The organism is Streptomyces sp. NPDC042201 (genome assembly GCF_055582185.1).
The window spans coordinates 21122-134020 of record NZ_JBVJDS010000014.1; the positions used below are offsets into that span (position 1 = coordinate 21122).

Consider the following 112899-nt stretch of genomic DNA (forward strand, 5'->3'; position numbering starts at 1 on the left):
CGGAGGTGAACCGAGCCCTAAAAAAGCGGTGCGTGAGCCGAAGGGGCGCGCCGCTGTCGAAAGGGAGAGCGCGCACAGGCCCCGAGGTACGAGGGGTCGAGCACGGTCGACCGTCGACAGTGGCTTAAAGCGCCCCGGAGGTGAACCGAGCCCTAAAAAAGCGGTGCGTGAGCCGAAGGGGCGCGCCGCTGTCGAAAGGGAGAGCGCGCACAGGCCCCGAGGTACGAGGGACCGAGCACGGTCGACCGTCGACAGGGGCTTAAAGCGCCCCGGAGGCGAACCGAGCCCCAAAAAAGCTCAGCTGCGGCGCAGGAGGCGGGTGGCGCCGGCGGCTACCGTCGTGGCGAGGATCCAGCCGAGCAGGATCAGCGCGGCCGCCGCCCACTGCCAGCCGCCCTCCAGCAGCCAGTAGCCGTCCTGGCCGAGATCGATCACCGGCACCAGCAGATCCAGCGCGTAGAGCGACGCGTTCCACGGTGGATGCTGTTCGGCGTGGAGCGCCTGTGGGGGGTGGCGGGTGAAGGCGATCGTGCCGGCGCCCCACAGCACGGCCATCCACAGCGCCGCCCGCCCCGGCCGGTAGCCGTACGCCACCGTCCAGTCCTGCAGATAGCCCCAGAGCTTCGCGGCAAGCGGCAGCGTCTCGCGGCGCCGCCGCTGCTTGGCGAGCAGCACCTCACGGGCGTCCGCGTCCTCGCCGCTGTTGCGCAGCACGTGTGCCAGCCGCTCGTACGGCTCAGGGGCGTACTCCGGGGTCGCCGCGGCCACCCACTCCAGCCGCCGGGCGAGCGGGAAATGGCCGAACGGGACGAGGTTCTCGTAGACCAGACCGCCCATGGCCAGCCCGCCGGGCCCCGGCCAGCTGGTCGACATGTCGACCAGCGTGACGATCCTCGCGCCGCTCAGCACGACCCGGCCCTCCTCCGCGCGCTCGCACTTGAACCGCAGCTCCGGTGTGACGATCCGGCGCAGCGACAGCTCCTCCGTGGCCGTCAGGAAGAAACGTGCCTGCTCCAGATCGACGGCGTCCCCGAACCGGCCGTCGTCCAGCCGCACCCCGCCGTGGCACTCGAAGCGCCGCAGCCGGGCGCCGCGGGCCGGCGCGACGGCGTACCCGGTGCCGTGCGGGGGAGTGGCGCCGAAGGGGCCGCTCTCGCCGCTCCGCTCCGGCCCCACCCACGCGCCCGTCATATGGAGGGTCCGCTCGACCGTCAGCCGCGGCGCGTTCAGCGCCATCAGCTCCCGCGCCGCGCGCAGCCGGCTGCCGCGCAGGCTCAGCGACACCCCGACCTGCGCGCCGCGCAGGCTGACCTCGCCGTAGGTCTCGATCTCGTCGGCCTGGAGATCCTGGCCGACGCATAATCCGTCGGCGGTGATCGCCCGGCCCAGCCGGTCGGGACGGACCTCGATCTGGCTGATCAGCAGGTCGGTGCCGATATGCGCGTCGGTCAGCCGGATACCGCCCTCGACCCGGCAGCGCGGCAGATGGAGATCGCCCTCGGTACGCAGCCGGGCGGCCTCCAGCCGGGGTATCGCGCAGCCCACCATGCGCAGCGTGGTGAAGTGCGACTCCGGCAGCACCACCTCGTTCTCGAAGCGGCAGTGCTTCAGCTCGACATACGGCGCGATCGTGCCGCCCGCGAGGTTGAGCGTCCCGGTGATCTGGACCCCGCGGAGCTTCAGCGCCGCGACCCGGCCCGCCAGCGCGGCCGGCCCGCTGAGCAGCAGCAGGGCGATGACCCGGGCGCGCACGCTGCGCTCCGTGCCCCAGGACCGCCCGGAGAAGGGATTGTCCAGCAGTGGATCCGACGTGCTCAGATCGTAGGTACCGCCGTTGCGGAACGCCTGCCACATGCCGAGTTCCGCGGCGCTGAGCCAGTCGGGAGATTCGTCGTGCTGCGGCTCGGTCACGGCCGCCTCCGCTTCCCGTTTACGCACAGATGGTTACAGATGGTCCGTAAAGCTGTTGTTCCCTCTGAGTGACGACCTGAAAGCTGGGGGTGAGGAGTGACCTCCGGGACGTGTATCAGCCAGTGATACGTGCGTCCGGGGGCCTGATCCGGTCTGCGAGAATTAACCCCGTGATCTCACGAATCGACCTGCGCGGCGACACCCTCCCCGAGGGTGGAGCCCTGCGTGACCTGCTGCCCCGAGCCGAGTTTGATGTGGCGGCCGCCCTGGAGAAGGTGCGGCCCATCTGCGAGGACGTGCGTCATCGGGGCACGGCGGCGCTGATCGAGTACGCGGAGCGGTTCGACGGCGTGAAGCTGGAGCGGGTACGGGTGCCCGCGGCCGCTCTCGCCGACGCCCTGGAGGGGCTCGATCCGGCCGTACGGGCCGCCCTGGAGGAGTCGATCCGGCGGGCCAGGCTGGTCCACCGCGCGCAGCGCCGCACCCCGCACACCACCCAGGTCGTGCCCGGCGGCACCGTCACCGAGAAGTGGGTGCCGGTCGAGCGCGTCGGTCTCTACGCGCCGGGCGGCCGGTCCGTCTACCCGTCGTCCGTGATCATGAATGTGGTGCCCGCGCAGGAGGCGGGCGTCGAGTCCCTCGCGCTGGCCTCCCCGCCGCAGGCGGAGTTCGGCGGACTGCCCCACCCCACGATCCTCGCCGCGTGCGCGCTGCTGGGGATCGACGAGGTGTACGCGGTGGGCGGCGCCCAGGCCGTCGCGATGTTCGCGTACGGCACCTCGGGGCCCGACGGCTGCGCCCCCGCCAATATGGTCACAGGACCCGGCAATATCTGGGTCGCCGCCGCCAAGCGCTACTTCACCGGCCGGATCGGCATCGACACCGAGGCGGGCCCCACCGAGATCGCGGTCCTCGCGGACTCGACCGCCGACCCGGTGCATGTCGCTGCCGACCTGATCAGCCAGGCCGAGCACGACCCGCTCGCCGCGGCCGTCCTCGTGACCGACTCGGTGGAGCTGGCCGACGCGGTCGAGAAGGAGCTGGAGCCGCAGGTCGCCGCGACCAAGCACATCGCGGACCGGGTCGTCCCCGCCCTGTCGGGCAAGCAGTCCGCGATCGTGCTGGTCGACTCCGTCGAGGACGGCCTGCGAGTGGTCGACGCGTACGGCGCCGAGCACCTGGAGATCCAGACCGCCGACGCCGCCGCGGTGGCCGGGCGGGTCCGTAACGCGGGCGCCGTCTTCGTCGGCCCGTACGCGCCCGTCTCCCTCGGCGACTACTGCGCGGGCTCCAACCACGTGCTGCCGACCGGTGGTTGCGCCTGCCACTCCTCCGGCCTCTCCGTCCAGTCCTTCCTGCGTGGCATCCACATCGTGGACTACAGCAGGGACGCCCTCGCCGAGGTCGCCCACCATGTGGTGACGCTGGCGGAGGCGGAGGACCTGCCCGCGCACGGCGCGGCGCTCAAGGCGCGGTTCGGATGGCAGGTGCCGGGCGCATGAGCTCCCCCGACCCCTTCACCCTCGACGACCTGCCCGTACGGGACGAGCTGCGCGGCAAGTCCCCGTACGGCGCCCCGCAGCTGGACGTCCCCGTACAGCTGAACACCAACGAGAACCCCTACCCGCTGCCCGAGCCGCTCGTCGAGCGGATCACCGAGCGGGTCCGGGCGGCCGCCCGCGGGCTCAACCGCTACCCCGACCGGGACGCGGTCGAGCTCCGTACCGAGCTGGCCGCGTACCTCACCCGTACCGGAAAGCACCCGCTGACCGCGGCGAACGTCTGGGCCGCCAACGGCTCCAACGAGGTCATCCAGCAGCTGCTGCAGACCTTCGGCGGCCCCGGCCGTACCGCGATCGGCTTCGAGCCCTCGTACTCGATGCACGGCCTCATCGCGCGCGGCACCGGCACCGGCTGGCTCTCGGGCCCGCGCAATGAGGACTTCACCATCGATGTCGGGGCCGCCGTGGCCGTGATCGCTGAGCACCGGCCGGACGTCGTCTTCATCACCTCGCCCAACAATCCGACGGGCACGGCGGTCGACGCGGACACCGTCCTCGCGCTGTACGAAGCCGCCCAGGCCGCCAAGCCGTCCCTGGTCGTGGTGGACGAGGCGTATGTCGAATTCAGCCACCGGGCCTCCCTGCTGCCGCTCATCGGCGGCCGGCCGCACCTGGTCGTCTCCCGCACGATGTCCAAGGCCTTCGGCGCCGCCGGACTGCGCCTGGGCTATCTCGCCGCGCACCCGGCCGTGGTCGACGCCGTCCAGCTGGTGCGCCTGCCGTACCACCTCTCCGCCGTCACCCAGGCCACCGCGCTCGCGGCACTGGAACACACCGATACGCTGCTGGGGTACGTCGAACAGCTCAAGGCCGAGCGGGACCGCCTGGTCGGCGAGTTGCGGACGATCGGTTACGAGGTCACCGACTCGGACGCGAACTTCGTGCAGTTCGGCCGCTTCGAGGACTCGCACGCCGTCTGGCAGCGGATCCTCGACCGGGGTGTCCTCGTCCGTGACAACGGCGTACCGGGCTGGCTGCGGGTCACCGCGGGCACCCCGTCCGAGAATGACGCGTTCCTCGACGCGGTACGTGACTTGAAGAAGGAGCAGAGCGCATGAGCCGCATCGGCCGCGTGGAGCGCAGTACCAAGGAGACCTCCGTCGTCGTCGAGATCGATCTCGACGGCAGCGGCACGGTGGATGTGTCGACCGGGGTCGGCTTCTTCGACCACATGCTCGACCAGCTCGGCCGGCACGGCCTGTTCGACCTCACGGTGAAGACCGAGGGCGATCTGCACATCGACACCCACCACACCATCGAGGACACCGCCCTCGCGCTCGGCGCCGCCTTCAAGCAGGCCCTCGGCGACAAGGTCGGCGTCTACCGCTTCGGCAACTGCACGGTCCCGCTGGACGAGTCGCTCGCCCAGGTCACCGTCGATCTCTCCGGCCGCCCGTACCTGGTGCACAGCGAGCCCGAGAACATGGCGCCGATGATCGGCGACTACGACACGACCATGACCCGGCACATCCTGGAGTCCTTCGTGGCCCAGGCCCGGATCGCGCTGCATGTCCACGTCCCGTACGGACGCAACGCCCACCACATCGTGGAGTGCCAGTTCAAGGCGCTGGCCCGCGCGCTGCGCTACGCCTCCGAGCGCGACCCGCGCGCTGTGGGAATTCTTCCGTCGACCAAGGGTGCCCTGTGACCGGTCTGTCCACCGTTCTGATCGTCGTGGGGCTCTTCCTGGCGGGCGGTGTCTACTCCTTCTCCAAGCAGAAGCTGCCCAAGGGCGTGATCGTGCTGCTGGCCCTCTGCAGCGTGCTGTGCCTCGTCGCCGGTGTCCTGCGTATCCAAGGGATCTGGGAATGAGCAAGAGCGTCGTCGTCTTCGACTACGGATTCGGCAATGTCCGCTCCGCGGAACGCGCCCTCGCCCGGGCCGGCGCCGAGGTCGAGATCACCCGCGACTTCGACCGGGCCATGAACGCCGACGGGCTGCTCGTCCCCGGCGTCGGAGCCTTCTCCGCCTGCATGAAGGGGCTCACCGCCGCCCGCGGCGAGTGGATCGTCGGCCGCAGGCTCGCCGGCGGCCGCCCGGTCATGGGGATCTGCGTCGGCATGCAGATCCTCTTCGAGCGTGGCATCGAGCACGGCGTGGAGACCGAGGGCCTCGACGAGTGGCCGGGCACGGTCGCGCCGCTCAACGCCCCGATCGTCCCGCACATGGGGTGGAACACGGTCGAGGCGCCGCAGGACAGCGAGCTGTTCGCCGGACTCGACTCCGATGCCCGGTTCTACTTCGTGCACTCGTACGCCGTGCACCAGTGGACTCTGGAAGTCACCAACCCCAAGATCCGTGCCCCCAGGGTCGCGTGGTCCACCCACGGCGAGCCGTTCGTCGCGGCCGTGGAGAACGGGGCACTGTGGGCCACCCAGTTCCACCCCGAGAAGTCCGGCGACGCCGGCGCCCAGCTGCTGACCAACTGGATCGGAACCCTGTGATGTCCTCTGTGCCGAAGTCTCCCGCGCCGAAGCTCGAACTCCTTCCCGCCGTCGATGTCCGCGACGGCCAGGCCGTCCGGCTCGTCCACGGCGAGTCCGGTACGGAGACGTCGTACGGCTCCCCGCTGGAGGCCGCTCTCGCCTGGCAGCGCTCGGGCGCCGAGTGGCTGCATCTGGTCGACCTCGACGCGGCCTTCGGCACCGGTGACAACCGCAAGCTGATCGCCGAGGTCGCCGAGGCCATGGACATCAAGGTCGAACTGTCCGGCGGTATCCGCGACGACGTCTCGCTCGCCGCCGCCCTCGCCACCGGCTGCACCCGGGTCAACCTCGGTACGGCCGCGCTGGAGACCCCGGAATGGGTCGCCAAGGTCATCGCCGAGCACGGCGACAAGATCGCGGTCGGCCTCGACGTACGGGGCACGACCCTGCGCGGCCGTGGCTGGACCCGCGACGGCGGCGACCTCTACGAGACCCTGGCCCGGCTGGACTCCGAGGGCTGCGCCCGCTACGTCGTCACCGACATCGCCAAGGACGGCACCCTCCAGGGCCCCAACCTGGAGCTGCTCAAGAACGTCTGCGCCGTGACCGACAGGCCGGTCGTCGCCTCCGGCGGTGTCTCCTCGCTGGACGATCTGCGCGTGCTCGCCACGCTGGTGCCCGTGGGAGTCGAGGGCGCCATCGTCGGCAAGGCGCTGTACGCGAAGGCGTTCACCCTGGAAGAGGCGCTGGCGGCGGTGGACCGGTGAGCGACGTACGGAAACTCGCGTCCGGCGGCCCGTGGGAGGAGTCCTTCGGCTACTCCCGCGCGGTGGAACTCCCCAACGGCCTCGTCCTGGTGTCCGGCTGCACCTCGGTGGTCGACGGGAGGATCGCGGAGGGCGGCCCGTACGAGCAGACGAGGACCGCCTTCGCCGTCGCCCTCAAGGCGCTGGCCGAACTGGGCCTCGGCGCCGAACATGTGGTCCGCACCCGTATGTACATCACCCATGTCCGGGACTCCGACGACGTTGGACGCGCCCACAAGGAGCTGTTCGACGCCGTACGCCCGGCCGCGTCGATGATCGTCGTCGCCGGCCTCATCGACCCGAGCCTGGTCGTCGAGGTCGAGGTCGAAGCCTTCCGAGGAGCCTCCGCATGACCTTGGCGGTCCGAGTCATCCCCTGCCTGGACGTGGACAACGGCCGGGTCGTCAAGGGCGTGAACTTCCAGAATCTGCGGGACGCGGGCGACCCGGTCGAGATGGCCAAGCTGTACGACGCGGAGGGCGCCGACGAGCTGACGTTCCTCGACATCACCGCGTCGTCCGGCGACCGCGAGACGACGTACGACGTGGTGCGCCGCACCGCCGAGCAGGTGTTCATCCCGCTCACGGTCGGCGGGGGCGTCCGTACGCCCGAGGACGTGGACAAGCTGCTGCGGGCCGGCGCGGACAAGGTCGGCGTCAACACCGCGGCCATCGCCCGGCCCGATCTGATCCGGGAGATCGCCGAGCGCTTCGGGCGTCAGGTGCTGGTGCTGTCCGTGGACGCCCGGCGGACGGCGACCGGGTCCTTCGAGGTCACGACGCACGGTGGCCGCAAGGGCACGGGCATCGACGCCGTCGAGTGGGCCCAGCGGGCGGCGGAGCTGGGCGCGGGGGAGATCCTGCTCAACTCGATGGACGCGGACGGCACGAAGGACGGCTACGACACGGAGCTGATCGCGGCGGTGCGCAAGCACGTCAGCGTGCCCGTCATCGCGTCCGGCGGCGCGGGCCGGCTCGCGCACTTCCCGCCGGCCATCGCGGCCGGCGCCGACGCCGTACTGGCCGCGTCCGTGTTCCACTTCGGTGAGCTGCGGATCTCGCAGGTCAAGGGCGCTCTGCGGGAGGCGGGCCACCCGGTGCGCTGACGCCGCGGGGGCCGACGGCCGTGCGTGCAGAGCGCGGGGAAGACCCGTGAAGACCGGCGACGTCCGGTGAAGACCGGTGAACTTACCGATGCTTGCCGGCCGGGTGCACCGGGACAGTGGCGACCGCCAGTGAAAACGGCGGTTCCGCTCCGGTGCACCCGATGGCCTCCGGCGTGGCCCCGCCACGACCGAGAGGACCCCCCTCGTGCAGCAGCACTCTCAGCCGCGAGCCCACCCCCGTACCCCCGCCACCCCCGGCCGTCCCCCCACCCGCCGGAGCTTATGGGCCGGAGCGGTCGCGGCCGCGGCACTGGTCGCCGCGCTGATCCCCGGCGCGTCCGGTGCGGCCGGAGCGTACGGCGCGCAGGCCGCGGCCAATCCGTACGAGCGCGGCCCGGCGCCCACCGTGTCGAGCATCGAGGCGTCACGCGGCTCGTACGCCGTCTCCCAGACCTCGGTCTCCGGGCTGGGCGTCACGGGCTTCGGCGGCGGCACGGTCTACTACCCGACGTCCACCGCGGACGGCACCTTCGGGGCCGTGGCCATCTCGCCCGGTTTCACCGCCACCCAGTCCTCCATCGCCTGGCTCGGACCGCGGCTGGCCTCCCAGGGCTTCGTCGTCTTCACCATCGACACCCTCACCACCCTCGACCAGCCCGACAGCCGGGGCCGGCAACTCCTCGCGGCGCTCGACTATCTGACGCAGCGTTCGACGGTCAGCAGCCGGATCGACAGCGCGCGGCTCGGGGTCATGGGCCACTCGATGGGCGGCGGCGGCACCCTGGAGGCCGCCAAGAGCCGTACGTCTCTGAAGGCGGCCATCCCGCTGACCGGCTGGAACCTGGACACCAGCTGGCCCGAGGTGCGTACCCCCACGCTGGTGGTCGGGGCCGACGGCGATACGGTCGCGCCCGTCTCCTCGCACTCCGAGCCGTTCTACGAGTCGCTGCCCGGCTCGCTCGACAAGGCGTATCTGGAGCTGAACGGCGCCACCCACTTCACCCCGAACAGCTCGAACACCACCATCGCCAAGTACAGCCTGTCCTGGCTGAAGCGGTTCATCGACAGTGACACCCGCTACGAGCAGTTCCTCTGCCCGCTGCCCAGGCCGAGCCTGACCATCGAGGAGTACCGCGGGAACTGCCCGCACCCCTCCTGATCCGGCTCACCGGCCGGGCAACCGGGGTGCCGGTGGCGGTCCTTCCGCCCCCGGCACCCCGGCTGTGCCGGGGCACAGTACGGAACCGGCCCGGATGGGGAGGCGCCCAACACCGGCCACCCCACGCGCCGTCGGCGGGCGCAAGCCTTCCGAGGTTGTTTACGCAGAAGTAACGTGACGGTCGTGACCCCAACGACGACCGTGCGCAGTCCCCTCCGGCTGTACGGCCGCAGCGGTGAACTCGCCATCCTGGAAACCCTGTTGACCCGGCTGAGCGGCGGGCGCGGCAGCACGCTCGTGCTGACGGCGCCGCCCGGCCTCGGCCGCAGCGCCCTCGCGCTGCACACCGCCGACGGCCACCGAGGACCGGTCCTTCGCGCGGCGGCGGCCCCCGCGGAACGGCTGCTGCCGTACAGCGGACTGCACGCGCTGCTCTGTTCCGCGCAGGTCCCGTTGCCGGTGCCACCCGCCGACGTGCTGCGCTCGGGCCTCGCGCCCATCGCCCTGCTCGACCTGCTGACCGCCCTCGGCGCCCGCCGCCCGCTGCTGGTCTGTGTCGACGACGCCCACGCCTGGGATCCCGACTCGCGCGCCGCGCTGGCCTTCGCGGTCCGCAGGCTCGCGCCCGGCTCCCGGGTCGCCGTCCTGCTCACCGCCGCCGACCGCCAGGACGGCGCGGAGGCCTTCACCGGACTGCCCGCGCTCCGGCTGGGCCCCCTCGACGACGCCGCGGCGGCGGAGCTCCTCGACCGGGTGACGGAAGGGCGGATCGATCCCGCCGTACGGGAGGAGCTGCGGCGCGAGGGCGCGGGCAACCCCCGGCTGCTCACGGCGCTCGCCGGCCACCTCGGCCGGGACCAGGTGACCGGACGTCACCCGCTGCCCCGGCCGCTGCCCGGCGCAGAGGGCGTACTCGCCGCCTACGCAGCCCACTTGGACGCGCTGCCCGACGACACCCGCACACTGCTTCTCTTCGCCGCCGCCGCCGAGGAACACGAGCCCGAGGGGGCGGGCGCGGACACGGTCCTGCTGCTGCGCGCCGGGCAGTTGGCCGGGATCGACGCCGGCCGGCTCGCCCCCGCCGAGCTGGCGGGAGCGGTCCACAGCGGCGGCGGCCGGGTCCGCTTCACGCATCCGCTGCTGCGCAGGGCGGTGCTGCGCCGGGCCCCGCTCGCCCGCCGCCGCGCCGTGCACCACCTGCTGGCCACCGCGCTCGACGGACCGCACAGGACCCTGCCCCGGCTGGTCCAACGGGCCTGCGCGGCGGGCGGATACGACCCCGCGCTTGCCGATGCCCTGGCACGGGCCGCCGTCCCGCCACGCCCGCACGCCGACCGGGCGGCGGCCCTCGCGCGGGCCGCCGCGCTCTCCACGGACGAGGCCCTGCGCGGCGCCCGGTTCGCCGCGGCGGCGGAGCACGCCTGGCTCGCCGGGGAGCCGGGGCGGGCGCGGATCCTGCTGGCCCGGGTACGCGCCGTGCCGGCGCCCGGCCGCGCGCACTACGTACGGGGACTGCTCGCCCTGCGCGACGGACCGGCGGCCGACGCCCGGGAGGCCCTGCTGACGGCGGCCGCGCTGCTCGCTCCGCGTGACGTGGGACGTACGGTGAGCGCGCTGCTCGGCGCGGCCGAGGCGGCCTGGGCCATGGGCGACGCGGCGGCCTATCTCGACGCGATGAGCCGGCTGCCGGTGCGCGGGAGCGATCCGTCGCTGGAGCGGTACCGCGCGGGGATGTGCGCCGTCTTCGGCGGCAGGACGGCGGAGGGGCACGCGCTGCTGCGCGGCTGCCTCGACGCGGTGGCGCAGGACCGTCCCGGCTCCACCGAGGGCTCCGGCGATCCGGCCCGGGGGCTGCGGGCCGGGGTCGCCGCGCTGGTGCTCGGCGAGGTGGACGACGCCTGCCGGGCGGGGGCCAGGGCGCTGGCCGCCGTACGCGCCCATGGCCCGGACCCGCTGCTGCCGCAGGCGCTGGAGCATCTCGCGTACGGCGAACTGCGCGCCGGCCGCTACGCGCTGGCCCGCGCCCATGCCCGCGAAGGGCTGTGCGCCGCCGGCCGGCTGGGCCAGCGCAACGTGGCCGCCCATCTGCACGCCGTGCTCGCTCTCGCCGCGTCCGTCGAGGGCGACGCGCGGACCTGCGGGGAACACGCCGACGCGGCCATGGCCGGCGCGGGGCCGCACGGGCTCGCCCAGGCGGCCACGCTCGCCCGCTGGGCGGTGGCGCGCGCTGCACTGGCCGACGGCAGATCCGCCGAGGCGGCCGCGCGGCTCTCCCCGCTGGTCCAGCCCGGACCGCGGCGCGGCCACTTCGCCGCCCGGATGCCGGCCGTCCCGTGCTTCGTGGAGGCGGCCGTGCTGGCGGGCCGGGGAGCCGAGGCGTACGCACTGGTCGAGGAGTTCGCGGGGTGGACCGCACAGACCGCCGACCCCCAGGCACCGGCCCAACTGGCCCGCTGCCGGGCGCTGCTGGCCCCGCCCGCCGAGGCCGCCGCACGCTACGAGGAGGCGCTCGCCCATCACGACCGCGCCGACGGCGACTTCGAACGGGCCCGTACGCAACTGCTGTACGGCCACTGGCTGCGGCGCCGGCGCAGGACCCGGGAGGCGCGCGGCCCGCTGCGGGACGCCCTGGTGGCCTTCGAGCGGTGCGGCGCCCGGCTCTGGTCGGGACGGGTACGGGGTGAACTGCGCGCCGCGGGCGAGGCGGTGGCGGAGGAGAGCGGGGCCGCCCCGCCGGGACCGCTGGTCCTGCTCACCCCCCAGCAGCAGCGGATCGCCCGGTGCGTGGCGGAGGGCGCGACCAACCGGGAGGTGGCCGTACGGCTCTCTGTGAGCACCCGGACCGTTGACCATCATCTGCGGAATGTCTTCGCGACGCTGGGCGTCCGGTCCCGCACCGAACTCGCGCGGCTGCTGGACCGTGGGGGCATAGGGCGGGACGAGAAGAATGCGGCAGACCTCTAGTGCCCCTCCCGGAAATGTTTGCCCCGTCGCGACGCCCAGCACGCACGCTCGCCGCGTTGGCCGAAGACCCGAGTAGCTCCGCTACAAGGGTCTCCGGCCGCCTTGCGATCGCACGCACCGGCCGCCGCTCCTTGACGGGCAAAAATTCCCGGTCACGGCACTAGGTACCGACCGGGCGGTATGTCATTCTGCGGGCGTCAGGAAGATCCGTCGCGGGCCGGCCCGCCCCGTCCCCACGTGTGCCGCGCCGTGCCGCGCCGGAGTGAGCCGACTCCCGGTGGAGGCCGCTATGCCGCACGTCATACGCACGCGGGTCAGAGCACCGCACGCGCCGTCGACCGCCCTGCCGGCCGCGTGGGCCACCCCTTCGCCGCGCGGCCGCCCCCGCTCCCCGGTCGACGCGGAGGCCGTCGCCGTACTGCACCGCGCCGCCCGGGCGCTGCTCGATGACCTGGCCGGGCTGACCGACCGGCTGGTCGCGGCGCTGCGCGAGCAGGAACCGGCCTACCGCGCGGCGATCGAGACCGACGCGGCCGAGGTGTGGCAGGAGGTGCACCGCTCCCTGCGGCACAACATCGGTTCCCTGATCCAGCCCAGGGAGTCCCGGGACGCCGCCTGCCGCACCTCCTGGCGCATCGGCGCCTCCCGGGCCGAACAGGGCCTGCCGCTCGACGCGTTGCTGCACGCGTTCCGGCTGGGCGGCGCCATGGTGTGGCAGGGGCTCGTCGACGAGACGGCCCGCAGCCATCCCGACGAGATCCGGCTGCTCATCCATGTCGCGGCGCAGGTCTGGAACTTCGTGGACGAACACTGCGGCCTGGTCGCCGACGCCTACCGGCAGACGGAGCGGCGGCTCGCCTGGCGCCGCGAGAACCGGCTGCGGCTGATGACCGCGGCGCTCCTCGACGGCACGGCGCGCATCGCCGACCTCCCGGACGCCGCGGCGATGCTCGATCTCCCCGAACACGGGCGGTACGTGGTGCTGGCGGTGACGGGCTCCCGCACCGGCCCGCCCGTCACGCTGCCGCCCGGCACCCGGGCGCTCTGGCACACCTCGCCCGAAGCGGAACACGCGATCGTGCTGCTGGGGCCGCAGGCGCCGGTCGAGGAGGCGGCCGCCCCGGAGGTGCCGCCGGGCGTCCGCGTGGGGGTCAGTTCCGCCGTCCAGGGGCTCGCCGCCCTCGGTGACGCGCGCCGGCTCGCCGGGACCGCGCTCGGGACCTGTCCGCGCGGGGGCGGGGTCGTACGGCTGGAGGACCATCTCCCGGCCGCGCTCGTCGTCTCCTCACCGGGGCTGGGCGCCGCCCTGGCCGAGCGGGTGCTCGGACCGCTGGACCGGCTGGACCCCGGCGACCGCGACGTACTGCTGGCGACGCTGACGGCCTGGTTCGATTCCGACGGTTCCGCGCGGCGCGCGGGGGCCCGGCTCTACTGCCACCGCAACACGGTCCTCAACCGGCTGCGCCGCTTCGAACAGCTCACCGGCCGCTGTCTGTCCCGGCCGTCCGACGCCGTGGAGATCTCCCTCGCCCTCGCCGCGCGGCGGCTGCTCGCCACCTGACCCCGCGCGGCCCGCCGGTCCGTCCCGAGATCCCGCAAGTTTTATTGCGCAATTTATATTGCGCAACTTTCCTTTCCTGTTTACGGTCGGAACCATGGCAGACACGGACCCCCGCAGGATCACGGATCTCGACACCCTCAAGGCGTTCGGTCATCCGCTGCGCATGAAGCTCTACCGGGCGCTCTACATCGCGCGTTCGGCCACCGCCTCGCAACTCGCCGACCAGGTGGACGAGGCGGTGTCGCTGGTCAGCTACCACCTGCGCAAGCTCGCCGATCACGGGCTGATCGAGGAGGCCGAGCAACAGGGCACGGACGGCAGGGAGCGATGGTGGAGGACCGCCTCGCAGGGGCTGAGCTTCCATGACGAGGACTTCACCGACGCCCCGGAGAAGGCCGCCACCCACGCCGCCGTCGGCCGCATGTCCTTCGAGCAGCGCTCCGATCTCTACCGCGGCTATCTCGACACGCAGGGCGCCTGGGACGCGGACTGGCGCCGCGCCGCCTTCAGCAGCGAATACCTGGCCCCGCTCACCGCTGGGGAACTCGCCGCGCTCAGCCACGAGATGCACGAGCTGGTCAAGAAGTACGAGGCGGCGGGCCGGGCCGCCGAGGACGCGGGCGACACGGCGGGACGCGAGAACGTCGCGCTGCACCTGTACGCGTTCCCGTTCCGCACCTGAGCCCCGATCCCCGAGCCCAAAGACCTCCGCGTCCCGAGCCCCGAGAGGATCACACCGTCGTGAGCGCGACCGTCATACCCACGCCCGCCGCACCGGTTTCTCCGCGCCCCGCCCACCGTGACGGCAACGTCCTGCGCTGGCTCGGCGCCTACACCGCCTCCATGGTCGGCGACAGCGTCTACTACATGGCGTTGTCCTGGGCCGCGACCCGTACCGGCAGCCCCGCACAGGCCGGACTGGTGCTCGCCGTCGGTTCCGTACCGCGCGCCGTGCTGATGCTCGGCGGGGGAGTGCTCGCCGACCGGTTCGGCCCGCGCCGGGTTGTCATCGGCAGCGACACCGCGCGCTGCGTCTTCATCCTGGGGATGGCGGCCGCGCTGCTGTTCACCACCCCCACCCTCTGGCTGCTGGTCACGGTCGCGCTGGTCTTCGGCGCCGTGGACGCGCTCTTCCTGCCCGCCGTCGGCGCCCTGCCGCCCCGGATCACCGCACCCGGCCAGCTGGCGCGCGTCCAGGGGATGCGCGGACTCGCGGCGCGCGTCGCCGGCGTCACCGGGGCGCCGCTCGGCGGACTCGCGGTGGCGCTCGGCGGCTCGGTGACCGCCTTCGCCGTGGCCGGGGCGCTGTTCGCGGTGTCGATCCCCCTGCTTCTCTCGGTACGGATCGCCCCACAGCCCGCCAAAGCCTCGGGTGATGGCGCGCCGGACACCGCCTGGAGCGAACTGGTCGACGGGCTGCGCTACATCCGCCGCCATCGCGTGCTCGGCCCGCTCGTGCTGGTCGTCGCCGTCGGCGAACTGGGCTTCGTCGGCCCGCTCAACATCGGGCTGACCCTGCTCGTCCAGGAGCGCGGCTGGGGCGCCGACGGCATGGGCTGGATCGTTGCGGCGTTCGGGGTCGGCGCGGGCGTCAGCGCACTGGCGCTGACGGTACGGGGACGGGTGCCGCGCGCCGGACTCGTCCAGACCGCCGGGCTGGCCGCCGGATCCGTCGCGGTCGCCTGCCTCGGGTTCGCGCCCTCGATCGCCCTGGCCGTCGTCGCGGGCGTCTTCATCGGGCTGCTGGCAGGGCTGAGCGGCGCGCTGACCGGAGCCCTCCTCCAGACGGCGGCCGACCCGGAGTACCTGGGCCGGGTCACCTCCGTCGCCACCCTCTTCTCGCTGGGCATCGCGCCGCTCAGCTACCCGCTCACCGGCGCGGCGGTCGGGCTGTGGGGAACCGGTCCCGTCTTTGCCGTCAGCGCGGCGGTGTGCGTCACGGGCGGCCTGCTCGGCTTCGCCTCCAAGGCCCTCCGCCGCGCCGAACTACCGGGCTGACGCTCGGAGCCGTACCGCCGTACCACTCCCTAGATGCCGAGCTTGGCCTCCTGCAGCCGCTCGATCGCGTCCTTGTCGCCCTCCAGCTGCACATCCGCCGCGCCCTGCCGTCCGAACGCGAAGAGCACCAGCTCGCCCGGCTCACCGGTGACCGTCACCACCGGCGTGCCGCGGTGGGCCACGCTCGTCTGGCCGTTCGGGCGGCGCAGCACCAGACCCACCGGGGACTTCCGGCCCAGCAGCCGGCCGCCCTTCTCCAGCCGCGACCACAGTGTGTTCGCGAAGACGCCGTCCAGCTCCCGCGGCGTCCAGTCGGGCTGCGCCCGCCGGACATCCTCGGCGTGGACATAGAACTCGACGCTGTTCGCCGCCTCGTCGATCTGCTTGATGCCGTACGGGGACAGCCGCGGCGGTCCCGTACGGATCAGCTGGACCAGCTCCTCGTACGGCTTCGTGAGATATTCGCGCTGGACCCGCTCCAGACGGTTCCTGAGCGCGGCGAGCACCGTCCCGCCCGCCGCGTCGGGGCGGCGCTCGCGCACCACCACATGGGCCGCGAGGTCCCGGGTCAGCCAGCCGTCGCACAGCGTCGGTGCGTCGGGGCCCGTCGCCTCCAACAGGTCGGCGAGCAGAAGTCGTTCACGCTTTGCATGGGTCGACATGTCCGCAAGCCTACGGTGGCCCCGCCCCGTCCGCCCAGTGGACGTCCGTCCCACCCCGCCGTCCGGGCGCGGCACAATGGGCCGTATGACAGGCACGACCCCGGCCCCGGGCCCGACCGGCGGACTCGACCCCGCCCTCGCCGGCCGCCTCAAGCGCAGCGCGGACGGACTCCTCCCCGCCATCGCCCAGCAGTACGACACCGGTGAGGTGCTCATGCTCGGCTGGATGGATGACGAGGCCCTGCACCGCACCCTGACCACCGGCCGCTGCACCTACTGGTCCCGCAGCAGGCAGGAGTACTGGGTCAAGGGCGACACCTCGGGCCATGTCCAGCACGTCAAGTCCGTCGCGCTGGACTGTGACGCCGACACCGTTCTGGTCCAGGTCGACCAGGTGGGCGCCGCCTGTCACACCGGCGCGCGCACCTGCTTCGACGCCGACGTCCTGCCGCTCGGGCAGTGAACCGGACAGTAGGGTCAGCGGCCATGGATCTCGACACCTTCCGCAAGCTGGCGGTGGACCGCCGCGTCATCCCCGTCAGCCGACGGCTCCTCGCGGACGGCGACACCCCGGTCGGCCTGTACCGCAAGCTCGCCGCCGAGCGCCCCGGCACCTTCCTGCTGGAGTCCGCGGAGAACGGCCGCTCCTGGTCCCGTTACTCCTTCATCGGCGTACGGTCCGCCGCCACGCTCACCGAGCGCGACGGCAGCACCCACTGGCTCGGCACCCCGCCCGTCGGCGTCCCCGTCGACGGCGACCCGCTGGCCGCGCTGCGCGCCACCGTGGAGACCCTGCACACCCCCCGCGACCTCGCCTCCGGCATGCCGCCCTTCACCGGCGGCATGGTCGGCTATCTCGGGTACGACATCGTCCGCCGCCTGGAGAAGATCGGCGAGCACGCCCGCGACGATCTGCGCATCCCCGAGCTGACCATGCTGCTCACCTCGGACCTCGCCGTGCTCGACCACTGGGACGGCACGGTCCTGCTGATCGCCAACGCGATCAACCACAACGACCTCGACACCGGCGTGGACGAGGCGTACGCGGACGCGGTCGCCCGCCTCGACGCCATGGCCGCCGACCTCGCCGAGCCGGTGCGCTCGGCGCCCACCGCGCTGCCCGCCTCCGAACTGCCCGAGTACACCGCGCTCTGGGGCGGCGCCGACTACCAGGCCGCCGTCGACGACATCAAGGAGCGGATCAGGGCCGGCGAGGCCTTCCAGGTCGTCCCCTCCCAGCGCTTCGAGACGCCGTGCACCGCGAGCGCGCTCGATGTCTACCGGGTGCTCCGGGCCACCAACCCGAGCCCGTACATGTATCTCTTCCGCTTCCCCTGCGAGGACGGCGGCGCCTTCGACGTCGTCGGCTCCAGCCCCGAGGCACTGGTGAAGGTCGAGGACGGCCACGCGATGGTCCACCCCATCGCCGGCACCCGGCCGCGCGGCGCGACCCCGCAGGAGGACCAGGCCCTCGCGGACGAACTGCTCGCCGACCCCAAGGAGCGCGCCGAGCATCTGATGCTCGTCGATCTCGGCCGCAACGACCTGGGCCGGGTCTGCCGGCCCGGCAGCGTCGAGGTCGTCGACTTCATGTCGGTCGAGCGGTACTCCCACGTCATGCACATCGTCTCGACCGTCACCGGACGGGTCGCGGACGGCCGCAGCGCCTTCGACGTCCTGACCGCCTGCTTCCCCGCGGGCACCCTCTCCGGGGCGCCCAAGCCGCGCGCCATGCAGATCATCGACGAGCTGGAGCCCACGCGGCGCGGACTGTACGGCGGCTGTGTCGGCTATCTCGACTTCGCCGGGGACTCCGACACCGCCATCGCCATCCGCACCGCCCTGCTCCGGAACGGCACGGCGTACGTCCAGGCGGGAGCGGGCGTCGTCGCCGACTCCGACCCGGTCTCCGAGGACACCGAGTGCCGCAACAAGGCGGCCGCGGTGCTCCGTGCCGTACACACGGCGAACCGGCTGAACGGGGCGTAGAGCGGTAACGACCTGGTGCGCGATAGGCGTCGGGGGCCCACCGCCTATCGCGCACCAGGTCGTAAGGGATAGTGGGGTGCGTGAGTGCCGTACCCGTACCCCAGCCCCGTACCGCCGCCCCGTCGGACACCGCCCCCTCGGCCGCCACGCCGTCGGACGCCACCCCGGCCGCCGCCGCGAGCGGCCGCCGCGCTCTCGCCGCGGCTCTGTTCCTCGGCGCCGTCGGCGCCGCCGTGGTGCTGATCGCCTCGGGCCAGATCTGGGCCGAGGGCACCGCTGCCGTCGGCGGCGGCTCCGTACCCCTCGACGCCGACGGCCGTGATGTCACCGGCGTTCCCGCCGCCCTCGCCGTCGTCGGCCTCGCGGCGCTCGTCGCCGTCTTCGCCGTCCGCGGCGCCGGCCGGCTGCTGGTCTCCGCGCTGCTCGCGCTGAGCGGCGCGGGCGCGGCCGCCGCCGCGTTCCTCGGCGCCTCGGACCGCTCGGCCCTGGACGAGCTGGCCGCGCGGACGACCGGCGACACCGCCGCCACCGTCGACGCGCTGTCGCACACCGCGTGGCCGTATCTGACCGGCGCGGGCGGTGTACTGATCCTGCTCGCGGGGCTGCTGGCCCTGGGATACGGCAGGCGCTGGCCCGCCATGTCCGGCCGTTACGACCGTCCCGGCGGCGCCGTGGCGGGCGGTTCCGCCGCCCCCGACGGGAGCGGCGCGGGCGCCCGTGCCGCCCGCCGGACGCCGGTCGTGGACCCCGACCGTCCCGAGGACCTGTGGAAGGCCCTGGACCGTGGCGAGGACCCGACACGCGAGAGCTGACAGCCGGCCGGGCCGTATGGGGTGGGTCACATGTGGCGGACCCGACCAGCCCCCCGGCGCTGTTCGGGCAGGGCATGCGGGACAATGTTCGGTGAGCGTCCGACTCACACAGCGCATCAGCAACGAGGAGCAACTCATGGCGGGCAGCAGCCACGGACACACCCCGGCGGCCTGGACCGGTGTCACCATCTCCTTCATCGGCTTCTGCATCTCGGGAGTCTTCATGGTGGCCGCGAACCAGCTCGGCTTCTGGGCCGGCCTCGTGGTCGTTCTGCTCGGTGGTGTCGTCGGTCTGGGGATGAAGGCCGCCGGCCTCGGCATGCCCAAGGAGTCCACGGAGCTGGCGCAGGCCAGGGCCCAGGTAGGACAGTCGCAGTCCGCCGAGGCGCAGGCTCCGGCCGAGACCCAGACCCAGGAGAAGGCTCCGGCAGCGCAGACTGTCTGACCGGCCGGGCTCCGCCCCAGACGCAGTCCGGCGAGACCGGGCTGCGTCTTTCTGGCTGCGTCTTTCCGTATGGGCAGCGACAATCACCGGGTGGATGCCATGCCGAGGCCCTCCGGGCCAGTCCCCGCCGGCCCCGCGCGGCCGGCGGCTTCGTTCGTGCGCCGGCTTCTTCCGCCGCTCGCCACCCTCGCCGGGGTCGCCGCCGCCTTCACCTACGTGGGCCTCGTCGACCCGAATGAAACCGGCCACTATCCGGTCTGTCCGCTCTACGCCATCACCGGTGTCTACTGCCCGGGCTGCGGCGGTCTGCGCAGCGCGCACGCCGTCGCGCACGGCGATCTGGCCGCCGCCCTCGGCGACAACGCGCTGGCCGTCGCCGGCTACGCGCTCTTCGCCGTCGTCTGGGTGGTCTGGGTGGCACGGGCCAGGAAAGGGCTCCCCCTGCGGATCACCCTCCCGCCCGTCGCGTGGTGGGCGCTCGGCGGGGTGGCCCTGATCTTCAGCGTGGTCAGAAACCTGCCCTTCGGCTCGTCGCTTGCCCCGTGAAGGACCAGGGAGTGGGATGCTCGGCCCACCGGATGCGGGTCCTTCGGCCACTTCCGGCTAGCATCAATATGGCTGATCCTGCACCAACGGCTGACTTGATCATCACCCGTACCTGATTCGCATGCGTGTCCGCACCGGACGCGGCCGCGCATCGACATCACCGTCCCGGAAGGGGGCCGCTCGCGTGAGTGTGCTCGACGAGATCATCGAAGGCGTCCGCGCCGACCTCGCAGAGCGGCAGGCGCGCGTCGGCCTTGACGAGCTCAAGGAGCGCGCGGCCAGGGCGCCCCAGGCCAAGGACGCCCTCGCCGCGCTGCGCGGCGAAGGCGTGCAGGTGATCTGCGAGGTCAAGCGCTCCAGCCCGTCGAAGGGCGCGCTCGCCGCCATCGCCGACCCGGCGGGACTCGCCGCGGACTACGAGGCGGGCGGCGCCGCCGTCATCTCCGTGCTGACCGAGCAGCGCCGCTTCGGCGGTTCGCTCGCCGATCTGGAGGCCGTACGGGCCAAGGTCGACATCCCGGTCCTGCGCAAGGACTTCATCGTCACCTCGTACCAGCTGTGGGAGGCGCGGGCCTACGGCGCCGACCTCGTGCTGCTGATCGTCTCCGCGCTGGAGCAGGCGGCGCTGGTCTCGCTCATCGAGCGGGCCGAGTCGATCGGGCTCACCCCGCTCGTCGAGGTGCACGACGAGGACGAGGTCGAGCGGGCCGTGGCGGCGGGCGCGAAGATCATCGGTGTCAACGCGCGAGACCTGAAGACCCTGAAGGTCGACCGCGGCACGTTCGAGCGGGTCGCACCCGAGATTCCGGCCGGCATCGTGAAGATCGCCGAGTCGGGGGTGCGGGGTCCGCACGACCTGATCGCGTACGCCAACGCCGGGGCCGACGCCGTGCTCGTCGGCGAGTCGCTGGTCACCGGACGCGACCCGAAGGGCGCCGTGGCCGATCTCGTCGCCGCGGGAGCCCACCCGGCGCTGCGGCACGGGAGGGACTGACCTCACCGTGGCCCCTGTCGCCGAAGTCCGTACGCCGGGTATCCGGCCGAGCCTGCGCTCGGCCGGTGCGTCGGCGTGCGTGCCGCACGCGCCGCTGGCGCGCGGGTGCCGCCCGCGCGGCTGCCGGGCGCCGGCGCGACGGGTGCACGGACGGCGGGTCCGGTATGTGATCGGGGACGAACCCGGTCAGGTCAACGGGATGCGATGGCGCGGGCGGCCGCGCTGTGAAATGAGCTGAGCCGATCCCGCGTGGGGTGCCGGTGCCGTGCGTTCGACGTGCGGTGCCACGCCTCCGTGGTCGCGTGCGCGGCTGACTCGCTCATGGCGCATACGGTGATCCAACCCGTTGCTTCTGAGGAGTTCTGGCATGTCCAGCGAGTTTTTCATTCCCGATCCCGAGGGTCGTGTTCCCAACGCTGAGGGGTACTTCGGCGCCTTCGGCGGCACCTTCATTCCCGAGGCGCTCGTCGCCGCCGTCGACGAGGTCGCCGTCGAGTACGAGAAGGCGAAGGGCGATCCCGCGTTCGCCGCCGAGCTGAACGACCTCATGGTCAACTACACCGGCCGGCCCAGCGCGCTGACCGATGTCCCGCGCTTCGCCGAGCACGCCGGGGGCGCCCGGGTGTTCCTCAAGCGGGAAGACCTGAACCACACCGGGTCGCACAAGATTAACAATGTGCTGGGCCAGGCATTGCTGACGAAGCGGATGAGCAAGACCCGGGTCATCGCGGAGACCGGCGCCGGTCAGCACGGCGTCGCCACCGCGACCGCCTGCGCGCTGTTCGGGCTCGAATGCACCATCTACATGGGCGAGATCGACACCGAGCGCCAGGCCCTGAACGTGGCCCGGATGCGGATGCTCGGCGCCCAGGTCGTCCCCGTCACCTCCGGCAGCCGGACGCTGAAGGACGCGATCAACGAGGCGTTCCGTGACTGGGTCGCCAATGTGGACCGTACGCACTATCTGTTCGGCACCGTCGCGGGGCCGCACCCCTTCCCCGCGATGGTGCGGGACTTCCACCGGGTCATCGGCGTCGAGGCCAGGCGGCAGATCCTGGAGCGGGCCGGGCGGCTGCCCGACGCCGCCGTGGCGTGTGTGGGGGGCGGGTCCAACGCGATCGGGCTCTTCCACGCGTTCATCCCCGACGCGGGCGTACGGCTGGTGGGCTGCGAGCCCGCCGGGCACGGCATCGAGAGCGGTGAGCACGCCGCCACGCTGACCGCGGGCGAGCCCGGGATCCTGCACGGCTCCCGTTCGTACGTGCTACAGGACGAGGAGGGCCAGATCACCGAGCCGTACTCGATCTCGGCCGGGCTCGACTACCCCGGCATCGGCCCCGAGCACGCGTATCTCAAGGACAGCGGGCGGGGTGAGTACCGGGCGGTCACCGACGACGACGCGATGCGGGCGCTGCTGCTGCTGTCGCGTACGGAGGGCATCATCCCGGCGATCGAGAGCGCGCACGCGCTGGCCGGTGCGCTGGAGCTGGGGCGGGAGCTCGGGAAGGACGGGCTGATCGTCATCAATCTCTCCGGGCGCGGCGACAAGGACATGGACACGGCCGCCCGCTACTTCGGGCTGTACGACGGCGAGGGCACGAAGTGAGCGGGAACATCCAGCTGCTGAGCGACACGCTCGCGGCCGCGAAGTCCGAGAACCGGGCCGCGCTGATCGCCTATCTGCCGGCCGGTTTCCCGACCGTGGACGGGGGGATCGAGGCGGTGAAGGCCGCCTTCGACGGCGGCGCCGATGTGGTCGAGGTCGGGCTGCCGCACAGCGACCCGGTGCTCGACGGGCCGGTCATCCAGACCGCCGACGACATCGCGCTGCGGGGCGGTGTGAAGATCGCCGATGTGATGCGTACGGTCCGTGAGGCGTACGAGGCGACCGGCAAGCCGGTGCTGGTGATGACGTACTGGAACCCGATCGACCGGTACGGCATCGAGCGGTTCACCACCGAGCTGGCCGAGGCGGGCGGCGCCGGGTGCATCCTGCCCGACCTGCCCGTGCAGGAGTCCGCGGTGTGGCGCGAGCACGCCGAGAAGCACGGCCTCGCGACGGTCTTCGTGGTCGCGCCGAGCAGCAAGGACGAGCGGCTGGCGAAGATCACGGCGGTGGGCAGCGGCTTTGTGTACGCCGCCTCGCTGATGGGCGTCACGGGCACGCGCGTGTCGGTCGGCGCGCAGGCTCAGGACCTGGTGCGCCGTACCCGTGCGACCACCGCGATGCCGGTCTGTGTCGGGCTCGGCGTCTCCAACGCCGAGCAGGCGGCGGAGGTCGCGGGCTTCGCGGACGGGGTGATCGTCGGCTCGGCCTTCGTGAAGCGGATGCTGGACGCGCCCGACGAGGCCGCCGGGCTGGTGGCCGTGCGTGAGCTGGCGGGCGAGCTGGCGGAGGGCGTTCGCAAGCGCTGACGTTCGCAAGCGCTGACGGGTGATCTCACCCGTACGGGTGGAACTGGGACCGGGGAGGTGCGTACGTGCCTCCCCGGTTCGTTGCTGAGGGCGTGAGCGAGAAGAACCGTGAGGCAAAGCGGAGCGCGAGAGAGCGGCTCCAGCAGGAACGTGAAACGCACAGGACACGGGAGAAGCGCAGGCGCGCGCTGATCGTGTCCGCGGCGGTGGTCGGAGTGCTCGGCCTCGCCGCGGTGATCGGACTGATCGCCGCGAACACCGGCAAGGACAAGACCAGCGTCGCGGCAGGACCGGTGGCCGCGCCCTCGGGTGCGAACGGCAAGGACGAGCTGGCGATCCCGGTGGGGGCGACGGACGCGCCGTCGACGCTCACGGTGTGGGAGGACTTCCGCTGCCCGGCCTGTGCCCAGTTCGAGAACGGCTTCCGTGACACGATCCACCGGCTGGAGAAGGCGGGACAGCTCAAGGTCGAGTACCACCTCGCCACGATCATCGACGGCAACATGGGCGGCAGCGGCTCGCTGCGCGCCGCCAATGCCGCGGCCTGCGCCCAGGATGCCGGCCACTTCTCCGCGTACCACGACGTGCTGTACCAGAACCAGCCGCCGGAGGCGGACGACGCCTTCGCCAAGGAGAGCCATCTGCTGGAGCTGGCGGGCAAGGTCGACGGACTGGAGTCGGCGCCCGGTTTCCGCGAGTGCGTGGACGGCGGGCACCACGACGAGTGGGTGAAGAAGTCCGCCGAGGCCTTCCAGAAGGGCTCCTTCAGCGGGACGCCGACCATCCTGCTCAACGGCGAGTCGGTCTTCCCGAAGAAGGGCACCGAGAACATCACTCCCGACAATCTGAAGAAGTGGGTCACGGAGGCCAATAAGGGCAAGAAGCCGGGCACCGCCACGCCCTCGGTCCCGCCCGGGGCGACGCCTCAGGCCTGAGCTCGTTATCCAGAAGTTGCCGGGCGGGACGCCGTACGTCCCGCCCGGCCATGTAGCGTCGGTGCTGCCATGGAACTTGCCTACATTCCCAGCCCGTCGACCGGAGTGCTCCATCTCGGACCACTTCCGCTGCGCGGCTACGCGTTCTGCATCATCATCGGTGTCTTCGTCGGCGTCTGGTACGGCGGCAAGCGCTGGGTCGCCCGGGGCGGCAAAGCCGGCACCGTGGCCGACGTCGCCGTCTGGGCGGTGCCCTTCGGCCTGGTCGGCGGGCGGCTCTACCATGTGATCACCGACTACCAGCTGTACTTCAGCGACGGTGAGGACTGGGTCGACGCCTTCAAGATCTGGGAGGGCGGCCTCGGTATCTGGGGCGCCATCGCGTTCGGCGCGGTCGGTGCCTGGATCGGCTGCCGGCGCCGCGGCATCCCGCTCCCGGCGTACGCCGACGCCATCGCGCCCGGCATCGTCATCGCCCAGGCCATTGGCCGCTGGGGCAACTGGTTCAACCAGGAGCTGTACGGCAAGCCGACCGATCTTCCCTGGGCGCTGAAGATCACCTCGGGTACGAACCGGGATCCGGGCCTCTACCACCCGACGTTCCTGTACGAGTCCCTGTGGTGCCTGGGAGTCGCCCTGCTGGTCGTCTGGGCCGACCGCCGCTTCAAGCTCGGACACGGGCGGGTCTTCGCCCTCTATGTCGCGGCGTACTGCGTGGGCCGCGCCTGGATCGAGTACATGCGGGTCGACGAGGCGCACCACATCCTGGGCGTCCGGCTGAATGTCTGGACGTCGGCGGTCGTCTTCCTGCTGGCCGTCGTCTACATGATCGTCTCGTCGCGGGTACGGCCCGGGCGCGAGGAGATCGTGGAGCCGGAGGCGGTGGAGACGCCGAAGGACGCGAAGACCGAGAAGGACGCGAAGAGCGAGCAGGACACGAAGGACGCGCCCGACGAGGCGGACGGCTCCGTGGAGAAGCCGGAGAAGACCGACGACGTCGCCGAGGCGGCCGAGAAGAGCTGACGGGCGCCGAGGTGCCCCCAGGGCCGCCGGACCTTCTGGGTCCGGCGGCCCTGGTGCGTCTCCAGGCATCCGCGCTCTCTTGCCGGGACGCCCCTAGCGATCCGCCAGGGACAAAGTGCGGCGGGCGGCCGCCACGATCGCCGCGTCCACGAAGCGGCCGTCCGACAGCGCGTGCGCGCCGGCGTCCCGCGCCGCCGCCTCAAGGATCTCCTCGGCCTCTCCGATCTCCCGGGGCGTGGGCAGAAAGGCCCGCTCGATGACCGGCAGCTGACGCGGGTGGATCGCCGCCCGCCCCAGCAGGCCCAGCGCGCGGCCCCTGACGCAGGACGCCGCGAGCCCGTCCAGGTCCCGGACGTCGGGAAACACCGACTGGGCCGGGGGCGCCAGGCCCGCCGCGCGGGCCGCGACCACGACCCGGCCGCGCGACCAGTCCAGGCCGGTGTCATGCCGTACCCCCAGATCGGCGCGGAGGTCCGCCTCACCCAGCGCGATGCCCCGGACCGACGGGTGCGCCGACGCGATGACATGCGCGTGTTCCACGGCGAGGGCCGATTCGAGCAGCGCGTACAGCGCGAGGTCCGGGGCGCGCGACGCGACGCGGTGGATGTCGGACGCGTGGGTGACTTTCGGCAGGCGCAGTCCCGACAGCCCCGGGAGGCCGACCAGTGAGGGGAGGTCCTGCGAGTCGGCGATCCTGACATGGACCGGGACCGGGTGGGCCGCGGCCAGGAACTCGGCGGTGGCGGCACGCGCGTACTCCTTGCGCTCGGGAGCCACCGCGTCCTCCAGATCCACGATCACCACATCCGCGCCGTAGGAGAGCGCCTTCGTCATTACCTCCGGACGGTCCCCGGGGACGTACAGCCAGGTGAGAGGGATGGTCACAGGGCGCCCTCCGAGCGGAGCGCGGCGATCTCGGGCGCGGACAGACCCAGCTCCTCCAGGATCGCGTCGGTGTCCGCGCCGTGCGGGCGTCCCGCCCAACGGATGGCGCCCGGGGTCTCGGAGAGCCGGAAGAGGACGTTCTGCATCCTGAGGGGGCCGAGCTCGGGGTCGGGGACCTCCGTGATGGTGTCCAGCGCCCGGTACTGGGGATCGTCCATGACATCGCGGATGTCGTAGACGGGCGCGATGGCCGCCTCGGCCTTCTCGAACAACGCCATGGCCTCCTCGCGGGAGTGCCGGGCGAGCCAGCCGCCGACCGCTCCGTCCAGTACGTCGGCGTGCTCGGCGCGGCCGCTGCCGGTGGTGAACCAGGGCTCCTCGATCAGCTCGGGGCGGCCGACCAGGCGCATGACGCGCTCGGCGACCGACTGGGCGGAGGTGGAGACCGCCACCCAGGAGCCGTCGGCGGTGCGGTAGGTGTTGCGCGGGGCGTTGTTGCGGGAGCGGTTGCCGGTGCGGGGCTGCACATAGCCCAGCTGGTCGTACCAGAGCGGCTGCGGGCCCAGCACGGTGAGGATCGGCTCGATGATCGCCAGGTCCACGACCTGGCCACGGCCCGTCGCGGCCCGGCCGTTGAGCGCGGTCATCACCGCGTACGCCGTGGCCAGCGCCGCGATCGAGTCGGCGAGGCCGAAGGGCGGCAGCGTCGGCGGCCCGTCCGGCTCCCCCGTGACGGCGGCGAACCCGCTCATCGCCTCCGCGAGGGTGCCGAAACCGGGGCGATGGGAGTACGGGCCGAACTGGCCGAACCCCGTCACGCGCGCGAGGACCAGCCGGGGGTTGACCGAGGAGAGTTCGTCCCAGCCCAGGCCCCATCTCTCCAGGGTGCCGGGGCGGAAGTTCTCGATGATCACATCGGCTTCGGTGGCGAGCCGCAGGAGAAGGCGGCGGCCGCCGGGGGTGGAGAGATCGAGGGTGAGGGTGCGTTTGTTGCGGCCCAGCAGCTTCCACCACAGCCCCACGCCGTCCTTGGCGGGGCCGTGTCCGCGCGACGGGTCGGGGCGGGTGGGGTGCTCGACCTTGATCACCTCGGCGCCGAAGTCGCCGAGCATCGTGGCGGCCAGCGGCCCCGCGAAGAGGGTTGCGAGATCGAGGACGCGCAGACCGGAGAGGGGCGGATCCCCCGGGGCGAGAACAGGGGCGAGAACGGGGTCGGGGTCGGAAGCAGGGTCGGAGACGGGGGCGTGGACGGGCGCGGTCATCGGGCCTCGATCTCGGTGCGGTACGGCATGGAGGTGGACGCCCCGTGGCGCTGGACGCAGAGCGCGGCGGCCGCCGAGGCCCAGGCCATCGCCCGGGGCATCGGGCGGCCCTCGCAGAGCGCGACGACGAGGGCGCCCACGTACGTGTCACCGGCGCCGGTGGTGTCCACCGCGTCGACCCGGGGCGCGGGCACGGCCACCGGCCGCGCGCCCCGGGCCGCGTACAGACTGCCCGCCGCCCCGAGCGTGATCACGACCTCCGGGACCTGCCGGAGCAGCGCCTCGGCCGCCGCGTGCGGGTCGGCGATCCCGGTGAGGGTGGCGGCCTCGTGTTCGTTGGGGACCAGGAGATCGATGACGCCGAGCAGTTCGGGCGGCAGCGGCTGGGCGGGGGACGGTGTGAGCACGGTCCGCACGGAGTGGCGGCGGGCCGCCTCCGCACCGGACAGCACGGCGCTCAGGGGCAGTTCCAGCTGAAGGAGCAGGGCCTCGGCGGTCTCGATGAGCGTCTCGTCACCGAGGCCGAGGCAGGTGACGGTGCCGTTCGCGCCGGGGACGACGACGATCGCGTTGTGGCCTTCGTCGTCGACGACGATATGGGCGGTGCCCGAGGGGCCTTCCGCCGTGCGCAGGAGATCGATGTCGACGCCGGAGGCGGTGAGCGTGTGCCGGAGCTCCTCCCCGAACCCGTCCGCGCCGACCGCGCCGATCATCGCCACGTCGCCGCCCGCGCGCGCGGCGGCGACGGCCTGGTTGGCGCCCTTGCCGCCGGGGATCGTACGGAACTCACGGCCCGTGACGGTCTCCCCGAGTTTCGGGGCGCGCGCGGTGTACGCGACAAGATCCATATTGGTGCTGCCGAGCACCACGATGGCGGTCATGGGCGGAGTGCCTCCCTGTGGGTCGTGCGGGTCGCGTGGCCGCTGGGGATGGTCGCTGTCCTGGTCAGTTCCGCGAGGGTGTCGAAGCCGATGTCGTCGAAACCGCCGACGGAGCTGGCGAGCCGGTTCTTGAGCGGGGCGGTCCACCGCTCGGGCAGCCTGGCCGGGTGGCCGGCCAGCAGCCCGGTGATGGAACCGGCCGTCGCGCCGTTCGAGTCGGTGTCCCAGCCGCCCGACACGGCGCGGCAGATGGAGTCGCCGAAGTCGCCGTCGGCATGGGTCAGGGCGGCGGCGAGCAGGGCGGCGTTCGGGATGGCATGGACCCAGTGGTAGTGGCCGAAGGTGGAGTGGAGCAGATCGGCGACGGTATCGAAGCCGGCGTGGGCGCGGGCGGATTCGATACCGAAGCGGACGGCTTCGGCGAGCCGGGAATGCGGCGGTACGACGGACAGCCCGGCCCGCAGGCAGGCGTGCACGTCCGCGCTGTCGGCCGCGGCGGCGATGGTGGCCGCGATGAACATCGCGCCGTACACCCCGTTGGCCGTATGGGTGAGGGTCGCGTCCCGGTGCGCCTGCGCCGCGGCCGCCGCGGGGTCGCCGGGATGTGTCCAGCCGTGCACATCGGCGCGGATGGCCGCCCCGATCCACTCCCGGAACGGATTGTGGTGCCGGGCGGTGTACGGCGGCTCGATCCCGGCGAGCAGATTGCGGTACGCGACGCGCTCGGCCGTGAACGTACGGCCCGCGGGCAGTTCGTCCAGCCAGACGCGCGCCACCTGCGCGGTGGTGAAGTCCCTGCCGTGGCGCTGGAGGAGGAGCAGATTGAGCAGGGGGTAGTTGAGGTCGTCGTCCTCCGGCATCCCGTCGATGTTCTCGGCGAGCGAGGTCGGCGCGGACCGCCGGTTCCAGGGGTACGCGGCGGCGAGGTCCGCCGACAGCCCCTCGGCGGTGAACCAGGTGTGCAGCGGCCAGTTGCCGGTGGCGCGGGCGAGGGCCCGGATGCCGTGCAGGGGCAGCTTCTCGACGGGCTTGCCCAGCAGACAGCCGACGGCCCGGCCCAGCCACGCCGCGTGCAGCTGGAGGACGGTGAGGGCGGGGCGTACGTCTCTCGGTCCGGCGGCGGGGGTGCTTGCGGCAGCGGGGTCGTTGCCGGTGCCGTCCGGGTGCGGTTCGTGCCCGCCCCGGCCGTCCGGCCACGACGGGCACGCCGCCCTGATCGCGGGCAGATCCGTCGGCTCCGCCTCCGCCGACGGCGCCGGCTGCTGCTGCAGTTCGTCGAGCAGCTGCCGGGCCAGCGCGCGCAGCCGTGCGGACGCCCGGTCCGGCGTCACGCCCGCGCGGTCCGGCGCGGGGTGGCCGCCCGCCGCGTGCCAGCGGCGGGCGATCCGTGTCGTGTCGCGGCCGTCCTCCGACGCCTGGCGCAGTTCATGGCCGATCAGGTCCTCGGGCTGGACCCAGGTGAGCCGCAGGTCGGTCATCGTGCCTCCGTCAGCCGGGCGAACGCGCCCTCGTGTGCGCGGCGCCGTTCCGTGTCGCGGCGGAAGATCTCGTACGCCACCTCTGTCAGCGCCCGCGCGGGGGCGTGCAGATCGAGCCGGCTCGCCTCGGCCACGCGCTTGGCCCAGTCGTCGGGGACCGCCCGCTCGCCGCCCAGGGCCCCCGCGAGCGCGCCGCTCATGGTGGCGATCGAGTCGCAGTCCCGGCCGTAGTTGACCGAGCCGAGCACCGTACGGCGGTAGTCGCCGGCGCCGATCAGCATCATGCCGAGCGCGATGGGGAGCTCCTCGATGGAGTGCAGCCGTGAGGGGCGGCGGGCGCCCAGGGACGGGGAGCGGTAGGCGGGGCCGACCGTGTCGAAGGGGGCGACCGCGTCGCGCAGCCCGCGCAGCGCGGACTCGGTGTCGCGGTGCCGGGCGGCGACCTCGCACACCGCCTCGATCGCCGCGCGCGTGCCGTCCTTGGCGAGGGCGAGACAGGTCTCGACGACCGTCGCGGGCGTGGCGCCCGGGAGGCAGGCCGCCGCGACCGCGGCGGCGAAGACCCCGGCCGCCTCCCTTCCGTACGAGGACTGGTGCGCGCCCGCGAGGTCGATCGCCTCGGCGTACGCGGCCGCCGGATGGGCCGCGTTGACCAGCCCCACCGGTGCCATGTACATCGCCGCACCGCAGTTGACGATGTTCCCGGTGCCCGCCTCGCGCGGGTCGACATGGCCGTAGTGAAGGCGGGTGACGATCCACTTCTCGGCCAGGAAGATCCGCTGGAGGGGCAGGGCCTCGGCCTCCAGCTCCGGGATCCAGCGGGGGGTGGAGATCAGGTCGGGTACGAGATGGTCGGCGACCGCGTACGCGTCGAGGTGGTCGCGGACGCGCTCGTACACCCGGATCAGCGCCTGCGTCATCAGGGTGTCGTCGGTGACGTGGCCGTCGCCCTTGTGGTACGGGGCGAGGGGGCGGGCCGTACGCCAGTCCTCGTGCCACGGCCCGACGATGCCGGTCACGCGGCCGCCGTGGCGTTCCACGATCTGGGCGGGGGAGTACCCCTCGACCGGGCCGCCGAGCGCGTCACCGACGGCCGCGCCGATCAGGCAGCCGGTGATCCGGTCATCGAGTGGGAGCGCTGTCGTGGGCGGGGCGGCGGCCTGAGCCGTGGGGGGAGTGCTGAGCGTCGTCATGTCGGAATTGTCCACCCGAGGCGGTCAGTTCCGTGGCTGTCAGCAGCCCGGCGAGTTCGACCAGATCGGTGCCGGCGAGCCGGGGGAGCGCACACCCCGCCAGCACGCGGCAGGCGTCCCGCCAGGCGACCGGTACGGCGTCGCCGCCGCCGAGCGCGCCGGTCAGCGCGCCGGCCAGGGCGGGCGCGGAGTCGGCGACCCTGGAGAGACAGGCGGCGGCGGGTACCGCCGCGGTGACATCGCCGCCGGCCGCGAGGGTCAGGGCGAGGGCGACCGGGACGGTCTCCGCCGCGGCGATGCCGTAGCTGTAGACATGGTCGACGATCTGATGCTCCAGCAGCGGCACGAGAGCGAAGGCACCGGCCGGTTCCCCGGCGAAGTCGCGGGCCAGTTTGAGGGCGTGGCGGGCGTTGCGGCCGATCTCCGTCGTCTCGGGGAGCTGGGCGAGGGCGGCGTCCACGGCGGCCTCGGGGTCCGCGCCGCCGAGCGCGGTGGCGACGGCCGCGGCCATGGCGCGGGCGCCGTGGACGCCGTCGCCGTCCTGGGTGTAGCGCGCGTCGAACTCGGCGAGTTCGGCCGCGGCCCACGGGTCGCCGGGGTGGACGACGGCGAGGACGACGGCCCGTACGCAGGCGGCGTCGTCGAAGTAATGGGGGTTGTCGTGGCCGGTGGCGGGCGGGCGCAGGCCGGTGGCGAGGTTGCCGAGGCCCGCGCGTACGGAGATCCGGGCCCGCAGGGGCAGCACGGCGGACTCGACCTCGGGTGCCCGCTCGGCGGCCGCGGCGATCTCGGCGGCGAGGGAGTTCCAGGCGAGATCGACGGCGGCCCGCATCCGGCGGTCGGCGCCGAGACCGTGGAAGAGATCACCGGCGGCGGTGAGCACGGACTCGGCGGTGAAGGCGGCCCATTCGGCGTCGTCGGAGGGGCCGAGCCTGAGCGGCTCGGGGGGCTGGTTGAGCGCGATGGGCACGGGGAGCGTGGTGGTCGCGTTCTGCTCGGCGAAGGTGTCCAGCTCCCGGGTGAGCCGCCGGGTCCACTCGGGCATCCGCGCGGCCCGGTGCCGGGCGGCCGGCCATCCGGCGGCGTCCCCGGAGGCCAGCCCGAGGAGGAGCCCCTCGATCCGGCGGACGGGGCCGCCACCGCCGCCGAGCAGCGGGCCGGCCGCCCCGCTCCCGGCCGGCGCGTACGCCGCCCGCCTGGTCTCGTCTTCCTGGTACGTCGTCATGACTCCGCCTGTTCGTCGTCCGGGGTGAGCAGGTCCGCGATGTCCAGGACGTGGTAGCCGCGCATCGACGGCAGACAGCTGCCCCGCACCGGGCCGATGACCGAGGCCCATTCGGGCGGGATCGCGTCCGCCCCGGACATGGCTCCGGCCAGGGCGCCCGCGACCGCCGCCGTGGTGTCCGCGTCGCGGCCCATGTTGACGGCGGTGAGCACCGACCTACGGAAGTCCCCGCGGGCCGCCGCGAAGGCTCCGAAAGCCAGTCCCACCGCCTCGGGGGCCAGATCGGTCCAGGGATAGCCGCCGATGACCACCGAGGAGCGGACCGCGCGCTCCATCGTGAGGGTGTCGGGGTACTCCCGGTGCGCGGCGACGACACCGCGGCGCAGGGTACGGGCCGTCCAGGAGTCCATCGGGACGACGGAGAGCGCGGCGGCGATCACCGAGGACGGGCCGGCGCCGGTCATCGCGGCCGCGACCCCGGCGGCCACCGCCCGGCCGCCGTAGATGCCCTCGCCCTCATGGCTGACGCGGCCGTCGACGGCGACCAGCCGGGCGGCCTCCCGGGGGCGGCCCGCCGCGAAGACGCCGAAGGGGGCCGCGCGCATCGCGAGCCCGTCGCTCCAGGCGTGCCGGTGCTGGGCCGTGATGGGCGCGGCGAGTCCGCGTCTGAGGTTCTCCAGCGTGCCGCGTTCGCTGAAGCCCGCGCCGCGGAACGGGCCCTCGTCGAGGTCCGCGATCCAGTGGTGCCAGGCCGCCTCGACATGGGCGACGGTCAGAGCCGAGCCGTGCCGGGCGAGCAGCAGTCCGGAGAAGATGGCGTACTCCGTGTCGTCCGTACCCGCCGGACTGTCGGACACGAAGCCCTCGATGCGTCCCCAGCGGCGCCGGATCTCCGAGGGCCGCATGTTCTCCGCGGGGGCGCCGAGCGCGTCGCCCACGGCCAGACCGAGCAGTGCGCCGCGCGCCCGGTCGCGGAGTACCGCGCCCGCGGCGGAGGCGGGGTCGCGTGCCGTCAACTCCATCGTGTGGCCCTTTCGCGCGAGCCGGTGGTCCCTGCATCTGTGCCACGCGGAACGCCCAGGGAGTCCGAGAAACGCCGCAGTCACCCGGGTGACCGCTCCGCCGGCCCCGGATCAGACCAGGTAAGTACGGCCTTCCTTGCTGGCGGGAGCGATTTTTCGTGCGTATTTTCGAGGAGTTGGGAGGGGCGGGGACCGGTCCGCGGACGGAGCCGGAACCACCTTCTCGGAAGGGGAGAACCATGGCCATCATCGAGACCGAGGCAACGCTCCACGAGGCGCACCGCGACAATCACACGCACCGCGATGTGAACGGCGGCTGGCTGCGTCCCGCGGTGTTCGGCGCGATGGACGGACTGGTCTCCAATCTGGCGCTGATGACTGGTGTCGCGGGTGGCGCGGTCTCCCAGCACACGATCGTGATCACCGGGCTCGCGGGCCTCGCGGCCGGTGCCTTCTCGATGGCCGCGGGCGAGTACACCTCGGTGGCCTCCCAGCGTGAGCTGGTCCAGGCGGAGCTGGACGTGGAGCGCCGGGAGCTGCGCAAGTACCCCGCGGACGAGATGGAAGAGCTGGCCGCGCTCTACGTGTCGCGGGGAGTGGAGCCCGAGCTGGCCCGTGAGGTCGCGGAACAGCTCTCGAAGGACCCCGAGCAGGCGCTGGAGATCCACGCGCGCGAAGAGCTGGGGATCGACCCGGACGACCTGCCGTCCCCCACGGTCGCCGCGGTGTCGTCCTTCGGCTCCTTCGCCCTGGGCGCGCTGCTGCCCGTACTGCCGTATCTGCTGGGCGCCACCGCGCTGTGGCCGGCTCTGCTGCTCGCGCTGACCGGGCTCTTCGCCTGTGGCGCGCTGGTGGCGCGGGTGACCGCGCGCAGCTGGTGGTACAGCGGGCTGCGTCAGCTGGTCCTCGGCGGGACGGCCGCAGCGCTGACCTACGGTCTCGGAGCCCTGTTCGGCGCGGCGCTCTGACCTCGGCGCTCTGACGCTTCGGGCGGTCGTCGGGCGGGCCTCCCGCCGGGTCGTCCAGCCCGCGGGAGGAAACGCCTGCTCCGGGACGTATCATCCCGGGCATCCGGGGCGCCGGGATGCGACACTGGGCGCAGGCGCCACCCATACGGCCGTTACCGCGCGGTTTCGAGTCGGTAATCACCGGGCATGACCCGTAGGCGCCGCGGGCAATGAAGCCTGCTCCGCCCCTGCCGATCGGACGACGATCTGTCCGTCTGCGCCCCCCATTACCGCTACGAGCGGTGTCCACATGCTGGAATGAGCTATCCGCTTCCTGAGAAGCCGCCCATCATGTAACCTGCACGAAATTTCTGGAGGGCCAACGTCGTCCCTCGGTACTTGCATATGCCACGACGACGACGGGAGAGCCGATGCGTTCCGACGCCTGGTCGCCCATGGACGGTCGCCCCGCCCCTCAGGGGATGTACGACCCCCGTAACGAGCACGACGCCTGTGGCGTCGGGTTCGTGGCCACCCTCACCGGTGTAGCCAGCCACGCACTGGTGGAGCAGGCGCTGACCGTACTGCGCAATCTCGAACACCGTGGCGCCACCGGCTCCGAGCCGGACTCCGGCGACGGCGCCGGAATCCTCCTTCAGGTGCCAGACACCTTCCTCCGCGAGACCGTCGATTTCGAGCTGCCCGAGGCCGGCTCGTACGCCGTCGGTATCGGCTTCCTCCCCGCGGACGACGCCACGGACGCCGTCTCACGGATCGAGACGATCGCCGCCGAGGAGGAGCTCACGGTCCTCGGCTGGCGCGAGGTGCCCGTCGCCCCCGAGCTGCTCGGTGCCACCGCCCGCTCGACGATGCCGGCCTTCCGCCAGCTGTTCGTCGCGGACGGCACGAGCACCGGCATCGCGCTGGACCGCAAGGCCTTCCTGCTGCGCAAGCGCGCCGAGCGCGAGGCCGGGGTCTACTTCCCCTCGCTCTCCGCGCGGACGATCGTATACAAGGGGATGCTCACCACCGGCCAGCTGGAGCCGTTCTTCCCCGACCTCTCCGACCGCCGCTTCGCGACCGCCATCTCGCTGGTCCACTCGCGGTTCTCCACCAACACCTTCCCGAGCTGGCCGCTCGCCCACCCGTATCGCTTCGTCGCCCACAACGGCGAGATCAACACGGTCAAGGGCAACCGCAACTGGATGCGCGCCCGCGAGTCCCAGCTCGGCTCGGACCTCTTCGGGGCCGAGAAGCTGGAGCGGATCTTCCCGCTCATCACCCCCGACGCCTCCGACTCCGCCAGCTTCGACGAGGTCCTGGAGCTGCTCCACCTCGGCGGCCGGTCGCTGCCGCACTCCGTGCTGATGATGGTCCCCGAGGCGTGGGAGAACCATGACTCCATGGACCCGGCCCGGCGTGCCTTCTACCAGTTCCACGCCACGATGATGGAGCCCTGGGACGGCCCCGCCTGTGTCACCTTCACCGACGGCACCCAGGTCGGCGCGGTCCTCGACCGCAACGGTCTGCGCCCCGGCCGCTACTGGGTGACCGACGAAGGGCTGGTCGTCCTCTCCTCCGAGGTCGGCGTCCTCGACATCGACCCGGCCAAGGTCGTCCGCAAGGGCCGCCTCCAGCCCGGCCGGATGTTCCTCGTCGACACCGCGGAGCACCGCATCATCGAGGACGACGAGATCAAGGCGTCCCTCGCCGTCGAGAAGCCGTACCAGGACTGGCTGGAAGCCGGCGAGATCGAGCTGGAGGACCTCCCCGAGCGCGAGCACATCGTGCACACCCACGCCTCGGTCACCCGCCGCCAGCAGACCTTCGGCTACACCGAGGAGGAACTGCGCGTCCTGCTCGCGCCGATGGCCCGGGCCGGCGCCGAGCCGATCGGCTCCATGGGCACGGACTCCCCGATCGCCGCGCTCTCCGCGCGGCCCCGGCTGCTCTTCGACTACTTCACCCAGCTCTTCGCGCAGGTCACCAACCCGCCGCTGGACGCCATCCGCGAGGAACTGGTCACCTCGCTGCGCTCCTCGCTCGGCCCCCAGGGCAATCTGCTGGAGCCGACCGCCGCGTCCTGCCGCAGCGTCACGCTGCCCTTCCCGGTGATCGACAACGACGAGCTGGCCAAGCTCGTCCACATAAACGCCGACGGCGACATGCCGGGCATGAAGGCCGCCACGCTCTCCGGTCTCTACCGGGTCGGCGGCGGTGGCGACGCCCTCGCCGCCCGGATCGAGGAGATCTGCGCCGAGACCGACGCCGCGATCGACAGCGGCGCCCGGATCATCGTGCTCTCCGACCGGCACTCGGACGCCGAGCACGCCCCGATCCCGTCGCTGCTGCTCACCGCGGCCGTGCACCACCACCTCATCCGCACCAAGCAGCGCACCCAGGTGGGCCTGCTGGTCGAGGCCGGCGATGTCCGCGAGGTGCACCATGTCGCGCTGCTCATCGGCTATGGCGCCGCCGCGGTCAACCCGTACCTCGCGATGGAATCCGTCGAGGACCTGGTCCGCGCCGGGACGTTCATCGAGGGCCTGGAGCCCGAGCAGGCCATCCGCAACCTGATCTACGCCCTCGGCAAGGGCGTCCTCAAGGTGATGTCCAAGATGGGCATCTCCACCGTCGCCTCCTACCGAGGCGCGCAGGTCTTCGAGGCCGTCGGCCTGGACCAGGCCTTCGTCGACAAGTACTTCAACGGCACCGCCACCAAGATCGGCGGCGCCGGTCTCGAGGTCGTCGCCACCGAGGTCGCCGCCCGGCACGCCAAGGGCTACCCCGCCTCCGGCATCTCCGCGAGCCACCGCAAGCTGGAGATCGGCGGCGAGTACCAGTGGCGCCGCGAGGGTGAGCCGCACCTCTTCGACCCGGAGACGGTCTTCCGGCTCCAGCACGCCACGCGCTCACGCCGCTACGACATCTTCAAGCAGTACACGGGCCGGGTGAACGAGCAGTCCGAGCGACTCATGACGCTGCGCGGCCTGTTCAACTTCGCCTCGGGCCGTCAGCCGGTCCCGGTGGACGAGGTCGAGCCGGTCTCCGAGATCGTCAAGCGCTTCTCCACCGGCGCCATGTCGTACGGCTCGATCTCCCGCGAGGCGCACGAAACCCTCGCCATCGCCATGAACCAGCTGGGCGGCAAGTCCAACACCGGCGAGGGCGGCGAGGACGCGGACCGGCTGTACGACCCGGCCCGCCGCTCCGCCATCAAGCAGGTCGCCTCCGGCCGCTTCGGCGTCACCAGCGAGTACCTGGTCAACGCGGACGACATCCAGATCAAGATGGCGCAGGGCGCCAAGCCCGGCGAGGGCGGCCAGCTGCCGGGGCACAAGGTCTACCCGTGGGTCGCCAAGACCCGGCACTCCACCCCCGGAGTCGGTCTGATCTCCCCGCCGCCGCACCACGACATCTACTCCATCGAGGATCTCGCCCAGCTGATCCACGACCTCAAGAACGCGAACCCGCAGGCGCGGATCCACGTGAAGCTGGTCTCCGAGGTCGGGGTCGGCACCGTCGCCGCGGGTGTCTCCAAGGCGCACGCCGATGTGGTGCTGATCTCCGGGCACGACGGCGGTACGGGCGCCTCGCCGCTCACCTCGCTCAAGCACGCGGGCGGCCCCTGGGAGCTGGGCCTCGCCGAGACCCAGCAGACCCTGCTGCTCAACGGCCTGCGCGACCGGATCGTCGTCCAGACCGACGGTCAGCTGAAGACCGGCCGTGACGTGATCATCGCCGCGCTGCTGGGCGCCGAGGAGTTCGGTTTCGCGACCGCCCCGCTCGTCGTCTCCGGCTGCGTCATGATGCGCGTCTGCCACCTGGACACCTGCCCGGTCGGCATCGCCACCCAGAACCCGGTGCTGCGCGAGCGCTTCTCCGGCAAGGCCGAATACATCGTCAACTTCTTCGAGTTCATCGCCGAGGAGGTCCGTGAGCTGCTCGCCGAGCTGGGCTTCCGTACCCTCGAAGAGGCCGTCGGCCACGCCGAACTGCTGGACACCGAGCGGGCGGTGAACCACTGGAAGGCCCAGGGCCTCGACCTCAAGCCGCTCTTCCACGTGCCCGCGCTGCCCGAGAACGCCGTACGCCACCGCGTCATCAGCCAGGACCACGGTCTGGCGAAGGCCCTCGACAACCAGCTGATCAAGCTCGCCGCCGACGCCCTGGGCGCCGACAGCGCCGAGGCCGCCCAGCCGGTGCGCGCCCAGATCGGCATCCGCAACATCAACAGGACCGTTGGCACCATGCTCGGCCACGAGGTGACCAAGAAGTTCGGTGGCGCGGGCCTGCCCGACGACACCATCGACATCACCTTCACCGGCTCGGCCGGCCAGTCCTTCGGCGCCTTCCTGCCGCGCGGTGTGACGCTGCGCCTGGAGGGCGACGCCAACGACTACGTCGGCAAGGGCCTCTCCGGCGGCCGGGTCGTCGTCCGCCCGGACCGCGGCGCCGAGCATCTCGCCGAGTTCTCCACCATCGCGGGCAACACCATCGCCTACGGCGCGACCGGCGGCGAGCTCTTCCTGCGCGGCCGCTCCGGCGAGCGCTTCTGTGTCCGCAACTCCGGGGCCACGGTCGTCTCCGAGGGTGTCGGCGACCACGGCTGCGAGTACATGACCGGTGGCTACGCCGTCGTCATCGGCGAGACGGGACGTAACTTCGCGGCCGGCATGTCCGGCGGCACGGCGTACGTCATCGACCTCGACCCGGACAACGTCAACGCCGGGAACCTGGCGGCCGTCGAGCCCCTCGGCGACGCCGACAAGCAGTGGCTGCACGATGTGGTGCTCCGTCATCAGGAGGAGACGGGCTCCACCGTCGCGGAGAAGCTGCTCGCCGAGTGGAACACCGCGGCGGACCGTTTCAGCAAGATCATCCCGACTACGTACAAGGCAGTGCTCGCCGCCAAGGACGCCGCCGAGCTGGCCGGTCTCTCGGAGACCGAGACCACCGAGAAGATGATGGAGGCGGCGACCCATGGCTGACCCGAAGGGCTTTCTCACCACCGGGCGCGAGGTCGCCAGGACCCGCCCCGTCGAGGAGCGTGTCAAGGACTGGAACGAGGTCTACGTTCCGGGCTCGCTGCTCCCGATCATCAGCAAGCAGGCCGGCCGCTGCATGGACTGCGGCATCCCGTTCTGCCACAACGGCTGTCCGCTGGGGAATCTGATCCCCGAGTGGAACGACTACGCGTACCGCGAGGACTGGACGGCGGCGAGCGAGCGCCTGCACGCCACCAACAACTTCCCGGAGTTCACCGGGCGGCTCTGCCCCGCCCCCTGTGAGTCCGCGTGCGTGCTGGCCATCAACCAGCCGGCCGTCACCATCAAGAACGTCGAAGTCTCGATCATCGACAAGGCGTGGGACAGCGGCGATGTCACCCCGCAGCCGCCGGAGCGGCTCTCCGGCAAGACCGTCGCCGTCATCGGCTCGGGCCCGGCCGGACTGGCCGCCGCCCAGCAGCTGACCCGGGCGGGCCACACCGTCGCGGTGTACGAGCGGGCCGACCGCATCGGCGGACTGCTGCGGTACGGCATCCCCGAGTTCAAGATGGAGAAGGTGCACATCAACCGCCGTATCGAGCAGATGCGCGCGGAGGGCACCAAGTTCCGTACCGAGGTCGAGATCGGCCGGGACATCGACGCGGCGAAGCTGCGCAAGCGGTACGACGCCGTGGTCATCGCCGCCGGTGCCACCATCTCGCGCGACCTGCCCGTGCCCGGCCGTGAGCTGAACGGCATCCACTTCGCGATGGAGTACCTGCCGCTCTCCAACAAGGTGCAGGAGGGCGACCTGACGGTCTCCCCGATCACCGCCGAGGGCAAGCACGTCGTGGTCATCGGCGGCGGCGACACCGGCGCGGACTGCGTCGGCACGGCCCACCGCCAGGGCGCCGCGTCCGTCACCCAGCTGGAGATCATGCCGAAGCCCGGCGAGGAGCGCGCCGCGCACCAGCCGTGGCCGACCTTCCCGATGCTCTACAAGGTCACCTCCGCGCACGAGGAGGGCGGCGAGCGGGTGTACGCCGTCTCCACCACCCACTTCGAGGGCGACGAGGACGGCAACGTCCAGAGCCTGCACCTGATCGAGGTGGAGTTCACCGGCGGCAAGCTGGAGCAGAAGCCCGGCACCGAGCGGACGATCCCGGCCCAGCTGGTCACGCTCGCCATGGGCTTCACCGGCACGGACCAGGAGAACGGTCTGGTCGAGCAGTTCGGCCTGGAGCTGGACGAGCGCGGCAACATCGCCCGTGACGCGGACTTCGCGACCAACGTCCCCGGGGTGTACGTCGCCGGTGACGCCGGCCGCGGCCAGTCGCTGATCGTGTGGGCCATCGCCGAGGGCCGCTCGGCGGCGCGCGGGGTGGACCGCCATCTGACGGGGGTCAGCGATCTGCCGGCCCCGATCCGTCCGACGGACCGCGCGCTGACGGCCTGAGCGACCGCCCCCCAAGTCCCCCTCAGCACAACAAAGACTCCCGTACAACGGCGTACGGGCGGTGTCGGCCCGGGGAGCGTCTCCCGGGCCCTCCGCAAGACACGGCGCCTGCCCCAGTCCCCGACCGGACCGATGGCAGGCGCCGTGCATGCGACCGGGGGCTTGCACCGTGGCGTGCGATCCGCGCCGTGCCGTGGCATGCGACCGGGGTGCCGTGGTGTGCGAATGGGGCGTGCGACCGGGGCGGCGGGCACCGGCCCCGGTGGCATAATCGCGGGACTTCCGTCCCCGTCGACCGAAGGAGACCACGCATGGTCACCGCAGCCGCCCCCACCGGGCCGGCCATCAGCCTTCGTAAGATCGAGGAGACCGCGCCCGCGCTCGTCAGTCTCTACAAGCACGCGGCGCTCTCGCTGGAGAAGAACGGGCTGCGCGGGCAGCGGGCCGCCGTCTATCTGGTCCTCGACCACTCCGGCTCCATGCGGGACTACTACAAGGACGGCAGCGTCCAGGCGCTCGCCGACCGGGTCCTCGGTCTCTCCGCGAACCTCGACGACGACGGCATCGTCCCGGTCGTCGTCTTCTCCACGGACATCGACGCGGAGACGGACATCTCGCTGGCCAACCACCACGGACGCGTCGAGGAGATCGTCGCCGGGCTCGGCCACATGGGCAGGACCAGCTATCACCTGGCCATGGACGCGGTGGTCGACCACTACCTGGACAGCGGCGCGACCGCGCCCGCGCTGGTGGTCTTCCAGACGGACGGCGGCCCGGTCAGCAGGCCCGCCGCCGAGCGGTATCTGTGCAAGGCGGCCGCGCTGCCGCTGTTCTGGCAGTTCATCGGTTTCGGCGACCCGGACAGCCGGCAGTTCGACTTCCTGCGCACGCTGGACGAACTCGCCGTCCCGGCCAAACGCCCCGTCGACAACGCCGGCTTCTTCCACGCCGGCAAGGACCCCCGGCGGGTCGGCGACGCCGAGCTGTACGACCGGTTGCTCGGCGAATTCCCCCAGTGGCTGCGCCAGGCGCGGGCGTTGGGCATCGTACGGTGACGCCGCGCATCCTGCGGGCCGCCGGCCGGACGGCGGTGCCATGGAAGAACGGCGGTGGAATCACCCGCGAGTTGGCGTCCTGGCCCGAGGGCGCGGGGACGGACGGCTTCGACTGGCGGATCAGCCTCGCGGAGGTCGCGGCGGACGGCCCGTTCTCCACCTTCCCCGGCGTCGACCGGACGCTGACCGTGGTCGAGGGCGCGGGCATGGACCTCACGGTCGGCGGCCGGCGCCGCCTGGTGGACGAGCGCTACGTCCCGCAGCACTTCCCGGGCGACCTGCCGACCCACTGCCTGCTGCTGGCGGGCCCGGTGGTCAACTTCAACGTCATGTCCCGCAGGGACAGGGTCGCCGCGTCGGTCGCCGTCGTACGGGGCTGCCTCCCGGTCCCCGTTCCGCCAGGGGCGACCGTCCTGGCCGTCGCCCTGGAGACCACGCTGACGCTCGGGGACACAAGGCTCGCCCGCTACGACGCGGCGATCGTGGCGCCCCCGGAACCGGGAAGCGCGCCGCTGACCCTCCTGAGCGAGGGCCAAGCGGCGCTCGTCACGCTCCGCCCGGTCTGAGCTCTCCGCACGGCGCCGCGACCGGACAGGTCCTAGGACCGCCCGGTCCTGCGACGCGAGGTGAGGGCGAATCCGCCGGCCACCAGGAGGGCCGCGGCGACCGCTCCTCCGACGAGCACGGTGCCGGCGGTCCCGGTGTCGGCCAGCTCGTCGTCCTGAGCGCCGCCGCCCGGGGTGCCACTGCCTGGCGTGGCGCCGCCGGAGCTGCCGCCGGCCGACTGCGCCTCCTCACCCGTGCCGGTGGACGCGTTGACGACGAGAGAAGCCGCGTTGTTCTTCGGGTTCGTGTCGAACGGCAGCGTTCCCCAGCGGTGATCGCCCTTGACGAACGCCACCTTGCCGGTGGCGTTCGCGACGACCTTGTCGATCCGCAGCCCGAAGATGTACGCACGCTCGCTGTTCTCGTCGACGTAGTTGTACGGCGTCGTGCAGCGGTAGGCCGAGGCGCCCGACGGAAGACAGAACTCCGGGGCCTTGGTGACCTTGGTGCCCTGCGGGATACCGACGTCGAAGACACCGATGGGGGAGCCGACATCGTTCTTCACCCAGGCCGGTCCCTTGTTGGCGAACGTCACCTCCGCGTTGACGGTGTCGCCCGCCTTGCCCGTGACCTTCGCTCCGGTGAGCGCGAAGTCCGCGGTGTTCTCCGCGGTGATGAAGACGTACTGCTGCTGCTGACCGTAGACGGCGCCGGGATCGGCCGGCGGCTCCTGCGCGACGAGCCGCAGCACCGGATCCGCCCCGCCACCGTGCTGGGTTCCGCCGGGGAAGGTGAGCGAGTCCTCCTGGATGGTCAGGCTCAGATGCTCGTACAGCGCGCGGTCCAGGAGTGTGACGCCCACGGGCTCCTCAGGCACGTAGACGACACCGGGCTCCAAGGTCTGCTCGATGTCGCAGACCGCGTTCACCTGCGCCGGGCCCTCGTCCTGCGCCGGGGTCTTGTCGTAAATGCAGTTCGAGTACTCCTTGGCGAAGGACAGCCCCTGCGACCCGTCGATGAACAGCGACAGACCGGAGGCGGGCGCGTCGCCCTTGTTCTTCACCGTGAACGCGACACCGGTCGTGCTTCCCGGCTCCACTCCGTCGATCGGAGCGGTCTGTCCGAACGCCAGGTCAGGACCCGGCTCCGCCCGGTCGGCGGCGGCGACGGGAGCCGCCGCCAGCGCCCAGGCCAGCCCCGCGACGGTGACCGCCCCGGCCGCGCGCCGCAGCGCGCGGGCTGTGGAAGCAGATCTCATGGTGCCCCTTTGAGGAGTGCGCATACGGATCACTCGCCCGCACAGTCGAGCAGGTGTGTGAAGAGAAGACACGCACAGGGGCCGGACGGTTGTACGAGAACCCGCCCCGGTCTCGGCGAGGCACGGAACCGCTCCGGTGCGGTCAGCTGGGCTGGCCGGTCGGCATGATGGTGACCTGCTGGAGGTTGACGCGCGGCGGCAGGGTGGCGATGAAGCCGATCGTCTCCGCGATGTCCTGCGGGGTCAGCCACTCCATCGTGTCCTTGGAGCCGTCCAGCCACTCCCGCGCTCCCGGGTCCGTGACGTGGTTCTGCAGCTCCGTGCCCACGATGCCCGGCTCGATCGCCGCCACCCGTACGTTCTTCGGGCCCAGCTCCGTCCGCAGCGTGCGGGAGAAGTGTGTGACGTACGCCTTGGTGCCGGAGTAGACGGCGAAGTTCGGGAAGATGTTCTGCGCCGCGATCGACGCGGTGTTGATCAGGTCGGCGACCCCGCGCTTCCCGGCCGACTCGACCAGCTGCGGGGTGAACGCCCCGACGACGTTCATCAGGCCGGTGATGTTGAGGTCGATCTGGTGCTGCCACTGGTCGGTGCGCAGCTCCTCTATGGGGGCCGGGAGCATCACGCCCGCGTTGTTGAACAGCAGATCGGCCCCGCCCAGCTCGGACCGTACCCGGTCGGCCGCGGCGTGCACCGCGGCGGTGTCGGTGACATCGGCGGTCAGCGCCAGCGCGGTGCCACCGTCCTTCTCGATCCGGGCGACGAGGTCATCCAGCTTCTCCGCGCGGCGCGCGAGGACGGCGACCTTGGCGCCCAGCGCGGCCAGATGCTCGGCGGAGGCCTCTCCGATGCCACTGGAGGCGCCGGTGACGACCGCCACGCGGCCGGCGAGAGGCTGGGAGTGAGTATGTGTCGACATGAGGTGGTCACACCTTCCGAAACGGCGAATGAACAGGAGCCGGGACCGACGGCCGGTGACCGCCGGGCCCCTATCCAGCACACCACTCCCCACCGTCCTCCGCACCCGGTCGAGAGGGCTCTGACCAGGCAGGTACCAGGAAAACAGGTACCGGCAGGACCACCCGGCGCGCAGGTCGACGCCCCGCGGGGCGACCACACTGGTGCTATGGACCGCAGCTCCGAGACCGCCGACTTCCTGCGCTCACGCCGTGCCCGGATCACCCCGGGCCTGGCCGGGCTGCCCGCGGACGGACGGGCCCGACGCGTGCCCGGGCTCCGCAGGGACGAGGTGGCCCGTCTCGCCGGTGTCAGCACCGAGTACTACACGCGCCTGGAGCAGGGCAGGGCCGGCAACCCTTCGCCCGAGGTCATCGAGGCCCTCGCCCGCGCTCTCCAGCTCGATCCGGCCGAACGCGAACACCTCACCGATCTGCTCGCCCGCCCCACCGCCGCCCGACGGACCCCCACCGGCCCGCAGCGCGTGCGGCCCGGTCTGCATCTGATGCTCCAGACCCTCGACCACGTACCGGCCTTCGTCCTGGGGCGGCGCACCGATGTGCTGGCCTCCAACCGCCTGGCCCGCGCCGTCCTCACCGACTTCGACGCGCTGCCCGCGCCCCGCCGCAATCTCGCCCGCTTCTACCTCCTGGACCCGGAGGCCCGCGAGCGGGTCACCGACTGGGCCCAGCTCTCGGCCGAGACGGTCGCCATGCTGCGCCTGGAAGCCGGCCGCTACCCGCACGACCGGCGGCTCGCCGACCTGGTGGGTGAGCTCACCCTGAAGTCACCGGAGTTCACCACCTGGTGGAACGACCACCGCGTGCTGCGCCGCACTTACGGCACCAAGCGCTACCGCCATCCCGTCGCCGGTGACCTCGTCTTCTCGTACGAGTCCTTCCAGCCCCCGGGCGACCCCGACCAGACCCTGTGCGTGTACAACGTCGAGCCCGGATCCGACAGCGCCCAGGCGATGCGGCTCCTCGACAGCTGGACCGCCCCTGAGCACGACGAGCGGACCCCGCCGCGCGCGCGGTGACCCCGCGGCGGGCTGCCGGGCGCCGGACCGGATCTCGCTGCCGGCGGCCGTGGCGCGTCACACGATCCGGATGATGTGCTTTCCCCGTACGCCGCCGGCCTCCAGGGCGCGGTGGGCGGCGGCGATGTCGGCCAGCGGGTGGACGGTGTCCACGACGGGGCGGATCGCGCCGCTCTCCACGTACCGGGTCAGTTCGGCGAACAGCTCATGCCGGGGGTTGCCGCTGAAGAAGCGCACCCTGCGGGTGCCGTGGACGGCGGAGGCGAGCATGTAGCCGAGGCCGGCAGGGATGTGGTCGACGTCGAAGGTGATGGACACCATGCGTCCGCCCGGGGCCAGGAGTCGCCGGAAGGCGCGGTGCTGGGTGCCGACGGTGTCCAGGACGACGTCGAAGGTGCCCAGTTCGGACGGGTGGGCCGTGGTGTAACTGATGGCCTCGTCCGCTCCCAGGTCCTGGACGAAGCCGAGGTTCTTCGGGCCTGCCAGCGCGGTGACATGGGCGCCGAGTGCCTTGCCGAGCTGGACGGCGACGCTGCCGACGCCGCCGCTGGCACCCCGTACGAGAAGCCGTTCGCCCGGCTCGAGCCGCGCCTTGGTGCCCAGGGCGGTCATCGCGGTCGTACCGACGGGAAGAGAGGCCGCCTCGACAAGGGTCAGGTTCTTGGGGGCGAGGGACAGCTGCCGGGGGCGGACGGCCACGTACTCGGCCGCACTGCCGAATCGGCGGCGGGGCAGGACCCCCCAGACCCGGTCGCCCTCCCGCAGTCCGGTCACCGCGGCATCCACCTCCGCGATCTCGCCGGCGAAGTCGAGCCCCGTCCGTTGGGGAAAGCGCCGGCCGGTCACCAGACGCACGCGCCCGGCCCGTCCGTACAGCTCGCCCCCGTTGACGCCGGCCGCGTGAACCCGGACCAGTACCTCGCCCTGCTTGAGGGAGGGCACGGGGACCGTGCCCTCGTAGAGCACCTCGGGAGGGCCGTACCTGTCATAGAGCGCCGCGCGCATTTCCTTCACCTGCTGGTCCTGTCTCTTCTGTGCTCGGCGCCGGGTGCCGGCGCCGTAAGCGGTAGGGGGATTCCACTTGCGTTCCCACGCTAACGCCGTAAACGGACGGACCCTTCCACTTGGGCTAAAGTGAGAGACATGCCTGCTCAGCCCTCTCAAAAGGATGCGGTCGATGCCGCTCGTACCGGCGCGGCCTTTGATACGAAGGAACTGCGCGCCGATGCCCGGCACAACCGCGACCGCATCCTCAGGGCCGCTCGCGAGGCGTATGCCGTCCACGGGATCGATGTGCCCGTCACCGCCATCGCCCGGCGGGCCGGTGTCGGGGTCGCCACTCTCTACCGGCGCTTCCCCACCCGTGCCTCGCTCGTGACCGAGGCCTTCGCCGAGCAGCTCGCCCTCTGTGTGGCCGTGCTCGACGAGGCGCTGGAGGACCCGGATCCCTGGCACGGATTCTGCTCCGTCATCGAAAAGGTGTGCACGATGCAGGCCGCCGACCGCGGGTTCACCCGCGCGTTTCTCTCCCAGTTCCCCGACAGCGTCGACTACGACCGTGAACGCGCCCGCGCCGAGAAGGGCCTCGACGAGCTGGTGCGGCGGGCCAAGGACGCCGGGCAGCTGCGCCAGGACTTCGACCGCAGCGACATCACGCTGGTGCTGCTGGCCAACAGCGGCGTCGGGGGCGAGTCCCCGGAGACCTCGCCGGCCGCCTCCCGACGCCTGGTCGCCTACCTCCTCCAGTCTTTTCGGGCCGACCGCACCGAGCCCCTGCCCGCGCCCGCACCGCTGGGACTGCACCAGATCCACGAGCCCCCGCGACAACGTCCGTAGGGCCTGCTTCAACCGCTGAACCGCTGAACCGCTCAGCGAGGAGAGGCGGCGACTCGTACGCGGTGGCTTTCGTTGTCGGAGAGGAACGAGGCCAGTTCCCTCCCCTGCTCGGCGACGCTGGCGCGGTCGGCTCCGGAGAAGCCGCGCAGCGGGGTGACGACCACGGTGCCGGCGTCGACGGTCCAGGTCGCGGCGACCCGGCCGTCGACCAGCACCACGCGCTCACCGGCGACCGAGAGACCGCGATGGGCGTCGTCGATGATCCGGCCACGGTCGTGGTAGCCGAGGATCGCGTTGTCGAACGCCGGCAGGAACCGCACGGGGGCGGGTGTGCCGGGGTCGGGGCGTGGCGCGTCGGGGAGATCGAACAGCTCGCGGCCGCGTTCGTCGCGGAAGGTGACCAGTTCCTCGCGTATCGCGGCCACCGCGGCCGGGAGTCCGGCGAGGCCGCACCAGGCGCGCAGGTCGGCCGAGGCCGCGGGGCCGAAGGCGGCCAGGTAGCGCCGTACCAGCGCCTGGCCGACCGGGTCGGAGCCATCCAGCGTGGGCGGGTCGATCTCTCGGCCCAGCCAGGAGGAGAGCAGGACGTTGCGCACTCCGGCCTTGGTGCGCCACAGCCCGCGCGGCGGCAGCTGCGCCACCGGGACGAGGGCGGCGACCAGCATCTCGCCCAGGGCCCGCGGTCCCGGCGTCGGCCGGCGCTCGGCCAGGTCCTGTCCCGCGAAGACCCGCCGGACGGGGCCTAGAGCCCGCACGAGCTCGGTCATCGAGCGGGGCTCGCCGTCGGCCATCACCGCCCGGCCCGCCGCGGCGAGCTCGTCGAGATCTGTCCCGTCGAGCTCGCGGCGGTAGGTCCCCAGCACCCGTTGGCGCAGCATGCCGTCGTGGCGGGCTCGCCAGGCGAGGGCGTCGTCGGCGGTGACGAGGTGGACGGTGCGGCGCATGAGGTGGGTCCGCACCAGGCTTCGCCGGGTCAGCAGGTCCGAGAGGACCGCCGGGTCGAACGCACGTACCCGCGACCAGAGCCCGACGAACGGTTCCTGCGGTTCCTGCGCCTGCATACCGCCGAGGTGCGCGACGGCGTCGAGGACCGGTAGATCGGCGCGATCGAGCAGCAACTGCCGGGCGAGCGTCGCGCGGTTGAGCGCCCGGCTGTCGAGAACGGTCATCGGTCGGTCGACTTCTGCCCGTCGAGGGTCTCGCGCAGGATGTCCGCGTGCCCGGCGTGCTGGGCGGTCTCGGCGATGACGTGCGTCAGCACCCGGCGTACGCTCCACACCGCTCCCGGCTCGTTCCAGGGCGCCTCCGGCAGCGGGTGCGTCGCCGACAGGTCGGGGACGGCGGTGATGATCTCCTCGCTCCGGGCGGCGACCTGCTCGTACTGCTGGAGGATCCCGGCCAGCGTCTCGCCGGGCAGCATCCGGAAGTTGTTCTGGTGGTCGATCGCCCACTGCGGGAACTCGCGCGCGGTACCGGCCGCGAAGTCGGCCCAGGTGACACCGTCGGGCAGGTCGTAACGCATCGCCGAAGGGCCCTCGACCGCGAAGCGCAGCCATCCGTCCTCGATGGACGCGACGTGCTTGATCAGGCCGCCCAGGCACAGCGCGCTGACCGTCGGGCACTCGCCGGCCTGCTCGTCGCTCAGCCCGCGCGTCGTGTCCGTCAAGGCGGATCGCGCGGTCGCGAGTCCGGCGAGCAGGTCGGCCCGCTCGCCGTCGAGAGCTGCGGCCTGCTCGCCGTCGAGAGCGGAGGGGGACGTGGTCGTGGCGGTCACAGTGATCGGGTCCTTCTGGTTGTTCTCGTTGTTCGGCACGGGACCACCGTCTCAGGGGAAGAGGACAGGATGTGTCCGCTTCTCGGGGCAATACTGGCGTCATGCCGAAGACCTCAGCGCGACTGCTGTCCCTGCTCTCCCTGCTCCAGGCGCGCCGGGACTGGCCGGGGCAGCTGCTGGCCGAGCGGCTGGAGGTCAGCCCGCGCACCGTGCGCCGCGATGTCGACCGTTTGCGCGAGCTCGGCTATCCCATTGTGGCCAGCAAGGGCCCCGACGGGGGGTACCGGCTCGACGCCGGGGCGGAACTGCCGCCGCTGCTGTTCGACGACGAGCAGGCCGTCGCCCTCGCCGTCGCACTCCAGACCGCCACCACCACCGGCGCCGGCATCGGGGAAGCCGCGGCGCGCGCCCTGAACACCGTCCGGCAGGTCATGCCCGCCCGGCTGCGTCATCGCGTCGACGCCCGCCAGGTCACCGCCGTCGAACGCGCGGGAACCCAGCCGAATCCGCAGGCCGACCCGCACGTTCTCGTGACGCTCAGCGCGGCCGTCCACGCCCGCGAGGTGCTGCGCTTCGACTACACCCCCGCGTCCCCACCGGGAGCCGCCGCCGACCCCGCCGCGACCGCGCCGCGCCGGGCGCAGCCACACCACCTCGTCACCTGGGGCGGGCGCTGGTACCTCGTCGCCTGGGACCTCGACCGCGACGACTGGCGCACCTTCCGCGTCGACCGGATCACCCCACGCACCCCCACAGGGCCCCGCTTCACCCCGCGCGAACTGCCCGGAGGGGAGGTGGCCGCCTTCATCGCCGGCAGGTTCCAGGGCTCCGACGGCTCCGGCGACTGGCCCTGCCGCGGTGAGGTGATCCTCGACCTGCCCGCCCCCGTCGTGTCCAGCTACACCCGCGACGGCATCGTCGAAGAACTCGGCCCGGACCGCTGCCGGCTCGTCCTGGGCGCGTGGTCATGGCCAGGACTGGCCGCCACCATCGGCAGATTCGACGCCGACATCCAGGTCATCGGGCCGCCCGAGCTCAAAGACGCCTTCGCGCACCTGGCCCGCCGCTACGCCAACGCCGCGACCAACGGCCCCACCAAGCTTTCCGAAAGGCTACTACTTGAAAATTAGGAAAGTACATTCCATCATGGCAACCATGGACGCCGAAGAAGCCCGACGCAACCTCGAACAGGCCCGCCAGTCCTACGACGCCTCCGTGCAGCCCGCGCTGCCGCGCTGGGCCCCGCCCACCTGCGCCGTCCTGGTGGCCGCCGCGCTGGCCCTGGCCGGCGCCGGCTCCTCCAACGGCTTGCTGAAGGCGCTGACCGTAGCCGCGGGCCTGCTGTGCGCACTCGCCGCCGCCCAGCTCGTGCTGCGAATCCGCGCCCGCCAGGGAGTCACCGGCCTGCGCGGCCCGGCCCGGCAGAAATGGCGGTCCGTGGCCGCCAGCTGCGTGGCCATCCTGATCTGCGCACTGACCGCCACCCCGGACACCCGCTGGATCTGGGCCGGCCTGGGGATCGTGGCGGGCACCTACACCTGGGTGTCGCTGCGCAAGCAGGTGCGTGCATGACGGACGAACTGAACGACGCCTTCCGGACCGCCAACCGCCTCCGGATCGCGGCGTTTCTGTCGGGCTGTGACGAAGCGGAGTTCCGGGCGGTTCAGGAGTACTGCGATCTGTCGCCCTCGAACCTGTCGAAGAACATCACCGCGCTGGAGCAGCTCGGCTACGTCGCGGTCCGCAAGGGGCACGTCGGAAAGACTCCACGGACCTGGCTGGCACTCACCGAGGACGGACGCGACGCGCTGGCCGGCCACCTGGCCACCCTGCAACGCATCGCCGACACCGCAGCCCGCCACGCCTGAACGGGCCACGGCGGCCTGACCCCGGCGGACGCGAAGAGGAGCCGGGCTGCGGCACACTGACGCCGTGACCGACGCCGCCTTCGTGATCGTCTCCGGTCTCCCGGCCAGCGGAAAGACCACCCTCGCCCGCCGACGACATCCTGTTCGCCCTCGCTGCCCAGGTGGCGCGGGCGGCGCTCCCCCGACCGCGCCCCGCGAACACTCCCGGGCACAGGGGTCACAGGACTAGGGCCTGTCCGGCGGGTCTTGGTCCTGGCCGCTATGCCCATGACGGTGTCCAGGTTTCGGCGGCCGGGGGTTCGCGGCGCCCGGGGGAGAGGTGGTCGCGGAGCGTGGCGAGTGCCGGGTGCGGGTTGTCGCGGTGCCATAGCAGTGAGTGCGGGTAGACCGGGGTCGGAGCGCGTACGGCGATGCGCCGCAAGTCGTGGTCGGTGGGCCAGAGGAGCTGTGTCCGCTCGCCGACGAAGGTCGCCAGTGACCGGGAGTCGGCGAGGGTGTCCAGCAGGGGCTCGGTGCCGAAGTCGGGGCCGGTGGTCTCGATGGTGAGAGCGAACGCGGTCGCGAGGGCGTCGTAGTAGGCGGCCCACTCGGTTCCGGGCACGATGCCGGGCACCCAGATCCGGTGCCCGGCGAGCTCGGCGGGGGTGACCGCGCGGGCGGCGGCGAGCTCATGGGCCGGCCCGGTCAGAAGCTGGATCGGCTCGTCGAAGGCCCGGGCGACCCCGATGTCGTCGGGGAGCTGCCGGCCGGGCATGGTGACGGCCCGGAAGGACGCGTCGATCGTGCCGGCCCGGATCGCGTTGATGGCCGCGTCGACGTCGAAGAGGGTCACGACATCGAGCTCGATCTCGGGACGCTCGCGATGGAAGTCGTGCAGCAGGGCGGCCGGGGCGAGTCGCCGGCCGATCACGTCGACGCGCAGCGCACGGCGGCCGGGACGTAGGGAGGCGACCGCCCGCTCTTCGGCCCGTAGGAGGTCGCGGGCGTGGGGCAGGAACGCCTGTCCGTCGATGGTGAGCTTCACTCCGCGCGCGGTACGGGTGAACAGCCGCACGCCGAGGGTCTTCTCCAGTGTGGCGATGCGCTTGGAGACGGCCTGCTGGGTGATCGACAACTCGGCGGCGGCGTCCTGGAACCTCCCCGCGTCCGCGGCGGTCACGACGGTGCGCACAGCATCGAGATCCATGCCGGTCAAGGTATCTGCACAACGAATGGTTGTGTCTTCCGCGCGGATCGGTTGTTTGATCCGGACCTCCCTCTTCGCTTGGATGCCGGTGGTCAGCGCGTGGTTGTTCGGGTCGGCGAGAGGCGCATCGGGTATGGCGGGCAGGCGGGCGTTAGGGAGGCGGTTCGGGTGGTTGTGGGCGGCGTTCGCGGTCAGCTCGTACGGCACAGGGCTCGGGTTCGGCGCGTTTCCCCTGATCGCGGTCCTCGTGCTGCACAGCGGTCCGGCCCAGGTGGCGGCGCTGGCTGCCGTGGGACGGGCAGTGGGGGCCGTGGTGGCGGTGCCGCTCGGCCCATGGGTGGAGTTCCGCCGTAAACGGCCCGTCATGATGGCGATGGACCTGACGCGGTTCGCGGCGTTGATGAGCATCCCCGCCGCGTACGCGCTCGGCCGGCTCAGCTTCACCCAGCTCCTTGCCGTCTCCGTCGTCGTCGCCACGGCCGACATCGCCTTCAGGGCGGCAAGCGGCGCGTATCTGAAGGCGCTCGTTCCGCGAGAGGACCTGCTCGTCGCGAACAGCCGGTTCGAGTCCACGACATGGACCGCGACCATGGTCGGACCGCCGCTCGGCGGGGTCGCGATCGGGCTGTTCGGCCCGGTGACGACCTTGGCCGCCAATGCGGTCAGCTATCTGCTCTCGGCGCTGGGCATCCGCGCCATCGGCGGGACGGAACCGCGCCCCGCGCGGGCCGGCGCACCGCGGCTGCGAGCACGCGATCTGCTCGAAGGATGGCGCCACATCCTCACCCACCCCACGCTGCGCCCGCTGTTCCTCAACACCATCGCGGTCAACGGCCTGATCATGGCGTCCGAGCCGCTGCTCGCCGTACTCCTGCTGGACCACTTCGGGTTCGCACCCTGGCAGTACGGTCTCGTGTTCGCGGTCCCGTGCGTCGGTGGTCTCATCGGCTCACGCCTCGCGCACCGGCTCGTGGCGCGGTTCGGCCAGCACAAGGTGATGCTCACCGCGGGGACGCTGCGTGCGTGCTGGCCGCTCGGGTTGGCGTTCGTCCAGCCCGGCGTCCCCGGGATCGTCCTCGTCATCGCCGTCCAATTCGGTCTGGTGACCTGCTGCGGCCTGTTCAACCCAGTGCTGGCCACCTACCGGCTCGACCACATTGACCCCAACCGGCTCGCCCGCACCCTGGCCGCCTGGTCGATCAGCGGCAACGCCGCCATCGCGGCGCTGACCGCCCTGTGGGGGCTACTCGCCGCCGTCACCGGCCCCCGCACCGCGATCGCAGTCGCCGGAGTCCTCCTCCTGGCAACTCCGCCGCTGCTTCCGCGCCACGAGAACGCGCCTCAGAACAAGCTCCGTGCCGGAGCCCAAGAAGCCATCGACCGCGTCTGAGGCCGCAGCCTCAGACGCCCTGCACCCGGCAGATGCGGATCGAGGCCGTCCGCCGCAGTCGCGGTTGTTGCACGGTTGTTGCCCCTCGGCGGCGAGGACGCGTACGGAAAGTCGATACGCTCCCCCTCGACTTCGGGGCATCGGCAGGGGCTGAACTGCCGTAAACAGGGGATGATTTGTCATGAGCAACACACCACCCGCCAACCTTTTCAAGCCGCTCCAGGAGGGCGACCCGGCCGTTGTCGGCGGTTATCGCCTGGCGGCCGTTCTGGGCACGGGTGGCATGGGCAAGGTGTACCTCTCCTACACGCCGGGCGGCCGGCCCATCGCGCTGAAGGTGATCCGGGCAGAGTTCAGCGAGGACCCCGAGTTCCGGCGGCGATTCAAGCAGGAGGTCCACGCCGCGCAGCGGGTGCAGGGCTTGTACACCGCGCCCGTCATCGACTCCGACACCGACGGCTCGCAGCCCTGGCTCGCCACCGCCTACGTGCCTGGCCCCTCTCTCGCGCACGCCGTGGCCCAGCACGGTGGACTGCCGCTGCGCAGTGTGCTGTTGCTGACCGTCGGGGTCGCCGAGGCCCTTCATGTCATCCACGGCGCGGGCATCGTCCACCGCGACCTGAAGCCCGCCAACGTACTCCTCGCCTCCGACGGCCCTCGCGTGATCGACTTCGGCATCGCCCGCGCGGCCGACACCACCGCGCTGACCGGCACCGGTGTCAGCGTGGGCACCCCGGCCTTCATGGCGCCCGAGCAGGCGTCGGCCGGTACGGTCTCCCCCGCCACCGACATCTTCGCCCTCGGCCAGATCGCGGCGTTCGCGGCGATCGGTTCACCCGCGTACGGCGAGGGGTCCTCGCACGCGGTGCTCTACCGGATCGTGCACGAGGATCCCGACCTCAGCCGGCTGCCCGCGGAACTGCTGCCTCTGGTGACTCGTTGCCTCAGCCGCGATCCGGCCGGCCGGCCGAGCCTGACCGAGATCATCGAGCTGTGTCACGAACTGTCGCCCGATGCGCTGCGCCAGGGCGAGGACTGGCTGCCGCAGGCGGTCGCCGGATCGATCACCGAGCGGCTGCGACTGCCCGAACCGGCGAAGACCCCGCCGCCGCGGCCCGCCGTCGCGCCGACGCCAACCCAGTTCTCCCCGCAGCATCCGGTGCCCGGGCAGCCGGCACCGGGCGCGGTGAACCCGTACGCGCCGACCGGGTTCGCCACGGCCGCCGCGCCGACCCAGAGCGCGCCGGGAGTTCGCGGCCCGGTGCCGCCGCCCGGCTACCCCATGCACCCCATGCCCGCGCCGGGCTACCACACGCCGCCGCCCGTCATGCACGCTCCCTACATGCCGCCCGCGCCGCCCAAGCCGAAGCGGACCGGGTTGATCGTCACCGGGGCGATCGTGGGCGCCCTCGTCGTCCTGTGGGTCATCGGCTCGATGCTGCCGGACGGGTCCGACGAAGACAGCGGGGCCAAGTCCCCGGGCAGTAACAGCAGTAGCGGGTCCAGCGGCGGCGAGACGTCGGGTGGGAGCCAGAAGCGGACCGATCCGAAGCCGGTCTCGTACAAAGGCATCGACCTGACGGACCGCTACGACCTCATGCTCGCCGACAGCCCGCCGCGCCCGGCCGAGAGCGACGACGTGCTCTACGGCAACGGAGATTTCTACTACTACATCGACAACATGTTCGGGAAGGACACCAAGGTCGGCACCAACAACGGGAAGTTCGTCCTGCTGAACAACTCCCAGAAGGGCTCCCTGGAGACCTGCCGCACGGAGACCCGCTACACCGAATCGATCGGCATCGACCAACTCACCAACGGGTCGCAGATCTGCGTGCTCAGCGACGCGGGCCATATCGCGGTGGCGACCTTCCGTGGCAAGTCGGACGCGAACGATGCGAGCAATTACGTCACCATCGACCTCACGATCTGGCGCAACGCCGAGGAGCCCAAGGACGATTAGTGCCCCTCCCGGCAATGTTTGCCCCGTCGCGTCGCCCAGCACGCACGCTCGCCGCGTTGGCCAAAGACCCGAGTAGCTCCGAAGGTTGAGCGGCCTCCGAGGCGCAACTTGTCAGGCCATGGATCTCAGACGCGGACCATGGTCATGCCACGGTTCGCGCCGCCCAGGACACCCACGAGGGCACTCGGCGCCTGCTCCAGCCCCTCGATGACGTGGTAGAAGGGCTTGATCCGCCCGTCTTCAAGCCAGGACGAGTAGTTGCGGTCGGCTTCGCCGAACTGGTCCCGGTAGGTGAGGTAGGCAAACCCCTTCATGGTGAGGTCCTTCAAGATCAGGGTGAGAGGCACGCCCTTGGGTCCGCTCATCGGCTTGTCGCTGTCGTACTGCGCCGTGTTGCCGCAGAGCACAATGCGGCCCCCGCGCTTCATGGCGTCCAGTGCGGCTTCGAGCACCGGTCCGCCCGTGTTGTCGAAGAACAGGTCGACGCCCTCAGGGCAGGTCCGCTTCAGCTGCTCGGCCAGGTCGCCGGCCTTGTAGTCGATGGTCGCGTCCGCCCCGACTTCCTGTTCCAGCCACGCGCACTTCTCCGGCCCCCCGGCGACGCCGACCACGCGGCAGCCCGCGATCTTACCGAGCTGGACGACTGCGGATCCGACGCCGCCCGCTGCCGCGGAGACCAGCAGCGTCTCACCGGCGCGCGGCCGGCCGACGTGGAGGAGTCCGAAGTAAGCCGTGTAGCCCGTCTGGCCCAGCAGGCCGATGTAATGCTCCACGGAATGCACGCCGTCACGTTTGACGAGGTTCTGGGCAGGCATGGCGGCGTAGTCCTGCCACGCCGACCCGGCCTGCACCACATCTCCGGGCGCGAATCCCGGATCACTGGAACTGACGACCTCGCCCACCGCCATGCCCACCATCGGCTGGCCCGCGTGGAGGCCGACTGACCCGTACGTGGGGTTGGCGTGCATGTAGGCCCGGTTGCCCGGCATCACGTTGAAGTACCGGTTGTGAACCAGGACCTCACCGGGACCGGGCTCGGGGATGTCGAGTTTCCGCAATTCGAAGATGTCCGTCGTCAGCTTGCCTTCCGGCGCCGCTGTATAGATCCACTGCCTGTTCGTCACTGTTCCTCCTGGTGGCCTGATGCGTGTGGCGCCACTGTGGCGCGGTCTCCGTCGACGGAAGCCGGGAGGGGCCGGCCGCCGGGGCGTGGCCCTGGCTGGCCTCTAAGGGCGGACGTTGCCACCCCGAGACAAACGGAGACTCTCTCCGGGTAACAGTCACCCTAACACCTACCTGGAGACACTCTCCGGATAGCCTCCGATCGCCCCATTCCCCCCTTGCCTGCCGGGGGTCCGCCGGTATCCCGCACGCCGGAAGCGGACGCGTGACGGCCGCTGGTCGCCTCGGGCGAGCCGACCGAGGGCCTCGTCGCCGCATCACGTACGCCGTCACCGACTGACCCTCGGCGGCGCATCGCGACAGAGGCGCCGATCCCCACGGCGGCACCCTTCAGGTAGTATTCGGAGACAGGCTCCACTTCTCATGTGGGGACAGTCTTCGCTCGTCGAACGGGCGCCGAGGAGGGTGCTGTGACCACCGGAACGGGCGCCCGCCCACTGCGCGCCGACGCGGCGCGCAACCGCCGCGCGGTGATCGACGCCGCCCGCGACGCGTTCGACCGCGACGGCGTCAACACGTCGCTGGACGACATAGCCCGCGCCGCCGGCGTCGGCCCCGGCACCTTGTACCGTCATTTTCCGAGCAGGGACGAGCTGGTCCTGGCGGTGATCGACGACCGGCTGACCGAGCTGCACCGGCTCGGCGTCGAGCTGCTCGATGAGCCGGATCCGCTGCGGGCGGTCCATCGTTGGCTGGATGCCTATATCGAGCAGAGCGGCATGTACGAGGGTTTGGCTCGGAGTTTGGTCACCCCTCCGCCGGCCGCTGACGAGCACAGCAGCTGCTGGCTGGCCATCAAGGCAGGCATGGCACTGGTCCGCCGCGCGGCCGAGGCCGGTGTGCTGCGCGCTGATACGGACGCGGCTGACGTGCAGGCCCTGGCCGCGGCCATCGCCTGGGTGGATGGGCAGTCGCCGCCCGACCCGGATCGACGTACCCGGCTGTTGCGCATGATGCTCGACGGAATCCGTCCCCGCTGACGTCGACAGCACGCGGCATCCGACTGGTTTGCCGACGTGCTTCCCAGCAAGCCGGTGATGCTCTGCACCCAGACCGCCAACGACCGCGCGATACGCCTCGCGGCGAAGTTGGGGTTCACCGAGGTGGAGCAGTTCGAGAAGTACTGCGCCGAGCAGTGGTTCGGTGTGTGGGTCCTCGGTCACGCCGTCCGGTTGAACTCGTGCTCGACAGCACGGATCCACGAGGCCACCGATCGGTCGTCGGCCTCGGCGCGCCGTTTGACCTCGTAGGGTGCCAGTCCGCCTCGGATTTCCAGGGAAGGGGTGATGTGCCGGCCGTCAGTCCTCGTCGTCCTCGACGGCGTCCAGGTAGCGGGTGTTCCACAGGACCACGGCGTTGAGGACCGGGCCGAGGGCGGCGAGCTGGTCCTCCTGTCCTTCGCGCGCGCATGACGCCCGGCTCGGCGCTTGGACCGAACTGACCGAGATACACCCGCCGGCCCGCCCGCTCGCCGACTTCCTTGCTCGCCACGAGGCCGATCCTGAAAGGTACTCCCTGGCAGACGCCAGGAAGGAGCATCTGGTCCAGCCGCTGGTGCAGGACGTGGCGCAGCGGGCCGTCGGGGGAGACTCGCACTTCGGCACGTCGTTCCTGCTCAACGACCCGGTCGCATACTTCGCGCAGGAACACGGGGAAGCCCGGCTGTGGGCGGTCCGGTGCGCCGTGCCCGGCTTCGCCCTGGTCACCCTTGACGGCTCGTGGATGGACGCGGACACAGACGGCCACTGGGAACAAGCCAACCGCTATCTCGACGGCCTCGACGCCGAGGCCGTCGTCCTCGACCTACTCTGTCACTCCTGAGTCGTCAGACCAGGCCGCCCCGGCCTGGGCCGTCAGCGCGGTGAACACCCGCTGCCAGGTGCCGTCGACGGCCCACATCCGCAGCCGGTTAACGAAACGTCCTAGGCGGGAAGTTCTCCGTGCTTGACGGCGGTGATGAAGGTGGACCAGTGGTGGGTGGGGAAGAGGATGGCGGGGCCGTGCGGGTTCTTGCTGTCACGGACAGGGACGGCGGCGGGGTAGCCGTCGGAGACCTCGACGCACGCGCCGTCTCCGTTGTTGCTGTAGCTGGACTTGCGCCAAGCGGCCAGAACGGATGCGTCAGGAATCGTCTTCATCTTCGTACTCTCCCAGGTATCTACGGATCAGGTCGAGGGATTTGTCCTCGGGTAGAGCCAGGGACCGGGCGACATCGAATCCCTGCGTCAGCTCGATTACCCTCTTCGGCAACTCTACTGTTTCACCGGTCTTGAAGCTCTCGACGAAGGCCATCATTCCGCCATCGCGCAGCGTGAGCAAGCTCAGGCACCCACCTAGCATGGGGTGTCCTCCCTCGTTGAACGGCAGTACTTGAACCGTGGAGTGGGACCGCTCGGCTGCGACCAGCAGATGGTGAAGTTGCCTCACCATGAGCTTCGCACTCCTCATGGGGCGCCTGAGGGCCGCTTCATCCATGATTGCCCAGTAGAACAGCGGCTCCTTGCGCTCGAAGATCACCTTCCGGTGCATGCGAATCGCTACGAGATCGTTCAACTTGTCTTCGGATGCGCCTGGTAGCGACACGCGGAATAGTTCCCGCGCGTAATCCTCGGTCTGGAGCAGCCCCGGAATGAGGCTGCTCGTGAACACCTGAATCCGTTCGGCCTCCGCCTCCTTGCTCACAACTACCCGCCCGTAGTCGGGAATCGAGCTGTCGTGCGCCAGCTCCAGGAGCTCGTTCAGAATCCCGTCGGCGTCGAAGAACGCGTCCAGCGAGTTCACCAGAGCTTCGGACGGTAGCTGGTCTCCCAACTCCACCCGACCGAGATAGCTGTGCGAGTAGCCGCCCACGTGTTCGGAGAGTTGACGGAGTGACAGTCCCTTCCGTTCTCGCAGGCGACGTACCCGCCTGCCCAGCCTCAACCGTGGTGTGAGCTTGCCTGATTCGTTGTTCAGCTCCACTTCGATCGAACCTTCCTTCGCCTAAGTCGCCGTCTACGGACGGCCTTTGGTGACAGCTCGGATATGTACTCAGTGTGCCCGATGGGAGAGGGTGTTACTACCCCTTCCCTTATCGGAACAGAGCCGAAGTGAGGCTTCTCCGAAGGGAATTCAATAAATGCCGTGGGGGCGGTTCCGCATGGCCATATCGCCACATGGAAAGACCCCCGCGACGTTGCTGGACGTCCGGGGGCGTGGCCGACGCTTAGTGAAGGAGCGCCAACAATGGTGGAGTTTATCGTCCGCCTCTTCGATTCGCTGCCGCGAGTCTTGTTTTCGCCAGTGGGCTGCCGGCCGGCGGTGGCCTGATGGCGTACGGACCGGGCATGAGCGACGCCCACTCCCCGTTCGGCGACGCCGTCGTTCTGCGGTGGAGCCGGCATGCCAGCTGCGTCGGACTCGCGCGGCTGGAGTTGCGTAAGGCGCTTGCCGACTGGGGGCTTTCGGCCTTGGAGGACTCGGCCCTGCTGATCCTCTCCGAGTTACTCACGAACGCCGCCCGGCACGCCCGGGTGTCCCCGGGGCGGGAGATCGAGACCCGGTATGTGCCGCGCCCCGACGGCGGGCTGCGTATCGAGGTGCACGACGCCTCCTCCGATCAGCCGCAGCAGCGGACGCCGGAGCTTGATGACAGCGGCGGCCGGGGGCTGGTCCTCGTGGACGCGCTGTCGGACGTCTGGGGAGTCAGTGAGCGCCGTGGGCCCGGGAAGATGGTCTGGGCGCATGTGTCGCTCCCGCCCGGCACGGAACCCGGTCACGCTCCGTCGTCGCCCCGCTGAGAGTCAGGCCCGCCGGTCAGGTCGCGGGAATCCCGTCGGGAAAGGCGACAGAAGATGTCCGGTATCCGGGGTTGGCTGCACGTATGACACACACCTGGGCCGATTTCGTCTCGGCGGAGCCCCGCTTCGCCGAGACCGTGCGGCGGCGATTCGAGCAGTACACCCACCATGTCCTCGCGACTCTCCGCAAGGACGGCTCCCCGCGGGTGACGGGGCTCGAGGTCTTCTTCCGTTCCGGGGAGCTGTGGCTCGGCATGATGCCCAATTCCCGTAAGGCCCAGGACCTGCTGCGCGATCCGCGCTTCGCCGTGCACGCGAACCCGGGCGGAGGCGGCGACGGAGGCGACGGGGGCGACGACGGAATCGCGGCGGACGGAGACGTCAGGGTCGGCGGGCGGGCGGTGGAGGTGAGCGACGAGAGCGTGATCGCGCGGTTCGTCGCGGAGGTCCGGCCGCCGCTGCCGTTCCATCTCTTCCGAGTGGAACTCACCGAGGTCGTACGGACCCGGGTCGAGGGAGAAGATCTTGTCGTACGGGTCTGGCAGCCGGGCCGGCCGCTGCGCACCGTACGGCGCGGGAACGACGACAGCGCGCCCCGCGAGGACGGCTGAGGACCAGGGGCAGGCGAAGGCGCGCGGGGGAGATCCGGCCGCCGGCGGGGGTCGTGATCATCGGGGTGTGTCGGGCTCGATGTGCGCGGCCGGGGCGTGCTAGGCTGACTGCGTTGCAGTTTTGGTACCCATGAACTTTATGTGCGCCTGACGGGAATGTTCCTCAGGCGCATTATTGTTTTTGCCGGCTTCTCCGGATGGGGCTCAATGCGGCGACGAGGAATTCGTAAAGTGCGGATTTCCGGCTCTGCACCTGTTTTAGGAGAATGACATGGCTACTGGCACCGTGAAGTGGTTCAACTCGGAAAAGGGCTTCGGCTTCATTGAGCAGGACGGCGGCGGCGCCGACGTCTTCGCCCACTACTCGAACATCGCCACCCAGGGCTTCCGTGAGCTCCAGGAGGGCCAGAAGGTCTCGTTCGACGTCACGCAGGGCCAGAAGGGCCCGCAGGCGGAGAACATCGTCCCGGCCTAATTTCCGGACGCGTACCTCGTGCCGGGGCCCGCACCGTGCAGGTGCGGGCCCCGGCTTGCGCTGTCCTCAGGCCCAGGAAGGCTTTTTCCGAATGACCCGACCCGAACGCCCGGCCCGTGCTGCCCGACCCGCCGGTAAGCGCCCGGTGAATTCCCGCGCCAAGGGGCCTGCGAAGGCACCCGCCCGCCGCGCCGTCGCGCGCCCGCAGGAATTCACGCTGCCGGAGACCATTACCCCCGCACTGCCGGCCGTCGAGGCGTTCGACGAGCTGGACATGCCTGCCGGCCTGTTGAAGACACTCACCGCCCAGGGTGTGACGGAGCCGTTCCCCATCCAGGGCGCGACGCTGCCGAACTCCCTCGCGGGCCGCGACATCCTCGGCCGCGGACGTACCGGATCCGGCAAGACCCTTGCCTTCGGTCTGGCGCTCCTCGCCCGCACCGCGGGCCGGCGTGCCGAGCCCCGCGCGCCCTTCGCGATGGTGCTGGTGCCCACGCGTGAGCTGGCGCAGCAGGTGACCGACGCGCTCACCCCGTACGCGACCGCCATGAACCTGAAGCTGGCCACGGTCGTCGGCGGGCTCTCGATCAGCAAGCAGGCGGGCGCGCTGCGGCGCGGCGCCGAGGTGCTCGTCGCGACCCCCGGACGGCTCAAGGACCTCATCGAGCGCGGCGACTGCCGGCTCGACCGCGTCTCGATCACCGTGCTCGACGAGGCCGACCAGATGGCCGACATGGGCTTCATGCCCCAGGTCACGGCGCTGCTCAAGCAGGTCGAGCCGGACGGGCAGCGGATGCTGTTCTCGGCGACGCTGGACAAGAACATCGACCGGCTCGTACGGCTGTACCTGACGGACCCCGTCGTCCACTCCGTCGACCCGTCCCAGGGCGCGGTGACCACGATGGAGCACCACGTGCTCTACGTCGCGGACGAGACCGACAAGAAGGCCGTCACCACGCGGATCGCGGCGCGTGACGGCCGGGTGCTGCTCTTCCTGGACACCAAGCGGTCCGTGGACCGGCTGGTCAAGCGGCTGCTGGCCAGCGGCGTACGCGCCGCCGGACTGCACGGCGGCCGCTCGCAGCCGCAGCGCAACCGGACACTCGACCAGTTCAAGACCGGCCAGGTCACCGCCCTCGTCGCGACCAACGTCGCGGCCCGTGGCATCCATGTCGACGATCTCGACCTGGTCGTGAACGTCGACCCGCCCGTCGACCACAAGGACTATCTGCACCGTGGCGGGCGCACCGCCCGTGCGGGGGAGTCCGGCAGTGTGGTCACGCTGGTGCTGCCCGAGCAGCGGCGGGAGATGACCCGGCTGATGTCGGACGCGGGGATCGACCCCAGGTCCGCGCGGATCAAGTCCACGGACGAGGAGCTGGCGCAGCTCACCGGTGCGCGGGAGCCCTCCGGGGTGGCCGTCACCATCGAGGTGCCGCAGCCCGCCGTCCAGGCGAAGCAGAAGCCGCGGACGGCCCGTCCGGCACGGAAGAACCCGGGCACGGGCGCGGGTACGGGTACGGGTGGAGGCGCGGCCCGGCTGGGCGGCGCCGCACGCGGCAGCCGTGGCCGCCGTGGCCGCCCGGGACGCGGCGCCGAAGGCGGTCGCCGCACCGCTGCCTGACCCCGGCGCCGCCTGCCCGCAGGACGGACCACGACGAAGCCCGGCATCGCGCCCAGCGCGCTGCCGGGCTTTCGTCTGTGCGGACCTGTGCGGACCTGCACGGACCTGCACGGACCTGCACGGACCTGCACGGACCTGTGTGGACCAGCGCGGACCTGCACGGACCTGTGTGGACCAGCGCGGACCTGCACGGACCTGTGTGGACCAGCGCGGACCTGCACGGACCTGCACGGACCTGTACGGACGAAGCGCGGGGTGCGGCAGGTGCCGGCGAGCGTTACCGCCGGGCCGCCGCCGGTTCCGCTTCGTCGGCCGCCGCGTCGTGCAGGCCCAGGCGCAGGTGCTCGACGTGGAACAGGGCCTGGTCCAGCAGTTCGGCCACGTGATGGTCGTAAAGGGCGTAGACGATCGAGCGGCCGCGGCGTTCGCCCGTCACCAGGCCCAGGTTGCGCAGCAGGCGGAGCTGGTGGGAGCAGGCGGACGGTTCCATGCCGACGGCCTCGGCGAGGTCCCCGACCGCGCACGGGCCTTCCTGGAGACGGGCCAGGATGTACAGCCGCGAGGGGGTGGTCAGGGCCTGAAGGGTCGCGGCCACGTCCGCCGTCCCCACGGCGTCCAGGCGCTCGCGGGTGGTGGCGGTGTTCTTGCCGTCGGCTCCATGACCCATGGCGTCCATCCTAACGATGACACATGAAGACCTGTTCAGATGTTCCTGTACGGTGGAGAGGTCGTCGTCCTCCGCCGTGAAGGGTCGTTCCGTCATGCCCTCTGTCCTGCTCCAGCGCCCCGGACGGCCGGTGCCGGCTGCTGCGGCGACGGTCCCGCGGCGCCGTACGCGGGTATTCGCGCTGGCGGAGGCCCGCTGGGCCGGGGCCGCCGTGGCGCTGTTCCTGGTCGCGCTGCCACTCCAGCTGACCGGGGCCCCGGCCTGGGCATGGGGCCCGCTGTACGCCGCCGCCTACCTCACCGGCGGCTGGGAGCCGGCCAGGGAGGGAGTGCGGGCGCTGCGGGACCGGACGCTGGACGTGGACCTGCTGATGATCGTGGCCGCGATCGGTGCGGCGGCGATCGGGCAGGTGATGGACGGCGCGCTGCTGATCGTCATCTTCGCCACCTCCGGCGCCCTGGAGTCGCTGGCCACCGCCCGTACCCAGGACGCGGTCCGCGGCCTGCTCGATCTCGCCCCCACCACCGCCACCCGCCTCGGCGGCGACGGCGCGGAGGAGACGGTCGCCACCGCGCACCTCGCGGTCGGCGACACCATCCTCATCCGCCCGGGCGAGCGCGTCGGCGCCGACGGCCGGGTTCTGGACGGGACCGGCGAAGTCGACCAGGCCACCATTACCGGGGAGCCGCTGCCGGTGGTGAAGGAGGCCGGGGACGAGGTCTTCGCCGGCACCCTGAACGGCACCGGCGCCCTACGGGTCCGGGTGGAGCGGGACGCCTCCGACTCCGTGATCGCCCGGATCGTGGCGATGGTCGAGGAAGCCACCGCGACCAAGGCCCCCACCCAGCTGTTCATCGAGAAGATCGAACAGCGGTACAGCCTCGGCATGGTCGCCGCCACCCTGGCTGTCTTCGCGATCCCCCTGGGCTTCGGCGGCGACCTGACCAGCTCTCTGCTGCGGGCGATGACCTTCATGATCGTCGCCTCTCCGTGTGCGGTGGTGCTGGCCACCATGCCGCCCCTGCTCTCCGCCATCGCCACCGCGGGACGCCACGGCGTCCTGGTCAAGTCCGCCGTCGTGATGGAACGCCTCGCGCAGGTCGACGCGGTCGCCCTGGACAAGACCGGCACCCTCACCGAAGGCACCCCGCGCGTCACCGACGTCCGCCCGCTGCCCGGCAGCGATCTGACGGAGGGTGGCCTGCTGGCCCTGGCTGCCGCCGCCGAGCACCCCAGCGAACACCCCCTGGCCCGCGCCGTCGTCGACGCAGCCCGCGCCCGCGGCCTCACCATCCCCGCCGCCGTGGGCTTCGCCTCCGCCCCGGGCATCGGGGTCAGCGTCCGCGTCGAGGGCCGCACCATCGCGGTCGGTGCCCCGGCCCGGCTGCCGGGCGACGCCACGGGCGCGACATCGGCGCCGGCTTCGGAGGCGGCTTCAGAGGCGGTACGAGAGGTGGAGGACGGCGGCCGGACCGCGGTCCTCGTCCAGCGCGACGGCGTCCCGGTCGGCGTGCTGGGCATCGCCGACCGGCTGCGGCCGGACGCGGCCGCCACCGTCGCCTCCCTGGCCGCACTGACCGGCAGGACGCCGATGCTGGTGACCGGCGACAATCCGCGCGCCGCCGCCCGCCTCGCGGCGGAGGCCGGCATCACGGACGTCCGCGCCGGGCTGCTGCCCCAGGACAAGGTCGCCGCCGTCCGCGAGCAGGAGACGGCGGGGCGCAGGGTGCTGGTCGTCGGCGACGGCGTCAACGACGCCCCCGCGCTGGCCGCCGCCCACACCGGCATCGCCATGGGCCGGGCCGGTTCCGACCTCGCTCTGGAGACCGCCGATGCCGTCATCGTCCGCGACGAACTGGCCACCGTCCCCACCGTCATCGCGCTCGCGCGCATGGCCCGCCGTCTGGTGGTGCAGAATCTGGTGATCGCCGGGGTGTTCCTCTCCGGCCTGGTCGTCTGGGACCTGGTGGGGCATCTGCCGCTGCCGCTCGGCGTGCTGGGGCATGAGGGCTCGACGGTCGTCGTCGGACTCAACGGGCTGCGGTTGCTGCGCGACGCCGCGTGGAACCGCGCGGCCACAACGGAACGGACAACGGAGAGGAGCCGCGCGTGAGCCGCCGTGGCAAGAAGACCGCCCCCGTCACGGGGACGGCCGCCGGGCCCGTCGTCACGGGGACGGCCAGGCCCACCGTCACGGTCTGCCGCGGCTGTTGCTGCGGCACCCCCGCCAAAGTCCCGCGCCTCGACCACGAGGCCCAGCTCACCGACCTGCGTACCGCGCTGGCCGGGGTCGCCATGGTGCGGCGTACCGACTGCCTGGACGCGTGCGAGCGCGCCAACGTCATCGTCATCCAGCCCTCCGCCGAGGGCCGTCGGGCCGGTGGCCGTCCCGTCTGGCTCGGCCAGGTCAACGACCCCGGCGCCGCGGCCGACATCACCGCCTGGGTGAAGGACGGCGGACCCGGCCTCGTCGAGCCTCCCGGCATCCTCGACCTCTACACCTTCACCCCGTCCCGCCGGGTCCGGCACGAACTCGAAGGCTGATCGCACCGCGGGGCCGTCATCCGCCCCGCCTGCCCCAGCCGCCGATGGGCCGGCCGTCATCCGCCCGGCGGCAGAAGGGCCGCGCCAACTGCGGACGCACCGGCCGCCGCGCCGGTGTACGGAGCGCGACCGGGCCACGCGCGCCGGTTAACTTCCCGGAAATTCCGCGCGGTTGGCATTGACGTGTCCCTGTCTACGCGCGTCATTATGAGCGCATGCGAATTCCCCCACGTATCGCCACCCTTGGTGGCCTCGCCGCCCTCGTCTCGACTCTCCTCGTCGGTGGAGTCACCGCCACCGCTACCGCCGCCCCCGCCGCGGTCGGCAGCATCTGCTACTCCAAGCTGCCCTCCCAGGCCCACGACACCCTCGACCTGATCGACGCCGGCGGGCCCTTCCCGTACAAGCAGGACGGCGCCGTCTTCCAGAACCGTGAGCGGATCCTGCCGAGCCAGTCGACCGGCTACTACCACGAGTACACCGTCATCACGCCGGGCTCCCCCGACCGTGGCGCGCGCCGCATCGTCACGGGCAACAAGACCAACGAGGACTACTACACCTCCAACCACTACGCGTCGTTCTCGCTCGTCAACTACGGCTGCTGAGCGGAAGGTAATCTCCGCCTCATGACGGTGACGTATGTGATCGACGGGGCGGAGGTCACCGACCTCGATCGCTTCTGGCAGGTGATCGGCGCGGCCGTGAACGGGCCCGGCGGATACTTCGGGCGCAATCTCGACGCGCTCGCGGACTGTCTGCGCGGCGGGTACGGGACGCCGGACGACGGCGACTTCGTCATCGAATGGCGCCGGCACGAAATCTCCCGCTGGATGCTCGGCCAGGAGGAGACCGTGCGGACGCTCCAGCGGCGGCTGGAGCGCGCGCACCCTGACAACAAGGCTGGAATTCAGACGGAGTTGGACCAGGCCCGGGCAGGCCGGGGGGCCACCGTCTTCGACGAGCTCGTGCGGCTCATCGAAGAGGAAGCGCCCGGGGTGCTGCGGCTCAGCTGATCAGCCACGCGTTTCAGGAACCAGAGACCGGCCGGTCCCGAAGGACCGGCCGGTCACACCCGTGCGCCGCTCCCGGCGCCCGCCGGGTCACCCCGCGAGGCGGCGCCGGGGGAGGGTCCGCTCCAGCCGGCGCCGGTCCGGCCCCTCCGGTACGTACCGCACGGCGTCCACCGCCGTCCGCCGCGCATACCCGTCCGGGTCCTCGTCCGCCAGGATCCGGGCCAACGCGTCGACCGCCCGCGGGTCCTGACGTACCGCCAGGCCCTTGGCCGCCTCTGCGGCCGTGTCCGGGTCCGGATCGTTCAGCCGGGCCGCCAGCGCCTCGCGGATCGGGTGCGTGTCCGCGGCCACGCCCGCCAGGGCCACCACCGCCCGGTCCCTGACCGAGGCGTCGGCGTCCCTGCTCAGCAGGGTCAGCGCCCACACCCCGTCCTGATGGTCGCCCGGTACGAGCCCGGTCAGCGCCAGCGCGGCCCGGCGCCGTACCTCCGTGTCCGGATACCCAGTGTGGCGCAGGATCTCCGGCAGCGCGGCCGGGTCGCCGTGCTGGCCCAGCCCCTCCACCACCGCGCGGACCAGCTCCGGTTCCGCGGCCCGCCGGGACAACTCCCGCAGCAGGGGCACCGCGCGCGCCGTGAACGGCCGCTGCCCGTCCGCCGCGCCCAGCCGCGCCAGTACGTCGGCGGCGAAGGCCTGCCGCAGCGGCTCGTCGCTCGCGCACCACGCCGCCGCGGCCTGGAACGTCTCCTCGTCGCCGCGCCGCCACAGCGCGCCCACCGCCTCTGTCCAGTCGTCCCGGCCGGGATCCCCGCAGCTCAGCGCCCGTCCCGCCAGCTCCTCGTACGGCGTCGCGATGCCCATCTCCGCTTCGAGTATCGTCGCGACGGCCGCGTGCCCGGTCTGCTGCTCGCGCCCGGCCGTCGGCGTGCCGTCCCGCAGCAGTTCGACGACGACGGTCACCGAGCCGTCCTCCTCGATCCGGCGCACCACCGTCTCGTAGCCGTCGCCGTAGGCGCGCAGCAGCCCGTCCCGCAGCTCCTGTTCCACATCGAGCGCCATCCAGCGCCGTGCCTCGGCGAGCGCCGCGCCCTGCGCGCCGTCCTGCGCCCCGGCGCCGTACCGCATCAGGACCCGTACGGACGGCGTGGAGCCGCGGCGGGCGGCCAGCAGCAGCGGCGGCTCGCCGCCGGGGCCCGGCAGATCGGGGTCGGCGCCGTACTCCAGCAGAGCTTCCAGCGTGTCGGGGAACCCCTGGACGACCGCCCAGGCGACCGCGGTGAAGCCGAACTCCTCCCGGCTGTCGGGCCGCGCGCCCGCGGCGAGCAGGGCCCGTACGACCTCGGTGTGCCCGCCGCACGCGGCGCCGCACAGCGGCAGATCCCCGCCGTCCGGGCCGCTCGCCCGCTCGGGGTCGGCGCCCGCCGTGAGAAGCAGCCGTACCAGGCCCGCCTCGTCGCTGACCGCCGCGAGATACAGGGCCGTCTGGCCGTCCTGGTCGGTCGCCTCGGCGGGCACGCCCGCGCGCAGCAGCCGTACAACGGTGTCGTCCGCGCCACCGTGCACTGCCGCGAACAGGTCCTCAACACCCGCTGTCGGCTCTTTGGTCATACTTCGACCCTACGTGCGCGGTCGCTCAGGTGTCGCAATCCAGCACGGTCCCGCACAGCCCGCAGCGCGCCCGGACCCGTCCCTGGACGGCCACCCGGATGCGCTGATGGCAGGTGGGGCAGGGGAACGAGACGCGCAGCCCGTCCGGCAGCCGCTCGAAGGCGTACGGCGAGGAGGGGTCCGGCGAGGAGGGGCCCGGCGAGGAAGGGTCCGGGGGGACGCCGGGGTGGTCGAGCGCGTGGCGGCGCTCCTTGGCGTAGCGGTGCCGGCCCGTCCACCCCGCGGTGGTCAGCGGCGGCCGCTGTTCGTCGGCCAGCGCCTGTGTCCTGCCCTTCGTGTACGACGTGTAGCCCTGCGGGCTGGTGAACCAGATCCGGGGGTCCTCGTCGAAGACCAGCGCGCGCTTGGCGAGGACATAGCCGAACTCCTCGGGCGTGAGATAGCCGAGCTTCTGGCTGGAGTCGCGGTCCTCGCGGTAGGCGTCGAGCAGCAGCCAGCCCGCGCCGAGATAGGTCGTCGCGGTGTCGGTGAGGATCTCGTTGTCGCGGGTGCCGGGGAAGCTCAGCCCGAGGCGGTGCAGCAGGACATGGGTGATCTCGTGGGCGAGGGCGGCGCCGATGTCCCGGCGATGGGTGCGGAAGCGGTTGTTCAGCTCGACGAAGTACTCGGGCCCCGCGGTCAGCTCGACGCTCGCCGCGTGGCGCATCTCACGGAAGCTCACGATCACGCGCGCGTCGGGCAGCTGCAGCTGCTGCACCAGGGCGTGGGCCACCCGCTGGGTGCCGAGATAGAGATCGTCCTGATCGGAGAAGGCCACATCGGCCGGGGCGACGCTGGGGGCGTACGAGCGGATGCCGTCGGGGGAGAGCCGCTTGTAGAGCGCGGTGATCGCCGCCCGCGCGGTGTCGAGATGCGGATAGCCGTGCACGACCTCGCCGCCGTTCGCCACGCCCGTACCCCCCTGAAGGACGGTCAGTCCGGAATCCATCGTACGGGGGCGTGCCGGAGATGCGCCCGACGTGCTGGTTGTGCCGGTGAGGCGTCCGATGCGCGGAGGTTTGGAGGTGGAGGTGTCCGGTGGCCGGACGGCGACCGGTGGAGAACCCCTTGAGGTGGCCGAAATTAGGTTCTTGTGGGGTGGCTGATCTCCTCCGCATAATCCGGATCACGCTTTCTTGTCGGGCCCATGTCATCGCAACGCAACGCGCGTTGACTCGGGTCCTTCCGCGTACGCAGGGCCCCCACGCAATGCCACCGAGCTCCACCCCCACAGCAGCTCCCCCACGAAAGGCATCCTGATGACTGTTCTGAGCACCCTCAAGAGATGTGCCGCCGCCGGCGCCGTCGTCCTCGCAGCCGTCAGCCTCAACCTCACCTCCGCCTCCGCCGCGCCCGCGCCGGTCGCCAAGACCCAGGCGGCCGCCCCCATCGCGCCGCCCGTCGTCGGCGGTACCCGCGCCGCGCTCGGCGAATTCCCCTTCATGGTCCGGCTCTCCATGGGCTGTGGCGGCGCGCTGTACTCGCCGACCGTCGTCCTGACCGCCGCGCACTGTGTGAGCGGATCGGGCAACAACACCAGCATCACCGCCACCGCGGGCGTCGTCGACCTGCAGAGCTCCAGCGCCATCAAGGTCAAGTCGACCAAGGTGCTCCAGGCCCCCGGCTACAACGGCGCGGGCAAGGACTGGGCGCTGATCAAGCTCGCCGCCCCGATCAACCAGCCGACCCTGAAGATCGCCACCACCACGGCGTACAACACCGGTAACTTCACCGTCGCCGGCTGGGGCGCCGCGACCGAGGGTGGCGCCCAGCAGCGCTACCTCCTCAAGGCAACCGTGCCGTTCGTCTCCGACGCCAGCTGCAACTCGTCCTACGGCGGCGACATAATCGCGAGCGAGGAGATCTGCGCCGGTTACGCCCAGGGCGGCACCGACACCTGCCAGGGTGACTCGGGCGGTCCGATGTTCCGCAAGGACAACGCCGGAGCCTTCATCCAGGTCGGCATCGTGAGCTGGGGCAACGGCTGCGCCCGTCCCGGCTACCCCGGTGTCTACACCGAGGTCTCGACCTTCGCCTCCGCCATCGCCTCGGCCGCGGCGACCCTGTGACGCGTTGACGCGTAGCGCGTAAGTCCTCGCTCGTACGAGGCAGCCGAGGAGGGACAGGCGGTGGGCGCATCGGCCCGCCACCTGTCCCTCCTTCGTCCGTGGGATCGTGGATCGTGGGATCCCGCATCCTGATCAACCCCGGGGTTCCCGGCCCGGCCGGTCTAAGCTGCCGGACCATGACCACGAGCGACCCCGGCATCGACGACTCCGTACGCGCCGAACTGAACCGTCTGCGCGAAAGCATCGACAACATCGACGCGGCCGTCGTCCATATGCTCGCCGAGCGCTTCAAATGCACCCAGCAGGTCGGCTTCCTCAAAGCCGAGCACCAGCTCCCCCCGGCCGACCCGGCCCGCGAGGCCCGCCAGATCACCCGCCTGCGCCAGCTGGCGGAGAGCGCCAGACTGGACCCGGCCTTCGCCGAGAAGCTGCTCAACTTCATCATCGCCGAGGTGATCCGCCACCACGAGACGATCGCGGGCGAGACGAGGGACAGCGACGACGGTCAGTAGCCCGCGCCCCGGCGCGTGGACACCGGCCGGCTCACCGGCCCCGCGTACTTCGTACGAGCGAAGACGCCGCACACAACTGGTAGCCGACGCACGCCGGGCCTAGCGTGGGTGCCATGACGACACGAGTGCCTATCCGCCAGCTCCAGCAGCACGCGAGTGAGCTGATCGAGAGAGTTGTGGCGGGAGAGCGGGTCGAGATCACCCGCAACGGCCGTCTCGTCGCCGTGCTCGGCCCGCCGGACCCGGAGCAGCGCGTCATGGAGGACCTCGTCCGTACCGGCACGGTGGACCCGGAGAACGCCGAGTCGGCACGTGGTCTTGGAGACTGGCAGCCGCTGCCCGCCGGCCCTGTTACGTCGGCCGGACTCTCCGAAGTCCTGCTGGCGATGCGTGAGGAAGAGGACCGTTGATCTACCTCGACTCCTGCGCGCTTCTCAAACTGCTGCTTCCAGAGCCGGAGACCCCCGCCTTGCGCGCCTTTCTCGCGGCGCGGGCCTCCGAAGGGCACGTCACGTCCGCGCTAACCCAGACAGAAGTTGCACGCACACTCGTACGTGCGGGTGCGGACCCCGAAGTCGGTGACGCCGCCGAGGACATGCTCGACCGTGTGCTGCGCATCCGTCTCACCGACCCGGTCCTGCGCGCCGCGGGCAGGTTTCCGCAACGACATCTGCGCAGCCTTGATGCCATCCACCTGGCCTGTGCCGAACAGCTCGAACAGGCGCTGACCGCTTTCGTCACCTACGACAAGCGGTTGGCCGCCGTCGCGGGCGAGCGGGATCTGCCGGTCCGTACCCCCGGCGCATAAGGGCGGCGCCGTCCGGCGCCGGTGCGGGCCCGTGCGCTGACAGCGCAAAGAACACTGCTGCGCCGCCCTCCGGCCATCGGGCAGCATGGCCTCCATGTCCGTACTGACGCGCGACGAAGCGCAGACCCGAGCCCAGCTCCTCGACGTCCACCGATACACGATCGCTCTCGATCTGACGACCGGCGAGGACACCTTCGACTCCAGGACCGTCATCCGGTTCACCACACGGGCGGCCGGGGACACCTTCGTCGAGCTCAAGCCCGCCACCCTGCGCTCCGTCACCCTCGACGGACAGCCCCTGGACCCCGCGGCGCTCGTCGAGAACCGGCTCGCGCTCACCGGGCTCGACGCCGGTGAGCACGAGCTGCGCGTCGAGGCGGACATGCGGTACTCCCGCACCGGCGAGGGCATGCACCGCTTCACCGACCCGACCGACGGCGAGACCTACGTCTACACCCAGCTCTTCATGGAGGACGTCCAGCGCGTCTTCGCCGCCTTCGACCAGCCCGACCTGAAGTCCGTCTTCGAACTGACCGTCACCGCGCCGGACGGCTGGACCGTCCTCGGCAACGGGGTCGCCGAGCGGACCGGCGAGCGCCACTGGACCCTCGCCCCCACGGTCCTCATCTCCACCTACCTCGTCGCCGTCGCGGCGGGCCCCTGGCACTCCGTACGCACCGAGCACGCCGGACTGCCCTTCGGCATCCACTGCCGGCGCTCCCTCGCGCCCTACCTCGACGCCGACGCCGACGAGATCCTCGACATCACCCGCGCCTGCTACGACCGCTACCACGAGAAGTTCGAGGAGCCGTACCCCTTCGACTCGTACGACCAGGCCTTCGTCCCCGAATTCAACGCGGGCGCCATGGAGAACCCCGGCCTCGTCACCTTCCGCGACGAGTTCGTCTACCGCTCCGCCGTCACCGAGACCGAGCGGCAGACCCGCGCCATGGTCATCGCCCACGAGATGGCCCACATGTGGTTCGGCGACCTGGTCACCCTCGCCTGGTGGGACGACATCTGGCTCAACGAGTCCTTCGCCGAGTACATGGGCTACCAGACCCTCACCGAAGCCACCCGCTTCACCGACACCTGGGTCGACTTCGGGATCGGCCGGAAGTCCTGGGGCTACGACGCCGACCAGCGCCCCTCCACCCACCCCGTCGCCCCCGACCCGGACGCCGTCCCCGACACCGCGTCCGCGATGCTCAACTTCGACGGCATCTCGTACGCCAAGGGCGCCTCCGCGCTGCGCCAGCTCGTCGCCTGGCTCGGCGAGAAGGACTTCCTCGCCGGCATCAACATCCACTTCGCCCGGCACAAGTTCGCCAACGCCACCCTCGCCGACTTCATCGACTCCCTCGCCGGCGCCACCGACCGCGATGTGCACGCCTGGGCCGAGCAGTGGCTCCGTACGACCGGCGTGGACACCCTCACCCCCGAGGTCACCGGCACCGGCACCGAATGGACCCTCGACGTCGTACGGGACGGCAGCCGCCCGCACCGCATCGCCGTCGGAACGTACGACCTCGACCCCGCCGACCCCAGCCTGCTCGTCGAGCGCGAACGCCTCGAACTGGACCTGCCGCTCACCGGCGGGCCCACCACACGCCCCGGCCGCCGCCCCGCCCTCGTCGTCCTCAACGACAGCGACCTCAGCTACGCCAAGGTCCGGCTCGACGCCGCGTCCTGGGACACCGCCCTGCGCGCCCTCTCCGGCATCCCGGGGCCGCTGACCCGCGCGGTCATCTGGAACGCCGCCCGCGACATGGTCCGCGACGGCGAACTCGCCCCCACCGCCTACCTCGACGCCGCCCGGGCCCACCTCCCGCACGAGACGGATCTCGCGCTCGTCCAAGGCGTCCTCACCTTCGCCGCCACCCAGATCACCGACCGCTACCTCGGCCCCGAGGACAGGACCACCGCCCTCGCGACCCTCACCACGATCTGCCGCGACCTGATCCGCAGGACCGAGGACGGCCACAACCCCGGCCTGCGCCTGACCGCCGTACGCCACTTCATCGACGCCGCCACCCAGCCCCACGCCCTGCAGGACTGGCTCGGCACCGGCAGCGTCCCCGGCGGCCCGGAGCTCGACCCCGAACTGCGCTGGCGCGTCCTCACCCGCCTCGCCGTCCTCGGCGCCGTCGACACAGCCACCATCGCCGCCGAACTCGACCGCGACCCCAGCGCCACCGGCCAGGAAGGCGCCGCCCGCTGCCGCGCCGCCCTCCCCGACCCGGACGCCAAGGCCGAGGCCTGGGCCCGGATGTTCAGCTCGGACGATCTCTCCAACTACCTGTTCACCGCCACGGCCAAGGGCTTCTGGCAGCCCGAACAGGCCGAGCTGGTACGGGAGTACGTGCCCCGCTACTACCCCGACGCCGTGGCCCTCGGCGACCGCAGGGGCCCCGCCATCGCCGAAGCCGCGGGGCGCTATGCCTTCCCGGAACACGCCGTGGACGAGGAGTCGCTGCGGCTCGGCCGGGAGGCCCTGGCCGGCGCGGACATGATCCCGGCGCTGCGCCGCAAGCTCGCCGACCAGCTCGACGATCTGCACCGGGCGCTGCGGGTCCGCACCGCCTGACCGCGGACGCCGGGCGCACGCGCCGGGTGCACCGCTCGCCCGCACGCCTCACCGCCCCGGGACCGGTCGTACACACGTACGGCAGGTCCCGGGGCGGCTGCCCATAGCAGAGAGCGCGATTCCACCTGCCCCGCACCGCGCGGCAGTCCCACTTTCGGGTTCGGTTCGCCGAGCTCCACGCGCACCGCCACCGATCCCCGGACACCCTGTGTACGAGCGGACCCCGCCGCCGACCTGGACCGCACCGCTCGTACTCGTGGAAGCTCGTGGAAGGCAGCACCGCCGATGACCGACCACCCCACCGGACCCGACCACCCCCACGACCTGGTGGGCATCGGCATCGGCCCGTTCAACCTCTCCCTCGCCGCCCTGGCCGACGGCATCCACGGCGGCCTCGCCGCCACCTTCTACGAGCAGCGCCACGCCTTCCACTGGCACCCCGGCCTGCTCCTCGAAGGCGCCACCCTCCAAGTGCCCTTCCTCGCCGACCTGGTCACCCTCGCCGACCCCGCGAGCCCCTGGTCCTTCCTCAACTACCTCAGGGCCCGCGACCGGCTGTACCCCTTCTACTTCGCCGAGCGCTTCCACATCCAGCGCGCCGAATACGACGCCTACTGCCGCTGGGTCAGCCAGCGGCTCCCCGGACTCCACTTCGGCCACCAGGTCGACGCGGTCCGCTGGAACCCCGAGCGCGGCCTCTTCGAAGTCGACTTCACCCAGCTCCACCCCGACGGCGACGCCGAAGCCCTCGGCCGCGCCTACACCCGCCACATCGCGCTCGGCATCGGCACCGAGCCGTACGTCCCCGACCCGCTCCAGCCGCTCGTCGACGCCCCCGCCGTCCCCGTCGTCCACTCCGCCGACTACCTCGACCACCGCGAACGGCTGCTCGCCGCCGAGCACATCACCGTCATCGGATCAGGCCAGTCCGGCGCCGAGATCTTCCTCGACCTGCTGCGGGCCCGCCCCGCCGGAGCCGAGAAGATCCACTGGCTGGCCCGTACCGAAGCCTTCGCCCCCATGGAGTACTCCAAGCTCGGCCTGGAACAGTTCACGCCCGACTACACCCGCTACTTCCACGCCCTGCCCGAGCAGGTACGCGACGACCTCGTCCCCCGCCAATGGCAGCTCCACAAAGGCATCGACGCCGGCACCATCGCCGCCATCCACGACGAGCTGTACCGGCGCACCCTGCACGGCGGCTGGCCCGACGCCGTCCTCACCCCCGGCGTCACCGTCCGCACCGCGGGGCGCGTCGCCACCACCAAGGTCGAACTCCATCTGGAACACGGCCGGCAAGCCACGAGGACCCGGCTCACCACCGACGCCGTCGTCCTCGCCACTGGCTACCGCGAACGCCCCCTCGGGCGGCTCCTCGCCGGACTCGACCCCTACCTGCGCCGGGACGCGTCGGAACGCCCGCTCATCGACGAGCACTACCGGCTCGCCCTCGACCCGGCCGTCACCGGCTCCGTCTACGTGCAGAACGCCGAGCGGCACACCCACGGCGTCGGCGCCCCCGACCTCGGGCTCGCCGCCTGGCGCAGCGCCACCATCCTCAACCACCTCACCGGCACCGAGCCCTATCCGCTGCCCCGGCGCACCGCGTTCACCAGCTTCGGACTCGACAAAAGGGACCAGACCCGCCCGGTGCCCGCACCGAGGGGTCTGGTCCCGCTCACCGACCCGCGCTGACCTGTCAGAAGACCGACCTGACCTGTCAGAAGACGGACCTGACCGATCAGAAGACCGGCGTACCGTCCCGCGTCAGCTTCCAGTCCACCGAGGCGAACGCGGCCGGGTCGACCGTGCCCGCCGCCTTCACCCACGTGATGATCGTGTTGCGGATCTCGTCCGAGTTGGACCACAGCTGCTGAGCGGCGGCCACATGCGGGAAGTTCCCGCCGCCGCTCGCCCGGTAGTTGTTGACCGCCAGCACGAACTGCGCCGCCGGGTCCAGCGCCTTCCCCTCGAACTGCAGATTCGCGATCCGCGACCCCTCGGGCTTCGCGATGTCGATCTCGTACGTCACGCCCGACACCACGTCGTAGTTGTAGTCCGGCGTGTTGCCCGCGTTGGTCAGCTTCGAGGTGTCCACCGGCGCACCCGCCGCCGTCTGCACGTAGTAGCGCGCGGAGAACTCCAGGTACTCCTTGATCTGTGCCCCCGTCAGCAGCCGCGCCTCCATCGTGTTCTCGAACGGGTACAGCCCCGCCGCGTCCTTGATGGTCACCTGACCGGCCGGGATCTTCGCCGTACGCGAGAAGCACGACGCCTGCGACAGCACCGGCAGCGCCGCGTACTGGCCGCCCGCCAGCGCCGCCTTCACCGTCTCCGCCTGGACGTGGTTGATCAGATCGATGATCGGCTCGTCCTTCCACGGCGCGTCGACCGTGGACATGGCGGCGGTCGACGTACCGATGACCTGGTTGACGTACGCCACGACCTTGCGGTGCTCGTCCGAGAGCAGCCGGGTGATCTTCGTGTCCTCGACGGACGTGTTCGAGTTGAGCACCTGCGAGCCGGCCTTCTCGACCGTCCAGCCGCCCCGCTCCCACACCAGGTCGAAGTCGAAGAGCGTCAGCCGCTGGCCCCACTTGGCCGGCTCGGAGAGCACGACCTCCTTGCCGGTCTTCTTGTTGACCACCCGGCGCTCCGGGATCTCCGCGTGCGCGTGCCCGACCAGAATCGCGTCGATGCCCGGTACCTGCTCGGCCACCAGCGTCGCCGCGTTCTCCACGTACGGCACCTGGTCGCCGTACGACGACTTGCCGTCCGTACCCGAGTGCGCGGAGACGATGACCACGTCGGCGCCCATCGACCGGAGCTTCGGCACCCACTTCGCGGCCTGCTCCTCCAGACCCGGGAACGTCATCTTGCCCTGGACGTTCGCCTTGTCCCAGATCGCGATGCCGGGGTTCGTCAGCCCGATGATCGCCACCCGGACATCCTGGCCGTGCGGCGTCCGCAGCTTCTTGATCACATAGGGCGGGAAGGCCGGCTTGAGCGTCTTCGCGTCCAGCGCGTTCGCACCGAGCAGCGGGAAGTCGCACTGCTCCTCGAACTTGCGCAGCACCGGAATGCCGTAGTTGAACTCGTGGTTGCCGAGCGCCGCCGCGTCGTAGCCGATCGCGTTCATCGCCTGCGCCATCGGGTGCACGGGACCGCGCTTGGCGGTGATCGGGTCGACCTTGGCGTAGTAGTACGACAGCTGGGTGCCCTGAATGGTGTCACCCGCGTCGATCAGCAGCGTGTTGTGGCGGCCCTTCTCCTTACGGATCTTCTCGACCAGCGTGGAGATCTTCGCGAGCCCGATGTCATTGTGGGCCGCGTCGTCGAACTCCTTGTCCGTGAAGTAGTCCCAGTTGAAGACGTTGCCGTGCAGATCGGTCGTCCCCATCACGGTGAACGAGTACCGCTTCTGCGGACGCCCGTGCCCGTGACCATGGCCGTGGCCGGTGGCCTCGGCCGGCATGGCCGCCCCACCCACGAGCGCCACACCGGCACCGGCGGCGGCCGAGTGGCCCAGGAACGTCCTTCTGTTCAGCGGCATTTCTTCTCCTTCGGTTCCATTGCACAACGCGCGTAGATTCTGGCTCAAAAGCACCCCGCCGCAACACCCCCGAAGGGTTTCAATCAGGTGTCTGCCGATTGTCGTACCGGGGTGCGAGAGTGTTCCTGGTGCCGCGACCGGCAACATCGCCGCGAGGGGCACCAGCCCGCGACCGCCGTACGAGGAGCCGCTCCGTGATCACCGACGCACCGACCCCCGCCGCGCCCTACGGCACCCCGGAAACGCCGAGGGTCGCCGTCCGCGGCGAAGCCCGGCTGGAGGTCGACCCGGAGATCGCCAGAATCAGCATCGCCGTCGGTGCCCGCGGCACCGATCGGCGCAGCGCACTCGCCGACCTCACCCGGCGCAACGCGGATGTCCTCGCCCTCATCAAGACCTACGGCGACGCCGTCGAAAAACTGGAGACCGGCGCCTTCTCCATCAGCCCCGAACTCACCCGGCACGGCCGCGGCGAGCGCGTCCGCGCCTACCACGGCAGCGTGCACCTCACGGCCGAACTCTCCGACTTCACCGCCCTCGGCGAACTCACCACCCGCCTCGCCGACCTCGAACTCACCCGCGTCAGCGGACCCTGGTGGTCACTGCGCCCCGACTCCCCGGCCCACGGCGAAGCCCGCCGCCAGGCCGTACGGGAAGCGGTCCAGCGCGCCCGCGAATACGCCGAGGCACTCGGCGCGCGGCTCGCCGCCCTCGTCGAGCTCGCCGACCTCGGCGCCGAGAACAGCCTCGGATACGGCATGCCCGCCGCCCCCGCCAGCGCGCGCGGCAGGGCGGCCTACGGAAGCGCGGAAGGGGCGGACGCGGCCCCCGCCCTCGACCTCGAACCGCAACGCCAGACCGTCTACGCCCAAGTGAACGCGCGCTTCACCATGACCCCGCCGGATCTCACTTCCTGACGGAAAATGCTCATCGGAGCGCCCCCGCGCACAATTCAACACTTGTCAATAACCCTTCATGCAAAGGTTGTTGAGTAGTCATGCGCGGCCAATTCCCTACCCGTCGGTAAGGTCTAGGCTCGACGTATGCGCCGAGCAAAGATCGTCTGTACCCTGGGGCCCGCCACCGACTCATACGACCAGATCAAGGCACTGGTCGAAGCCGGAATGGACGTCGCTCGCCTCAACCTCAGCCACGGCACCTACGCCGAACACGACGAGCGCTACCAGCGCGTACGCAAAGCCGCTGACGAGACCGGCCGCAGCGTCGGAATCCTCGCCGACCTTCAAGGTCCGAAGATCCGCCTCGGCCGCTTTCGCGAAGGACCTGTACTCCTTGAACGCGGCGACGAATTCACCATCACCGTCGAACCCCTCGAAGGCGACCGCCACACCTGCGGCACCACCTACGAAGGACTCGCCGCCGACGTGACCACCGGGGAGCGCATCCTCGTCGACGACGGCAAGGTCGCCCTCGAAGTCACCGGCGTCGAAGGCCCCCGCGTCCACACCCTCGTCATCGAGGGCGGCATGGTCTCCGACCACAAGGGTCTCAACCTCCCCGGCGTCGCCGTCTCCGTCCCCGCGCTCTCCGAGAAGGACATCGACGACCTCCGCTGGGCGCTGCGCACCGGCGCCGACATCATCGCCCTCTCCTTCGTACGCAGCGGAGAGGACATCAATGACGTCCATCGCGTCATGGATGAGGAAGGCCGGCGGATCCCGGTCATCGCCAAGATCGAGAAGCCGCAGGCGGTCGAGAACATCGACAGCATCGTCGCGGCCTTCGACGGCATCATGGTCGCCCGCGGCGACCTGGGCGTGGAGATGCCCCTCGAACAGGTGCCGATCGTCCAGAAGCGCGCCATCAAACTGGCCAGGCGCAACGCCAAGCCGGTCATCGTCGCCACCCAGATGCTCGACTCGATGATCGACAACTCCCGCCCCACCCGCGCCGAGGCCTCCGACGTCGCCAACGCCGTGATCGACGGCACGGATGCCGTGATGCTCTCGGGCGAGACCAGCGTCGGCAAGTACCCCATCGAGACCGTCAAGACGATGGGCCGCATCGTCGAAGCCGCCGAGGAAGACCTGCTGTCCAAGGGGCTGCCGCCCATCACGGAAAGCAGCAAGCCCCGCACCCAGGGCGGCGCGGTCGCCCGCGCGGCCGCCGAGATGGGCGACTTCCTGGGCGCGAAGTTCCTGGTCGCCTTCACCCAGTCGGGCGACACGGTCAAGCGGCTCTCCCGCTACCGCTCCCCGATCCCGCTCCTGGCCTTCACCCCCGACCCGGCCACCCGCTCCCAACTGAGCCTCACCTGGGGCGTGGAGGCCTTCCTCGGCCCGCATGTGGAGTCCACGGACGCGATGGTCGCCCAGGTCGACGACCAGCTCCTCAAGATCGGCCGCTGCGACACGGGCGACATCGTCGTCATCACGGCGGGCTCCCCGCCGGGAGTCGCGGGCTCCACGAACCTGGTCCGCGTCCACCACATCGGCGAGGACGACAGCCCGAAGTAGGTCAGTACTTGGGCCCGACGCGCGCGTCCATGAGGGCGACGGACGCGCGCTTGGCGATGGATATGTTGTACGGCTTTCCCGCGCGGGTGCAGTGCTTCCACTCGACACCGACCTTGTCGAGCGTGTCCGTAAAGAGTTGCCGGATGTCGTCGGAGACATTGGTGAACCAGTAGCGCGGGTACTCATAGCGCTTCTTCTGGCCGCGTACGACACGGGTGGTCCAGTTCATGGTCCGGCAGCCGTCGGAATGGATGAGACCGCGGATGAATTCCCATGGGTGCGCGTCCACGATGCCCTGTTGCCAGGATTCGAGGACGATCGGGCGCTCGTGCTTTCTGCCCGGTCCGTGCTGGGGCAACAGACACGGCCAATGCCGGCCGTAGGCGGTCACCATCACGCACCCCTGTTTCCGCAGGACATACACCCGGTCGTCCGGCCGGACAGCGGTGACGGCGGCGCGGCACAGGTCGATGAGCCCCGGCCATGCGTCGGCGCACGCGATGCGCAAGTAGTGGCCGCCGTGGGGGTGCGAGCTGATGCAGCCGTCGCCGAGGTAGAGACCCAGCAGGTAGGCGTACGAGGCGGAGTCGGCCGGGGAGCCGGGCTCCGGCAGGCATCGGGGGCATGGCTTCGCCTGGCGGAGCAACCGTGGTGAAGGCTCAACCCGCGCCTGCCAGCTCCGGATCGCCGCTCGGGATATGCCGGTCTGCCTGCTCACCGCACTGAGGCTGCGGCCCTGGCCCAGCAGGGTCAGCACCCCTCGGCGGGTCTGGAGGTCGTACATGAGGCCGATACTGGCGAGAGGGGCGGACTCGCGGTCGCGGAACCACGGAAATTCACGCGATCAAGTGGTTGCCACGAGCTCTCGCGCGACCTTGGAATCGAAGGAAAGTGCCCCAGGTGGGATTCGAACCCACACTGTCCGCTGTTTGAGAGCGGCCTCTCTGACCAGTTGGAGTACTGGGGCCTCAGAATGCAAGGGTTTAGGATCCCCCGCTCGGCCCCACTTTACCGCAGCTCGGTAGGCTCATGGGGAGCAGCATCCTGTCTGGAACGAGGAGCCACCGTGACCGCCCCCGAGTCGCCCCAGCCCGTCGACGATGACGACAAGTCGCATGTCCCGCCGCTGACGACGCGTGTCGTCATCGCCGAGGACGAGGCCCTGATCCGTCTCGATCTCAAAGAGATGCTCGAGGAAGAGGGCTATGCGGTCGTCGGTGAGGCCGGTGACGGTCAGCGGGCCGTGGAGCTGGCGCGGGAGCACCGGCCGGATCTGGTGATCCTCGACGTGAAGATGCCAATCCTGGACGGGATCTCCGCCGCCGAGAAGATCGCCGAGGAGTCCATCGCGCCGGTCCTGATGCTGACCGCGTTCTCGCAGCGCGATCTGGTGGAGCGGGCCCGGGACGCCGGGGCCATGGCGTATCTGGTGAAGCCGTTCAGCAAGAGCGATGTGGTGCCGGCCATCGAGATGGCGGTGTCGCGGTTCACTGAGCTGAAGACGCTGGAGCAGGAGGTCGCGGACCTCACGCAGCGCCTGGAGACGCGCAAGCTGGTGGACCGGGCGAAGTCGATCCTGCAGACGCAGTACGGGCTGACGGAGCCGGCGGCGTTCCGGTGGATTCAGAAGACGTCGATGGACCGGCGGCTGTCGATGCAGCAGGTCGCGGAGGCGGTCATCGAGGACGCGGACGAGAAGAAGGCCACGAAGGGGCAGTAGCCCGCCGGCCGAGGCGACACGCGGAAGGGCCCGCCCCGGGGAGATCCGGGGCGGGCCCTTCCGCGTGCGTACGGCGACCGTAAGGTCACCCGACAGGCTCTCAGTCCTCGCCCAGGTACGCCTTGCGTACCGACTCGTCGTGCAGCAGGGACTCACCCGTGCCCGACAGGACGATCTTGCCGATCTCCATGACGTGGCCCTGGTCCGCGAGCGAGAGCGCCGCCTGGGCGTTCTGCTCCACGAGCAGGATGGTCGTGCCCTGTTCCCTGAGCTCGACGATGGTCTCCATGATCTTCTGCATCATGATCGGGGAGAGGCCCATGGACGGCTCGTCCAGCATCAGCAGCTTGGGCTGGGACATCAGGGCGCGCCCCATGGCCAGCATCTGCTGCTCGCCGCCGGAGAGGGTGCCCGCGGCCTGCTTGCGACGTTCGCCCAGGATGGGGAAGAGGTCGTAGGCGCGCTGGACGTCCTTCTCGATGCCGGCCTTGTCCGTCCGCAGGAACGCTCCGAGCTGGAGGTTTTCCGTGATCGTCAGCCGGGGGAAGATGTGCCGGCCCTCGGGGGAGTGGGCCAGGCCCAGCGCCACGATCTTGTGCGCGGGAACCCCGCTGAGGGGCTTCCCGTCGAACATGATCCGGCCGGCGGCGGGCTTGAGGAGCCCCGACAGGGTCCGCAGCGTGGTGGTCTTGCCCGCGCCGTTGGTGCCGATGAGGGTGACGACCTGGCCGGCTTCGACGCTGAAGGAGATGCCCTTGACGGCCTCGATCTTGCCGTAGGCGACCTTGAGGTCCTCGACCTCGAGGAGTGCGGTCATTTCGCGTCCCCTTCCGAACCGGTGGTGCTGGTGGTGCCGGTGCCGCCCTGTGCGTCGGCCGCCCCCGCCTCCGCCGCCTCGACCGCGGCGACCTCCTCGGCGCCGGGGGCGCCTTCGAACGGAGTGCCGAGGTAGGCGGCGATGACACGCTCGTCGCCCTGGACGACTTCTGAGGTGCCTTCGACGAGCTTCTCGCCCTGGACGAGACAGGCGACCCGGTCGCACAGGTTGAAGATGAACCGCATGTCGTGCTCGATGACGAGTACGGCGATGCCCTGGTCCCGGATGGCGAAGACGAGCTCCTCGGTGACCCGGGTCTCCTGCGGGTTCATTCCGGCGGTGGGCTCGTCGAGGAGCAGCAGGCCGGGCTCGCTCGCCAGGGCGCGCGCGATTTCGAGCTTGCGCTGCTCGCCGTAGGGGAGGTTGCGGGCGAGGTGATCGGCCTTGTGCTGGAGACCGATGAACTCCAGGAGTTCCATGGCGCGCTCGTGAGAGGCGGCCTCGGCCTTCTTGAAGCCGGGGCCGCGCAGGAGCGCGGACCAGAGGCCTTCCTTGGTCCTGGTGTGGCGTCCGACGAGGACGTTCTCCAGGACGGTCATGTTGGCGAAGAGCCTGATGTTCTGGAACGTACGGGCGATACCTGCCTGGGTGACCAGGTGGGGCTTGGGCGGCAGGACGGTGCCCTTGTAGGTGACCTTGCCCTCGGTCGGTACGTACAGACCGGTGAGGCAGTTGAAGAACGTGGTCTTGCCGGCGCCGTTGGGGCCGATGAGGCCGACGATCTCGCCCGCGCCGACGGTGAGGTCGACCGAGCGTACGGCGGTCAGGCCGCCGAATCGCATGGTGACGCCGCTGGCGTCGAGCACGGTGCTGGTGGTGGTCGCGGTCGTCATGTCGTTCACGCCCCCGCCTTGGCGATGCCGACGCCTGCGCCGGGTTTGTCTTCCGGTACGTCGAGTTGGCCGGTCTCGTGGTATTCGAGCTGTGCGCGCCGGTTGGCGATGAGGCCTTCGGGGCGGAACCGCATCAGCAGGATGAGTGCGATTCCGAAGCCGAGGAGCTGGTAGTCCTGGAGGAACTGCAGCTTCGCGGGGATCAGGTAGAGCAGGGAGGCGCCGATCAGCGGTCCGCTGATGGTGCCCATGCCGCCGAGGATGACCGCGGCGAGCAGGAAGGCCGAGTTGGGGGGCACGGGGCCGGCGAAGACGTACATCTCCGGGACCACGGTGTGCTGGACGTGCGCCTGTACGGTGCCGGCGAGGCCGGCCAGGGTGGCGCCGAGTGCGAAGGCGATGAGCTTGACGCGGAAGCCGTTGATGCCCATGGCGGTGGCGGCGGTCTCGTCCTCGCGGATGGCGACCCAGGCGCGGCCGATGCGGGAGTTGCCGGCCCGGCTGAAGACGGTCACCACGAGGATCATGGCGACCAGCATCAGCAGGTAGTAGTTGGCGTAGGAGCCGAGTTCGAAGCCGAGGATGGTGTGCGCTTCGCCGAAGTTGTACCCGAAGAAGTTGAGGTCGGGGATGTTCGGGACACCGTTGGGGCCGTTGGTGATCCGGGGGCCTGAGGCTCCGTCGAGGTTGCCGACGGCGATACGGAAGATCTCTCCGAAGCCGAGGGTGACGATGGCGAGGTAGTCGCCGCGCAGCCGAAGGGTGGGTGCGCCGATGAGGACGCCGAAGATCAGGGAGACAGCGGCGCCGGTGAGGACGGCGGCCCAGAACGGGAAGTGCACATCGAAGACGGACGCGGTGGTTCCGGAGACGAGCGCGGCGGTGTAGGCGCCGACGCCGAGGAACGCGACGTATCCGAGGTCGAGCAGGCCGGCGAGGCCGACAACGATGTTCAGCCCGAGGGCGACGGTCGCGAAGATGAGGATGTTGACCGCGATCAGGGTGAACTGGTCGGTGCTCTGGGTGAAGGGGAAGGCGGCCGCGGCGACGAACGCGGCGGTGACGGCGATCATGCGGTATTTGGCGGTGAGGCCGTTGATACGCGCCATGAGGCCGGCCTTGAAGAGGGCGGTGGCGGCGAATCCGACGGTGAGCAGGTAGCCGGTGAAGAGTTCGGCGTACTCGGTGTCGATGCCGTACGTGAAGGCGTAGAGGCCGACGGCGAACACGCCGACGATGATCAGGATCTCCGCCCAGGAGGGCAGTTCCTTGGGCCGCTTGGCCTGACGGGTGTCGTCGGGGAGCAGGAACGCCGCGACGACGGGGATGACGGAGGCCACCGCCGCCACGTAACCGCCGGGTTCGAGGTTGACCACGCCGCCCAGTTCGACGGCGATGGCGACGACCGTGAACCAGGTGGTGGCCAGGCCGCCGAGGGCGAGCATCTGGAGTGCTTTGGCGGAGCCGGTGGGGGTGAGCCAGCGCAGGCCCTTGATGTCCAGCGCGGACAGGGCGAAGAGCGCGGTGAGCAGCCCCGCGACCAGCGTGAGGACCTGGAGGCCGCCCGGGTAGCCGTAGACAGTGAGGTCGCCGGGGAACTCGGAGGTGTAGGTCCAGGACAGGAAGGTGCTGGCCACGGTGGCGACGCCGCCGACGAGGGCGAGGACGCGTAGCTGGGTGGTGCGGGAGGAGGCTGTGTCGGTCATCGATCTCACGCCCGATCCGCGACGCGCTCACCGAGCAGACCTTGTGGCCTGACGAGGAGGACGACGATGAGAAGTACGAATGCCCAGACGTTGGCCCAGGCGCCTCCGCCGAGCTGCTGCATGCCGGGGATTTCTTCGATGTAGGCGATCGACATGGCTTCGGCGAGGCCGAGTACGACTCCGCCGACCATCGCTCCGTAGATGTTGCCGATGCCGCCGAGGACCGCGGCGGTGAACGCCTTGAGTCCGAGGAGGAAGCCCATCTCGAAGTTGATCTGGCCCTTGTCGAGTCCGTAAGCGACCGCCGCGACCGCGGCGAAGGCGGCGCCGATGGCGAAGGCCATCACGATGATGCGGTCGGTGTTGATCCCCATGAGCTTGGCCGTGTCCCGGTCCTGGGACGTGGCCTGCATGGCGCGTCCGCTGCGGCTCTTGGAGACGAAGAGGCCGAGGGCGATCATGCAGAGCGGCGCGAGGACGAAGATGAAGGCGTCCGCGCGCTGGACGTAGAGGTTGTCCGTGAGCTGGAAGGACTCGCCCTTGAATTCGGGGAAGCTGACGGCCTTCTTGGCGTCGGGGTAGAACGCCCAGATGAGCTGCTGCAGCGCGATGGACAGGCCGATCGCGGTGATCAGCGGGGCCAGTCGGGGGGCCCCTCTCAGGGGGCGGTAGGCGAAGCGTTCGGCTGCGGTGGCCACGGCCACCGAGGCTATGGCGCCACCTACGATCATGAGCGGGATCGCCACCAGCAGGGAGGTTCCGCTGGGGAGCCAGGTATAGGTGGTGAGAGCGCCGAAGCCCCCGATCATGAAGATCTCGCCATGGGCGAAGTTGATGAGCTGGACGATGCCGTAGACCATCGTGTACCCAATGGCGATCAAGCCGTAGAGGGCGCCGAGGGCAAGGCCGTTGGCCAGCTGTTGCGGCAGTTCGTTCACCGCAGGGCCTCCGATGAGCGTGTCGGATATGACACCGCGCGGGGGCGCTGTGTGCGCCCCCGCGCGGCTTCGGTCGTGTTGCGGGGCAGTGCGGGTCGGTCAGTCCTCGAACGTGGCGCTCTTGACGTCCTTCCAGACGCCGCCTTCCACCTTGTAGACGGTGAGCTGCTTGTTCGTGGTGTCGCCGTACTCGTCGAAGGCGACCTTGCCGGTCACTCCGTCGAACTCGACTGCGCCGGCGGCCTCGACGACCTTGGCGCGGGCGTCCTCGGGCAGCTTGCCGTCGTTGGCGGCGACAACGGCCTTGACGGCCTGGATGACGGTCCAGGCGGCGTCGTAGGAGTAGCCGCCGTAGGCCGCGTACGGGTCCTTGTAGCCGCCGGCCTCGTAGTCGGCGATGAACTTCTTCGCGGTGTCGAGCTTCTCCACCGGGTAGCCGATGGAGGTGGCGAAGTCACCGTCGTTGGACTCGCCGGAGGCGGCGATGAAGTTCGGGTCGTAGATGCCGTCGCCACCCATGGTGGGGATCTTGGCGCCCGTCTTCTTGATCTGGTCCGAGAGCAGACCGCCCTCGGGGTACTGGCCACCGAAGTAGACCGAGTCCGCGCCGGAGGCCTTGACCTTGTCGGCGGTGCTGGAGAAGTCCGTCTCCTTGACCGTGACGTGGTCGGTGCCGACGACCTTGCCGCCGAGGCGCTTGAACTCATCGGAGAAGATCGCGGCGAGGCCGGCGCCGTAGGTCTGCTTGTCGTCGACGACGAAGACCTTCTTCTTCTTCGCGTCGTTGTAGTAGTACTGCGCGGCGAACTTGCCCTGGACGACGTCCGTGGCGGCGGTGCGGAAGTACGACGCGAACGGCCGCTTGAGGTCGCCCGTGGCCCAGTTGTCGCCCTGGCTCAGCGCCGGGTTGGTGTTGGCGGGCGAGACCTGGAGGAGCTTCGCCGAGTTGAAGACGCCCTGCATCGACTGGGCGACGCCGGAGTTCAGCGGGCCGACGACGCCGAGGACGTCCTTGCTGCCGACGAGCTTGGTGGCGTTGGCCTGGCCGGAGGCCGGAACGGCCTGGTCGTCGAGGGCCTCGATCTTGAACTCGACGCCCGGGACCTCGTTGTTCTTGTTCGCGGTCTTGGCGGCGAGGTCGACCGAGTTCTTGATGCCCTGACCGAGCGCGGAAAGCGATCCGGTGAGCGGCGCGTCGACACCGATAACGACCGTTATCTTGTCGCTTCCGCCAGTGCTCTTGCCCTCGTCGCGAGAGCCACAAGCGGTGAGAGTGAGCGCTCCCGTGGTGATCACGGTCGTGAGGATGAGCAAGGAACGGTGTCGCACGGTGAATCCTTTCCCTGGCGCGGCCTCCTCTGCTGAGGTGCCGTTGCGTTCGCCGGGCCGCACTGGGTCGGTATCAGGAGCGAGCCGAATGCACGCCCGGCGGCGCGGTGACTGGCCGTGACTCTAAGCGCAGGTGAGCGACTCATGGAGCGGTGTGCTCAGGATGTGACTCTCTTGTTATGCCAGGGCCAAGGGCTGATGGCCGCAGCCCGGACGGATCGGGCTTTTCCGCGTTTTCGGGATTGACCGCATAGTGAGAACGCGCAGTTCCGCTAAGGGACGTGGGGCCGTTTTGGTGCTGACGGCCAATCGGGCACGTGAAAGCCCTGAAGCGGGCAGCCGGGGGTCTGACGGCGGGCAGCGGAAGGATCCCCGTTCACATCGTTGTTACACAGCGTGAGAAGAGAGGCGGGCGGGAAAGCTCACTTCGGCGCGCGCCAGTTCTCCGAACTGCCGGTGGCGCCGTTCTGGGCGGTGCACCTCTTCTTCGTCTCGCGGTCGATCAGCGCTTCCGCCGCCGCGGTGCCGTGTTTCCTCCGCTCCGCGCGGGCCGCTGACAGGACGTCGTCATGGATCACGTACTGCTCGTTGGACAGCCCCTTCTGTTCCCAGTCGAGGCCCGCCCACTGGCTGCCCTTGAGGGCTTCCTTCACCCAGTACGAGACCAGCGAGGCGCACAGCTCGGCCGGGGTGGTGCGGTGCGCCGCGGGGGTGTCGCGGGTGTCGGGACCGGATGTTCCGCCACTGCCACACCCCGTTACGGCCGCGCACAGCGCCAGCACGCACCCGATGCCCCCGGTGAGGCCGCGCCGCCCGATCCGACCCATGCGCGCACGCTAGGCGGTGGTTCCGGCGTGTCACAAGCGGCGTGCACCGGGTTGGGTGCCGGGTTGTGGCGCGTGGTTACTTCGCCGCGCCGCTGTCGGTCGCGTCGCGCAGGAGGCAGGTCAGCCGGGCGGTGCAGACGCGCTTGTCCTGCTCGTCGGTGATGACGATCTCGTATGTCGCGGTGGTGCGGCCGCGGTGGACGGGGGTCGCCACGCCGGTCACCACTCCGCTGCGGACGCCGCGGTGGTGTGTGCAGTTGAGGTCCACGCCCACCGCGATCTTCGCGCTGCGGCCGTGCATCATCGCGCCGATGGAGCCGAGGGTCTCCGCGAGGACGGCCGACGCCCCGCCGTGCAGCAGCCCGTACGGCTGGGTGTTGCCCTCGACGGGCATGGTGCCGACGACGCGCTCGGCGGACGCCTCAAGGATCTCCACCCCCATCCGGGCGCCGAGGTGTCCCGCGGAGAAGAGCGCGGGCAGGTCGACGCCGAGCGCGGCGTACTCGTCGATGATGTCCTGCGGGAACGTGGTGGCGGTCTGTTCACCCATGGGGCCCGGCTCCGATCGTGTGAGCGCTGCGGTGTGCGCACCGTATTGCTTACCAGACGGCTGAGCGAGCGCTTAGCCGGGGGCGGCCCTTCCACGCCCCCTGCCCCGCCCGGCGGCCCGGTCGTGCGCTCAGTCCGTCCGCTCGAAGCGCACGACGACGGACTTGCTCGCCGGGGTGTTGCTGATGTCGGCCGTGGCGCCGAGCGGGACCAGCACATTGGTCTCCGGGTAGTAGGCGGCGGCGCAGCCTCGGGCGGTGGGGTAGTGGACCACCCGGAAGCCGGGGGCGCGCCGCTCCACGCCGTCCTTCCACTCGCTGACCAGATCGGTGTACGAGCCGTCGGCGAGGCCCAGTTCGTCCGCGTCCTCGGCATTGACGAGGACAACGCGGCGGCCGCCCTTGATGCCGCGGTAGCGGTCGTCGAGGCCGTAGATCGTGGTGTTGTACTGGTCGTGCGAGCGCAGGGTCTGCAGCAGCAGCCGGCCCTCGGGCAGTTCCGGGTATTCCACCGGCGCCGCGGTGAAGTTGGCCTTGCCGGTGGCCGTGGGGAAGCGGCGCTCGTCGCGCGGGGCGTGCGGGAGCGCGAAGCCGCCCGGAATGGCCACGCGCGCGTTGAAGTCCTGGAAGCCGGGGATCACGCGCGCTATCCGGTCGCGGATGGTGGCGTAGTCCTTCTCGAAGTCCTCCCACGGGGTGGTGGACCCGGGCCCGAGCACGGCGCGTGCCATCCGGGCGACGATGGCCGGCTCGGAGAGCAGATGCGGGCTAGCGGGCGGCAGGTTGCCCCGGGAGGCGTGCACCATGCCCATGGAGTCCTCGACGGTCACGATCTGCCGGCCGCCCGCCTGGACGTCCTTGTCGGTACGGCCCAGGGTGGGCAGGATCAGCGCGCGGGCCCCGGTCACCGCGTGCGAGCGGTTGAGCTTGGTCGAGACATGCACGGTGAGGCGGGCGCGGCGCATCGCGGCCTCGGTGACCGCCGTGTCCGGGGTCGCGGCGACGAAGTTGCCGCCCATCGCGAAGAAGACCTTGGCCCTGCCGTCGCGCAGCGCCTCGATGGACCGTACGACGTCATAGCCGTGGTGGCGCGGCGAGGTGATGCCGAACTCCTGGTCCAGGGCGTCGAGGAAGGCGGCGGCGGGCCGCTCGAAGATGCCCATCGTGCGGTCGCCCTGCACATTGGAGTGTCCGCGCACCGGGCAGACGCCGGCGCCGGGACGGCCGATGTTGCCGCGCAGCAGAAGGAAGTTGACGACCTCGCGGATGGTCGGCACGGAGTGCTTGTGCTGGGTCAGGCCCATGGCCCAGCAGACGATGGTGCGCCGCGAGGCGAGGATCAGGGAGAGGGCCCGCTCGATCTCCGCGCGCTCCAGGCCGGTGGCGGCCAGCGTCTCGGCCCAGTCGGCGGCGCGCGCGGCCGCGGTGAACTCCTCGTAGCCATGGGTGTGTTCACGGACGAAGGCGTCGTCGACAGCGCCCGGTGTGTCCAGGATGAGCTTGTTCAGCAGCCGGAAGAGGGCCTGGTCGCCGCCGATGCGGATCTGTAGGAAGAGGTCGTTGAGGGCGGCGCCCTTGATCATGCCCTGCGGTGTCTGCGGATTCTTGAACCGCTCGAGTCCGGCCTCGGGCAGCGGATTCACGGAGATGATCTTCGCGCCCGCCGTCTTGGCCTTCTCCAGCGCGGAGAGCATCCGGGGATGGTTGGTGCCCGGATTCTGTCCGGCCACGATGATCAGATCGGCCTGGTGCAGGTCCTCCAGGGAGACGCTGCCCTTGCCGATGCCGATGGTCTCGATGAGTGCGGAGCCCGACGACTCGTGGCACATGTTGGAGCAGTCGGGCAGATTGTTCGTGCCGAACTCGCGGGCGAAGAGCTGCAGCAGGAACGCCGCTTCGTTGCTGGTACGGCCCGAGGTGTAGAAGAGGGCCTCGTCGGGGGAGCCGAGCGCGGTCAGCTCCTCCGCGATGATCGCGAAGGCCCGCTCCCAGGTCACCGGCTCGTAGTGGTCCGTGCCCCCGGCCGAGGCTCCCCGGTCCGCCGCCGCGGCTCCCCGCTCCAGCAGCATCGGCTGGGTGATACGGCCCTGCTGGCCCAGCCAGTAGCCGCTGCGGGTGGCGAGATCCGACACGGGATGGGCGGCGAAGAAATCGGGGGTGACCCGGCGCAGCGTGGCCTCTTCCGCGACGGCCTTCGCGCCGTTCTCACAGAACTCCGCCGTGTGCCGGTGATCGCCCTCGGGCCAGGCGCAGCCGGGGCAGTCGAAGCCGTCCTTCTGGTTGACCTTGAGCAGGGTCCGCGCGGTGCGCCGCACGCCCATCTGCTGCTGGGCGACACGGAGTGTGTGCGCGACGGCGGGGAGCCCCGCGGCCGCCCGCTTGGGCGCGGTGACCTGCGGCGCGTCCTGGACCGGATCACCTGCGGGCGGCTTGCTGGCCATCGCGCTCTCCCTCGGACCTGCGTTTCCCGGCTACGACCTGTGTCTGTCACGTATCTCTCCGATCCTGCCACGGGCCACCGACAGCGGGTGGCCGAGGTCCGGCCGGTCGGGATTGTCAGTGGGGCGTGGCAGGATCGGGTCCGTGGCTGAGACAGCATCGAAGAACACCGCAGACAACCGTCCTCGCCTGCTCCTCATGGACGGGCACTCCCTGGCGTACAGGGCGTTCTTCGCGCTGCCCGCGGAGAATTTCACCACCGCGACCGGTCAGCCGACCAACGCGATCTACGGCTTCGCGTCGATGCTGGCGAACACGCTGCGCGACGAGTCGCCCACGCATTTCGCCGTCGCCTTCGACGTGTCCCGCAAGACGTGGCGCTCCGAGGAGTTCCCGGAGTACAAGGCGAACCGCTCGAAGACGCCCGACGAGTTCAAGGGCCAGGTCGAGCTGATCGGCGAGCTGCTGGACGCGATGCGCGCGGACCGGTTCGCGATCGACGGCTTCGAGGCGGACGACGTCATCGCGACCCTCGCCACGCAGGCCGAGGCGGCGGGCTTCGAGGTGCTGATCGTCACCGGTGACCGGGACTCCTTCCAGCTCATCAGCGAGCACACGACGGTGCTGTACCCCACCAAGGGCGTCTCCGAGCTGACGCGCTTCACCCCGGAGAAGGTCCAGGAGAAGTACGGACTCTCGCCGCGGCAGTACCCGGACTTCGCGGCCCTGCGCGGCGACCCGTCCGACAACCTCCCCGGCATCCCGGGCGTCGGCGAGAAGACCGCCGCGAAGTGGATCAATCAGTTTGGTTCCTTCGACGAGCTGGTCGCGCGCGCCGACGAGGTCAAGGGCAAGGCCGGGCAGAACTTCCGCGACCACCTGGAGTCGGTGCGGCTCAACCGCCGGCTCACGGAAATGGTGCGGGACGTCGAGCTGCCCAAGACCCCGCAGGACCTGGAGCGCGCCCCGTACGACCGCGCGGCCGTCAAGGGCGTGCTCGACGTGCTGGAGATCCGTAACCCCAGCCTGCGCGAGCGGCTGCTCGCCGTGGACCCCGGCGCGGTCGAGGACGAGGCCCCGGCGCCCGCCGCCGGAGTGGAGCTGGACGGCTCGGTGCTGGGCTCCGGCGAGCTCGCGCCCTGGCTGGCGGAGCACGGCGCGCAGCCGCTCGGTGTCGCCACGGTCGACACCTGGGCGCTGGGCGTGGGAAGCGTCAGCGAGGTCGCGCTCGCCGCGGCCGGCGGCGCCGCGGCCTGGTTCGACTCCACCCAGCTGGACGAGGCCGACGAGCAGGCCTTCGCGGCCTGGCTCGGCGCCGCGGACCGCCCCAAGGTGATGCACAACGCGAAGGGCGCGATGCGGGTCGCCCCCGAGCACGGCTGGCGGGTCGGCGGGGTCACCATGGACACCGCCCTGGCCGCCTATCTGGTCAAGCCGGGCCGCCGCTCCTTCGCGCTGGACGCACTGGCCATCGAATATCTGGGCCGCGAGCTGGCCCCCGCGGCCTCCGCCGACGGACAGCTCGCCTTCGGTACGGACGAGCAGGCCGAGGCCGAGGCGCTGATGACCCAGGCCCGCGCCGTCCTCGACCTGGGCGACGCGTTCACCGCGCGGCTGGGAGAGGTCGGCGCCACCGGGCTGCTCCATGATGTGGAGCTGCCGACGTCCGCGCTGCTGGCCCGGATGGAGCGGCACGGCATCGCCGCCGACCGGGCCCATCTGGAGGCCATGGAGCAGCAGTTCGCGGGCGCCGTGCAGCAGGCGGTGAAGGAGGCGCACGCCGCGGTCGGCCACGAGTTCAACCTCGGCTCTCCCAAGCAGCTCCAGGAAGTCCTCTTCGGTGAGCTGGGCCTGCCCAAGACCAAGAAGACCAAGACCGGTTACACCACCGATGCCGACGCGCTGGCCTGGCTCGCCGCCCAGACCGAGCACGAACTGCCGGTCATCATGCTGCGCCACCGCGAGCAGGCGAAGCTGCGGGTCACGGTCGAGGGCCTGATCAAGACGATCGCGACGGACGGCCGGATCCACACCACCTTCAACCAGACGGTGGCGGCGACCGGCCGGCTGTCCTCCACCGACCCCAATCTGCAGAACATCCCGGTCCGCACCGACGAGGGCCGGGCGATCCGCCGCGGCTTCGTCGTCGGCGAGGGCTACGAGTCGCTGATGACGGCCGACTACAGCCAGATCGAGCTGCGGGTGATGGCCCATCTCTCCGAGGACGCGGGCCTGATCGAGGCGTTCACCTCCGGCGAGGACCTGCACACCACCGTCGCCTCCCAGGTGTTCGGCGTGGACAAGACCGCGGTCGACCCCGAGATGCGCCGCAAGATCAAGGCGATGTCGTACGGACTGGCCTACGGGCTCTCGGCGTTCGGCCTCTCCCAGCAGCTGAACATCGAGGCGGCCGAGGCGCGCGGGCTGATGGACACGTTCTTCGAGCGCTTCGGGGGCGTACGGGACTATCTGCAGCGAGCGGTCGTGGAGGCCAGGGCGACGGGCTACACGGAGACGATGCTCGGCCGCCGCCGCTATCTGCCCGACCTCAACAGCGACAACCGCCAGCGCCGCGAGATGGCCGAGCGGATGGCGCTCAACGCCCCCATCCAGGGCACCGCCGCGGACATCGTGAAGGTGGCCATGCTCCAGGTGGACCGGGCGATGACCGAGGCCGGTCTGAGCTCCCGGATGCTCCTCCAGGTCCATGACGAAATCGTCCTGGAGATCGCCCCGGGCGAGCGCGAGCGGGTGGAGGAGCTGCTCCGCCGCGAGATGCCGGCCGCGGTCGAACTGCGCGCGCCGCTGGATGTCTCGGTCGGCGTGGGCACGGACTGGGAGTCGGCGGCCCACTGACCCGCGCCGGGCGGTTCGAGGGGACTTCGGGCTCCGGGCGACCTGGAGGTGGCGAACTGGTGAAAACCGGTCACCTACCGGTGTGCCGGAGCCGGGAGTTGACGTAGGGTCGCCTGAGTTCTCGCGCCGGAGCGCGAACAGCCGTCCATGGGGAGGGACCAGACGTATGGCAGCGCTATTCGGCCGCCGACTGCGCAGAGGAGCCACCACCACCGCGGTGGCCGCCGCCGCCATCGCGGCCCTCTCCGCCTCGCAGGCACCCGGCGCCATCCCCACCGACGCCGGTGCGGCCCGGGCGGCCGACGCGACCTCGCCCTCCGGCGACACGGCGGTCACCGGCAACTCCCCGTACTACACGGAGCTTCCGCCGCTGACCACGCCCGACAAGCCCGGCGCGTCGATCGACCTGCCGGCCGCGGGTGCGGCGGAAGCGGGCATACCCGCCTCCGTCCTGGCCGCGTACAAGCAGGCGGAGCAGTCCCTCGCGGAGACCAAGCCCGGCTGCAATCTGCCGTGGCAGCTGCTCGCCGCGATCGGCAAGGTCGAGTCGGGTCAGGCGCGCGGCGGCCGGGTGGACGCCGCGGGGACCACGCTCGCGCCGATCCTCGGCCCCGTCCTCAACGGCGTCGGCTTCGCCAATATCTCCGACACCGACGACGGTGAGTACGACGGCGACGTGACGCACGACCGTGCGGTCGGTCCGATGCAGTTCATCCCGTCCACCTGGGCCACCTGGGGCCAGGACGCCAACGGCGACGGACGCAAGGACCCCAACAACATCTATGACGCGGCGCTGGCGGCCGGCCGCTACCTCTGCGCCGGGGACCGCGACCTCTCGGTCGAGAGTGACCTCCACAAGTCGATCCTGGGCTACAACCACTCGCAGGAGTACCTGAACACGGTCCTGACCTGGTTCCAGTACTACAAGAACGGCACGCACGAGGTCCCGGACGGCACCGGAGTGCTGCCGGCCGACCCCGGCCCCGCCGACCCCGGCCCCTCGCCGTCGCCGAGCCCCAGCCCGTCGAAGCCGGGCGGCTCGCCGAGCCCCGGTCCCTCGACGCCCGCGCCCGGCGGCTCCGGCAGCCCGGGCCCGTCCACGCCGGGCGGCGGCGGGCCGACCACCCCCGCCCCGGGCGACAGCGACGGGCCGGGCACCCCCGCCCCGAAGCCCATCGTCAAGCGGATCGAGAAGACCGGCACGGGCACGCTGACCGCGGTGGCCGGCAGCCTGTTCACCGAGCGCGCCGCGGTACGGGCCGAGGACGCGGCGGGCAGGCCGGTCGCCAAGGAGCCGGTGCGGTTCGAGATCGTCGGCGAGACGGACGCCCGGTTCGCCGGAGGCGCGACCAGGGTGACTGTCGCCACCGGCGCGGACGGCGCGGCGACCGCTCCGCCCGTCCAGGCGGGCGAGCAGACCGGTGAGTTCACGATCCGGGCCACCGTCGCTGTCCGGGACGTCGCAGGCGTCGACCACACCGCGACCGTCACGGCCCGCCAGGCGGACGGGCTCGCCAGGACCACCGACCAGGAGCTGACGGCCGCGCCCGGCGCGGAGTTCGCCGCTCCGGTCGAGCTCAAGGCGACCTTCAAGGGCGCCGCCGCGTCGGGTGTGGCGGTGACCGCCGCCATGATCACCTCCGCGGACGACGCCACGGCGCCCGGCAAGGGGCCGTACTTCAAGGACGCGAACGGCGCCCCGCTCCGCGAGCTGAAGGATCTGAAGACGGACGCCAACGGCCTCCTCCAGCTGCCGAAGATCTTCGCGGACGACACGACGGGCACGTTCCTGCTCCGCCTCGAAACCGAGGGCGGTGCGACGCTGACCATCGAGCTGAAGGTCGCCTGACCCCAGCGCCACGCACAGACCACCGCCCCTTCGTCCGGCCGGACGAAGGGGCGGTGGTCTGTGCGCACGCGGAGCGGCTCATGCCATCGCGGCCTCGTGCCCGGCGCGGCCCGGCGCGTCCGCGCTCACCGCCGGGTGTTCGTGCGTCGCGTGGCCGCCGCCGTCGACGGGTCCTCGGGCCAGGGGTGGCGGGGGTAGCGGCCGCGCAGCTCCGCCCGTACGGCGCGGTATCCGTCCCGCCAGAAGGACGCCAGGTCCGCCGTCACCGCCGCGGGCCGTCCGGCCGGGGAGAGCAGATGCACCAGCACCGGCACCCCCGCGACCTTCGGTGTCTCGCGCAGCCCGAACAACTCCTGGAGCTTCACCGCCAGTACGGGCTGCGCGCCGCCGTACTCCACCCGTACCCGTGACCCGCTCGGCACCTCGATACGCTCCGGCGCCAGCTCGTCCAGCCGCGCCGCCTCGCCCGTCGCCCAGGGCAGCAGCCGCCGCAGTGCCTGGCCCGCGTCGAGCCGCCCGAGGTCCGACCGGCGCCGGGCCCTGGACAGTTCCGGCTCCAGCCATTCGTCCGCGCGCTCCAGCAGCGCGGCGTCCGAGACGTCCGGCCAGCCGCCGCCCACCTCCCGGTGCAGAAAGGCGAGCCGCTCGCGCAGCCCCTGCGTGTCCCGGTTCCAGCGCAGCAGCCCGAGCCCCTCGCGCCGCAGGCCGTCCAGCAGAGCCGTGCGCACCAATCCCGGGGCCGGCGACTTCAGCGCGCGCACGGACAGCTCGACCGCGCCCAGCCGTTCCACCGTCCGGGCGACGACATCGCCGTCCTCCCAGCGCACCTCCTCGCCCGCCGACCGCAGCTGTCCGGCGGCGGTCCGTGCCGTGTCCTCGTCGATGACCGCGGCGAGCCGGATCCGCGCGGCCGCCGCCGTGGCCGGCCGGTCCGCGACCGCCACCGCCAGCCAGGGCGAGCCGCGCAGCCGCGACCCGTCGCCCAGCTCGCCCCCGGTGCCCGACACCATGAGATACGTCCCCTCGCCCCGCGACCGCGCCACGCGCTCCGGAAAGGCGAGCGCCGCGACGAGCCCGGCGACCGCGTCATCCGTGGCACCCGGCTCACGGCCCGCCGTGTCCTTGCCCGCCGCCGAGGCCAGCCGCCGCGCCTCCTGGCGCCAGCGGGCGGCATAGGCGTCGCCGCCCTGGCGGGCCGTACGCCAGGCCGCGGCCAGATCGTCCCCGTACGACCTCGGCGGCTCCTCGCTCAGCAGCGCCACCACCTCCGCCGCGCGCCGCGTCCCGACCTGCCCGGCGCCGTCGAGGAGCGCCCGCGCCAGCCGGGGGTGCAGGCCGAGCCGGGCCATCCGTACGCCCCGGTCGGTCACCCGCCCCGGACCGTCAGGACCAGCCGCGCCGTCCGCTGCCGCCTCCACCGCGCCGATCGCGGTCAGTACGGTGCGCGCGGCCGCCATCGCCCCGGCCGGCGGCGGGTCCAGCAGTGCGAGACCGCTCGCGTCCGGATCGCCCCAGCACGCCGCCTGGAGCGCGAAGGCCGCCAGATCCGCGATCTTGATCTCGGGGGAGGGGAAGCGGGCCAGCCGGCTGTCCTCGGCCTCCGCCCAGCAGCGGTAGACGGCGCCGGGGGCCTCGCGCCCGGCCCGCCCGGCCCGCTGCCGGGCGCCCGCCTGCGACACCCGTACGGTCGTGAGCGCGCTCAGCCCCCGCGCGTGGTCGGTGCGGGGCTCGCGCGCGAGCCCCGCGTCCACGACGATCCGCACGCCGGGCACCGTCAGGCTCGACTCGGCGACCGCCGTGGCCAGTACGACCCTGCGGCGGCCCGAGGAGCCGGCCAGCACCGCGTCCTGCACGGCGGCCGGCGCCCGCCCGTGCACCTGAAGCACCTCGGCGCCGATCTCCGCCAACTGCCCCGCCACGCGGCCGATTTCCCCCACTCCCGGCAGGAAGCAGAGGACGTCGCCGTCCCGCTCGGCCAGCGCCCGCCGCACCACCGACGCCACATGCGTCAGCAGCGCCGGATCGACGCGCATGCCATGGGGCGGCCGTACCGGCTTCACGGGCGGCGCCCAGACGGTCTCCACCGGATACGAGACGCCCCGCGCCTCCACCACCGGCGCGTCCCCCAGCAGCCGTGCCCAGCCGGCCGCGTCGGTCGTCGCCGACGCCGCCACGAGCCGCAGCTCCGGACGCAGGGCGGCCCGTACGTCCAGCAGGAACGCCGCCACCGTGTCCGCGTCCAGATGCCGTTCATGGCACTCGTCGAGGATCACCACATCGACACCGGCCAGCTCCTGGTCGCGCTGGAGCCGCTGCAGCAGCACGCCGGTGGTCACCACCTCCACCACCGTGCCGCGCCCCACCACGCGCTCCCCGCGCACGGTGAAGCCGACACGCTCCCCTACGCGCTCACCGAGCAGCCAGGCCATCCGGCGGGCCGCCGCACGCGCCGCGATCCGCCGCGGCTCGGCGACCACCACCCGCCGCACGGGACCGTCGCCGAGCAGCCCGGCCAGCACCAGCGGCACGAGCGTCGTCTTGCCCGTCCCCGGTGGTGCGCACAGCACCGCGCAGCCGTGCCCGTCGAGGGCCCGTTCCAGCGCGGGGACAGCGGTGTGTACGGGGAGGCTGCCGAGGATGTCGTCGCGGATCACACGCTCAGTCTCGTACGCAGACGAAGATCGCCGTCCCCGGGATCAGACCGCCGCGCAGCGGGGACCAGCCGCCCCACTCCTGTGTGTTCCAGGCCGGCCACTCCGGTTCGACCAGGTCGACCAGCCGGAAACCGCCGGCCACCACGTCCCGCACCCGGTCGCCGACCGTCCTGTGGTGCTCCACATAGACGGCGCGCCCATGCTCGTCCTGCTCCACATAGGGAGTGCGGTCGAAGTAGGAGGACGCGACCGACAAGCCCTCGGGCCCCGGCTCGTCGGGGAACGCCCAGCGGACCGGATGCGTGACGGAGAAGACCCAGCGCCCGCCGGGCCGCAGCACCCGGCGTATCTCCCGGAACACCTTCACCGGGTCGGCGACGAAGGGGATCGCGCCGTAGGCGGAACACGCCAGGTCGAAGGAGCCGTCCCGGAACGGCAGCGCGCCCGCGTCCGCCTCCACCAGCGGGAAGGCCAGGGAGCGGCCCTCGCCGATCCGCAGGGCGTGCTGGAGCTGGCGGTGCGAGAGATCCAGCGCCACCGGGCGCGCGCCCTGCGCCGCCAGCCAGCGCGAACACTGCGCGGCGCCCGCCCCGATCTCCAGGACGTCGAGACCGCGCAGTGACTCGGGCGGTCCGAGCAGGCCGGCCTCCACCTCGTCGAGCCCCTCCGGGCTCCAGACGAAGCGGTCGTCGCCGAGGAAGGTGCCGTGTTCGATCTGGTACTCGTCCGCGTTCCGGTCCCACCAGCCGCGGTTGGCCCGGCTGCTCTCCGTGTCACCGCTGTCGCGGCGGGTGGCTTCGGGGCCGTGGACGGCTTCGGTCTCAGGCTCTTGGATCATCGTGTCCGTCGTCGTAGTGTGCGGAGGAGTGGGAGCGGGGCCGGGTGGCCTCATCAAACGCTGAATGTGCCGGGTTTGAGACGTTCCGCCCCGGGTGTGCGCCTTCGCGCATTGACCGTGCCCGGCTGCCCCCGTATGCTAAAGGTTGCGCTGCGGGCTTGCGCGCCTCAGACGTAGCAGCCGCGCTCGCATCTGTTGTAGTCCCTCGGTTGTCGAGGCGCTTTCCCTGTTGTACGGGGGCGGCGCTTCCTTGGCTGTCCGGCCTCCGCAGATGGCGATACGGGCTCCCGGCGTAGCAGTACCTACGACTCACTGTCCGCACCGGAGCCCTTTCCCACATGACGAGCAGCACCGAGACCACCGCCACCACCCCGCAGGTTGCGGTCAACGACATCGGTAACGAGGAAGCCTTCCTCGCCGCGATCGACGAGACGATCAAGTACTTCAACGACGGCGACATCGTCGACGGCGTCATCGTGAAGGTCGACCGGGACGAGGTCCTGCTCGACATCGGTTATAAGACCGAAGGCGTCATCCCTTCCCGCGAGCTTTCGATCAAGCACGACGTCGACCCCAACGAGGTCGTCAAGGTCGGCGACGAGATCGAGGCCCTGGTTCTCCAGAAGGAGGACAAGGAAGGTCGTCTCATCCTGTCCAAGAAGCGTGCTCAGTACGAGCGCGCCTGGGGCACGATCGAGAAGATCAAGGAAGAGGACGGCATCGTCACCGGCACCGTCATCGAGGTGGTCAAGGGTGGTCTCATCCTCGACATCGGCCTCCGTGGCTTCCTGCCGGCTTCCCTCGTCGAGATGCGCCGCGTCCGCGACCTCCAGCCCTACGTGGGCAAGGAGCTCGAGGCCAAGATCATCGAGCTGGACAAGAACCGCAACAACGTGGTCCTGTCCCGCCGTGCCTGGCTGGAGCAGACTCAGAGCGAGGTTCGTCAGACCTTCCTCACGACCCTGCAGAAGGGCCAGGTCCGCTCCGGCGTCGTTTCCTCGATCGTCAACTTCGGTGCGTTCGTGGACCTCGGCGGCGTCGACGGTCTCGTGCACGTGTCCGAGCTGTCCTGGAAGCACATCGACCACCCCTCCGAGGTTGTCGAGGTCGGCCAGGAAGTCACCGTCGAGGTTCTCGACGTGGACATGGACCGCGAGCGCGTCTCCCTGTCGCTCAAGGCGACGCAGGAAGACCCGTGGCAGCAGTTCGCCCGTACGCACCAGATCGGTCAGGTCGTCCCGGGTAAGGTCACCAAGCTCGTTCCGTTCGGTGCGTTCGTCCGCGTCGACGAGGGCATCGAGGGTCTGGTCCACATCTCCGAGCTGGCCGAGCGCCACGTGGAGATCCCGGAGCAGGTCGTCCAGGTCAACGACGAGATCTTCGTCAAGGTCATCGACATCGACCTGGAGCGCCGCCGCATCAGCCTCTCGCTGAAGCAGGCCAACGAGTCCTTCGGCAGCGACCCGGCTTCGGTCGAGTTCGACCCGACGCTCTACGGCATGGCCGCGTCCTACGACGACCAGGGCAACTACATCTACCCCGAGGGCTTCGACCCCGAGACCAACGACTGGCTCGAGGGCTTCGAGACCCAGCGCGAGGCGTGGGAGGGCCAGTACGCCGAGGCGCAGACGCGCTTCGAGCAGCACCAGGCCCAGGTCATCAAGTCCCGCGAGGCCGACGAGGCCGCTGCCGCCGAGGGTGCTGCCGCGCCCGCCGGTGGTGGCAGTGCACCGGCCGCCTCCGGTGGCTCGTACTCCTCGGAGTCCGCGGACAACTCCGGCGCCCTGGCGTCGGACGAGGCCCTGGCCGCCCTTCGCGAGAAGCTGGCCGGTGGTCAGAGCTGACGCTCCGACCTCGTAGGTAGCTGGTAGTACAGCTGAACGTAAGGCCCGTTCCCCTCAGGGGGAGCGGGCCTTACGCATGCTGCCGGCTGTCCCCGTGCCGCGCGGTGGCTCAGGGGGTGACGGCGCGCCTCAGGATGTGACGGTGGCTCAGGAGGTGACGGGGATGTTCGTCAGGCCCTTGCCGCCGGTCACGGTGTTGCTGCTGTAGACCGTCGTGCGGCAGCTCGTGCTGTTGTTGGTGACATTGATGGCGAGCTGGTTGGCGCCCGTCGAACCCTTCAGGTCCGACTTGTTGGAGCGGAAGACCGTGCCGCAGCCCCAGCCGCTCTGCTGGGTGTGGGTCTCGTAACCGTTGTTCGTGGTGTTCCGGCCGGTGTTGCCCTCGACGAGCACGTTGTTGCCCTTCACGTCGACCCAGGAGTCGTCGTAGTTGGCACCGGTCAGACCGTTGCCGTCGAAGGTGTTGCCGATGATCCGCGCGCCGGTGGTGCCTTCCTTGATGTCGATGTTCTCGCCGCCGACGTCCGGGCCGATCGTGTTGTTGAGGATCTGCGCGTTGTCGCTGCGGTCGGAGAGGGTGTTGGCGCTGCCGACGTACACGCCCTCACCCATGCCCCGGCCGTCGTTGCCGGTGTCGTAGATCCGCGAGTTCCTGAGGATGCCGTCGCTGCTCGACGCGCGGAAGTGCACGCCCTCCATGTCCAGGTTGTGCACGGTCACGGAGTCGATGACGACACCGTTGGCGGCGTCCGTCACGATGCCCTTCTGGGCGTCGGTGACGGTGACACCCTGGACGGTCCAGTACGCGGCCCCGTTGAGATGGAGGCCGTAGCCCCCGCCGCCGGTGGTCAGGATCGCGGCGGACGAGCCGGTCAGAGTGATACGGGAGCCGGCGGTGCCGGGGGTGGTCGCCTTGAAGTTCCCCTTGTACGTGCCGTCGGCGAGCCGGATCGTATCGCCGGGGCGTGCGTCGGTGAGGGCCGTCTTGAGCTGGGCGGCGGTCGTCACCTGGATGACCGCGGCGGCGCCCGCGGGGGCGGCGCCGGCCGAGGGGGCGAGCAGGGACAGGCCACCGGTGGCGAGGAGCGGGGCCAGCAGGGCAGGAAGCAGTGTTCGGGTGCGCATGGGGGGTGCCTTCCCGTCGGAGTCGAGTCGTGCCGAGTCGATCTCGTGTTCTGATCATCGTTCTTATATATGAACGATGACCGTGTTTCTGAACGCCGGTACTGCCCCGTGACGGTAGAGATGTGCTTTGGGCATGTCAAGGTCTGGACCAACGCCGAGCGGCGGCCCGGGTTTCGCACGGGGGGCGTGGGGAATGCACTCGCCTCGTGAGGCGTTCTTTCCTAGGAACACGAGGAGGAGCGGTAATCGTGCTTGATCCGCAGGGTTTGTACGCATGGGAGCCCAAGGGCCTCGCCGTCGTCGACATGGCACTGGCACAGGAGTCGGCGGGCCTGGTCATGCTCTACCACTTCGACGGCTATATCGACGCGGGTGAGACCGGCGACCAGATCGTCGAGAACCTGCTGGAGTCGCTGCCCCACCAGGTGGTGGCCCGTTTCGACCACGACAGGCTGGTCGACTACCGCGCACGGCGCCCGCTGCTGACCTTCCGGCGCGACCGCTGGACGGACTACGAGACGCCGACCCTCGACGTACGCCTGGTGCAGGACGCCACGGGTGCGCCGTTCCTGCTGCTGTCAGGCCCCGAGCCGGATGTCGAGTGGGAGCGTTTCGCGGCGGCCGTACGCCAGATCGTGGAACGGCTCGGTGTGCGTCTTTCGGTCAACTTCCACGGAATCCCGATGGGTGTTCCGCACACCCGCCCTGTCGGCATCACCCCGCACGGCAACCGCACCGACCTCATGCCGGGCCATCGCAGCCCGTTCGACGAGGCGCAGGTCCCCGGCAGCGCCGAGTCGCTCGTCGAGTACCGGCTGATGGAGTCGGACCATGACGTCCTCGGTGTGGCCGCGCACGTCCCGCACTATGTCGCCCGGTCCTCGTACCCGGACGCGGCGCTGACCGCGCTGGAGGCGATCACGGCTGCGACCGGCCTGGTCCTGCCGAGCGTCGCGCACTCCCTGCGTACGGAGGCCCAGCGCACCCAGACCGAGATCGAGCGGCAGTTGGGCGAGGGCGACGAGGAACTCGTCACGATGGTGCAGGGTCTTGAGCATCAGTACGACGCCGTCGCGGGCGCCGAGACCCGCGGCAATCTGGTCGCCGAGCCGACGGAGCTGCCCTCGGCCGACGAGATCGGCCGTGAGTTCGAGAAGTTCCTCGCGGAACGGGAGGGCGACGGAGGCGCGTAAGCCGTCGGCGCGTTCCGCCGGCTGTCCTCCTCCGGGCCGCACGGTATCCGACGGGAACCGTGCGGCTCTTTGTGTCGGGCGGACAGGGCCTAGGCTGATCGCATGCTGAGGTTGGGACTTACGGGCGGAATCGGCGCGGGGAAGAGCGAGGTCTCCCGTCTGCTGACCACGTACGGCGCGGTACTGATCGACTCCGACCGGATCGCGCGCGAGGTGGTCGAGCCGGACACGCCGGGACTGGCGGCCGTGGTGGCCGAGTTCGGTGCGGAGGTGCTGACCTCGGACGGCGCCCTGGACCGCCCGAAGCTCGGCGGCATCGTCTTCGGTGACCGGGAGCGGCTGCGGGCTCTGAACGCGATCGTGCATCCGCTGGTGCGCGCCCGCTCGGCCGAGTTGGAAGCGGCGGCAGGACCCGGCTCGATCGTGGTGCACGATGTGCCCCTGCTCGTCGAGAACGGCATGACCGACCTGTACGACCTGGTGGTCGTCGTGGACGCCTCGCCCGAGACCCAGGTGGATCGGCTCGTGCGACAGCGGGGGATGGCGGAGCCGGAGGCGCGGAAGCGGATGGCCGCGCAGGCCACCCGGGAGGAGCGTCGCGCCGCCGCCGATGTGGTCATCGACAACGACGGACCGCTGGAGCGGCTCGAACCGCAGGTGCGCGCGGTCTGGCAGGAGCTGAGCGAGCGCGCGGCGGCCGGGCGCTGATCTCCGGGGCCGCCGAGGGGTCCGCGGCAGGGGTCCGCGGCAGGTCCGTGTCAGCGCTGCGTCAGGTCGTCGGCAGGTCCGCGTCAGGGCTGCGTCAATCCGTGGGCCGGGTCGGTCTCCGCGCACCGCTCTCGGGCTACGCTCGGGAAAATGATTGTTTTCGCGGCCTTCGCAGCACTCGGAGGGCTGGTCGCGCTCCTCGCGGGTGCCGTCGGTATCCGCAGGACCCGCCGTATCCTCTCGGCCGGAGAGTCCGCCATGGCGCTCGTGAAGCGCGGACCGCCCGGCTCCGAACGCCAGACGCTCCAGTACGAGACGGCCGACGGCCATGTCCTTGAGGTCATCTCACCGGTCCTGCTCGAAGCGGGCACCTCCGTGCTGCTCTCGTACGACCCCGAAGATCCGCGGGAGGTGGTGCTCCCCGGCTATCCGCGCACCCGAGTCGATCTGGGCTTCGTGCTGCTGGGGCTGGCAGTGATCCTCGCCGGGGCGGCCTTCGCGTTCACCGCGTTCTGACCCTCTTCCGCTCGCCTTCCGCTCGCCTTCCGCTCGCCTTCCGCTTGCCTTCCGCTCGTGGGCGGAGGCCGCGCGGAATAGCAACGCCGCGCGCGGCGTTGAAAACGCGCAGCCAGGGAAGGATGCGAGCGTGCCCGAGAGCCCGGAGACCCATGTCATCGACTATCGCGCGGCGGAGCAGTTGCTGGCCGCGCGGGATCCGCGCGGAGCCGTGAAGCTCCTCGACTCGGTGATCGCGTCCCACCCGGAGAACACCGCGGCCCGGCTGCTGCGGGCCCGCGCGTTCTTCGCGGCGGCCCAACTGCGCCCCGCCGAGCTGGAATTCGAACTGGTCCTGGAGCGTGAGCCGGACAACGCCTTCGCGCATTTCGCCCTGGCGCGTACCTTCGAGCGATCCGGCCGGCCCGAGCAGGCGAAGCGGCATTTCCGTCTGGCGGCGGCCCTGGACCCCAAGCCGGAGTATCTGAAGGCCGCGCGGTTCGAGTCCGACACGCGCGCCGAGGACGGCTGACGGCGATTGACGGCGGGCCGACGTGCCCGGTGCGGCGGGCGCCGTGGGCCGGCCGGACTCGTCATCGGCCGTGCGAGCCGCGATCCGAGCCCTGGCCCCGGTTCGGTGTCCGGTGCCGGTCGAAGCTCTGATCCGCACCGTGGTCCGGCTCGTACGGCGGGACGTCCCGGCCCGGCTGGTAGTGCGGTCCCTGATGGATATGGCGCAGGATCATGACCAGATCTGTCATGACGATCAGCAGGAGCACCCCACAGGCGAGCGCCCACCCCATCCGCCCGTTGATCGCGAACGCTGTCGTGCCGGCGGCGGTCCAGATCAGGCCCCACACGCTCAGCCACAACCGCATACGCAGCGGACTCCGCGCGGTAACAGGCTCGCTTCCGGTGCGCATGATTCACATACCTCCCATCGGCTTTCTACCCATAGGTGTCCCCTTTGATCCGGATTGGGCAGCTGGGATCGAGCCACCCGGAACTCATCGCTCGCCGTGCCGAAATCGCGGGCCGGCCGGCGATGAGTTCCGGGTGGGTGTCCCGTCTATATCGGTGAAAGCGCCGTCGAACGCTCAACCGAGGAGACCCCGCCATGTCCGACGCATCGACCTCCGCCACCGCTACAGCCCTTGTGCCGTACACCCCTTCGCGCCGGGCGCACCTCACGGTCCGCGTGCTCCAGATCGTGCTGGCGCTGTTCTTCGGGGTCGCGAGTGCCGCGCCGAAGCTCATCGCCCACTCCTCCGCCACGGAGTCCTTCGACACGATCGGTTTCGGCCACTGGTTCATGTACGCCGTCGGGGCGCTGGAGCTGGCCGGTGCCATCGCGTTGCTGATCCCCATCCTGTCCGGGCTGTCCGCGCTGGCGCTCATCGGCCTGATGATCGGCGCGTTCGTCACCCAGCTGACCGCCTTTGACGGGCAGAACGCGCTGACGCCCGTGGTGCTGATCGTGCCGCTGGCCGCCATCGCCTGGGTCCGGCGGAATCACACCGCGGAGCTGGTCGCCCTCGTCCGCGGGCGGGTGTAGCTTCCGCGCCCCCCTATCGGTCAGTGCACGATCGAGTAGCTGTGCCACGGCCCCATGCCAGGGCTGATCCCATCGGACAGTGTGGTGGCGATATACCCGCTCTCGTCGCCGGTGCAGTCGGGCGTCGCGTACATCACGAAGTCGACCAAGGTGCGGTTCGTGAGCTCGACGGCCCCGGGGGGAGCAAGCCGATGACAGCCCGTGACCAGGGGGTTGGTCACCTGGACGCTGCGCTTCTGCTCGGTCTCGTAGACGACGGTGCCCACCGCGGTCCGGCCGAGGCCGGAGCAGCCCGCGACGGCGAAGGCCAGGAGCGCCGCCCCGGCGGCGATGGAGAGGCGCCGGTGATCGGTCACGGTCATGGGCGGTCCTCGTCTCTGCGGGTTCCGGGTCTGCGGGGATTCCTGGTCGGTGCGGGTTCCGGGAAGCCTGGTGCTGGTCACACTGCCGGATCCCCGAGGAGGCGGCACCACAGGTGCGGCCGGCCGGGCTACGCGCCGGTAATTTCCTGCTCCAGCGCCTCGACCGACAGGTCATATAAGGCATACCGTGGTATTAACACACAGGTCCGGCGGAAGAGGGCCATCATGGTTGAAGGACTGGTCGTAGCGGTCATAGCGGCGGTGTGCGCCTGCGCGCTCTACGCGATGTCGGCTGCGAGGGTCGTGAAGCAGTACGAGCGAGGCGTGGTGTTCCGCCTCGGGCGGCTGCGCGAAGGTATTCGAGGGCCCGGCTTCACGGTGATCGTCCCGTTTGTCGATCATCTGCGTAAGGTCAATATGCAGATCGTGACGATGCCGGTGCCCGCACAGGACGGCATTACGCGGGACAACGTCACCGTGCGGGTGGACGCGGTGATCTACTTCAAGGTCGTCGATCCGGCCGACGCGCTGGTGCGGGTCGAGGACTACCGGTTCGCGGTGGCGCAGATGGCGCAGACATCGCTGCGGTCGATCATCGGCAAGAGCGACCTGGATGATCTGCTGTCGAACCGGGAGAAGCTGAATCAGGGCCTGGAGCTGATGATCGACAGTCCGGCGATCGGCTGGGGAGTGCAGATCGACCGGGTGGAGATCAAGGATGTGTCGCTGCCGGAGACGATGAAGCGGTCGATGGCACGGCAGGCGGAAGCGGACAGGGAGCGGCGCGCGCGGGTCATCAACGCGGACGCGGAGCTCCAGGCGTCGAAGAAGCTCTCGGAAGCGGCCAAGCAGATGTCCGGGCAGCCGGCCGCGCTCCAGCTGCGGCTGCTGCAGACCGTCGTGGCCGTAGCGGCGGAGAAGAACTCCACCCTGGTCCTGCCGTTCCCGGTCGAGCTCCTCCGCTTCCTGGAGCGCGCCACCCCGGCCGAAGCGGTCCAGGCCGTGCAGGCCGTGTCCGGAGCCGTGGAGGCAGCGCCGACCGCGCCGACAGCACCGGACGGTCAGGCCGCTCGTGAACGGGAACCGGTGTCACCGGCGGCAGCCGCCCCGGCGGCCGCGGCGCGGACCGACCGGTTGCCGACGGATCCCGCCGCACCTGATCGTGCCGCGCCCGATCCCGCCCCACCGCAGGCCGTGTCGCCCCAGACGCCGGTGCCGACCCAGCCCCATGCCTGAACCCATCGAAGTCGCCGACACTCATTCCTGACGAACCACACCCCCGGTCTTACCTATATGGCGCGCACATATAAGCGACCGGGGGATGTGCTGTCTACCGTGAGCCATGTCCCTCTCGACCCCCTCGCTGACCACACGGCGTATCCCCACCCAGCGGCTGACCGTCCAGGTCACCGAGTGCGTGGACCGTGAACACGCCGAGCCTGTCGTTCTCATCCACGGCAATGTGTCCTCGTCGGTGTTCTGGCACGACACCATGCGCGATCTGCCGGAGCGGTACCGCCCCATCGCCCCCGATCTGCGCGGCTTCGGCTCCACCGACCCGTTGCCCGTCGACGCGACCCGGGGCGTGCGCGACTACTCCGACGATCTGGCGGCGCTGTTCGACGCCCTGGGTGTGGAGCGCCCACATCTGGTGGGCTGGTCCCTGGGTGGCGGCATCGCCCTGCAATTCCTCCGTGACCGCCCGTCCGCCGTCCGCTCGCTCACCCTGGTCAACCCGGTCTCCCCGTACGGCTTCGGCGGCACCCGCGACCACGACGGCACGCTGGTCTCGCCCGACGGCGCGGGCTCGGGCGGTGGCGCCGCCAACCCGGACTTCGTCCAGCGGCTGGCGCGGGGCGACCGGAGCGAGGAGTCCCCGCTCTCGCCCCGCCAGGTGCTGGCCACCTGCTACGTGAAGCCGCCGCTGCGCCCGGAGCGGGAGGACGAGTACGTCGAGTCGATGCTCACCACCCGTACCGGCGACGATCACTACCCCGGCGACAGCGCCCCGTCCGAGGCCTGGCCCGGTATCGCGCCCGGCACACGCGGCGTGCTCAACTGCCTGGCCCCGACTCACTTCCGTATCGACGACCTGCACACCGTCACGCCCAGGCCGCCGGTTCTCTGGATACGCGGCGAGGACGATGTGATCGTCTCGGACACGTCTCTATTCGACCTGGCGCACCTCGGCGCGATCGGTGCCGTACCGGGGTGGGACGGCACACCGGCCCAGCCGATGATCGCCCAGACCCGCCATGTCCTGGATCTGTACGCGAAGGCCGGCGGCAGGGTACGAGAGGTGTCGGTGCCCGACGCCGGGCACGCGGTGCACATCGAGCGGCGGGAGGAGTTCGCCGCGGCGCTGCTGGAGACGCTGGCCGAAGGAGCATGACGCGTATGGAACCGGTGTGCACGACCCGGCAGGGCCGGGTCGGAGGACGTCTTTCCCCGGCCCTGTCCGGTACGTCCGAGGCGGCGCCCGTGGTGGCGTCGTTCCTGGGCATCCCGTACGCGACCGCGCCACGCTTCGGCCTGCCGGTCCCGCCCGAGCCGTGGGAGGGCATACGGCCGGCGGTCGCGTACGGCCCCACGGCGCCCAAGGCCCCCTATGCGCCGCCCCTCGACGCCCTCATCCGGGAGGACTCCATCCCCGCGCGGCCGGGGGAGAGCTGCCTCAATCTGAACGTCTGGACCCCTTCTCCCGGCCCGGAGGCCCGTCTTCCGGTGATGGTGTGGGTGCACGGAGGGGCGTTCACGAACGGCTCGGGCTCGGCCTCCGGGTACGACGGCAGTACGTTCGCGCGGGACGGCGTGGTGTGCGTGACGCTCAACTACCGGCTCGGAGTGGACGGTTTCCTCCACCTGGACGGCGTACCGGACAACCGGGGCCTGCTCGACCAGATCGCGGCACTGGAGTGGGTACGGGACAACATCGCCTCCTTTGGAGGCGACCCGGAGCAGGTCACCGTCTTCGGCGAGTCGGCCGGTGCGATGAGCATCGGCGTCCTGCTGGGAATGGAACGGTCGCGCGGTCTGTTCCGGCGGGCGATCCTGCAGAGCGGCGCCGCCCATCATTTCCTGCGTCCGGACTCCGCGCGTCTGATCACGGCCAGGCTGGCGGAGAAGCTGTCGATCGCGCCCACCGCCGAGGCCTTCGCCACCGTCCCCGACTCCAGGCTCCTTCCCGCGCAGACGGAGCTGCGGGCGGAGGTCGGAGCCCGCCCGGACCCCACGCTGTGGGGTGAGGCGGCCCTCAACATGATGCCGTTCGAGCCGGTGCTCACCGAGCGGACCCTCCCCGCACCCGACTGCGGCGTCGAACTGCTCGTCGGCAGCAACCGCGAGGAGTACCGCCTCTTTCTGGTGCCCACCGAGCGGCTGGACGCGCTGTCGGAGGCCAAGCTGCGCGCGACCGCCTCGGCGTACGGCCTCGATCCCGACAAGGCGCTCTCCGTCTACGGCGAGGCCAGGCCCGGAGCGACGGCCGGTGAGCTGTTCGACGCCATGGCGACGGACTGGTTCTACCGGCTTCCGGCGATCCGCCTCGCGGAGTCCGTCCCGGGCTCGTATCTGTACGAGTTCGCCTGGCGCTCGCCGCGCTTCGACGGCCGGCTGGGCGCCTGTCATGCCATAGAACTGGGCTTTGTTTTCGACCGCCTGCATGATCAGTCGTACACCCCGATGCTCGGCGAGCACCCGCCGCAGGATCTCGCGGACGCGATGCACCGCGCCTGGGTGGCGTTCGCCTCGACGGGGGATCCGGGCTGGAAGCCTTACGACCGGGACACGCGGACGGCGATGGTGTTCGGCGGCGGCGGAGCGGCTTCCGCAGCTGCTCAAGACCTCGGGGCGCAGGAGCGCGAGCTGTGGGAAGGACTGCGCTGACCTGCGGAAACTTCGCTCCGGGATCGACTGTCACACCCCCCGCCTAGACTCGCAGAGGTAATCGGATCTTGCGGCGGGAGGGAGTCGGCGAGCATGGCGCAATTCGCGCATACCCCCGCACAGCTGCCTGCGCGAGCCGCCACCGGCCGGCTCGCCCCCACTCCGGCGACCGCCGGCCTCGCGCGCTGCGCAGCGGTCTTCCTGCCCGCCGGACTGCCTCGCGAGGGGCGGGTCGCCTTCTGGGATCCGGAGGGTGAGCTGCTCGCCGGGGCGGCGGGGGAGTCCACGGCGGGTGAGCGGGGGGAGTCCGACCCGGAGGCCGACCCCGCCGGTCGCGCGGCGGACGGGCCGGGCGCGGAGGAGCCGGGTGCGGCCGGGCTGGGTGTGGCGGGGCACGGCCGCGGGGAGCTGACGGTTGTACGCCGCGATGGCGCCGGCGTCCGTGCGCACACCGTCCCCGCCGTGCTGCTGCCCGTCGCCGACGCCGTGCCGCTGCTGGTCCGCGCCCGGCGCGACAAGGCGGCGCATCCCGCCGCCGCCTGCTGGGGCGCCGCCGCGCTGCACGCCCTCCAGCTGGCCGCGCGCGGCCGACTGCTCCCCGGACTCACCGCGTCCGACCACGACGCGTGGCGGGCGGGACCGCTCGACGCCGACGACATCGCGCAGTTGAGAGCTATCGCGGCGGCCATGCCTCCCGAGGCCCATGCCGTGCCGTTCCCGGATCTGCGCCCGCTCCAACTGCCTGACCCCGAAGCCCTGGTGCGGGCGTTCCTCGACGCCGTGGCGGACTCCCTGCCGCGTACCCCCGCCGCGGCGTTCGCGGCGGGGGCGCCGTTCGCCGCCCGAGCGGCGCAGTACCTGCCGGGCGCCCGCACCTGGGCGGCGGAGGCGGCGGCCGGAATGGACGCGGGGGTGCGGGTCTCGCTGCGCCTCGACCTGTCGGCGTACGAGCTCTTCGACCAGGCGCCGACCGGCTCGGACGACGGCGCCGGCACCCCCGCCCGTACCGGCCCCCGCCCCGCCCCCCGCTCCGTGTCCGAGTTCGTGTCCGAGTCCGACTTCGGCTTCGGCTCCCGTGGCGATGACGCCGACGTGGTACGGCGAGCCGGGGCCGCGCTCGTCCAGATCCACAGCCTGGCCGACCCGACCCTGGTGATCGACGCGGCCCGGCTCTGGGCGGGTGACGGGGACGAGAGCTTCGGTCCGCGCGCCCGTATCGACGCGATGCTCGCCCTGCGCCGCGCGGCC

103 protein-coding genes, 1 tRNA gene and 1 pseudogene (1 of these 105 running past the window's edge) are annotated in these 112899 nt (G+C 71.2%); 68 read left to right on the forward strand and 37 right to left on the reverse strand.

What is annotated here, in order from left to right:
- Nucleotides 1-297: 297 nt before the first annotated feature.
- Nucleotides 298-1911 (reverse strand): oxidoreductase, encoded by a 1614-nt coding sequence (locus ACZ6MZ_RS28750; protein ID WP_389786761.1) that lies wholly within the window; start codon nt 1909-1911, stop codon nt 298-300.
- Between the two features lie 170 nt (nt 1912-2081).
- On the opposite strand from ACZ6MZ_RS28750, the gene hisD reads away from it, so the two are divergent.
- The 13 genes from hisD (at nt 2082) to ACZ6MZ_RS28815 (ending at nt 15492) form a co-directional block, all read left to right on the forward strand.
- The gene (hisD, locus tag ACZ6MZ_RS28755) at nt 2082-3413 is read left to right on the forward strand and encodes a histidinol dehydrogenase (RefSeq protein WP_469355240.1); all 1332 of its coding nucleotides are present in this window, start codon (nt 2082-2084) and stop codon (nt 3411-3413) included.
- Nucleotides 3410-4531 carry a histidinol-phosphate transaminase gene (locus ACZ6MZ_RS28760; RefSeq protein WP_384188106.1) on the forward strand — a complete coding sequence of 374 codons (1122 nt, stop codon included), beginning with the start codon at nt 3410-3412 and terminating at the stop codon, nt 4529-4531. The genes hisD and ACZ6MZ_RS28760 overlap by 4 nt, the downstream gene beginning before the upstream one ends.
- The gene (gene hisB / locus ACZ6MZ_RS28765; RefSeq protein WP_384188103.1) at nt 4528-5121 is read left to right on the forward strand and encodes an imidazoleglycerol-phosphate dehydratase HisB; all 594 of its coding nucleotides are present in this window, start codon (nt 4528-4530) and stop codon (nt 5119-5121) included. Before ACZ6MZ_RS28760 ends, hisB begins: the two co-directional genes overlap by 4 nt.
- On the forward strand, nt 5118-5285 hold the full coding sequence (locus tag ACZ6MZ_RS28770; RefSeq protein WP_389786767.1) for a hypothetical protein: 168 nt from the start codon (nt 5118-5120) through the stop codon (nt 5283-5285). The genes hisB and ACZ6MZ_RS28770 overlap by 4 nt, the downstream gene beginning before the upstream one ends.
- Complete coding sequence (gene hisH / locus ACZ6MZ_RS28775) at nt 5282-5917, forward strand: imidazole glycerol phosphate synthase subunit HisH (RefSeq protein WP_384188098.1); 636 nt, start codon at nt 5282-5284, stop codon at nt 5915-5917. The genes ACZ6MZ_RS28770 and hisH overlap by 4 nt, the downstream gene beginning before the upstream one ends.
- A gap of 8 nt (nt 5918-5925) precedes the next feature.
- Nucleotides 5926-6666, forward strand: a complete 741-nt coding sequence (priA, locus tag ACZ6MZ_RS28780) for a bifunctional 1-(5-phosphoribosyl)-5-((5-phosphoribosylamino)methylideneamino)imidazole-4-carboxamide isomerase/phosphoribosylanthranilate isomerase PriA (protein ID WP_469355242.1) — start codon at nt 5926-5928, stop codon at nt 6664-6666.
- Nucleotides 6663-7058 (forward strand): RidA family protein, encoded by a 396-nt coding sequence (locus ACZ6MZ_RS28785; RefSeq protein ID WP_384188092.1) that lies wholly within the window; start codon nt 6663-6665, stop codon nt 7056-7058. The genes priA and ACZ6MZ_RS28785 overlap by 4 nt, the downstream gene beginning before the upstream one ends.
- The gene (gene hisF / locus ACZ6MZ_RS28790) at nt 7055-7810 is read left to right on the forward strand and encodes an imidazole glycerol phosphate synthase subunit HisF (protein ID WP_384188089.1); all 756 of its coding nucleotides are present in this window, start codon (nt 7055-7057) and stop codon (nt 7808-7810) included. The genes ACZ6MZ_RS28785 and hisF overlap by 4 nt, the downstream gene beginning before the upstream one ends.
- A 205-nt stretch (nt 7811-8015) precedes the next feature.
- Nucleotides 8016-8969 (forward strand): bis(hydroxyethyl) terephthalate hydrolase, encoded by a 954-nt coding sequence (gene bdeA / locus ACZ6MZ_RS28795; RefSeq protein WP_469355245.1) that lies wholly within the window; start codon nt 8016-8018, stop codon nt 8967-8969.
- Between the two features lie 183 nt (nt 8970-9152).
- Nucleotides 9153-11933, forward strand: coding sequence for a helix-turn-helix transcriptional regulator (locus tag ACZ6MZ_RS28800; protein WP_469355247.1), 2781 nt, complete (start codon nt 9153-9155; stop codon nt 11931-11933).
- A 289-nt stretch (nt 11934-12222) separates the two neighbouring features.
- Complete coding sequence (locus tag ACZ6MZ_RS28805; RefSeq protein WP_469355249.1) at nt 12223-13494, forward strand: PucR family transcriptional regulator; 1272 nt, start codon at nt 12223-12225, stop codon at nt 13492-13494.
- A 94-nt stretch (nt 13495-13588) separates the two neighbouring features.
- Nucleotides 13589-14176, forward strand: a complete 588-nt coding sequence (locus ACZ6MZ_RS28810; protein WP_389943786.1) for an ArsR/SmtB family transcription factor — start codon at nt 13589-13591, stop codon at nt 14174-14176.
- 59 nt (nt 14177-14235) lie between these two features.
- Nucleotides 14236-15492 (forward strand): MFS transporter, encoded by a 1257-nt coding sequence (locus tag ACZ6MZ_RS28815; RefSeq protein ID WP_469355251.1) that lies wholly within the window; start codon nt 14236-14238, stop codon nt 15490-15492.
- Nucleotides 15493-15521: 29 nt separating this feature from the next.
- On the opposite strand, the gene ACZ6MZ_RS28820 is transcribed toward ACZ6MZ_RS28815, so the two are convergent.
- Nucleotides 15522-16154 carry a TIGR03085 family metal-binding protein gene (locus tag ACZ6MZ_RS28820; protein ID WP_469355253.1) on the reverse strand — a complete coding sequence of 211 codons (633 nt, stop codon included), beginning with the start codon at nt 16152-16154 and terminating at the stop codon, nt 15522-15524.
- 85 nt (nt 16155-16239) lie between these two features.
- Between ACZ6MZ_RS28820 and hisI the strand changes: the two genes are divergently transcribed.
- From hisI to lgt, 11 genes are all read left to right on the forward strand, one after another.
- A complete protein-coding gene (gene hisI, locus ACZ6MZ_RS28825; RefSeq protein WP_384188069.1) occupies nt 16240-16617 on the forward strand; it encodes a phosphoribosyl-AMP cyclohydrolase in 378 nt (125 codons plus the stop codon).
- Between the two features lie 23 nt (nt 16618-16640).
- A complete protein-coding gene (locus tag ACZ6MZ_RS28830) occupies nt 16641-18143 on the forward strand; it encodes an anthranilate synthase component I (protein ID WP_389786785.1) in 1503 nt (500 codons plus the stop codon).
- Nucleotides 18144-18214: 71 nt separating this feature from the next.
- Entirely contained in the window at nt 18215-18955 is a 741-nt protein-coding gene (locus tag ACZ6MZ_RS28835; protein WP_389786786.1) for a TIGR02234 family membrane protein, read from the forward strand.
- Nucleotides 18956-19091: 136 nt separating this feature from the next.
- Complete coding sequence (locus ACZ6MZ_RS28840; RefSeq protein WP_389786913.1) at nt 19092-19400, forward strand: HGxxPAAW family protein; 309 nt, start codon at nt 19092-19094, stop codon at nt 19398-19400.
- Nucleotides 19401-19499: 99 nt separating this feature from the next.
- Entirely contained in the window at nt 19500-19946 is a 447-nt protein-coding gene (locus ACZ6MZ_RS28845) for a DUF2752 domain-containing protein (protein WP_384188127.1), read from the forward strand.
- A gap of 184 nt (nt 19947-20130) precedes the next feature.
- A complete protein-coding gene (gene trpC / locus ACZ6MZ_RS28850) occupies nt 20131-20940 on the forward strand; it encodes an indole-3-glycerol phosphate synthase TrpC (protein WP_384188063.1) in 810 nt (269 codons plus the stop codon).
- A 40-nt stretch (nt 20941-20980) separates the two neighbouring features.
- On the forward strand, nt 20981-21178 hold the full coding sequence (gene trpM, locus ACZ6MZ_RS28855) for a tryptophan biosynthesis modulator TrpM (RefSeq protein ID WP_384188125.1): 198 nt from the start codon (nt 20981-20983) through the stop codon (nt 21176-21178).
- 129 nt (nt 21179-21307) lie between these two features.
- Nucleotides 21308-22546: a tryptophan synthase subunit beta gene (gene trpB, locus ACZ6MZ_RS28860; RefSeq protein ID WP_469355256.1), complete on the forward strand. Its 1239-nt coding sequence runs from the start codon at nt 21308-21310 to the stop codon at nt 22544-22546.
- Nucleotides 22543-23355, forward strand: a complete 813-nt coding sequence (gene trpA / locus ACZ6MZ_RS28865) for a tryptophan synthase subunit alpha (protein WP_384331473.1) — start codon at nt 22543-22545, stop codon at nt 23353-23355. Before trpB ends, trpA begins: the two co-directional genes overlap by 4 nt.
- A 92-nt stretch (nt 23356-23447) precedes the next feature.
- Complete coding sequence (locus ACZ6MZ_RS28870; protein WP_384188055.1) at nt 23448-24290, forward strand: DsbA family protein; 843 nt, start codon at nt 23448-23450, stop codon at nt 24288-24290.
- Nucleotides 24291-24359: 69 nt separating this feature from the next.
- Nucleotides 24360-25313 carry a prolipoprotein diacylglyceryl transferase gene (gene lgt / locus ACZ6MZ_RS28875; protein ID WP_389786795.1) on the forward strand — a complete coding sequence of 318 codons (954 nt, stop codon included), beginning with the start codon at nt 24360-24362 and terminating at the stop codon, nt 25311-25313.
- 93 nt (nt 25314-25406) lie between these two features.
- Here lgt and ACZ6MZ_RS28880 read toward each other — a convergent pair whose 3' ends face one another.
- The 7 genes from ACZ6MZ_RS28880 to ACZ6MZ_RS28910 are packed head-to-tail and all read right to left on the reverse strand — an operon-like array spanning nt 25407 to nt 33259.
- The gene (locus tag ACZ6MZ_RS28880) at nt 25407-26147 is read right to left on the reverse strand and encodes an HpcH/HpaI aldolase/citrate lyase family protein (protein ID WP_469355408.1); all 741 of its coding nucleotides are present in this window, start codon (nt 26145-26147) and stop codon (nt 25407-25409) included.
- Nucleotides 26148-26194: 47 nt separating this feature from the next.
- Nucleotides 26195-27460 carry a CaiB/BaiF CoA transferase family protein gene (locus tag ACZ6MZ_RS28885; protein WP_469355258.1) on the reverse strand — a complete coding sequence of 422 codons (1266 nt, stop codon included), beginning with the start codon at nt 27458-27460 and terminating at the stop codon, nt 26195-26197.
- Nucleotides 27457-28341 (reverse strand): ribokinase, encoded by an 885-nt coding sequence (gene rbsK, locus ACZ6MZ_RS28890; protein ID WP_389786799.1) that lies wholly within the window; start codon nt 28339-28341, stop codon nt 27457-27459. The genes ACZ6MZ_RS28885 and rbsK overlap by 4 nt, the downstream gene beginning before the upstream one ends.
- The gene (locus ACZ6MZ_RS28895) at nt 28338-29819 is read right to left on the reverse strand and encodes an ADP-ribosylglycohydrolase family protein (RefSeq protein ID WP_469355260.1); all 1482 of its coding nucleotides are present in this window, start codon (nt 29817-29819) and stop codon (nt 28338-28340) included. The genes rbsK and ACZ6MZ_RS28895 overlap by 4 nt, the downstream gene beginning before the upstream one ends.
- Nucleotides 29816-31012, reverse strand: a complete 1197-nt coding sequence (locus ACZ6MZ_RS28900) for an ADP-ribosylglycohydrolase family protein (RefSeq protein ID WP_469355262.1) — start codon at nt 31010-31012, stop codon at nt 29816-29818. The genes ACZ6MZ_RS28895 and ACZ6MZ_RS28900 overlap by 4 nt, the downstream gene beginning before the upstream one ends.
- Nucleotides 30942-32237 carry an ADP-ribosylglycohydrolase family protein gene (locus tag ACZ6MZ_RS28905; RefSeq protein ID WP_469355264.1) on the reverse strand — a complete coding sequence of 432 codons (1296 nt, stop codon included), beginning with the start codon at nt 32235-32237 and terminating at the stop codon, nt 30942-30944. The genes ACZ6MZ_RS28900 and ACZ6MZ_RS28905 overlap by 71 nt, the downstream gene beginning before the upstream one ends.
- Nucleotides 32234-33259 (reverse strand): ADP-ribosylglycohydrolase family protein, encoded by a 1026-nt coding sequence (locus ACZ6MZ_RS28910; RefSeq protein WP_386877817.1) that lies wholly within the window; start codon nt 33257-33259, stop codon nt 32234-32236. The genes ACZ6MZ_RS28905 and ACZ6MZ_RS28910 overlap by 4 nt, the downstream gene beginning before the upstream one ends.
- A 239-nt stretch (nt 33260-33498) precedes the next feature.
- Between ACZ6MZ_RS28910 and ACZ6MZ_RS28915 the strand changes: the two genes are divergently transcribed.
- The 5 genes from ACZ6MZ_RS28915 to ACZ6MZ_RS28935 all read left to right on the forward strand — a co-directional run bounded on the left by ACZ6MZ_RS28915 (nt 33499) and on the right by ACZ6MZ_RS28935 (nt 42271).
- Nucleotides 33499-34227 carry a VIT1/CCC1 transporter family protein gene (locus tag ACZ6MZ_RS28915; protein WP_384188033.1) on the forward strand — a complete coding sequence of 243 codons (729 nt, stop codon included), beginning with the start codon at nt 33499-33501 and terminating at the stop codon, nt 34225-34227.
- A gap of 410 nt (nt 34228-34637) precedes the next feature.
- The gene (gene gltB, locus ACZ6MZ_RS28920; RefSeq protein WP_384331452.1) at nt 34638-39197 is read left to right on the forward strand and encodes a glutamate synthase large subunit; all 4560 of its coding nucleotides are present in this window, start codon (nt 34638-34640) and stop codon (nt 39195-39197) included.
- Nucleotides 39190-40650 carry a glutamate synthase subunit beta gene (locus tag ACZ6MZ_RS28925; RefSeq protein ID WP_386877815.1) on the forward strand — a complete coding sequence of 487 codons (1461 nt, stop codon included), beginning with the start codon at nt 39190-39192 and terminating at the stop codon, nt 40648-40650. The genes gltB and ACZ6MZ_RS28925 overlap by 8 nt, the downstream gene beginning before the upstream one ends.
- Before the next feature lie 311 nt (nt 40651-40961).
- On the forward strand, nt 40962-41705 hold the full coding sequence (locus ACZ6MZ_RS28930; protein ID WP_469355267.1) for a vWA domain-containing protein: 744 nt from the start codon (nt 40962-40964) through the stop codon (nt 41703-41705).
- On the forward strand, nt 41702-42271 hold the full coding sequence (locus ACZ6MZ_RS28935; protein ID WP_384188022.1) for a HutD/Ves family protein: 570 nt from the start codon (nt 41702-41704) through the stop codon (nt 42269-42271). Before ACZ6MZ_RS28930 ends, ACZ6MZ_RS28935 begins: the two co-directional genes overlap by 4 nt.
- A 32-nt stretch (nt 42272-42303) precedes the next feature.
- Here ACZ6MZ_RS28935 and ACZ6MZ_RS28940 read toward each other — a convergent pair whose 3' ends face one another.
- Entirely contained in the window at nt 42304-43509 is a 1206-nt protein-coding gene (locus ACZ6MZ_RS28940; RefSeq protein WP_469355269.1) for a COG1361 family protein, read from the reverse strand.
- 142 nt (nt 43510-43651) lie between these two features.
- Entirely contained in the window at nt 43652-44428 is a 777-nt protein-coding gene (locus tag ACZ6MZ_RS28945) for an SDR family oxidoreductase (RefSeq protein ID WP_384331440.1), read from the reverse strand.
- Nucleotides 44429-44635: 207 nt separating this feature from the next.
- Here ACZ6MZ_RS28945 and ACZ6MZ_RS28950 point away from each other — a divergent pair, with 207 nt between their 5' ends.
- On the forward strand, nt 44636-45505 hold the full coding sequence (locus tag ACZ6MZ_RS28950) for a helix-turn-helix transcriptional regulator (protein WP_469355271.1): 870 nt from the start codon (nt 44636-44638) through the stop codon (nt 45503-45505).
- Between the two features lie 57 nt (nt 45506-45562).
- On the opposite strand, the gene ACZ6MZ_RS28955 is transcribed toward ACZ6MZ_RS28950, so the two are convergent.
- Nucleotides 45563-46519: an NAD(P)-dependent alcohol dehydrogenase gene (locus ACZ6MZ_RS28955; RefSeq protein ID WP_469355272.1), complete on the reverse strand. Its 957-nt coding sequence runs from the start codon at nt 46517-46519 to the stop codon at nt 45563-45565.
- A gap of 129 nt (nt 46520-46648) precedes the next feature.
- Here ACZ6MZ_RS28955 and ACZ6MZ_RS28960 point away from each other — a divergent pair, with 129 nt between their 5' ends.
- Nucleotides 46649-47341: a TetR/AcrR family transcriptional regulator gene (locus tag ACZ6MZ_RS28960; RefSeq protein WP_469355274.1), complete on the forward strand. Its 693-nt coding sequence runs from the start codon at nt 46649-46651 to the stop codon at nt 47339-47341.
- Between the two features lie 32 nt (nt 47342-47373).
- Here ACZ6MZ_RS28960 and ACZ6MZ_RS28965 read toward each other — a convergent pair whose 3' ends face one another.
- A complete protein-coding gene (locus ACZ6MZ_RS28965) occupies nt 47374-48510 on the reverse strand; it encodes a winged helix DNA-binding domain-containing protein (protein ID WP_469355276.1) in 1137 nt (378 codons plus the stop codon).
- Complete coding sequence (locus ACZ6MZ_RS28970; RefSeq protein ID WP_389786922.1) at nt 48507-49115, reverse strand: DinB family protein; 609 nt, start codon at nt 49113-49115, stop codon at nt 48507-48509. Before ACZ6MZ_RS28970 ends, ACZ6MZ_RS28965 begins: the two co-directional genes overlap by 4 nt.
- Before the next feature lie 101 nt (nt 49116-49216).
- On the opposite strand from ACZ6MZ_RS28970, the gene ACZ6MZ_RS28975 reads away from it, so the two are divergent.
- The 3 genes from ACZ6MZ_RS28975 to ACZ6MZ_RS28985 are packed head-to-tail and all read left to right on the forward strand — an operon-like array spanning nt 49217 to nt 50983.
- Nucleotides 49217-50245 (forward strand): helix-turn-helix transcriptional regulator, encoded by a 1029-nt coding sequence (locus ACZ6MZ_RS28975; protein ID WP_469355278.1) that lies wholly within the window; start codon nt 49217-49219, stop codon nt 50243-50245.
- Between the two features lie 25 nt (nt 50246-50270).
- Entirely contained in the window at nt 50271-50687 is a 417-nt protein-coding gene (locus ACZ6MZ_RS28980) for a hypothetical protein (RefSeq protein ID WP_469355279.1), read from the forward strand.
- Complete coding sequence (locus tag ACZ6MZ_RS28985) at nt 50684-50983, forward strand: transcriptional regulator (protein WP_389786832.1); 300 nt, start codon at nt 50684-50686, stop codon at nt 50981-50983. The genes ACZ6MZ_RS28980 and ACZ6MZ_RS28985 overlap by 4 nt, the downstream gene beginning before the upstream one ends.
- A gap of 259 nt (nt 50984-51242) precedes the next feature.
- Here the strand turns inward: ACZ6MZ_RS28985 and ACZ6MZ_RS28990 are convergent, their stop codons facing one another.
- Nucleotides 51243-52169 (reverse strand): LysR family transcriptional regulator, encoded by a 927-nt coding sequence (locus ACZ6MZ_RS28990; RefSeq protein ID WP_469355281.1) that lies wholly within the window; start codon nt 52167-52169, stop codon nt 51243-51245.
- A 133-nt stretch (nt 52170-52302) separates the two neighbouring features.
- Here ACZ6MZ_RS28990 and ACZ6MZ_RS28995 point away from each other — a divergent pair, with 133 nt between their 5' ends.
- Nucleotides 52303-53559, forward strand: coding sequence for an MFS transporter (locus ACZ6MZ_RS28995; protein ID WP_469355282.1), 1257 nt, complete (start codon nt 52303-52305; stop codon nt 53557-53559).
- A 181-nt stretch (nt 53560-53740) separates the two neighbouring features.
- The gene (locus ACZ6MZ_RS29000; protein ID WP_469355284.1) at nt 53741-55522 is read left to right on the forward strand and encodes a serine/threonine protein kinase; all 1782 of its coding nucleotides are present in this window, start codon (nt 53741-53743) and stop codon (nt 55520-55522) included.
- 125 nt (nt 55523-55647) lie between these two features.
- On the opposite strand, the gene ACZ6MZ_RS29005 is transcribed toward ACZ6MZ_RS29000, so the two are convergent.
- The gene (locus ACZ6MZ_RS29005) at nt 55648-56646 is read right to left on the reverse strand and encodes an NADP-dependent oxidoreductase (RefSeq protein WP_389786836.1); all 999 of its coding nucleotides are present in this window, start codon (nt 56644-56646) and stop codon (nt 55648-55650) included.
- A 468-nt stretch (nt 56647-57114) separates the two neighbouring features.
- Here ACZ6MZ_RS29005 and ACZ6MZ_RS29010 point away from each other — a divergent pair, with 468 nt between their 5' ends.
- From ACZ6MZ_RS29010 to ACZ6MZ_RS29020, 3 genes and pseudogenes are all read left to right on the forward strand, one after another.
- Entirely contained in the window at nt 57115-57684 is a 570-nt protein-coding gene (locus ACZ6MZ_RS29010; protein WP_389786839.1) for a TetR/AcrR family transcriptional regulator, read from the forward strand.
- A 12-nt stretch (nt 57685-57696) separates the two neighbouring features.
- Nucleotides 57697-57855 (forward strand): annotated as a pseudogene (locus tag ACZ6MZ_RS29015) (GNAT family N-acetyltransferase); the annotation flags it as partial.
- Nucleotides 57856-58060: 205 nt separating this feature from the next.
- The gene (locus tag ACZ6MZ_RS29020) at nt 58061-58525 is read left to right on the forward strand and encodes a hypothetical protein (protein ID WP_469355413.1); all 465 of its coding nucleotides are present in this window, start codon (nt 58061-58063) and stop codon (nt 58523-58525) included.
- A 101-nt stretch (nt 58526-58626) separates the two neighbouring features.
- On the opposite strand, the gene ACZ6MZ_RS29025 is transcribed toward ACZ6MZ_RS29020, so the two are convergent.
- Both ACZ6MZ_RS29025 and ACZ6MZ_RS29030 read right to left on the reverse strand, forming a co-directional pair.
- On the reverse strand, nt 58627-58842 hold the full coding sequence (locus tag ACZ6MZ_RS29025; RefSeq protein ID WP_469355286.1) for a DUF397 domain-containing protein: 216 nt from the start codon (nt 58840-58842) through the stop codon (nt 58627-58629).
- Entirely contained in the window at nt 58826-59665 is an 840-nt protein-coding gene (locus ACZ6MZ_RS29030) for a helix-turn-helix domain-containing protein (RefSeq protein ID WP_469355288.1), read from the reverse strand. Before ACZ6MZ_RS29030 ends, ACZ6MZ_RS29025 begins: the two co-directional genes overlap by 17 nt.
- Before the next feature lie 365 nt (nt 59666-60030).
- Between ACZ6MZ_RS29030 and ACZ6MZ_RS29035 the strand changes: the two genes are divergently transcribed.
- From ACZ6MZ_RS29035 to ACZ6MZ_RS29050, 4 genes are all read left to right on the forward strand, one after another.
- Nucleotides 60031-60483 (forward strand): ATP-binding protein, encoded by a 453-nt coding sequence (locus ACZ6MZ_RS29035; RefSeq protein WP_389786849.1) that lies wholly within the window; start codon nt 60031-60033, stop codon nt 60481-60483.
- 83 nt (nt 60484-60566) lie between these two features.
- Nucleotides 60567-61094: a pyridoxamine 5'-phosphate oxidase family protein gene (locus ACZ6MZ_RS29040; protein WP_469355290.1), complete on the forward strand. Its 528-nt coding sequence runs from the start codon at nt 60567-60569 to the stop codon at nt 61092-61094.
- 271 nt (nt 61095-61365) lie between these two features.
- Nucleotides 61366-61569 carry a cold-shock protein gene (locus tag ACZ6MZ_RS29045; protein WP_015607926.1) on the forward strand — a complete coding sequence of 68 codons (204 nt, stop codon included), beginning with the start codon at nt 61366-61368 and terminating at the stop codon, nt 61567-61569.
- Between the two features lie 91 nt (nt 61570-61660).
- Complete coding sequence (locus tag ACZ6MZ_RS29050; RefSeq protein WP_389786853.1) at nt 61661-63193, forward strand: DEAD/DEAH box helicase; 1533 nt, start codon at nt 61661-61663, stop codon at nt 63191-63193.
- 277 nt (nt 63194-63470) lie between these two features.
- Here the strand turns inward: ACZ6MZ_RS29050 and ACZ6MZ_RS29055 are convergent, their stop codons facing one another.
- Entirely contained in the window at nt 63471-63860 is a 390-nt protein-coding gene (locus ACZ6MZ_RS29055; protein WP_384331543.1) for an ArsR/SmtB family transcription factor, read from the reverse strand.
- 94 nt (nt 63861-63954) lie between these two features.
- On the opposite strand from ACZ6MZ_RS29055, the gene ACZ6MZ_RS29060 reads away from it, so the two are divergent.
- From ACZ6MZ_RS29060 to ACZ6MZ_RS29075, 4 genes are all read left to right on the forward strand, one after another.
- On the forward strand, nt 63955-65973 hold the full coding sequence (locus ACZ6MZ_RS29060; protein ID WP_469355292.1) for a heavy metal translocating P-type ATPase: 2019 nt from the start codon (nt 63955-63957) through the stop codon (nt 65971-65973).
- The gene (locus tag ACZ6MZ_RS29065) at nt 65970-66404 is read left to right on the forward strand and encodes a (2Fe-2S) ferredoxin domain-containing protein (protein ID WP_469355294.1); all 435 of its coding nucleotides are present in this window, start codon (nt 65970-65972) and stop codon (nt 66402-66404) included. The genes ACZ6MZ_RS29060 and ACZ6MZ_RS29065 overlap by 4 nt, the downstream gene beginning before the upstream one ends.
- Before the next feature lie 215 nt (nt 66405-66619).
- Nucleotides 66620-67009 carry a guanyl-specific ribonuclease gene (locus tag ACZ6MZ_RS29070; RefSeq protein ID WP_384187964.1) on the forward strand — a complete coding sequence of 130 codons (390 nt, stop codon included), beginning with the start codon at nt 66620-66622 and terminating at the stop codon, nt 67007-67009.
- Between the two features lie 21 nt (nt 67010-67030).
- Nucleotides 67031-67417: a barstar family protein gene (locus tag ACZ6MZ_RS29075; RefSeq protein ID WP_469355296.1), complete on the forward strand. Its 387-nt coding sequence runs from the start codon at nt 67031-67033 to the stop codon at nt 67415-67417.
- A gap of 87 nt (nt 67418-67504) precedes the next feature.
- Here ACZ6MZ_RS29075 and ACZ6MZ_RS29080 read toward each other — a convergent pair whose 3' ends face one another.
- Both ACZ6MZ_RS29080 and ACZ6MZ_RS29085 read right to left on the reverse strand, forming a co-directional pair.
- Nucleotides 67505-69025, reverse strand: coding sequence for an ankyrin repeat domain-containing protein (locus ACZ6MZ_RS29080; RefSeq protein WP_469355298.1), 1521 nt, complete (start codon nt 69023-69025; stop codon nt 67505-67507).
- A 25-nt stretch (nt 69026-69050) separates the two neighbouring features.
- On the reverse strand, nt 69051-70013 hold the full coding sequence (locus ACZ6MZ_RS29085; protein ID WP_469355300.1) for a hypothetical protein: 963 nt from the start codon (nt 70011-70013) through the stop codon (nt 69051-69053).
- A 310-nt stretch (nt 70014-70323) separates the two neighbouring features.
- Between ACZ6MZ_RS29085 and ACZ6MZ_RS29090 the strand changes: the two genes are divergently transcribed.
- The 6 genes from ACZ6MZ_RS29090 to ACZ6MZ_RS29115 all read left to right on the forward strand — a co-directional run bounded on the left by ACZ6MZ_RS29090 (nt 70324) and on the right by ACZ6MZ_RS29115 (nt 76735).
- Nucleotides 70324-71133, forward strand: coding sequence for a S1 family peptidase (locus ACZ6MZ_RS29090; RefSeq protein ID WP_469355302.1), 810 nt, complete (start codon nt 70324-70326; stop codon nt 71131-71133).
- A 176-nt stretch (nt 71134-71309) separates the two neighbouring features.
- The gene (locus ACZ6MZ_RS29095; protein ID WP_384331387.1) at nt 71310-71645 is read left to right on the forward strand and encodes a chorismate mutase; all 336 of its coding nucleotides are present in this window, start codon (nt 71310-71312) and stop codon (nt 71643-71645) included.
- Between the two features lie 113 nt (nt 71646-71758).
- Nucleotides 71759-72055, forward strand: a complete 297-nt coding sequence (locus ACZ6MZ_RS29100; RefSeq protein ID WP_389786871.1) for a type II toxin-antitoxin system Phd/YefM family antitoxin — start codon at nt 71759-71761, stop codon at nt 72053-72055.
- Nucleotides 72052-72453 carry a type II toxin-antitoxin system VapC family toxin gene (locus ACZ6MZ_RS29105; RefSeq protein ID WP_389786874.1) on the forward strand — a complete coding sequence of 134 codons (402 nt, stop codon included), beginning with the start codon at nt 72052-72054 and terminating at the stop codon, nt 72451-72453. Before ACZ6MZ_RS29100 ends, ACZ6MZ_RS29105 begins: the two co-directional genes overlap by 4 nt.
- Before the next feature lie 94 nt (nt 72454-72547).
- On the forward strand, nt 72548-75040 hold the full coding sequence (gene pepN / locus ACZ6MZ_RS29110) for an aminopeptidase N (protein WP_469355305.1): 2493 nt from the start codon (nt 72548-72550) through the stop codon (nt 75038-75040).
- Between the two features lie 285 nt (nt 75041-75325).
- Entirely contained in the window at nt 75326-76735 is a 1410-nt protein-coding gene (locus ACZ6MZ_RS29115) for a lysine N(6)-hydroxylase/L-ornithine N(5)-oxygenase family protein (RefSeq protein WP_469355307.1), read from the forward strand.
- Between the two features lie 46 nt (nt 76736-76781).
- Here ACZ6MZ_RS29115 and ACZ6MZ_RS29120 read toward each other — a convergent pair whose 3' ends face one another.
- Nucleotides 76782-78593, reverse strand: coding sequence for a bifunctional metallophosphatase/5'-nucleotidase (locus tag ACZ6MZ_RS29120; protein WP_384187939.1), 1812 nt, complete (start codon nt 78591-78593; stop codon nt 76782-76784).
- A gap of 194 nt (nt 78594-78787) precedes the next feature.
- Here ACZ6MZ_RS29120 and ACZ6MZ_RS29125 point away from each other — a divergent pair, with 194 nt between their 5' ends.
- Nucleotides 78788-79510, forward strand: a complete 723-nt coding sequence (locus ACZ6MZ_RS29125; protein WP_469355310.1) for an SIMPL domain-containing protein — start codon at nt 78788-78790, stop codon at nt 79508-79510.
- 126 nt (nt 79511-79636) lie between these two features.
- On the forward strand, nt 79637-81070 hold the full coding sequence (gene pyk, locus ACZ6MZ_RS29130; RefSeq protein ID WP_389786884.1) for a pyruvate kinase: 1434 nt from the start codon (nt 79637-79639) through the stop codon (nt 81068-81070).
- A gap of 1 nt (nt 81071) precedes the next feature.
- Here pyk and ACZ6MZ_RS29135 read toward each other — a convergent pair whose 3' ends face one another.
- Together ACZ6MZ_RS29135 and ACZ6MZ_RS29140 are read right to left on the reverse strand one after the other, a co-directional pair.
- Nucleotides 81072-81854, reverse strand: a complete 783-nt coding sequence (locus tag ACZ6MZ_RS29135) for a transcriptional regulator (RefSeq protein ID WP_469355312.1) — start codon at nt 81852-81854, stop codon at nt 81072-81074.
- Between the two features lie 108 nt (nt 81855-81962).
- A tRNA-Leu gene (locus ACZ6MZ_RS29140) sits at nt 81963-82037 on the reverse strand.
- A gap of 99 nt (nt 82038-82136) precedes the next feature.
- On the opposite strand from ACZ6MZ_RS29140, the gene ACZ6MZ_RS29145 reads away from it, so the two are divergent.
- Nucleotides 82137-82790 carry an ANTAR domain-containing response regulator gene (locus tag ACZ6MZ_RS29145; RefSeq protein ID WP_389786889.1) on the forward strand — a complete coding sequence of 218 codons (654 nt, stop codon included), beginning with the start codon at nt 82137-82139 and terminating at the stop codon, nt 82788-82790.
- Between the two features lie 100 nt (nt 82791-82890).
- On the opposite strand, the gene ACZ6MZ_RS29150 is transcribed toward ACZ6MZ_RS29145, so the two are convergent.
- The 8 genes from ACZ6MZ_RS29150 to ACZ6MZ_RS29185 all read right to left on the reverse strand — a co-directional run bounded on the left by ACZ6MZ_RS29150 (nt 82891) and on the right by ACZ6MZ_RS29185 (nt 92289).
- A complete protein-coding gene (locus ACZ6MZ_RS29150; protein ID WP_384183667.1) occupies nt 82891-83607 on the reverse strand; it encodes an ABC transporter ATP-binding protein in 717 nt (238 codons plus the stop codon).
- A complete protein-coding gene (locus tag ACZ6MZ_RS29155) occupies nt 83604-84500 on the reverse strand; it encodes an ABC transporter ATP-binding protein (protein WP_384183680.1) in 897 nt (298 codons plus the stop codon). Before ACZ6MZ_RS29155 ends, ACZ6MZ_RS29150 begins: the two co-directional genes overlap by 4 nt.
- A gap of 5 nt (nt 84501-84505) precedes the next feature.
- The gene (locus ACZ6MZ_RS29160; RefSeq protein WP_389786892.1) at nt 84506-86206 is read right to left on the reverse strand and encodes a branched-chain amino acid ABC transporter permease; all 1701 of its coding nucleotides are present in this window, start codon (nt 86204-86206) and stop codon (nt 84506-84508) included.
- A gap of 5 nt (nt 86207-86211) precedes the next feature.
- The gene (locus ACZ6MZ_RS29165; protein ID WP_384183662.1) at nt 86212-87144 is read right to left on the reverse strand and encodes a branched-chain amino acid ABC transporter permease; all 933 of its coding nucleotides are present in this window, start codon (nt 87142-87144) and stop codon (nt 86212-86214) included.
- A 99-nt stretch (nt 87145-87243) separates the two neighbouring features.
- On the reverse strand, nt 87244-88473 hold the full coding sequence (locus tag ACZ6MZ_RS29170) for a branched-chain amino acid ABC transporter substrate-binding protein (RefSeq protein ID WP_389786895.1): 1230 nt from the start codon (nt 88471-88473) through the stop codon (nt 87244-87246).
- Nucleotides 88474-88895: 422 nt separating this feature from the next.
- Entirely contained in the window at nt 88896-89300 is a 405-nt protein-coding gene (locus ACZ6MZ_RS29175) for a hypothetical protein (protein ID WP_469355316.1), read from the reverse strand.
- 76 nt (nt 89301-89376) lie between these two features.
- Nucleotides 89377-89850, reverse strand: coding sequence for a hotdog fold thioesterase (locus ACZ6MZ_RS29180; protein WP_384183654.1), 474 nt, complete (start codon nt 89848-89850; stop codon nt 89377-89379).
- Nucleotides 89851-89979: 129 nt separating this feature from the next.
- Nucleotides 89980-92289 carry an FdhF/YdeP family oxidoreductase gene (locus ACZ6MZ_RS29185; protein WP_469355320.1) on the reverse strand — a complete coding sequence of 770 codons (2310 nt, stop codon included), beginning with the start codon at nt 92287-92289 and terminating at the stop codon, nt 89980-89982.
- 142 nt (nt 92290-92431) lie between these two features.
- Here ACZ6MZ_RS29185 and polA point away from each other — a divergent pair, with 142 nt between their 5' ends.
- Complete coding sequence (gene polA / locus ACZ6MZ_RS29190; protein ID WP_469355322.1) at nt 92432-95143, forward strand: DNA polymerase I; 2712 nt, start codon at nt 92432-92434, stop codon at nt 95141-95143.
- 166 nt (nt 95144-95309) lie between these two features.
- Complete coding sequence (locus tag ACZ6MZ_RS29195; RefSeq protein ID WP_469355323.1) at nt 95310-96992, forward strand: lytic transglycosylase domain-containing protein; 1683 nt, start codon at nt 95310-95312, stop codon at nt 96990-96992.
- 125 nt (nt 96993-97117) lie between these two features.
- Here the strand turns inward: ACZ6MZ_RS29195 and hrpB are convergent, their stop codons facing one another.
- Together hrpB and ACZ6MZ_RS29205 are read right to left on the reverse strand one after the other, a co-directional pair.
- On the reverse strand, nt 97118-99646 hold the full coding sequence (gene hrpB, locus ACZ6MZ_RS29200; protein ID WP_469355325.1) for an ATP-dependent helicase HrpB: 2529 nt from the start codon (nt 99644-99646) through the stop codon (nt 97118-97120).
- 4 nt (nt 99647-99650) lie between these two features.
- The gene (locus ACZ6MZ_RS29205) at nt 99651-100484 is read right to left on the reverse strand and encodes a class I SAM-dependent methyltransferase (RefSeq protein ID WP_469355326.1); all 834 of its coding nucleotides are present in this window, start codon (nt 100482-100484) and stop codon (nt 99651-99653) included.
- A 338-nt stretch (nt 100485-100822) separates the two neighbouring features.
- Between ACZ6MZ_RS29205 and rpsA the strand changes: the two genes are divergently transcribed.
- Nucleotides 100823-102328, forward strand: a complete 1506-nt coding sequence (gene rpsA / locus ACZ6MZ_RS29210) for a 30S ribosomal protein S1 (RefSeq protein ID WP_384183637.1) — start codon at nt 100823-100825, stop codon at nt 102326-102328.
- 147 nt (nt 102329-102475) lie between these two features.
- Here rpsA and ACZ6MZ_RS29215 read toward each other — a convergent pair whose 3' ends face one another.
- Complete coding sequence (locus ACZ6MZ_RS29215; RefSeq protein ID WP_384183635.1) at nt 102476-103453, reverse strand: right-handed parallel beta-helix repeat-containing protein; 978 nt, start codon at nt 103451-103453, stop codon at nt 102476-102478.
- Nucleotides 103454-103701: 248 nt separating this feature from the next.
- Between ACZ6MZ_RS29215 and ACZ6MZ_RS29220 the strand changes: the two genes are divergently transcribed.
- From ACZ6MZ_RS29220 to ACZ6MZ_RS29235, 4 genes are all read left to right on the forward strand, one after another.
- On the forward strand, nt 103702-104646 hold the full coding sequence (locus tag ACZ6MZ_RS29220; protein ID WP_469355328.1) for a PAC2 family protein: 945 nt from the start codon (nt 103702-103704) through the stop codon (nt 104644-104646).
- Nucleotides 104647-104748: 102 nt separating this feature from the next.
- Nucleotides 104749-105354 carry a dephospho-CoA kinase gene (gene coaE, locus ACZ6MZ_RS29225; protein WP_389788246.1) on the forward strand — a complete coding sequence of 202 codons (606 nt, stop codon included), beginning with the start codon at nt 104749-104751 and terminating at the stop codon, nt 105352-105354.
- A 150-nt stretch (nt 105355-105504) separates the two neighbouring features.
- The gene (locus tag ACZ6MZ_RS29230; RefSeq protein ID WP_389788244.1) at nt 105505-105870 is read left to right on the forward strand and encodes a hypothetical protein; all 366 of its coding nucleotides are present in this window, start codon (nt 105505-105507) and stop codon (nt 105868-105870) included.
- Between the two features lie 130 nt (nt 105871-106000).
- Nucleotides 106001-106381, forward strand: a complete 381-nt coding sequence (locus ACZ6MZ_RS29235) for a tetratricopeptide repeat protein (protein ID WP_469355330.1) — start codon at nt 106001-106003, stop codon at nt 106379-106381.
- Nucleotides 106382-106442: 61 nt separating this feature from the next.
- Here ACZ6MZ_RS29235 and ACZ6MZ_RS29240 read toward each other — a convergent pair whose 3' ends face one another.
- Complete coding sequence (locus tag ACZ6MZ_RS29240; RefSeq protein ID WP_389788240.1) at nt 106443-106772, reverse strand: DUF6343 family protein; 330 nt, start codon at nt 106770-106772, stop codon at nt 106443-106445.
- A 194-nt stretch (nt 106773-106966) separates the two neighbouring features.
- Between ACZ6MZ_RS29240 and ACZ6MZ_RS29245 the strand changes: the two genes are divergently transcribed.
- Nucleotides 106967-107404 (forward strand): DoxX family protein, encoded by a 438-nt coding sequence (locus ACZ6MZ_RS29245; protein ID WP_389788239.1) that lies wholly within the window; start codon nt 106967-106969, stop codon nt 107402-107404.
- Between the two features lie 20 nt (nt 107405-107424).
- On the opposite strand, the gene ACZ6MZ_RS29250 is transcribed toward ACZ6MZ_RS29245, so the two are convergent.
- Entirely contained in the window at nt 107425-107766 is a 342-nt protein-coding gene (locus ACZ6MZ_RS29250; RefSeq protein ID WP_389788236.1) for a hypothetical protein, read from the reverse strand.
- A 225-nt stretch (nt 107767-107991) separates the two neighbouring features.
- Between ACZ6MZ_RS29250 and ACZ6MZ_RS29255 the strand changes: the two genes are divergently transcribed.
- From ACZ6MZ_RS29255 to ACZ6MZ_RS29270, 4 genes are all read left to right on the forward strand, one after another.
- Nucleotides 107992-109002, forward strand: coding sequence for a slipin family protein (locus ACZ6MZ_RS29255; protein ID WP_389788233.1), 1011 nt, complete (start codon nt 107992-107994; stop codon nt 109000-109002).
- 106 nt (nt 109003-109108) lie between these two features.
- Nucleotides 109109-110158 carry an alpha/beta fold hydrolase gene (locus tag ACZ6MZ_RS29260; protein WP_389788230.1) on the forward strand — a complete coding sequence of 350 codons (1050 nt, stop codon included), beginning with the start codon at nt 109109-109111 and terminating at the stop codon, nt 110156-110158.
- Nucleotides 110155-111651, forward strand: coding sequence for a carboxylesterase/lipase family protein (locus tag ACZ6MZ_RS29265; protein WP_469355334.1), 1497 nt, complete (start codon nt 110155-110157; stop codon nt 111649-111651). Before ACZ6MZ_RS29260 ends, ACZ6MZ_RS29265 begins: the two co-directional genes overlap by 4 nt.
- 93 nt (nt 111652-111744) lie before the next feature.
- Nucleotides 111745-112899: the start of a DEAD/DEAH box helicase gene (locus ACZ6MZ_RS29270; protein ID WP_469355336.1), read on the forward strand. It continues 1974 nt past the right edge of the window; only the first 1155 of its 3129 coding nucleotides appear in the window; the start codon lies at nt 111745-111747; the stop codon falls past the right edge of the window.

Coding starts and splice junctions, on each gene's coding strand:
- rpsA (WP_384183637.1), top strand. CDS start 100,823: ATGACGAGCAGCACCGAGACCACCGCCACCACCCCGCAGGTTGCGGTC.
- ACZ6MZ_RS28880 (WP_469355408.1), bottom strand. CDS start 26,147: ATGACGAAGGCGCTCTCCTACGGCGCGGATGTGGTGATCGTGGATCTG.
- coaE (WP_389788246.1), top strand. CDS start 104,749: ATGCTGAGGTTGGGACTTACGGGCGGAATCGGCGCGGGGAAGAGCGAG.
- ACZ6MZ_RS28940 (WP_469355269.1), bottom strand. CDS start 43,509: ATGAGATCTGCTTCCACAGCCCGCGCGCTGCGGCGCGCGGCCGGGGCG.
- ACZ6MZ_RS28925 (WP_386877815.1), top strand. CDS start 39,190: ATGGCTGACCCGAAGGGCTTTCTCACCACCGGGCGCGAGGTCGCCAGG.
- ACZ6MZ_RS28950 (WP_469355271.1), top strand. CDS start 44,636: ATGGACCGCAGCTCCGAGACCGCCGACTTCCTGCGCTCACGCCGTGCC.
- ACZ6MZ_RS29025 (WP_469355286.1), bottom strand. CDS start 58,842: ATGAAGACGATTCCTGACGCATCCGTTCTGGCCGCTTGGCGCAAGTCC.
- ACZ6MZ_RS29040 (WP_469355290.1), top strand. CDS start 60,567: ATGACACACACCTGGGCCGATTTCGTCTCGGCGGAGCCCCGCTTCGCC.
- ACZ6MZ_RS29260 (WP_389788230.1), top strand. CDS start 109,109: ATGTCCCTCTCGACCCCCTCGCTGACCACACGGCGTATCCCCACCCAG.
- ACZ6MZ_RS28830 (WP_389786785.1), top strand. CDS start 16,641: ATGGATCTCGACACCTTCCGCAAGCTGGCGGTGGACCGCCGCGTCATC.
- ACZ6MZ_RS29035 (WP_389786849.1), top strand. CDS start 60,031: ATGAGCGACGCCCACTCCCCGTTCGGCGACGCCGTCGTTCTGCGGTGG.
- ACZ6MZ_RS29135 (WP_469355312.1), bottom strand. CDS start 81,854: ATGTACGACCTCCAGACCCGCCGAGGGGTGCTGACCCTGCTGGGCCAG.
- ACZ6MZ_RS28960 (WP_469355274.1), top strand. CDS start 46,649: ATGCCTGCTCAGCCCTCTCAAAAGGATGCGGTCGATGCCGCTCGTACC.
- ACZ6MZ_RS29075 (WP_469355296.1), top strand. CDS start 67,031: ATGACGGTGACGTATGTGATCGACGGGGCGGAGGTCACCGACCTCGAT.
- ACZ6MZ_RS28905 (WP_469355264.1), bottom strand. CDS start 32,237: ATGACGACGTACCAGGAAGACGAGACCAGGCGGGCGGCGTACGCGCCG.
- ACZ6MZ_RS29185 (WP_469355320.1), bottom strand. CDS start 92,289: ATGGCCAGCAAGCCGCCCGCAGGTGATCCGGTCCAGGACGCGCCGCAG.
- ACZ6MZ_RS29050 (WP_389786853.1), top strand. CDS start 61,661: ATGACCCGACCCGAACGCCCGGCCCGTGCTGCCCGACCCGCCGGTAAG.
- ACZ6MZ_RS28990 (WP_469355281.1), bottom strand. CDS start 52,169: ATGGATCTCGATGCTGTGCGCACCGTCGTGACCGCCGCGGACGCGGGG.
- trpB (WP_469355256.1), top strand. CDS start 21,308: ATGTCCAGCGAGTTTTTCATTCCCGATCCCGAGGGTCGTGTTCCCAAC.
- ACZ6MZ_RS28820 (WP_469355253.1), bottom strand. CDS start 16,154: ATGTCGACCCATGCAAAGCGTGAACGACTTCTGCTCGCCGACCTGTTG.
- ACZ6MZ_RS29245 (WP_389788239.1), top strand. CDS start 106,967: ATGTCCGACGCATCGACCTCCGCCACCGCTACAGCCCTTGTGCCGTAC.
- ACZ6MZ_RS29115 (WP_469355307.1), top strand. CDS start 75,326: ATGACCGACCACCCCACCGGACCCGACCACCCCCACGACCTGGTGGGC.
- ACZ6MZ_RS28915 (WP_384188033.1), top strand. CDS start 33,499: ATGGCCATCATCGAGACCGAGGCAACGCTCCACGAGGCGCACCGCGAC.
- ACZ6MZ_RS29045 (WP_015607926.1), top strand. CDS start 61,366: ATGGCTACTGGCACCGTGAAGTGGTTCAACTCGGAAAAGGGCTTCGGC.
- ACZ6MZ_RS29205 (WP_469355326.1), bottom strand. CDS start 100,484: ATGATCCAAGAGCCTGAGACCGAAGCCGTCCACGGCCCCGAAGCCACC.
- hisI (WP_384188069.1), top strand. CDS start 16,240: ATGACAGGCACGACCCCGGCCCCGGGCCCGACCGGCGGACTCGACCCC.
- ACZ6MZ_RS28895 (WP_469355260.1), bottom strand. CDS start 29,819: ATGACCGACCTGCGGCTCACCTGGGTCCAGCCCGAGGACCTGATCGGC.
- ACZ6MZ_RS29100 (WP_389786871.1), top strand. CDS start 71,759: ATGACGACACGAGTGCCTATCCGCCAGCTCCAGCAGCACGCGAGTGAG.
- ACZ6MZ_RS29265 (WP_469355334.1), top strand. CDS start 110,155: ATGACGCGTATGGAACCGGTGTGCACGACCCGGCAGGGCCGGGTCGGA.
- hisF (WP_384188089.1), top strand. CDS start 7,055: ATGACCTTGGCGGTCCGAGTCATCCCCTGCCTGGACGTGGACAACGGC.
- lgt (WP_389786795.1), top strand. CDS start 24,360: ATGGAACTTGCCTACATTCCCAGCCCGTCGACCGGAGTGCTCCATCTC.
- ACZ6MZ_RS29090 (WP_469355302.1), top strand. CDS start 70,324: ATGACTGTTCTGAGCACCCTCAAGAGATGTGCCGCCGCCGGCGCCGTC.
- ACZ6MZ_RS28845 (WP_384188127.1), top strand. CDS start 19,500: ATGCCGAGGCCCTCCGGGCCAGTCCCCGCCGGCCCCGCGCGGCCGGCG.
- ACZ6MZ_RS28810 (WP_389943786.1), top strand. CDS start 13,589: ATGGCAGACACGGACCCCCGCAGGATCACGGATCTCGACACCCTCAAG.
- pepN (WP_469355305.1), top strand. CDS start 72,548: ATGTCCGTACTGACGCGCGACGAAGCGCAGACCCGAGCCCAGCTCCTC.
- ACZ6MZ_RS29230 (WP_389788244.1), top strand. CDS start 105,505: ATGATTGTTTTCGCGGCCTTCGCAGCACTCGGAGGGCTGGTCGCGCTC.
- ACZ6MZ_RS28965 (WP_469355276.1), bottom strand. CDS start 48,510: ATGACCGTTCTCGACAGCCGGGCGCTCAACCGCGCGACGCTCGCCCGG.
- ACZ6MZ_RS29250 (WP_389788236.1), bottom strand. CDS start 107,766: ATGACCGTGACCGATCACCGGCGCCTCTCCATCGCCGCCGGGGCGGCG.
- ACZ6MZ_RS28995 (WP_469355282.1), top strand. CDS start 52,303: ATGGCGGGCAGGCGGGCGTTAGGGAGGCGGTTCGGGTGGTTGTGGGCG.
- ACZ6MZ_RS28930 (WP_469355267.1), top strand. CDS start 40,962: ATGGTCACCGCAGCCGCCCCCACCGGGCCGGCCATCAGCCTTCGTAAG.
- ACZ6MZ_RS28910 (WP_386877817.1), bottom strand. CDS start 33,259: ATGGAGTTGACGGCACGCGACCCCGCCTCCGCCGCGGGCGCGGTACTC.
- ACZ6MZ_RS28840 (WP_389786913.1), top strand. CDS start 19,092: ATGGCGGGCAGCAGCCACGGACACACCCCGGCGGCCTGGACCGGTGTC.
- hisB (WP_384188103.1), top strand. CDS start 4,528: ATGAGCCGCATCGGCCGCGTGGAGCGCAGTACCAAGGAGACCTCCGTC.
- ACZ6MZ_RS29070 (WP_384187964.1), top strand. CDS start 66,620: ATGCGAATTCCCCCACGTATCGCCACCCTTGGTGGCCTCGCCGCCCTC.
- ACZ6MZ_RS29240 (WP_389788240.1), bottom strand. CDS start 106,772: ATGCGCACCGGAAGCGAGCCTGTTACCGCGCGGAGTCCGCTGCGTATG.
- ACZ6MZ_RS28805 (WP_469355249.1), top strand. CDS start 12,223: ATGCCGCACGTCATACGCACGCGGGTCAGAGCACCGCACGCGCCGTCG.
- ACZ6MZ_RS28885 (WP_469355258.1), bottom strand. CDS start 27,460: ATGACCGCGCCCGTCCACGCCCCCGTCTCCGACCCTGCTTCCGACCCC.
- ACZ6MZ_RS29180 (WP_384183654.1), bottom strand. CDS start 89,850: ATGGGTGAACAGACCGCCACCACGTTCCCGCAGGACATCATCGACGAG.
- ACZ6MZ_RS29215 (WP_384183635.1), bottom strand. CDS start 103,453: ATGCGCACCCGAACACTGCTTCCTGCCCTGCTGGCCCCGCTCCTCGCC.
- ACZ6MZ_RS29255 (WP_389788233.1), top strand. CDS start 107,992: ATGGTTGAAGGACTGGTCGTAGCGGTCATAGCGGCGGTGTGCGCCTGC.
- ACZ6MZ_RS29160 (WP_389786892.1), bottom strand. CDS start 86,206: ATGACCGACACAGCCTCCTCCCGCACCACCCAGCTACGCGTCCTCGCC.
- ACZ6MZ_RS28975 (WP_469355278.1), top strand. CDS start 49,217: ATGCCGAAGACCTCAGCGCGACTGCTGTCCCTGCTCTCCCTGCTCCAG.
- ACZ6MZ_RS29085 (WP_469355300.1), bottom strand. CDS start 70,013: ATGGATTCCGGACTGACCGTCCTTCAGGGGGGTACGGGCGTGGCGAAC.
- ACZ6MZ_RS29120 (WP_384187939.1), bottom strand. CDS start 78,593: ATGCCGCTGAACAGAAGGACGTTCCTGGGCCACTCGGCCGCCGCCGGT.
- ACZ6MZ_RS28900 (WP_469355262.1), bottom strand. CDS start 31,012: ATGACGACGCTCAGCACTCCCCCCACGGCTCAGGCCGCCGCCCCGCCC.
- ACZ6MZ_RS28945 (WP_384331440.1), bottom strand. CDS start 44,428: ATGTCGACACATACTCACTCCCAGCCTCTCGCCGGCCGCGTGGCGGTC.
- ACZ6MZ_RS29000 (WP_469355284.1), top strand. CDS start 53,741: ATGAGCAACACACCACCCGCCAACCTTTTCAAGCCGCTCCAGGAGGGC.
- ACZ6MZ_RS29175 (WP_469355316.1), bottom strand. CDS start 89,300: ATGGGTCGGATCGGGCGGCGCGGCCTCACCGGGGGCATCGGGTGCGTG.
- hisH (WP_384188098.1), top strand. CDS start 5,282: ATGAGCAAGAGCGTCGTCGTCTTCGACTACGGATTCGGCAATGTCCGC.
- pyk (WP_389786884.1), top strand. CDS start 79,637: ATGCGCCGAGCAAAGATCGTCTGTACCCTGGGGCCCGCCACCGACTCA.
- ACZ6MZ_RS29150 (WP_384183667.1), bottom strand. CDS start 83,607: ATGACCGCACTCCTCGAGGTCGAGGACCTCAAGGTCGCCTACGGCAAG.
- ACZ6MZ_RS28760 (WP_384188106.1), top strand. CDS start 3,410: ATGAGCTCCCCCGACCCCTTCACCCTCGACGACCTGCCCGTACGGGAC.
- ACZ6MZ_RS29095 (WP_384331387.1), top strand. CDS start 71,310: ATGACCACGAGCGACCCCGGCATCGACGACTCCGTACGCGCCGAACTG.
- ACZ6MZ_RS28980 (WP_469355279.1), top strand. CDS start 50,271: ATGGACGCCGAAGAAGCCCGACGCAACCTCGAACAGGCCCGCCAGTCC.
- rbsK (WP_389786799.1), bottom strand. CDS start 28,341: ATGACCGCCATCGTGGTGCTCGGCAGCACCAATATGGATCTTGTCGCG.
- gltB (WP_384331452.1), top strand. CDS start 34,638: ATGCGTTCCGACGCCTGGTCGCCCATGGACGGTCGCCCCGCCCCTCAG.
- ACZ6MZ_RS29195 (WP_469355323.1), top strand. CDS start 95,310: ATGGCAGCGCTATTCGGCCGCCGACTGCGCAGAGGAGCCACCACCACC.
- ACZ6MZ_RS29060 (WP_469355292.1), top strand. CDS start 63,955: ATGCCCTCTGTCCTGCTCCAGCGCCCCGGACGGCCGGTGCCGGCTGCT.
- ACZ6MZ_RS29055 (WP_384331543.1), bottom strand. CDS start 63,860: ATGGGTCATGGAGCCGACGGCAAGAACACCGCCACCACCCGCGAGCGC.
- ACZ6MZ_RS29080 (WP_469355298.1), bottom strand. CDS start 69,025: ATGACCAAAGAGCCGACAGCGGGTGTTGAGGACCTGTTCGCGGCAGTG.
- ACZ6MZ_RS29155 (WP_384183680.1), bottom strand. CDS start 84,500: ATGACGACCGCGACCACCACCAGCACCGTGCTCGACGCCAGCGGCGTC.
- ACZ6MZ_RS28985 (WP_389786832.1), top strand. CDS start 50,684: ATGACGGACGAACTGAACGACGCCTTCCGGACCGCCAACCGCCTCCGG.